This is a genomic window from Eudoraea chungangensis (assembly GCF_029360665.1).
Classification (GTDB): domain Bacteria; phylum Bacteroidota; class Bacteroidia; order Flavobacteriales; family Flavobacteriaceae; genus Eudoraea; species Eudoraea chungangensis.
Genome location: NZ_JARDUB010000003.1, coordinates 461,372 through 576,714 on the forward strand (window position 1 = coordinate 461,372; position 115,343 = coordinate 576,714).

The following is a 115,343-nucleotide window of genomic DNA, read 5'->3' on the forward strand; positions in this document are numbered from 1 at the left end:
GGTTGCAAATCCTTTAATAGGGCCACTTCCAAAAACGAGCAAGATTATTGCGGTTAGTCCGGTAGTAACGTTCGCATCTAAAATAGAAGAAAGTGCATTTGCAAAACCATCAGAAATGGCCTGTCCTTTTCCTTTCCCTTTGGCCAACTCTTCCTTGATTCTTTCAAAGATAAGTACGTTCGCATCTACAGACATCCCTATGGTTAAAACAATACCAGCAATCCCAGGAAGTGTTAAAACAGCTCCGAGGCTAGATAAGACACCGAAGATTAAAACGATATTAAAGACAAGTGCAATATCTGCAAAAATTCCAGCTTTGCCATAATAGAAAACCATCCAAATCAAAACAAAAACCATGGCAATTAAAAAGGAGGTAAAGCCGCTATCTATGGCTTCCTGTCCTAAAGACGGACCAACAACAAAGGAATCTATTATTTCAGCAGAGGCGGGCAATTTACCAGCCCGCAGAACATTAGCTATATCCTTAGTCTCATTTACGGTGAAAGTACCAGTAATCTCAGAGCTACCTCCAGATATACCACCTACTTGGGAAACCCCTGGAGCAGTATAAACCTTGTTATCCAAAACAATGGCAATACCAGTATTATTAAGATTAGCTTCGCTGGTTAATTTCTCCCAGAGCTTGGCCCCTTTCACATTCATGTCCATCCCAACTGCAGGGCGATTAAATTGGTCAAATTGGTCCCGGGCATCGCTAACCACATCTCCACTGATCCTTGGTGCATTATCTCTATTAGATTTTAAGGCATATAGTGAAGCTACTTCAGAATCTTTCGTTGGTCTTTCCCATAAAAATTTCGTGAATTGAACATCTGCGGGTAACAGTCTTCTTATCTCAGGCATTCTCAGATATGCTCCAACTGCAGCGGTATCTTTTATGGCAGCAACTCCTACGGCATATCCCGGAGCGCTTAACTGTAATTTTTCAAAAAGAGGGTTATTTTCTGTAGCCAAGTCCAAAGAGTCTTGGGTAACATCAGAAAGCAAAGAATCTATTTCTGATTCTTCCTTATTAGTATTTAAATCTTCTGTGCTTTCTACAAGGGTTTTTAGGCGATCGTTGGCCTGTATAAAAAAGTTTATTAGACTCTGATTCCCTGGCTCGTATGTTTCCCAAAATTCTAGTTGAGCGGTACTCGAAAGTAAGTCTTGGGCTCTAGCTATATCCCTTGCTCCAGGTAGTTCAACTAAAATTCTTCCAGAATTTCCCTCTCTCTGAATATTTGGCTGGGTTACTCCAAAGCCATCTATTCTTTCCCTTAGTACCTCAAATGCAGATATAACAGATTCATCAATTTTTCTTCTGATGATTGGTTTTACCTCATCATCTGACATTTGAAAATTAATCTCATCACTTAAACTCTTATTTGCAAAGATATCTGGGGAGGCAAGTTTTACGTCTCCTTTTATATTATCAAACGCTTCAAAAAACAACTCAATATAAGTATCGTCACTATTTTTAGAAGCCTCATCTGCATCGGCTAAAGCCTTATTAAACACAGGATTTTTTGTGTTATCCGCCAAACCTTTTAGAATGTCCTTAACAGATATTTGTAGGGTTACGTTTATCCCGCCTTTAAGATCCAGTCCTTTGTTTAATTCTTTCTTTTTGGCATCGTCGTAACTGGTATACCCTAAAATTGGATTCGCTCCTATGGAATCTAAGTATGAAGCTTCAACCACTTCCCTTTTTGCAACATAATCCTCTTCCGAAGGAGAGATAGCGGCGGTGGCAAACGCTTCTGCATCCTTTTCTACTTTCGCAGTAATGAATGTATAGGAAAGTTGATAGATACTTACCAATCCGAACAAGAAGGCAAATAGCTTTATTAGTCCTTTATTCTGCATGCTTTAATTGATTTTAAAATGGAATTTGTAAACAGCGTGCAAATATATCATTTCCCTTAAGAACTGACAATTTATTTAGCTTATTTGTATAGGATTGAGTGCCTTGAATAGCTCGGTTTGGATTTTTATTAGCACCCTATCTTTAATAGGAAACAACTTATCTCACCAATCAGAATATGGGATTTTCTAAAGAGGGTCTAGAAAGTTCAGTAAGAACAGTAAGATATCCAAAGCGAAAGAAATTCGATGTAATCAGAATGGTTTAAAAAATAAAAGCACCCAATATAGGGTGCTTTTATTCCTTTCACTTTAAAGCCAATGCCTATAAAAGTGCATTGGTCTTGCTTACCCCAGAAGCACTTTCTTTCATCTTGTTTTGCTCTGCCTCTGAAAGTTCTATTTCCACAATTTCTTCTATCCCATTTCTTCCTAAAATAACAGGGACGCCTATACAAATATCATCTAATCCATATTCTCCAGACAACATAGCAGAACAGGGAAACATTTTCTTTTGATCACATGCGATAGCCTGCACCAAAGAAGAGACTGCAGCTCCAGGAGCGTACCAGGCGCTTGTTCCTAAAAGTTTGGTCAAAGTGGCGCCGCCAACTTTAGTATCTTCTACCACTTGCTGCAAACGATCTTCACTAAGGAAATCAGAAATCTTTAAACTGTTGCGCGTGGCATGACTGGCCAATGGCACCATCCCGGTATCGCTATGACCTCCAATGACCATTCCATCAATATCCGAAATAGGAGCGTCCATAGCTTCAGCCAAACGATACTTAAAACGAGCACTATCCAAAGCCCCACCCATTCCAATAATCCTGTTTTTAGGAAGATCTGTGGACTTATGAACTAAATAGGTCATAGTATCCATAGGATTACTCACTACAATGATAATTACATTTGGTGAATGTTCTAGTAAACTAGATGCAACAGTTTTAACTATTCCTGCATTTATGCCGATTAATTCCTCCCTTGTCATCCCGGGTTTTCTTGGAATTCCGGAAGTTATCACTGCAATATCACTTCCGGCTGTTTTCTCATATGCTCCTGTGGTTCCATTTATTTTGGTATCAAAACCATTGAGGGAAGCCGTTTGCATAAGATCCATCGCTTTTCCCTCAGCATATCCTTCTTTTATATCTAATAGTACTACTTCTGAGGCAAAATCTTTCAGTGCAATATATTCCGCACAACTTGCACCTACTGCTCCGGCACCAACTACTGTAACTTTCATAATTTATTGTATTTATGTGATTTTAAGACCCCCAAAATTAGTGAATTTTAACATATTCAAGAACCGAATTGCTAGATAATTTTCACTTAATTTTTAGGCTTAATGAATGTAAAAAAAAGTCCGTTTAACAACTAAATAAAACCTAAGGCTGCATTACATCGAAAAAAAACAATACCCATGCCATAAAAAACGTTAGCAACTAAAGAAGACCCCAAATCTTAAATTAAACGCCTAGTGAAAAAAGTTCTCTCTCTCTTAGCTATTGTAGCTATAGTTATGGCAAGTAACTGTTCTAGAATACCTGAGAACAACGATCCAGTTATTGGTATATGGTATACTGTTGACGTAAAAAGCAATAGTGAAACCAGCAAGGAAACGATTAAACAGGAGTGGATTTTTAATGATGCCTACTTAGGCAGATATAATCGCTATAATGGCTCTAAAATTACCTTTAAAACTGATTTTGGGTGGGCTCAGGATGACGGTATCTACACTATAAGCTATCCCGGTACAAATATGACAAGCCAGAGGGCTGTTTTAGAAGATACTACGGATGGGATGCGGTTAACGGATGAAGAAGGAACTATCCTGGCAATTAAAGAATAATTCCCCGCTTTTTTTCATATAGTTAAAAAGGCAGCTTTGTAAAATAAAGCTGCCTTTTTTTATTCTGCTGTTTATAATCCTGTTCAGATAAGGACCTTATGGGCTAGACATCAATATTTGCATATACTGCATTCTTCTCGATAAACTCCCTTCTCGGTGGAACTTCATCTCCCATAAGCATAGAAAAAATTCGATCAGATTCCGTTGCATTGTCTATAGTAACTTGCCTTAGCGTTCTAAAATCCGGATTCATAGTTGTATCCCACAACTGCTCTGCATTCATCTCCCCAAGACCTTTATACCTTTGAATACCGGCACTTCCCCCAAAACTATCCATAATATTATCGCGTTCTTGATCGTCCCAGGCATAGCGTTTTTTTGCGCCTTTCTTGACAAGATATAATGGTGGGGTAGCAATATAAACATGCCCGCCCTCTATTAGCTCTCGCATGTATCGGAAGAAAAAAGTAAGTATTAAAGTTTCAATATGGCTACCATCCACATCCGCATCACACATGATTACCACTTTATGGTACCTTAGTTTTTCTAGATTAAGTGCCTTACTATCTTCTTCTGTTCCAATAGTTACTCCTAATGCGGTATAGATATTTTTAATTTCCTCGTTTTCAAAAACTTTGTGCTGCATCGCCTTTTCCACATTCAAAATTTTTCCCCGTAAGGGTAAAATTGCCTGAAAATTCCTGTCACGTCCTTGCTTCGCAGTACCTCCCGCAGAATCTCCCTCAACCAAAAACACTTCGCATAAGGCCGGATCTTGTTCAGAACAATCGGATAGTTTTCCTGGTAAACCACCAATACTCATTACCGTTTTCCGTTGTACCATTTCTCTTGCCTTGGTAGCGGCATGCCTGGCTTGTGCTGCAAGAATAACTTTTTGTACAATTACCTTGGCATCATCTGGATGTTCTTCCAAGTAATTGGTTAGCATTTCGGAGACTGCCTGACTTACCGCTGAAGAAACTTCTCTATTTCCCAGTTTTGTTTTGGTCTGCCCTTCAAACTGCGGCTCTCCAACTTTTACAGAAATAATGGCAGTTAGACCTTCTCTAAAGTCATCACCAGCAACTTCAAACTTCACCTTATCTAACATTCCAGAACTATCCGCATATTTTTTCAGAGTAGTCGTAAGTCCCCTTCTGAAACCAGACAAATGAGTTCCTCCTTCATGTGTATTAATATTATTAACATAGGAGTGTAAGTTTTCGGTATAGCTACTATTGTAAATCATAGCAACTTCTACAGGAATACCGTTCTTTTCCCCTTCCATGGCAATCACTTCCTGTATTAAGGGCTCTCTATTACTGTCCAAAAAGCGAACAAATTCCTTTAACCCCTGATCCGAATAAAATACTTCCGACACAAAATTACCTTCCTCATCTTTATTCCTCTTATCCGTAATACTTATGGTAACGCCTTTGTTTAGATAAGAAAGCTCTCGCATTCTGTTCGACAAGGTTTCATAGCTAAATTCAATAGTCTGTGTAAAAATACTATCATCCGGATGAAAGGTGACAATGGTACCAGTTTCTGATGATTCTCCGACACTTTTAACCGGATAAAGCGACTTACCTCTTTCGTATTCCTGTTCCCATATTTTACCATCACGATGCACAGAAGCCTTGAGGTGATTGGAAAGTGCATTTACCACAGAAACACCTACTCCGTGTAAACCACCAGAGACTTTGTACGAATCTTTATCGAATTTACCGCCTGCCCCAATCTTCGTCATTACTACTTCTAAGGCAGAGATACCTTCTTTCTTATGCAAATCCACCGGGATACCTCTACCATTATCCTTTATAGTTATGGAATTATCTTCATTAATGAAAACATCAATAGCATTACAATGACCTCCCATTGCCTCATCTATGGAATTATCCACAACCTCGTAAACCAAATGATGTAATCCTCTGACACCGATGTCGCCTATATACATAGATGGTCTCATTCTTACATGCTCTATGCCCTCTAACGCCTGAATACTATCCGCTGAATATTCATTCTTTTTAGCTTCTTCGCTCATACAAATAATTAAGTGTTTTGTTTATTAAATCGCAATCTTACAAATATACGCAATACCCTATAGAATATAGTGTTTGCATTAGTAGGAACTATCGAAGTTATCAACAATTTAACAACAATTTATAAGACATTCACCACAGCCAAAAGAATTCCAAAATCTCATGATATATGTTAGCATATTTTTTGGCATAACTCCTTACTTTTGTGACTAATTAAAATGATTTTATATGGCCGATTCTAGAGGGGTATCCTTAAAACTAATGTCTCAGATTCAGAAAGTTGTAGACATTCAAAGTAAAATCATATATTTCTTACTTAGTATAATACTATCATTTGGTCTTACCTATTGGTTATATGAGCCGGAGATGAACCAGGCACAGATTTATGTTCTTTTTCTTCTGTTTTTAGCTATTGGTCTTTGGATGTCCGAAGCGATTCCGCCATTTGCCGTTGGACTTTTAGTTTTTGGATTTCTGATCTTTTCCATGAATAGTTATTATTCCCAAATAGATCCAGGAAATGCGCAATCGTACTATGTTGGATATATCAACTCCTGGTCGAGCAGTGTTATATGGCTAATGCTTGGAGGGTTTTTTATTGCCGAAGCTATGAGTAAGACCAAGTTAGACCGACAGGTTTTCCGCTTTTCTATCTCTAGATTTGGGTCTACCCCAAAGCAGGTACTGTTGGGAATTATGCTAACCACTGCAATTTTCTCTATGATCATGTCTAATACTGCTACTTCTGCCATGATGATAGCTTCCGTACTACCTTTTATTGATACTTTAGATAAAAATTCCCCTTTTTCTAAAGCCATTTTAATTGGCATTGCCGGCTCGGCATCCATTGGCGGAATGGGGACTCTTATTGGCTCACCACCTAATGCAATTGCTGTTGAAGCCCTAAATAATAATGGCATTGACATTGGTTTTCTGGAATGGATGATGGTAGGGTTTCCCCTGGCCATTATTCTAACTTTGTTATTTTGGTTATTGTTAACGAAAACATATATTGCCAAAAAAAAATCCTTTGTAATTGAGCTGGATGATGAAACCGTAGATAAAGACAGTCCTAATTATCGGTTTGAGAGGGTTAAAAAACGTGTAGTCTTGGCTGTATTAGCCCTTACACTACTTCTTTGGCTTACGGAAAAATTGCATGGAATTCCGGCGTCGGTAGTATCCCTATTGCCTATAATTTTACTAACCATCTCTGGAATCATAAATGGCGATGATGTTAGAAAACTCCCCTGGGATACGCTTATGTTGGTTATGGGTGGCTTGGCTCTAGGGTTGGCGATCAAGGAAACTGGCCTAGCCAGCTATTACGTAGATAAGTTACAGGAGATTGAATTAAATTTCTATGCCCTTGCATTGTTCTTTGCTTTCCTTACCGTTATCATGTCTAATATAATGAGTAATACCGCCACAGCAACTATCCTAATTCCAATAAGTATTATCCTTACTTTTAATAATCCAGTGGTTATTCCACTGGTAATTGGACTCTGCGCTTCGGTAGCTCTGTTTTTACCAATTTCAACCCCGCCAAATGCCATTGCATATAGCACGGGGAAACTGGAACAAAAAGACTTTCGTCTCGGCGGTTTAGTATTTGGAATCGTAGGTCCAATTCTAATCACCGCTACGGTAGTTCTGATTTTTATGGTCCTATATACTGTCTACTAAGACTAGGGAGAATATTCCTCTTTAGCTTGTTCAAAAGAGGTATAAACTAGAGAAGCACCAAATATGGTGCTTCTAAAGAACTAATAAAAAAAGAACCCTTACTATCCAAAAAGGAAGTGAGGTAAACAGAATGCTAGGTAATTCAAATTAGTCTGTTTATTTTTCATAGGCATCTTCGTGAACTTGCGCTACTGCCCGCCCAGATGGGTCGTTCATATTCTTAAATGCTGCATCCCATTCTAATGCTATCTTAGTACTACAGGCTACAGATGGCTCCTGAGGTACAGATAAGGCGGCGGCATCACTTGGGAAATGACTTTCAAAAATTGTTCGATAATAAAACTCTTCCTTGGTTGTCGGTGTTTGAATTGGGTAACGAAATTTTGCGTTTTCCAGCTGCTCATCACTTACCTCTGTATCTACTACCTCCTTTAAAGTATCTATCCAACTATAACCCACTCCATCAGAGAACTGTTCTTTTTGCCTCCAGGCTACACTTTCTGGAAGCATAGACTCGAACGCCTTTCTAACCACCCATTTCTCCATTCGCTCACCATTAATCATCTTATCTTTAGGATTAATACTCATGGCTACGTCGATAAACTCCTTGTCTAAAAAAGGCACTCTTCCTTCGATACCCCAGGCCGCTAAAGACTTATTAGCACGCAAACAGTCGTACATATGAAGTTTACTCAACTTTCTAACAGTTTCTTCATGAAATTCTTTAGGGCTTGGAGCCTTATGGAAATACAAATATCCACCAAAAAGCTCATCTGCTCCTTCCCCGGAGAGAACCATTTTTATCCCCATTGATTTTATCACTCTTGCCATCAAATACATCGGCGTAGAAGCTCGGATAGTAGTGATATCATAGGTTTCCAAATTGTAAATTACATCCTTTATAGCGTCTAATCCCTCCTGAATTGTAAACTTAATCTCGTGGTGTACAGTACCGATATGGTCTGCCACTTTTTGCGCAGCAGCAAGGTCTGGCGATCCTTCCAAACCAACAGAAAAAGAGTGTAATTGTGGCCACCATGCATCTACTGTATCTCCAGATTCTACGCGCTTCTGCGCGTACTTTTTTGCTATTGCCGAAGTTACAGAAGAATCTAAACCTCCAGACAATAAGACACCATAGGGAACATCTGACATCAATTGTCGGTGCACTGCGGCTTCTAAAGCTTCTTTTATTTGGTTTATGCTAGTCTCATTCTCCTTAACCTCCTCATAATCCATCCAATCTCGGTTATACCACCGTCTTAGTTCTCCATCATCACTATGCAAATAATGACCTGGAGGGAATAATTCTATTTTAGTACACGTCCCTTCTAAAGCCTTTAATTCCGATGCAACATAAAAAGTGCCATTTTTATCCCAACCCATATATAGAGGAATAATCCCCATATGATCTCTTGCTATAAAATAAGATCCGGTTTCGGTGTCGTATATGGCAAAGCTGAATATCCCATTCATTTCATCAATAAAATCAACTCCTTTTTCTTTATACAAGGCAAGAATTACTTCGCAATCCGAGGCTGTTGCAAAATTATAGCGACCCTCAAATTGTTTTCTTAATTCTCTGTGATTATAAATCTCTCCATTGGCAGCTAGCACTAATTTTTTATCCTCACTAAACAAAGGCTGTCTTCCCGAAGCTGGATCCACAATTGCCAAACGCTCATGAGCCAGCACTGCCTTTTCGTCTGCAAAAATTCCACTCCAATCAGGCCCGCGATGTCTAACCTTTTTAGACATTTCCAAAAGCTTAGGCCTTAGACTATCGGTACTTTCCTTTACATCAAAGGCACAAACAATTCCACACATTTTTTTACAATTATAATTATCAAAAGCAAAGATGATGATATTTATACATTATTAAAATAAATTATGTAATTATAGTTATTAATTATAACTTAAATATAATGATTTAATACAAAAATGTAATTTTAAAGACCTTAATATCGCAAAAAACCCATCATTCTGTAAGTCTGTTAAATTTTAACGACTTTTTATAAAACCTAGATAGGTTTTCACCTTAGATTTGACAAACTCAAAAAAACATTATCAATTATGAAAAAATTAGTTACCCTTATCGTTATGGCTTTTGCTTTGGTTTTTACCAATGATATAAATGCGCAAGAATTTAGCGGACTAGATAAAAGTCCTGCAGACATCGCATCTTATCCCACAAGTTATAAGGTATCCGACAAGTTAATTAAAGTAGTATACAGCCGACCTCAATTAAAAGGAAGGTCTCTAGAACAACTTGCCCCGGCAGGTAAGGTATGGAGAACCGGAGCCAATGAAGCTGCTGAGATCACCTTGTATAAAGACATGATGTTCGGAGATACTGCAGTAAAGGCCGGAACTTATTCTTTGTTCACTATTCCTGGTGAAAAAGAATGGACCGTAATTTTAAATAGTAAACTAAACCAATGGGGATCTTACTCTTATGATGAGTCTGCCGATGTTGCTAGAGCTATGGGTGGCGTTAGCAAAGGTTCAGATTCTGTAGAGGCTTTTTCCATTGCTTATAAAGAAGTAGATGGAGGCGTGCATCTGATAATGGGATGGGGATCTGTAATGGTCGCTGTTCCCTTTAGCCTAAGCATGTAATAGTTAGTTAGTATTTCAAAAAAGCCGAAGATAAACCTTCGGCTTTTTTTATGCTTTGTAGTAGAGTAACTAGTCAGTTCATTTAATTTAAATATGAAATTGTTTAGACTTTTTCTCTAAGATTTCAATTACTCATAAAAGATCAGTCGGGTTTGCTAATCACAAAGGCCACTCTTCTATTTTTTCGCCTTCCCTCCTCGGTATCGTTTGTGGTGATGGGATTCATCCCTCCATGGCCTTGCCAGCTTACTCTTTCTTTTTTTAAACCCAATGAAATAAAATAGGAAGCTACCGCAGCACATCGTTTGTCTGAGAGTGCCTGATTATAAGTCCTTGATCCTATGTTGTCTGTGTGGCCTTCAATACTAATATGTAGTTTTTCATTGGCCTTTAGATAAGAATAGATATCGTTTAAATCTTCCTTCGCCTTATCTAATAAATTATAGGTGTCAAAATCGAATAAAATAGTATTAAATATATGGGTTTTATCGAGCTCATAGGTAGCACTAATAGTTAAACTGTCTTTAGAAATTATCGCAGAATTATTCTCCAATTCTAGCTCTCTCAAGGAAACAGCGTCTATATAATAGTAGGCACCTTTTTTTCGTCCCTCTTTCAACTTTACTTTTGCAGTAGCTGCATTGTTATCAAAATTCCCAATTATCAAAAATCGTTCGGTTCCTTTTGCTTTAAATTGTGTTCGTACCGGAATCCATTTCTTTGTATCTTTAAAATAATCGCCAGGGTTTATTTCCAACATATAGAATTCATTCTCACGCATGCTATAAAGATGCATTTTAGAAAGTGTTTTTTTTATATCTAAATTAATCTCTTCCAGAGTAAGCAGCACCCCAAAGCTTCTTATTGCAAAATCTGATCTGTCGGCAAGACTAATATAAAAAAGGAGTTCATAAGGGATCCCTGTTTTAAGCGGTTCCTTTAAAGGAACCTGAATATATTCCCTATAATCTTGTGGGGCATACAGATATAACCCAGCATAACCATTACCGGCGTAGGCATCCTGTTTTCCATTGAAATTTTCTGGGGCGCCCATGGTTTTACTACAGCTATTAAAGTAATCTGTAGAACCTCTGGTTGGGGTATTCCAGCTACTTACATCAGCTTCAAAGTTTCCTAAACGTTCAGGGCACTTAACAAACTCTTCAAAACCACCATTGTACACTAGGTTTTGTGCACAAACCGATACAGGAAGAAGTAAAAAGAAGCATAGGCTTAAATATGTCGCGACTTTAAGAAAAACCATAAGACTGACTTAGCTCTATTAAAATTACCAAAAAAACAATGGTGTTCTGGAATTTGGATATATGCTTCGCCAAATCGTAGGAAAAATGCGATGAGAAGATACCTGATTTGGTTAAAACCTAGCCCATTTGATCTTTATAACACGCTAAAAGTCAAATTTATAGGAAGCCCCGGCCAAAATTTGAAATCCCTGAACTCTAAAATTAGCCCATCTTTGATAGTCGTTATTGGCAATATTATTTGCCTTGGCAAAAATAGTAAGCTGCTTACTTGCTCTATAACCCGCATATGCATTTGCATCAAAAAAACTATCCAAAGTTAGAATTGTAGACGGAAAATCTTGAGGTAGGGTATTAGGAACGGCTTCGGAGCTTAAATCGTTTCTTTCGCCTACGAAAAAAAGATTAGCGCCTATATACCACTGTTCGTCAATTTGATAATCAAAAAACAGCGATCCTTGTACCTCAGGAAGGTTCCACGCCGGATTATCTGTCTCAGTATTGTAATCAAAAAATTCTCCATTAACCCCTATGGTAAAACTTCGATTAATATCTGCACTAAGTTCCGCAAACAAACCAAGGGTTTTTACGTCGTCGTAAAAAACTTCAAAAGAGTTTCCCCAATAATACCCTTTGCTGTCAGTTCTTCCGCTATTCAGAGGATTGAGTTTATAAAGAGGCTTTCTGTTCTCTGCCTTATAAGACGCTCTGACATTATAACTTAGATTTGTTAGGACTTGTCCTCTTATCCCAGCAAATCCATCGTACTGTTGGTCTGTTGGTTGAATTGTTAGTGTGGGGGATACATATGGGTTTAAAGCAACAAAATCATAATAAGAATTTTGGACTAATCTCCCTTCCACCCCGGCATATGCCACCAAAGCATTATCTGAAATAGTATAGGACCCACTTACTTGGGGATATATATAGAAGTTACTATCTGAATTTTCCACGTCTAGTCCGTAGACCAAAGAGGCACCCAGACTTAACGCATAAGAATCGCCGCTTAATTCAATATTTGGACTAACACCAAATTGTAATTGCCCATATGAAATTCCGGGACTATTAACTAAACTATTTAAACTTGCATTTTCAAAGCTTCCACCCACATAGTCGAATACCACCGCTACCTTTAAAAGTTCTGTAGATAATGGAAACTCAAAGTTAGGACGTACATAAAACCTATTTTCACCAGAAGAAGCAGCGTCCCAAAACCGTCTATACCTGAGATCTCCACCCGTAAAAAAAGAATCGTCCATAGTTACACGGGCACCCGCTTCGGCAGCAAAATAATTTTGTCCTTCCTCGATACCATTTATGATTGCCTCGTCTAGGCTACCTTCTTCAACCCCATACCAGTTGTACTTTTGGTGTTGAAAGCCCAAGTCTGCAGTCCATCCCATATCCCTGCTTCTTTCTGTATAAGCCCCACTAAGGAGCGTATTATAAAAGTCTGTATTTAAAGGAACATTCTCCAAGTCCCCGCGAGAACTGTGATGTTTCAAGCCAAAATCGAGCCTCTTTTTTCCTCGGTCTAAATCGCGACTAGTATAGAAATCGGCCAAAGCATTTCCAAAATTTCCAAAACTGACCATGGCATAAGAGTTGTACAATTTCTCCGGAGCGGCTCTTTGTATAACAGTGGCCTTCCCCTTAGAAGGTGTAAAGGTAGAAGCAACGGGTATAGAGAAAATACTGTATGAAATCTTCTTTTTCTGTAATTCTATAGAATCGTTTAAAACAGGGACAGATTTCACTTTAAAAGCATCCGACACCGTAGGTGTATAGGCTTTTACAACAGTAACAGTCTCCGTTCCAAGATTCTCTTCTTCCTGGCAATACAAGCTGCTGAAAATCCCAAGTCCAAGTGTAATTAATACGGTGAGTTGTTTTTGAATCGTTTGCATAAATGCTTAGTTTCCTTCAGGTTGAATTGATGAATTTCGTTCTGCTTCTTTATTTTTAATAATTGCAAGCTCTTCCTTTGCTTCCGTAACTATTGCCGGGAAATCGCTAAAATTACTTATAACACTTTCTAAAATATAGGTAGCCTGGTAGGCATCATCTAGGTCATTAAAGTTTTTCGCCATAATAACCAGTCCCTTTCCTCCCCATTCTTTATAAGAGGAGTAGTCTCTGGCAAGCCTTTGAACAGATGTATTAGAAGCCTCGATACTTCCTTCTTTCCTCTCAAAATATGCCTTGTAAAATAAGGCCTCTGCAGCCAGACTGCCGCTTGCTATACTAAGAACTTCTTTATATGCTTCATGCGCCGCGCTTTCATTATTTGTGGCTATGGCAGATCTGGCTATCATTATCTGGGCATCACTTTTTATTCGATCGTCAATAGAAGCATTTTGCAATACCTTGTTTGCATAAGTGATGGTTAGATCGTATTCCTTCTGTTCGTAATACCCTTTCATCAAATTAGATTGTGCAAAAGTCTTGTTTTGAGAAATGTTAGCTGTGTTTTCCAACTCTACAAGAAATGGCAAGGCTTCTGCATAGTTTTTTTCTGTGACATATATCTCACATACCCTTGTAAGTGCCTGCTCCGAATACTCACTGGCCCCACCCTGTGCAACAACTTTATACCTAGGAAGGGCTTTTAGTCTTTCCTCTTTAGTAAAATATAGTTGTGCCAAATTAAAATTGGCATCTATTCTATGCATACCTGAAGGGAAGTTTTGGATATATCCTTCATAGGCCTTAATTGCAGCTTCCGTTTTCCCTTCTTGTTGCTGCTTTTGAGCCGATTCAAAACTAGCATTATCTAGTTCACTATCAGTAACCTCCACAAAGTCCAAACCTTCAACCCAGGCTGCATACTCATTTACATTACCCATATCTACATAGATAAGTTTGGCCGTCGCCACTGCCTGCACAGCTTCTTGTGTTTGAGGAAAATCTCTGACCACGGTTTTAAACTTGCCTAAAGCCTCTTCGTTTCTATTAGCATTATAATGCACTAATCCCTGCCTAAGCAATGCTTGTGGGACCAAGCTGCTCATTGGAAACTGCTGAATTAACTGATCATAGGATTCCAAACCCGAAGTTTCTTGATTATCTTTTATATAGGAGTTTCCCATTTCAAAAAGAACATCATCCCTTAAACCCGAACGCGGGTAAGCTGCATTAAAATTGTTTAGCTCTTCTAACTTTGTTGAGTTTCTATCTATAAAGCCGTAACTAAGGGCTTTTTGAAAGGCAGCATAGTCTTTCTCACTGCTACCAGAAGATATTACTTTGTCATATGATTCAATAGCCGGCCAATACTTACTGGAAACAAAGTAGCAATCCCCTAGGCGAACATTTGCATCATTCTTTTTCTCAGAATCCTTAGAAATTAGAAGAAAACTTTTAAAGAAAGAGATAGCGTTTTCGTATTCTTTTAACTTAAAACTGGTATAGGCCAAATTATAATCTATATCTTCAAATTCGGCAGTTGAATCAGCGGATGAATAACTTTTAAAGGTTTTATAATTTTCTAAAGCGGCCGCGTAATCGTTTAGAAGGTAAAGTGACTCTGCCTTCCAAAAACGTGCTCTTCCTTTAAAATAAGCATTTGGCGCATTCTTTAGAGACTTATCGAACAAGGCATTGGCTTCTGCATACTTAGCTTCCATAAAGACTTCAACACCTCTGTAAAATGCAACTTTTTGATAGGTCTCTTTACTGGCATATCCGCTATTATTCTCTAATAAGTCCAGAGCTCCTTCAAAATCTTTCGAAGTTAAATAAGAATCTACCAATAATTCCTGAACCTCATCTTTGTAAGTACTATTAGGATAAGTTTTCAGATAGGAATTTAAAACTACAGGCACCAGCTCATATGGGTTTCCAATTTCATAACTGAGGCGAGAGTAATTTAAAAAAGCATCCTCCTGTATTTCTGGAACAAACTCCATTGTGGAAGCATTTCTAAAAGCGTTTAAGGCCTCTTGCTTTTTGTCTAGTTTTAGGTAGCATTCTGCCAAATGATAGTAGGCGTTTTGTGAAACTTCATTATTACCATCGATGATTTTATTGAATTGTCCGATCGCATTGGCATAATCTTCCATCTTATAATAACAATAGCCCAATAAATAATAATCCGTATTACTCCATCTTCCCCTCTTTCCTTTGTATTCTTCAAGATAGGGAATGGCATTGGCGTATTGCTCCAAGTTAAAGTAACTCTCCCCTATTATTTTATTTAGCTCAGAAACTTCTTTACGATCAGATTTTGGGAGCTGTGCCTTCGCCAAGACTATAGCATCCTCAAATCTCCCTAACTTGAAATTCATGTCTGCCTGGTAGTAAGACAATTTATCATTAAGGACTTCCTGATCCTGAATCTGATCAAAGCGCTCGTTCGCACCTTCGTAATCGTCTTGCTGGTACGCGATATAACCCAAATAGTACTTTGCCTGCGAACCATAAGTCTCCGAATTGCTAACTCTACTTAAATACCGTTCGGCTTCTTTAGACTTTTTGGCGCTAAAAAGCGAGTAGCCCATTTGAAAATTAAAGCGTTCCTTTTCTTTATAAGACATGGACGACTGGTCTACCTTTCCATACCATTTAATGGCGTAGGGATATTTTCCATTTTCAAAATAATAATCCGCTACATCTATAAAGGCCGAATTTCTTTTGCTGGATGTTGGATAATCCCGCACAAAATTTTCCATGAGCTTATCTGCTCCTAATTGGTTTAATCTGACCGCAGCATTAGCGGCATAGTAAGCACTATTCGCTTCTGTTTCCAGGTCTTCTGTGGTATTCTGAACCCTTTCAAATATAGCTTGAGCTGCCTGATATTGCTTTTCATTGTATAGCGTTAGGGCATCATCATAGTCCTTTTGAGGATATGTGTATATTTTGGACTCTTGTGAAAAACACAAACTCGAAAGTCCTACAACCAATAGTAATAGCGCGGTTTTTTTCTTGTGCATAATGTTCTCTAGCTTTGAAGAAGTACCGTAAATTATCTTAATAACGTAAAAATTAGATTCCAAGTATCTCAAGGAGTAAAAGAAGAAGTTTTTGTTACAGCTTGGTTCATTTTAAGCAGGAACTTATTACTTTTATATCAACATTTCGTATATGGCAGAACAAGTTTTACATCTAAAAGAGGTTACCATTTTTCAAAAAGAGAACATGGTACTCCAAAATATTTCGCTAGAAGTAAAAAAAGGAGAATTTGTATACCTTATTGGTAAAACAGGTAGTGGAAAGAGTAGTTTTATGAAAACGCTTTACGCCGATCTTCCATTAAAAAAGGGAATCGGAGAAATTGTGGGTTTTAATCTAAAAACCTTAAAAGAGAAAGACATCCCTTTTCTCAGAAGAAAACTTGGAATAGTTTTTCAAGATTTTAAACTTCTGTCGGATCGAAATATTCACAAAAATCTGGAATTTATTCTGAAAGCGACTGGCTGGAAAGAGCAGGAAAAAATGAAGGTTCAGATTGAAAAAGTATTAGAGAAAGTAGGAATGAAAACCAAGGGGTTTAAATTTCCCCATGAACTATCTGGTGGAGAGCAACAAAGGGTTGCGATAGCCAGGGCCTTATTAAACGATCCGGAAATAATCTTGGCGGATGAGCCAACGGGTAACCTCGATCCACAAACCAGTGTTGAAATAATGAAGGTATTGCAAGAAATTAATAAGGCCGGAAGGACCATTCTCATGGCAACGCATGACTATGCACTCTTATTAAAATACCCTTCTAAAACACTTAAATGCGACGATTCTAAAGTCTTTGAAGTAATCCAAAAAGCAATTTAGTTCTGGATCTACACATTGTAGTAAATTAAAAATAATTAACTATCTTTCTAAGCATTGAGACAGACCTATTTAAGTCTGTTAATTGCAAGACTTATCTTTTTTTAGATATTTCTTGTAAAAACCACCAAACAACCAACCCAAAATGAGAACCAAGTATTGTTTATTACTATCCGCTTTCTTAATGTTTGTCCTCTCCTGTAAGGAAGATTCTAAACCATTAGAAGTTACCGAAAAAATAGAAGTTCGCGAATGGAATCCCGAGGATACCAGAAGTATTACGGGCCTTACCGCAGAGCGAGGCCTAAAAGAAAAAACACCTAACGCCACCCCTGGTTTTATTATGATAGGCCCGCCGGAAAGCACTAAAACCCATCTGATAAATTTAGACGGCCAGGTAGTTCATAGTTGGGAAGGCGAACTTGCCGTGGTAAATATGTATTTAAAACCTAATGGAAACTTAGTTAGGTTAGAAGTAGACCCCGACTTCCCAACATTTGCCGCTGGCGGACAAGCCGGAAGGATTAGAGAATATGACTGGGAAGGAAATAAACTATGGGATTTTGAATGGGCTGATGAAAACCAGCTTATACATCACGATATTGAATTACTTCCAAATGGTAATGTTTTGGCCATTTCTTACGAAGCCAAAACCGAGGAAGAAGTTATCCAGGCAGGTAGAGATCCAAAGCATGTAAACCAGGCCGGGCTCTGGCCAGATAAGATTATAGAAATTAAACCTTCTGGGGCAACGGAGGGAGAGATCGTATGGGAATGGCACATGTGGGATCACTTGATACAGGAAATTGATAGCACAAAAGATAATTATGGCATTGTTTCAGAACATCCGAGAAAGATAAACTTTAATGTTTTTGGGGAAGCAGGGCCTGAAATGACCGAAGAACAAATAGAGCAAGGCAAAAAAATGGGATTCATGACTGCTAATGCCACTGTAGACAACGTGCATTCAGATTTTACGCATACGAATGCCATTGCCTACAATGAAACTCTAGACCAAATAGCTATAAGTGTCCCCGCCTACAGTGAAATTATGATAATTGATCATAGTACCACTACAAAAGAAGCCAAAGGAAGTACTGGTGGTAAATGGGGTCATGGAGGGGATCTTCTTTATCGTTGGGGTAATCCTGCCAATTATGGCCGAGGCACAAAGGAAGATCAAAAGCTGTTTTTTGAACACGACGTAAAATGGATTCCAAAAGGCTATCCCGGGGAGGGCCATTTGATGGTATTTAATAACGATATTGAGCATCCGGATAATAAGGTTCCTTCTATGTGGGCAATTTTAATGACCAGCAAATCTCCGGAAGTGGAGGCACCCGTAGGCGTGTTAGGAAACCACAGTGCTGTTTTTGAACTGGAACCTCCCACAAATAGTGATGGTGCCTACATCTTGAAAGAAAACAAATCTTTCGGACCAGATTCACCGGTATGGACGTATACCGCAGCTGATAAATATTCGTTTTACTCTGCCTTTGTCTCCGGTGCCCATCGAATGCAAAATGGAAATACCTTAATTACCTCCGGGGCTAAAGGAAGAATAATGGAGGTCACGGCAAACGGGGAAATAGTCTGGGAATACTGGAACCCTTATAACGATCAATACAAGATGCCCGACGGGACAGTGGCTTCTCCAATAGGCCCGTTTAAGTATATGCAGTTTAGGGCAACACATTTTACAGAAGACTACCCAGCCTTTGCGGATAAAAGCTTAAACGCATTAGAAATACAACCAAAACCCTTTATCTTTAAAATGCCACCCCCACCTATAACCCAGGATAGTCTACAATAAATAAAAGCGCAATTAATTACTAATTTAAAACTACCATAAAATGTCTATTAAAATTATAGGAGCCGGATTGCCAAGGACCGGCACAAATACATTGAAACAAAGCTTGGAACAGCTAGGTTACAACCATGTTTACCATATGAAAGAATTATTGGTAAATCCTGAGAAACTTCATTATTGGAAGACCCTGGATGATACTGGGAATACAGACTGGGATGCCCTTTACAAAGGTTATGATGGTACCGTGGATTTTCCCGGTTACCCATGGTATAAAGAGCATATGAAAAGATATCCCGAAGCCAAAGTAATCCTTACGGTACGCGATTTTGACGCCTGGTATAAGAGTGTAGACAGTACCGTTTTCAGGGCCGGGCCTCAGACACCAGCTGAAAAGATAAAGATGATTGGAAAACTGCTTGGCAGTGCCAGGGCGCGAAAAGTGGTTAAATGTATTAAATGGTTTAAAAAAGTCTTTTTTGCTGAAAGACTACAAGGAAATTTTGGCGATAAAGCACACGCAAAAAAATTCTGGGAAGAACATCTAGCCGATGTAAAAGCAAGTGTCCCTGAAGACAAATTACTGGTTTATGATGTGCGAGATGGCTGGGCACCGCTTTGTAAATTTCTAGGTTTGGAAGAACCTGCCGAACCTCTTCCTCATTTAAATAAAAAAGAGAATTTTAAAGCTATGCTTCCCAAATTAATGAAAGGGGAAATGGTCTAATTTGGAAAATCTCGTTGTAACTAATAATTACAGATACCCCTGAGCAAAAAGCATAAGGGGTATTTCTTTTAAACTATATGATATGAATACAGAAAGCTGGCAGGTAAAAGCTACCTTACTACTGGTAAGCAGTCTCACCATAATGTCTATGATTACAATATCCGCGTCCTTACCGGATATGACAAAGACTTTCTCATATTTAGCCAAGGCCGAAGGTTTGGTTAAACTTACACTTTCCTTTCCTGCTTTATTTATAGCCCTTACCGCCATAGTCGCAGGTAAGTTTATTGACAAATTTGGACGTTTACGGCTATTAAATGCCGCCCTTATTTTGTATATTCTTGGAGGCACCTCCGGGTATTACCTAGATAATATTTACCTGATTCTTGCCGGCAGGGCTCTTTTAGGGATAAGTGTTGGTATCTCTATGACGATAGTTACTACCCTCATAGCCGATTACTACCAAGGTAAAGCCAGGCAAAAGTTTGCCGGCTTGCAGATTGCTGTAATGTCGCTTGGAGGAATTATTTTTATTACCCTCGGAGGGGTTTTGGCAGATATATCTTGGAGAATCCCTTTTTTACTCTATCTATTCCCTTTGGTTATTCTTCCGATGACTGGTCTTTATTTAAAAGAACCCAAATCAGACCTGCAACAAAAAACAGCTACGGATACCATAAAATCCCCTAGAATTATTTGGTTGGTGTTTTTTAATGTAATGCTTATGTGGATACTTTTCTTCCTAATTCCAGTACAAATTCCTTTCTATTTAAAATCTATAGGAATAGAAAAAAATAGCCTTATCGGTATAGCTATTGCCTCGAGTACATTTTTTTCTGCAATATCTTCTATTTCCTTTTCTAAAATCAAGGATCGTCTTAGTTTTCAGCAAGTATTTAGCTTAGGCTATTTTCTTATGGCTCTGTCCTTTATTGTAATAGCATTTGGAAATAGCTATTTAATGGTAATGCTTGGAATGCTTTTAGCGGGTCTGGGCATGGGAGTTATGATCCCAAATGCCAATATTTGGGTAATGCAATTGGCCCCGGAAAAGATTAGAGGACAAGAAATCGGAAGACTAACTACCTTTTGGTTTATGGGACAGTTCCTATCTCCCCTTCTTTTGTTACCTTTTTTGGGAATTCTTTCAGAATCGGAGTTATTCTCTTATCTATCGTATATTCTATTATTCTTGAGTTTGTTTTTCTTCGTGTTTCATTACGTATACCAAAGAAAAAATTCCTAGACCTAACCAAGCTTTGTTTTAGCAAATAAGTAAAGGCCTACTTTTTTTGTAAATTTAATACCACAAAAAATAAATTTTGGCCCAATGTATGCTAACAAAGAAAAAAAGGGGAGTGTGTTTCTCTATTTGCTTCTGTTTATAATTTCGATTGTACTCTTGGTGGTAACGGGGCCTTTGGGGTTTGTATTTGGTGTTTTCTATTCTTTATTTAAAAAAGGTATTCCAGGACTCGGTAATTATCTTCTAGAAATCGCCGTTTCTATAGACCAATTGGGAAATGTACAAATGCAATATCTATTAAATGTACTTTGGTTAAAAAAAGGAGCTTATCCTTTTGGCAATAGGGACGAGACTATATCTAGTGCTCTGGGGCGTAATAAAAAGCTAGGTACCTTAAGCAAAATTGGCCTTATCATAGATCGTTTTCTAGATTTTCTGGATCCCAATCATTCCCTCAATTCAATAGACCAGTATATAGAACCTAGCAAAGACATTTTAGAAGTCGTGGTCTGGATTTATATACAGGACTATCGCATTTTATGTACACGAAGTAGAGACAAGCAGGTTTATTTTATCCCTGGCGGTAAGAAAGAAAGAGACGAAAACAAAATAGTAGCTCTGCGCAGAGAGATTAAAGAAGAGTTAAATGTTAGATTAATTGAAAACTCCATTAAAAAAGTGGGTGTTTTTGAAGGCCCGGCCGAGGGATATCCCAGTGGAAAACTAGTAAGACTGCACTGTTTTAAGGCAACTTTTGAGGGAGAACTACTTCCTTCTTCGGAAATTGAAGAATTAGTGTGGTTGTCTTATCAAGACATCCAAATGCTTGCTCCTGTTGATCGTCAAATTTTTGATTTTCTTAAAAAGAAAAAATACCTCCGATAAAATCTAACTAAACTCCAAAAAGATTTTCATTACTTTTGCCCCCGAAAACAGAGAACCAACACTTATTAGACAAATGGTAGTACTTGGAATAGATATTGGAGGATCTGGCATGAAGGGTGCCTTGGTAAATTCAATTACGGGTGAAATGTTAACTGAACGGCACCGTATTCCCACCCCAAAATCGCGGAAGCCAAAAGAGATGGCGGCGGTGGTAAAAGAAATTGTGGCGCATTTTAATCACAAAGGTCCTGTGGGATGTGGTTTTCCCACGGTCATAAGACACGGTGTTTGCAAATCACAAGGGAATCTTCACAAAAAATGGCTAAATCTAAATGTAAAAGAACTTTTTAGTGAAGCTACTGGCTTACCGGTAACTGTTATCAATGATGCCGATGCGGCTGGTTATGCAACCATGAATTATGGTATTGGCAAAGGAAAAGAAGGTCTAGTTATTATGATTACCATTGGAACTGGCCTCGGAAGCGGAGCATTTTTTAACGGGGAGTTAATTCCAAATTTTGAATTAGGACAGATTCCTTACAAAAAATACGAGAAGATTGAAGATTGGGCCGCTGCTTCAGCAAAAGAAAGAGAAGAACTTAGTTTTAAACAATGGGGTAAGCGTTTTAATAAATTCTTAGCCTACGTAGAACTATTAGTTTCTCCAGACCATATAATCCTTGGTGGAGGTACTTCAAAACAATTCGATGAGTATAAAAAATATATCACTATCGATACCCCGGTAATACCTGCTGAATTAAGAAATCAGGCTGGAATTGTAGGTGCAGCCGCTGCGGCACTGCATGAAGCGCCGAGAGACTAATATCTTAAAAATTCTTAGTTAGGCTATTTTATTTCGCTTGCGATCTACTTCTTTTAGAAATATTTTGCGAAGTCTCAGATGTTTTGGTGTAACCTCTACATATTCATCTTTCTGAATATATTCCAAAGCCTCTTCCAAAGAAAATTTGATGGCAGGTACAATTTTGGCCTTATCGTCTGCTCCGGCAGAACGTACATTACTTAACTTTTTGGTTTTCGTAATATTAATTACCATATCATCTCCTCTGGTGTTTTCACCTATAACCTGACCTTCGTAGATATCTTCACCCGGATCAATAAAGAATCTACCTCTGTCTTGCAATTTATCAATAGAATAAGGAATAGCCTTTCCATTTTCCATAGAAACCAGAGAACCGTTTTGTCTTTGTGGTATATCACCTTTCATTGGCTGGTACTCTAAAAAGCGATGTGCCATTATTGCTTCCCCAGCCGTAGCCGTCAAAAGCTGATTACGAAGACCAATAATACCTCTAGAAGGAATGATAAACTCGCATACCATTCTATCGCCTTTTGCCTCCATACTGGTCATTTCACCCTTTCTAATAGAAACCATTTCTACTGCCTTTCCAGATACTTCTTCCGGCAAGTCAATCGTCAGCTGTTCTACTGGTTCGCACTGCACACCATCAACAGTTTTAATAATAACCTGCGGCTGTCCAATTTGAAGTTCATAACCTTCTCTACGCATTGTTTCAATAAGTACCGATAAATGCAATACCCCTCTACCAAAAACCATAAACTTATCGGCACTGTCGGTTTCCTCAACACGCAGGGCAAGATTCTTTTCTAACTCTTTTGAAAGTCTTTCTTTTATATGACGAGAAGTAACAAATTTACCATCCTTTCCAAAAAACGGACTATCATTTATGGTAAATAACATACTCATGGTTGGTTCATCTATAGCAATAGACTTTAGACCTTCCGGATTTTCTATATCTGCAATGGTATCCCCAATTTCAAATCCTTCCAAACCAACAATTGCACAAATGTCACCTGTTTTAACTTCGCTTACCTTCTTACGTCCTAAGCCTTCAAAAGTAAATAATTCCTTAACTTTCGACTTTACAATTTTTCCATCTCTTTTTACCAAAGAAATTTGCTGTCCTTCTTTTAAGGAACCCCTTTGAAGTCGACCAATAGCAATTCTTCCGGTAAAAGAAGAATAATCTAAAGAGGTAATTAGCATCTGTGTGGTACCTTCTTTAGCTTCAAAACTCGGAATGTGCTCAACAACCATTTCCAATAGAGGCTCAATAGAATCTGTTTCATTTTGCCAGTCTTCACTCATCCAGTTATTTTTGGCCGAGCCATAAACCGTTGGGAAGTCTAGCTGCCATTCCTCTGCTCCTAGTTCGAACATCAGATCAAAGACTTTTTCATGTACTTCCTCTGGTGTACAATTCTCTTTGTCGACTTTGTTAATTACCACACACGGCTTTAATCCCAAATCTATCGCCTTTTGTAAAACAAAGCGCGTTTGTGGCATAGGACCTTCAAAGGCATCAACCAAAAGCAATACCCCGTCTGCCATATTTAATACACGTTCCACTTCTCCTCCGAAGTCGGCGTGACCGGGAGTATCTATAATATTGATCTTAGTATCTTTATAGGTAACTGAAACGTTCTTAGACACAATGGTGATACCCCGTTCTCTTTCTAAATCGTTATTATCTAAAATGAGTTCTCCTGTTTTTTCGTTCTCACGAAATAACTGACAGTAGTGCAATATTTTATCCACCAAGGTTGTTTTACCGTGGTCTACGTGGGCTATGATGGCAATATTTTTTGTTTCAGACATCTTTTTGTTTTGAGCCTGCAAAGATACTCCTATTTTTGGCATGTAGTTATAAAGTTGTGTTATTTTTATTTTATTGATTTAGAGGACTTAACACCTTTGCCGTCTCCATAAAAAAACAAGTATATTTACTCCCTAACCTCTCGTTATGAAATTAGATCGTATTCCAAACATAAAAAATCTAGAATCTCAGAATTTTTTCTTGCTCGCGGGGCCATGTGCTATAGAAGGTGAAGCGATGGCTTTGAGGATTGCTGAAGAGATTGTGAACATTACTACAAGGCTACGCATTCCTTATGTTTTTAAAGGAAGTTTTAAGAAAGCGAACCGCAGCAGAGTAGATTCTTTTACTGGAATTGGGGATGAAAAAGCTCTAAAAATATTACAAAAGGTAAGCCAGACCTTTGAAGTCCCTACTGTAACAGATGTTCATACCAATGAAGATGCGGCCAAAGCTGCAGAATATGTAGATATACTTCAAATACCAGCCTTTTTGGTAAGACAGACAGATTTAGTAGTAGCTGCAGCTGAGACTGGAAAAACAGTAAACTTAAAGAAAGGACAATTTATGAGTCCGGAGAGCATGAAGCATGCTGTAAACAAAGTACTGGACACACAAAATGAACAAGCTATGATCACCGACCGGGGAACCATGTTCGGCTATCAGGATATGGTTGTAGATTTTAGAGGTATTCCCACTATGAAAAATTACGCACCTGTGGTGCTAGACGTTACCCATTCTTTACAGCAACCTAACCAAAGCTCAGGAGTAACTGGAGGAAGGCCAGCATTGATAAGCACCATAGCTCAGGCGGGCATCGCTGCCGGGGTAGACGGTATATTTATTGAAACCCATTTTGATCCGGCAAATGCTAAGAGTGATGGGGCGAACATGCTACCGCTAGAGCAGTTAGAGCGCCTATTAACCAATTTGGTGGCGCTTAAACAAACAGTAAATAAACTGAATTAACAGAGGTTTGTTTATTGAATCCGTGGTTAGTTTAGTCTAGAATTAATAACAGAATCATGAAAATCAATGTTTTAATACTAGCCTTTTTAGGCCTTTGCTTTGTACAATGCAAACAAGATGCCTCAAAAGACAAGCTAAGGAGGGAAAGACCTAATATTGTTTTTATTATGTCGGATGATCATGCGTATCAGGCAATAAGTGCCTATAGCAATAAGCTAATCGAGACACCAAATATTGATCGGATAGCACAAGAAGGCATGCTATTTACCAACGCAAGTGTCACCAATTCTATTTGCGCTCCCTCCAGAGCAGTTATATTAACTGGTAAACACAGCCATATTAATGGAAAAATAGACAACTTATCGCCCTTCGATACAACCAATATTACTTTTCCACAACTATTGCAAAAAGATGGCTACCAAACAGCCATGTTTGGGAAACTACATTTTGGCAATGCACCAAAAGGATTTGATGAGTACAAGATTCTGCCTGGACAAGGAGATTATTACAATCCTAAGTTTCTAACCCAAAAAGGAGATACTACAATAACTGGTTATGTAACCGATATAATTACGGATCTTACCCTAGACTGGCTACAGCATAGAAGAGTAAAAGAAAAGCCCTTTCTATTAATGTATCTCCACAAAGCCCCACATAGATCGTGGTTGCCCGCACCCAGACACTATAAAGAATTTACACAAAAGACATTTCCTCTTCCCAATACTTTATTCGATTCTTACAGCAATAGGGGTACCGCCTCTAAAATGGCAGAAATGAATATTTTAAACCATATGATTCTTAACTACGACAATAAAATCTCTGCCAAAATAATTGATTCTTTAGGAATTAAGGATCGTCGCTTGTTTGATCCTTTGGATAAAATGACCAAAGACCAAAGAACGGAATGGAATAATACCTATGATCCGATAAACACCGACTTTGCCGCTAATTACCCTAGTATGAATGATTCTACTCTAATGGTTTGGAAATACCAAAGGTATATGCAAGATTACTTGGGTACTATTGCTGCTGTGGACGAAAATGTTGGAAGGGTTTTGAACTATTTAGAGGAAGAAAATTTAGACCAAAACACTATAGTGATTTACACCTCCGATCAAGGCTTCTATTTGGGGGAGCACGGCTGGTTCGACAAACGGTTTATGTATGAAGAATCCTTTAGAACGCCATTATTGATAAAATGGCCTAACGCAATCAAAGCCGGAATTACTGAAGATGAAATGGTACAAAACTTAGACTTCGCCCAGACTTTTTTAGAGCTTGCTGAAATAGAGGCTCCGCGAGACATGCAGGGTAAAAGTTTAGTCCCGCTATTTAAGGATAAAAAAGAAAGCTGGGATAGGGATGCCGTTTATTATCATTACTACGAATTTCCGGCAGAACATCATGTTAAGAGACATTATGGGTTAGCAACAAAAGACTTTAAACTGATGCATTATTACTACGATATTGATGAATGGGAATTGTACGATAGAAGAACAGATACTCAGGAAATGGTAAATGTTTATGGAGACCCGAAATATAAAGACATAGTAAGTGAGCTAAAATTAAAACTTACAGCACTACAAACAGAATATGGAGACTCAGAAGCCTTGAGAAATCAGTATATTCAAATTTATAAGGATAAAGGCTGGATTAATCCATAATTTTAATGTAAATCTTCACTACTTATAAAACTTTTGATCTTTTAACCCATACGCTTCTTTTAAGACAGACGCTAAAATTTCCGGATTTATATCCTCAAGAGATCGGTACCTAAGCGAACGCATAACCTTTCTTCCCGCTTTAGTCATATAAGGTTTATTCTTTTCTATATGTGCGGCCATCCAAAAACCAAGATCAACATAGTTCTTAGACTGATTAAGGTAACAAAATGGCCTCCCTTCTAAGTAATAAAAAGGGATCTTGTACTTATATTTTAATTCAAGTTCGGGAATAGTATTTTCTATAAAAGTCTGTAAAAACAGTAATACTCCCCTGTAGGGTTCTTCTTGATTTAGTATGTAATTCTCTGCAGGATTCATATCTTTAAAGGAAAAAGACATGACGAAGATATTTATTTCTTTTTTGTGCGTAATACATTCGTTTGTACTTGCAAATGATTTTTCTGATGTAGACTCTAGAGTAAAGAGATACCCTGATTTTAATACCATAAACGATTTAGGTTATAGAATTCAGAACGATTTTAAGGAAGATAGAGATCGTGTACGAGCCGCATTTATATGGCTAACCTATAATATGACGTACGAAGAAATACCAGATGACAGCTGGGATCGTAAGGTTTATATTAGTTTTGAAAACAAATATGAAAAACACCAGAAATTACGCATACTTGCACTTGAAAAAATTGAAAAACCCTTTCGTTTAAAAAAAGGTGTTTGCAAAGAATTCTCTCTAATTCTCAATGAATTATGTATGCAATTTGGATTACCAACGAAGGTTATAGTTGGCGTTTCTAAAACTGAAATAAAAACCAACGTAACTAAAAATATTTACAAAAACCACACCTGGAATGCGGTAAAAATTGATGGAAAATGGGAACTGATGGATCCCACCGGGGGTTCTGGTTTTATAGACCTACATAGCAAAAAGTTTATTCGAAAATACAAAGAGCATTTCTTTTTTACTGCACCTGAAGACTTTGCCAAAAACAATCATCCGAATAACCCGGAATGGCAACTATTAAAAAACCCTATTAGTACAAAAGAATTTTACAGCGCGCCATATTACTATCCTGAGTTTTTTGGAAAAGGCATTACACTGTCTTCAGATACCAAAGGTATTTTAAAAAAATCTGATGAGATATTGAATTATATTTATTTTGACAGCCTTCCTCCCCAACACGGTATGTACTATCTGGTACATGGAACCGGAGAGTATAGACGTTTAGGGTTTAGAAAAATAAAGGATAATTCCTATGTATCCAGAATACGATTAAGAAACAAATTACATAAAGATCATAGTCTATTAACCATTTTTATGGAAAATAAACCTATATTAAATTTTAAAATAGTTGATCCTAGCATTCCCCAACCAATAGAAAAAAACACCAAATAATGAAAAATATTAGATTCCTGATTCTTTTACTAAGTCTCCCGTGCTTGGTTATTGGACAAAGCCATAGCCACACTGGGGCTCAGGCCCTTAGCTACCCTGACATTGAAGGATATGTTACTCTAAAAACAGATTTACACCAGCACACGGTATTTTCAGATGGAAATGTTTGGCCAAACATAAGAGTACAAGAAGCTCTACGAGAAAATTTAGACGCCATATCCCTGACTGAACATCTGGAATACCAGCCTCATAAAGAGGATATTCCCCATCCGGATAGGAACCGGTCCTATCAAATAGCCTTGGAGGAGGCAAAAGCACATGATCTCTTAATTGTACATGGGTCTGAAATAACCAGATCGGAACCGGTAGGACACAGTAATGCCGTTTTTATAACGAATGCCAACCCACTTTTGGCAGAAGATGCTGCAAGTCCTTTTGTCGAAGCAAAAAAGCAGAATGCCTTTGTCTTCTGGAACCATCCAGCTTGGTACGCTCAAAGACCAAAAGGGAATCCAATTCTGAGTGATTTTCAAAAAGAACGGATAAAAAATGGAGAACTCCATGGCATAGAAGTAATCAATACCTTCGATTATTCGGAAGAATCTTTACAAATAGCGCTAGACAACAACCTAACTATCATGGGAACCAGCGATATACATGGCCTCATTGATTGGGATTATACAGAAAAAGGAATGCACAGACCAATTACCTTGGTATTTAGCAAGAATCGCAGTTTGGAAGGCTTGCGCGAAGCTCTATTTAAGGGGCAGACGGTAGCGGTTTACAATGATTTATTGGTAGGAAAAGAAGAATACCTAAGACCTCTAATTAAAGCTTCTGTGGTCATTAAGGAAGTTTCATATCTACCTAAAACCTCCATCTTAAAAGTTACCTTAGAGAATATTAGCAGTAGCGATTTACTCTTTGAAAATAACATGCCCTATAGTTTTTATAGTAAGCCGCCACTCTTCACCATAGAAGCCGGAAAAACCCTTGATTTGCAAATAAAAACCTTGGACATTAAAGACAAGATAAATCTAGAATTAAAAGCCATGGGTGCCTATACTGCTCCAAAAGTACATCCTGTAATAAGTTGGGAAATAAAAGTAGATTAGGCCTTATTCCTTGCCATCCACATAGTCTTGTAAATAGGCAAACCTTGGAGTAAGTTTTCCCCCATTAGTCATTTGCGCTCTTTCTAAAATCCCATCTTTATCCCCATTAAAAAAAGCTGGAATTACATAATCTACAAAGGCCTGTCCAAAGCCTTCACTAGCATCTCTAGGAATTTCTGCAGGTAAATTATCTACGGCCATGACGGCAATAGCGGTCTCGCGCTGATATTCCACCTCAGTTTCAGTCGTAGGGTCGTAACCATAGATGGGATCTTCAATAGTGGAAGCCCTTAAGGTTGATGCCACAGGGCCATCAATATCACAACTTATATCGGCCACTACTTTAATATTAAAGTCCTTCGCTTTGGCATCTTCTCTGGTAAATATAAAAGGTGCCCCTTCTCCATAAAAGTGTCCGGCCATATAGAGGTCTGTTACCTTGGCAAAACGCCTAAAGTCTGATATGTATGCCTCAGGGTGTGTAAAAAAGTCGTTATCCCCTAGAATGCTTCCGTCCTTTCTTTTGTTGTAATCCAAAACATCTATCTGACAGAATACTGCCTCTTCAAATTCTTCCTTTAAAAAGCTATCCACGTCTACTTCTCGCATTTGCATCCCAACGAGTATTTCTCTTGCACCATTTCCAACCCGACCCTTACCGGTAATTAACACCTTTATATTTGGCAGAGTAAGGCTTTTGAGCGTATTAATAAGGGCCTTTGTATCCTTTTGGTCTTTCGCTTTAGGAATATCAAATATATATTCCTTTATCCCCAAAGCTCTTATACCATTATAGGCGCCTACAATCCCAGCATACCTGCCAAATGCCACTAGCCTATTACCACTACTATTTGTAATTACCTCATGGTCATAAAGTGATATGTTTTTCTCTAAAACAGCACGCAGCAAGTCTCTGTTATATGGCTGCTTCTTTATGGTATGCGAAAAAAAGAAATATTTCTTATCGGAAATTAATGCATCTATTGGGACTTCTTTTACTCCTAAAAGTACGTCTGCAGAACCAATTTCAGTTGTCAATGGGATCCCAGCATTTTGATACTCCTGATCGGCAAATATCCGAATGTCCGATTCTTCTACTACTATAGAGGCCCCTTTATGCTCTGAAAGGACTTTTTGACAGGCGTTGGGAGACAAGACAACCCGCCTATCCGGGGGATTTTTTCGTTCTTTTATAATTCCGAAAATCATATTGGAAAATTGGTATTAATATTGTTCTAATGTACATGGATTTTAGGAAGACAACAAATTCCCAAGCGTAGTTTTAATAGAAGAAGAGAGAAATTTCATAACTTCGCAAACCGTTTTAAAAACGGATGTTCTTTAATTTATGGGGCCGACTGGTTTTGACAGCGAGACCAATGGTGATGTAAGCATGTCGAGCGCTGGGATACAGCTCGCAAAACTCATATTTCAAACTTTTAATTGGCGATAATAATTACGCTCTTGCCGCTTAATCTGAATTACAGTAAGATTTAGCCTCGTCCCCGCTAGGCGGGGAAGCGAGATGTCCCTGGATAGCCCTTGTTGACGGCGATCTTTTTCGGGGCACCATAAAAGTCAACATAGATGGGCTATAGCTTCGATAGTCCGTCAAAACTTAAGAAGCTAAGTGCGTAATGGGCAGTTCTTGGTCAGTTGCGCATCGAAAACCGAATAAGGACTAAACATGTAGAAAGCATGGCAATTGCTTGTTTGGACGGGAGTTCGATTCTCCCCGGCTCCACTACACTCAAAAATACACAGCAGCTTATATGGTGAAAACATACCAAGCTCGTTTGTCTATTTTTGATAGCTTTAAGATGCCCAGCGTATTAACGATGGGTATTTTTATTTGCAAATTTGGCCTGGGGTGAACAGTCACTGCTAAAGGAACTACTCTTCCGGGCTCCTCCAATCTAAACCTGTGTTAGCTACCATAAAAACTTGCTCCATATTTGTGTCCTGAAGAAAAAATATTTTCAAGCTTAGCCCCAGTATGTTATTTTTGTACCCCCCGGAATAGATTTTCTAGTTAAAATTTAAAATAAGGGCCTTATGTATAATAAGGCTAACTGGTTCAGCTAATGCAAGACTATACTAAATACGTTACTATCTAAACAAAATACAATGAAAAAACACTACCCTTTATTTTTATTACTCCTTATTTTTCCTTTGGTATGCATCGCTCAAAATGACACTTTACATCTCAACAATGGAGATCTTATTGTAGGCGATTTAAAAAGCATGGACAAAGGTGTTCTAACGATTGAACCATCGTATTCCGATGATGATTTTAAAATTACCTGGGAGGATATCAAGGCAATGACGGCAGCCCAGCGTTACCTCATTACCCTTTCCGACGGGACAAGAATTAATGGTACGTTCCGAAGTGATGGGGAAGGAAAAATATTTATTGATAATGAAGATGGTGAAGACTTAACAGTTGCCCAAGATGATGTAGTCAATATAAATAGTGTGGATAATAGTTTTTTAAGCCGTCTCTCTGCCAACATCGACTTTGGTCTTTCGCTGACAAAAGCCAATAATCAACGGCAACTCAATGGAAACTTGCGTATGGGTTATTTGGCCGATAGATGGTCAGCAGATTTGTATTACAATACCCTATTAACCACCCAAGATGATGTGTCAGATATTCAAAGAAATGATGCAGGTTTAGGGTTTCGGTATTTCCTGCCATCTGATTGGAATTTAGGGGCAGATTTAGATTTTCTTTCGAATACAGAACAGAGTTTAGATTTAAGATCTACGGCCAAGCTTGGTGTTGGAAATTTTATAAGACGTACCAACACATTTTACTGGAATGTTGGCGGCGGTATTGCATTTACCAGCGAGACCTATTCGCCCGTTTTAGACCCAGACGGTACTACCACCACAGCACCTAACAGACAATCTATGGAAGGATATATAGCAACTGAGCTCAACTTGTATGATATTGGAGATTTAAACCTACTTACCAGCTTAGTATTTTATCCAACTATTATTAATGATGCCTCCGTGGAATCTGGTCGTATTCGTACAGACTTTAGATTTGATGCCATCTACGATGATCTTTTTATCAAAGACTTCTATGTGAGAGCAGGCTTTACCCTAAACTATGATAACCGACCGGTTGAAGTAGGAAAGGAAGTGGATTATATCTTTACCACAGGCTTTGGATGGGAATGGTAGTTAGCGATATAATTTTAAAGGTAAGAGTTTAAGAATTTCTCCGTTTGAGAATTATTAGAGTTAATTAAGAACTAAGCCTCACAAAATAATACATATATCTTTACCTATGATTAATTTCTAGGGACAGCTTTAAAACAATACCTAAACCCATGGCATTTTTGCGCAAATCACCTATTGATCAAAGGTATAGTAAAAAGGCCTCCATATTGTAGAAGGTTTTTTGCTTTGTAATGAGGAAGGTTGAGCAAATAGGTTAACGCATGAACAGAAATCTAGAGGGCCATATTCACATCTTGCCTAAGCGAGCGTGAAAAGATTTAACTAAATGGTAAATTCCCGGTACTCCAGAACATAGCTATCCAAAGTTTTTTTACGAATTATAAGAATATGAAAGATAAATACCTCTTTAAATCTAACAGATTGGGTTTTCGAAATTGGAGAGAAAACGACTTGGAAGCATTTGCTAAAATAAATGCTAATCCTGAGGTCATGGAACATTTTCCCAAGCTATTAACCACTGACGAAACCGTCCAATTTATAGAACGTCTTTACAATCATTACATAAAAAACGGCTATACCTATTACGCTACAGAGCTAATTGAAACCCGTGAATTAATCGGATTTATTGGTTTGGCCAGACAGGACTATAAGGCAGAATTTAATCCTGCCACAGATATCGGATGGCGTTTAAAAAAGAGTGCTTGGGGCAAAGGATTTGCTACCGAAGGGGCCAAAAGGTGCTTAGATTTTGCCTTTAAAGAGCTGCATCTCAATAGAATTGTATCTACGTGTACCATTAACAATAGTAAGTCAGAAAAAGTAATGAAAAAACTGGATATGCTTAAGAGAGGAGAATTTAATCACCCAAATTTATCAGAATATCCCGACTATGAAAAGTGTCTTTGGTATGAAATTAGAAATGACCTAAAGGGCTAATAAAACTAAAACAGGATATAGTCATGACCCTTGGCAAATAACTCTGTATTGTCAAAAGCACACTATGAACTTCCCTCTTAAAACATGAACACCTCATAACGGGCTTAAATTTTGGAACCCTGTGCAGGACTGCGGCAAAAAGAAAACAGGAACCGAAGTAATTCAGCAGATACGTATTTTGGGCTAGAATATGGTAACTACAAATTATCCTCAGCTGCCAGAATTATCCTAATAGACTAAAGCTCCTTAGTAATAAAACACCTTATCATTTTATAACCAAGTCCCCCAAAGAAAAGTAAAACTCTCTCCAAGGGCTCAACTTGTTTTTTCTAAATATTCTTAAAAATCTTGCTGTTTGACTGCTTAAAAAAGTTCTGAAAAAAACCTACTACATATCATTTTTTAATATCTTGTAGTCATAAAAAATGAAAAAGAATACCTGTCAATCTTCGATAAATTTGTTTTTTGGTAAACCTTAGATTGATTATATCAGAAACATCCTCCCCCGATGTTATGCGTGTCCGTGCGATTAGCATGAAAAACAGAAAATATTAAATAAGTTTTACGAATCAAAGGGAGTTAGGTGACAAAGAAAAAACATCTTTTGTCCAAACAACACGCTTAGTTCACCAAAGCACATTAAACCATTAACACTATAATTATGATTAAAAAGTACTTAGTAATACTAATTTTTTGCAGTCTGCCTTTTCTCGGTATAAGTCAGCCTGAAAGAAATATTGACTCTACAGCTGTTTTTATATTAGATAAGATGGCTGACATAATAGGAGAATTAGAGTCGGTCAGTTTCTATTTAGAAACTACAACGGACCGCCAAGATGATTCCAAAAAAATTAGAAGTAATTACAGTGTTAGTCATGTTACCATGAATGGACCTAACAATCTAGTATTTCAAAAAACTGGAAACACGGGAAGAATTGGATTCTGGTATGACGGCCTATATGCCAGCTATTACTCTTTTGACGAAAACAACTACGTAACCCTAGAAGCTCCGGATAATACGGTTGAGATGATAGATGAAATGAATTTGCGCTTTGGTTTTCAATTCCCAGCCGCTGATTTTTTCTACCCGTCATTTACAGACGACATATTGGATAGCTTTGATACCCTAGAATTCTTGGGTAAAACTGTAATTGATGGGGAAGAGTGCTATTATATAAGAGCATTGAATGATAAAATGAATTTTCAACTTTGGGTTTCCAGTAGTAATTGGAATTTGCCGAAACGTTTTGTTATTCTTCAAAAAGGAGAGCAAACCCTGCGTATTGAATCGGTCTTTAATAAATGGGAGTTAAACCCCACCATTCCATCTTCGGTATTTGAATTTTTACCTCCTAAAAGTGCTAAATTAATCGACATTCTTGAAAAATCGTAACTCACCATTTTAAAAAAACAATATGAATTCCTATAACCTAAAAACAAAAATTAGTGCAGGACTTATTGTCATGCTTCTTGCATTACTATTACCTGTAGAATCCTTAACTGCGCAACGCATGGGGCATGGAGCCTCTCGAGGTGGAGGTAGAAGCATGTCTAGGCCAAGTGGAGCAAGTCATAGCAGATCTGCCAGACCTTCTACCAGTAGAACCACAAATAGGGCCACTAACAATAGAGCTTCGTCTTCAAGATCTATAAATGGGGGCCATAATAAGTCTACCAATAGGAGTACCAGACCTTCCAGCAGCAATAAATCTGCGACCAATAGAAGTACCAATAGGTCTACCAACAACCAAGCTTCTTCAAGAGACAGAAGTGGTACTGCCAATAAGAATACCCGTGAAGTTAGCAGACCCTCTACAGGTAATACCAATAAGAGGACTTCAGATGTAAGGAGTAACAATGGCAATCGTTCCCGCGATAATATTGGTAACAATTCTGGAAACAGAACTAAAAATGTAGATCGCAGTAAAAGAAATATCAATATTGATAACAGCACCAACATCAATGTTCGGAATAATCGTAATACTTATGTAAGAGGAAGTTCCAGAGCCTATGTAAGGCCTCCTTATAGATACGGAGGCTTTGGCTATTATTGCCACCGACCTTATTTCTATCACCCTTATAGACCATTTTATTATGGCCCTTATTATCATCCATGGGGATTCTTCGTAGCAACTTTGGCTACTACGGCTATCATAGTAAGCATAACTAGCGACAGTAATGATAGTAGTTCCGAGGAGGAAGAATATCATTATGACAATGGCACCTATTATTTGAAAACTCCAGAAGGTTTTGTGGCGGTCCAGGCTCCTGTTGGCGCACAGGTCCCAGATATTCCCAAAGAAGCAGAAAAGGTAGAGGTCAACGAAACAAATAATTACTACTATGCGGGTGCCTTTTATGAGGAAAACGCTGATGGATATATTGTAGTACCAGCAACCGCAGGCACGATTGTTCCTAATCTGCCGGAAGGAGGAGAAGAAGTTAAAGTGGGAGAACAAACCTTTGTGAAATTTGGAGAAACCTACTACCAGCCTATTCAGGTTGACGGTAAAGACATGTACGAAATAGCAGAGGTAAAAGAAGAAAGTTAATCTAAAATCGGCTTAATATTTTAAATTACAAAGGTGAAATTTAGGACCTATATACTGGGGATTACCAGTATAATTTGGACAGGGTATCTTACTGGCTATGCCCAAGGTGATGGTCCAAGAAGCAATCTTCTGGCCCCAGTTGGTGTCTGGGGCTTAAACCCAAAATATCTTAATTTAGACCAGAACTTGGCACCGGCAGGAAACATTTTAGTGGAAGGTGCCCGATTTAAAATTGACGTTTTTCCGATAACTCTTTTTCACACTTTTGGCATTGGAAACCGCTATGCCAGAGTCTTGGCAATGGTTAATCCGGGAAGCGGCTCTGCGAAAATAGATCCAGAAAATAATTTGCCTGGATTTCCTTCAGAAGTAGTTCCTGAAATCAACTTTAGCGGATTTTCTGATGGTTTTGTGGCCTTCGAAATTGGACTCTTAAACGCTAACGCTTTAACTCTAGAAGAATTTAGTCAGAACAAACCTGAGGTATCTCTTTTGGGGCAACTTAGACTATGGTATTCTGGCAGCTATGATAGTGAAAAGTTGGCCAATTTAGGAACAAATAGGTTTGCTATAGAAGTTAGATCTTCCTTGTTAATTCCTTTACACAAAGAACTAAGCGATAAGGCAACTTGGATTGAACTAGTCCCTAAAATTCAAATGTTTACCGATAATAACGATCCTGCTAGAAGCTCCCGCGCCAACAAAACAGAACAAAAGCCACTTTTTTGGTTAGAATCGCACCTTAGTCATAATTTTTCAAAAAAGTTATGGGGAAGCGTAGATTTGGGTTACCAAGTAGGAGGGGAAACAATTGTAGATGGCAATAAAGATGGCAATCAAATAAACTATCTGGGCGGTGGCCTAAGTTTAGGCTACCAATTTCTGCCCTATTTATCGGCATACACCTCTTATGGCCAAAACCTATTTAGTAATAGCAATGCCGAAACTACTATGCTTAGATTAAATCTGGTATTTACTTATATGAACCTTAATAAATAAAACGATGAAATATTTCTTCAATTTTTTAGTCTGTCTTGGTACTATATGTTTTTTGGGATGTAAAGAAGGAAGCAAAGCTGCTGCAGAAGCGGATACTTCTTTAGCCGATCAAAGAAAAGAGGTAATTCCTTTTTTCGAGAATAAAGAAGCCTTCTTTGGAGAAACACATTTGCATACAAAGTATTCGCTTGACGCCTTTATTGGCGGAAATAGATTAAGTGCCGGACAGGCCTTAAAGTTTGCACAAGGCGAAGAAATACTCCTTGAGTCTACCGGAAAAACGATGCAACTAAAAAGGCCACTAGATTTTGCAGCAGTCACAGATCATGCGGAATATATTGGGGAAATGTACTCGGTATTAAACCCTAATGCACAAGCTTATAATAACGAGCAGGCTAAATCCTTGCGTGAAGTAGATGGTCTTGAAGAAGGCCTCAAACTGTTTGTAGAATTGGTAGTAAAAAATAATCGCAGTTCAAAACCACAGCATTTGGAATTCTTTGAAGGATCAATGTCTACTATGAGTGCATGGGAAATTATGAATGAGCAAACAGAAGCTAATTATATTCCTGGAAAATTTACAACCCTACACGCCTTCGAGTGGTCTGGCGCTCCCAACGGGGGCAATTTGCATAGAAATATCATTTTTAGAGATACGATAGTACCAGATTTACCGGTTAGCTACATTGAAGCTAATAGAGAGACCGATCTATGGAACTGGTTAGAAGAAATTGGGCACAATGGATCAACCGCATTGGCCATTCCTCATAATTCCAATGCTAGTAAAGGAATGATGTTCGACGAAAACATGCCTAATGGGGAGCCTATTACGCAAGGATATGCCGAAATGCGTCAAAAATACGAACGGACTATAGAAATAATGCAAATAAAAGGGGCATCAGAAGTTCATCCCAACTTTTGGCCAAATGATGAGTTTGCCAATTTTGAAAATGCACAATCTCTAGAAAACTACAGCGGGCGTTCCTTTGAAGAGAAAAATTTTGTTCGTTATGCATTGAAAAGAGGTCTGCAATACGAAGATGAATTGGGTGTTAATCCTTATAAACTAGGATTCAATGGCGGCACAGACAATCACAATGGCTTAATGAGTAATGTGGAAGAAGACAATTACGCTACTGGAAGTCATGGATATGTAGATGCAACAGCCGAAAATCGTGTTAAAAATACCGTAGATGGATGGGCCAAGGCCTATGATATAAACCCAGGATCTATAACCGGTGTTTGGGCACAGAGAAATACCAGAGAAGATATTTGGGATGGTTTGTATAAGAGAGAAACCTTTGCCACTAGCGGCCCAAGGATAAAAGTACGGTTGTTTGCAGGGTACAACTACAAAGAAAGCTACGAGACCTATGATGATTTTATTGAGGACGGATATGCCAAAGGTGTTCCCATGGGGGGCGATTTAAAACTAGACAAGGGGCAAGAGCCATCATTTTTAGTTTGGGCATTAAAAGACCCTATGAATGCAAATTTAGATAGAGTACAGATTGTTAAGGGATGGTATGAAAACGGCAAATTAAAAGAGAAAATTTTTAATGTTGCCGCATCAGACAACAGAAAAAAAGCTGATGGCACGGTAACACCAACGGATGCGCAAGTAGATTTACAGACAGGTGCTTTTGACACCTCCAAGGGCAATTCTGAATTTATGACAAAATGGAGAGATCCTGATTTTAATCCTTCCAATAGAGCATTTTATTATGTAAGAGTACTGCAATTGCCAACGGCTCGCTGGAATCTATACGATGAAATAAGGGAAGGTGTAAAATTTCCAGGAACGGTAGCCAAAACCGTTGTAGAAAGAGCCTGGAGTAGTCCAATATGGTATAAACCAAAATAATGAGCATAAAACAAAACTAAGAGGCAACTAATCTCTTCACTAATTGGCACAAATTTTAGATATTTCTTATCTTCCAAAACTTACTTATCAGAAATAGAAATATAGAAGCTGTAATGTTTTATTAATATTCAGAAGCATAGATGAAATTAAAAAAAATACTTCTTTGGGTAGTGGCTGGGATTGCCGGGCTAGTCATATTATTCCTACTATTTTCTCCAGTTATTGCCAAAAACTATATCATTAAAAATAGTAAAGAACTGTTTGGACGACAGCTGGAAATGCAAAAATTGCGTGTCAATTATTTTACCGGAACCGTTAAAGTTTATGGTTTTCAAATGTTAGAAGCAAATGATAAAGATGTCTTTGTATCCTTTGATACCCTAATTGTGGATTCAGAACCATATCGTTATATAAAGGATGAAATTGTATTGGAACGTTTTTTACTCCAGGGCTTGGATGTCCAAATCACTCAAAAAGATTCTGTATTCAACTTTGATGATCTTATAGCCTTCCATACCGAAGCAGATAGTATTCCCAAAGACACTCTGAATGAAAAACCTTTAAAATACAGTCTTTCCAATCTAGAACTGAAACAGTCCTATTTCACCTATGATGATCAGAATGTGGGAAAAGTGACAAACATTGATGATTTTTCATTTTTTATACCCTTTATTGGCTGGGATCAAAACGACAAGAGTAATGCCGATTTTAAATTTAAATTTAAGAGAGGGGGGTATTTCGCCTCTACTTTAAATATCAATCCGGCAAGTGGAGAATTTGACTGTGAAATAAGCATTAATGACCTTTACTTAGATCCGTTTTACGAGTATGTTGCAGAGTACGCTCATATCAATTCATTTGAAGGCAGAATGAATAGTGAATTATTGATCACGGGAAATATTAACGAACCTAAAAAGGCTCTACTTTCGGGAACTACCGATATTTTTGATTTTGCCATGACGGATAAAACAGATCAAAAATTTCTAGGTACCAAAAGTATTCATAGCAGACTAGAAGAAATTAATTATGACCAAGAGTCTTATAAAATAGATTCCCTTCGAATATCGGAAGGATATGTAAAATTTCAGTTAGACTCTATTTCCAATAATCTCTTTAGGATTTTTAAGTTGGATGCAGTGCGGGAAATGGAGGAAACAAAGTATGAAAAGGAAGAAAATCCTGATATAGACATAGATTCAACCGCCGTAACAAACCTTTATTATCAAATTAATAACCTCAATGTAAATAATACCGTTTTAGACTACACCGATAATTTAACCGGCCAAGCCTTCGATTATCACCTAAGCGAAATAGAAATTGATTCCGACAGTATTGCTAGTAATTCTGATTGGATTGATATTTATTCACAGATGTTGCTTAATGAAAGAGGCACCTTAGATGCCAAGGTAGGTTATGACCCATCTAATTTGCTTACTATGTCTATAGACATTACAGTAGAACGCTTTATGTTGTCTGATCTGAATATTTATGCCAGCTACTATACGGGTCATAATATTTTACAAGGAGATATGTTTTATTACAGCAATTCTAAAATCACCAACGGAGATATTGTCAGCGAAAACCGGCTTTTAGTAAAAAATGTATCTGTAGACAGTGAGGCTAAAGGTTTGTATAATCTTCCTCTAAAATTTGCCATATTTCTATTAAAAGATAAAAACGGGGATATTAATCTAGACGTACCTGTACGAGGAGACCTCAATGACCCAGAAGTGGATGTTGGTAAAATTGTATGGACAACTTTTAAAAATATGATTGCCAATGCCGTGGCCAAACCTGTAAATTTTCTCGCTGGACTAGTAGGTGGCGATCCAAAAGAGTTAGAATCTATAGAATATACGTATTTGGATACTATCCCAACAGAAAAACAAATCAGACAATTTGATTTATTGCTGGATTTGGAAGAGAAAAAAGAAGGTTTAGAAATAGATATGGTATACTATGTAGATCCAGTACTCCAAAAAGAAGCCCTTGCTGAAGCTACAGTTGGTGAGCTCTATTGGAAGAAAGAGAAAAAAGACTACCTAAAAGACCAAGATGGTTTTTATGCCTATGTAAGAAAACAAATAGACAAAGACTCTTTGGATATAAAGCAGGCTATCTTAGAATTAGCAAATCCCACAGAAATGGATTCATTATCTAGTCAATACAATAAGGCAAGAATAAGGAATGCCCAAGATTATCTCTCAGCAATAAATGATTCTACACAGATTATTATACGCAGTGCAGATCCAAAGGAACCCTTAAATAATGGCTCCATTCCTGTATTTCAGCTAGAATATTCTATGCTCGACGATAATAGTGCCATAGCAAACGACAGTATTAACAAACCATGATCATGAAAAAAATAATCATACTCTTTTGTTTATCATGCTTTCTGGCGTGTAAGCAAAAGACAGAAGAAACGGTGGTGAAAGATCCTGAAAACAAAGTCAAAGGAAGTCGAACCAAGGACTATAACCCTTTAAAAAACCCTTATTTCGGTCAAACCCATCAGCACACTGGTTGGTCTTTTGATGCTGCCATTTTAGACGTTAAATTAGGACCTGAAACCGCCTATAAACATGCTAGGGGAGACAAGGTTACTCATCCTTCTGGCTATGAGGTGCAACTAAAAATACCCTTAGATTTTCTCTCTGTAACAGATCATTCGGAATACTTAGGAGTGTTATTACAAATGTACGACCCAAATAATCCGGTCTCCAAAAATCCCTTAGCCGCTCCAATTATTGCTTCAGGAAAGGACGTAGACAAATCCATGAAAGCTTTTTATGGGCTGGTGGCCAATACCATTCAACCAGATGGAACTACTAAGCCTGATCCCGATTTAAGTTCCCCAGAAATTAAAAAAAGTGCTTGGAAAGAAATGGCCAAGATAACCGATGCCTACTACAAACCAGGAACATTTACCACGCTTATAGGCTATGAGTGGTCGTCGCAACCCAACATGGGAAATCTTCATCGAAATGTTATCTTTCGTGATACCAAAAACATTCCGGAATATCCTTTTTCCTATTTCGACTCTGAGAAACCGGAAGATTTATGGACATGGATGGATGTACAAAGAAAAAATGGTGCCGAGCTCTTAGCCATATCCCATAATGGGAATCTAAGCAATGGCACCATGTTCGCTACTACCGATTCTGATGGAAACCCACTCAACAAGGCATATGCGGCAAGTAGAATGCGTAATGAACCATTGACCGAAATAATTCAGACCAAAGGGCAATCGGAAACCCATCCACTTATGGCACCAAATGATGAATTTGCAGGTTTTGAGATTTGGACTAAGCCCGTTGCAGGCCCCGGAGTAGTTAAAGTATTGGAAACCAATTATGTCAGAAACGCCTATAAAAATGGTCTAAAACTAGAAAGGAAAATAGGTGTAAATCCGTTTAAATATGGCGTTGTTGGTGGAGGTGATATTCATACAGCAATTGTATCCCATGAAGAATATGCTCATAGTGGTGAGCATAATCTAAAATCCGGAACTCCACACAACAGGCTGCTGGAATTACGTCCTGGAGAACCCTCTAAAATTGAACAAGGGACAGCCGGACTGTCTTGTGTATGGGCAGAAGAAAACACGAGGGAGGCCATTTTTGATGCCATGGCACGAAAGGAGTCTTGGGCTACTAGTGGTTCTCGAATTACGGTCAGGGTATTTGGAGGGTATGATTTTAATACTCTACCAGGAGAAGAAAATTGGGTAGAAATTGGATACAAAAAAGGAGTGCCCATGGGAGGGGATATCCCAAAGAATAATAACCGTAAACCAGTGGAGTTGATGATTTGGGCCCTAAAAGGTCCCAATAGCGGAAATTTAGATAGAATACAGGTGGTAAAAGGTTGGATTGATGAAGAAGGGAACAGCCATGAAAAAATCTATAACGTTGTTTGGAGCGGCGATAGAAGTTTAAATGAGGACGGCAGTTTACCGCAAGTAGGAAATACCGTTAATATTCCAGAGGCTACTTATTCAAATACCATAGGAAGTGCTGAGCTTAAAACACTTTGGATAGATCCGGATTTTAACTCGAAACAATCTGCGTTCTATTACATAAGAGTCCTTGAAATCCCTACACCACGATGGTCTACCTATGATGCCAAAGTGTTGGGAATAGAACCCCCAAAAGACTTTCCTGCGACCATTCAGGAAAGGGCCTGGACCAGCCCTATTTGGTATCAAACAGAAAATTAGGAAATATTACAGGGTGAGATTTATACCTAATTCTTCTCAATTCAAATCAATAATCCATACATGAAATCTATATTAAAACAGCCCTTAGTTCACTTCTTACTAATAGGTTTGGTATTATTTATCCTATTTGCCCTAGTAAATAATGGGAAGGATGCAGAAAATACAATTGTCATAGACCAAAGCGATCTGGAAAGAACTATTGCTACCTGGGAAATGCAGTGGAACCGGCCACCAACAGCCGAAGAATTAACTAATCTATTAAAATCGAATATCAGACAGGAAGTCTTTTACCAAGAGGCCCTAGCCATGAACCTAGATCACAACGATGAAATTATTAAAAGACGTCTTTCACAAAAGATGGAATTTTTATCCAATGATCTGGCCAATATGAATCCTCCAACAGAAGAAGAACTAAGGAAATATTATTCGGAAAATCAATCGAAGTATTTAACCCCATATCGATATAGTTTGTTTCAGATAGTTTTTACAGCCGATAAAAGTGGAAGAGACTATTGGACAATTGCAGAAAACATTTTAAAAGAATATTCTGAAGTTAGCATTCAAGACATGGAAACCAAAGGAGATGCCTTACCTTTTCCATTTGCCTTCGACAAAATAAACGAAGACCAATTGAGAATTCAGTTAGGAAGTGATTTTGCACAATCCCTGCGAGAATTACCAAATAACAAGTGGGTTGGACCTATCGCCTCGGGTTATGGTGCGCATTTGGTTTATATCTCAGAAAGAACAGAGCCGCAGGAGCAGGCTTTTGAAAGCATTAAAAATGACCTTTTTAGAGATTTTGAATACGAAAGAGAACAGCAGGTATATCGGGCAATTTATGAGGAGTTAAAAAAACGATACAAGATAGAAGTGGACATTGTTCCTACTGAAATTATTTCAGACACTTTTCTTATTGAATTACAGAAACAGCTTAATACCAATTAAGTATGCGGAGACTTGCTGTTTTTTTATTCTTCCTTTTATCGCTACTTCCTGTATCCCGTCTGCAAGCACACGAGATACGCCCCGGATATTTACAAATCCAACAGGTTAGCGAAAAAGAATACCATGTTTTTTGGAAAATTCCCAGAATGGGAGATGCCGTCCCTAAAATTTATGTCGACTTCCCAAAGTCCTTTAAAGTAGAAGAATTAAAACAGCCCAATCCAATTCCCGGCTTTGTGGTATACGCCTATAAGATTAGCTCTGGCAGTCCTCTTTTCGGAACTGAGATAGGCATTCTAGGCCTAAACAAAACCTTAATAGATGTTTTGGTTAATATAGAATTTTTAAATGGGGAACGTATTCCATTTATGTTGCAACCTGATAAGACACATCAATTAATTCCAGCAAAAGAAACTTTATGGGGAACTGTAAAAACCTATTTTATCTTAGGAGTGGAGCATATTTTATTAGGGATAGACCATTTGCTTTTTGTACTTGCTTTAGTTCTCATTACCTCAGGTTTTTGGAAACTTTTTAAGACCATCACCGCTTTTACAATTGCACATAGTATTACCTTGTCACTTGCATCTTTAGGGTTTGTAGGCCTCCCAGGGCCTCCGGTTGAAGCGGTAATTGCCCTGAGCATTGTCTTTTTAGCACTAGAATTAATAAAGTATAACAAAGGAGAGCTAAGCCTTACCGCCAAATATCCCTGGATAGTAGCCTTTACTTTTGGACTACTGCATGGTTTTGGCTTTGCGGGGGCTTTAACCGATATTGGACTTCCACAGACCACTATTCCAGCGGCCTTACTTTTTTTTAACCTTGGGGTAGAAATAGGTCAGATACTTTTTGTCTTTTTTATTCTCTTCTGTCTTTGGGTCTTGAAGAAAACCGAATTAAAATTCCCAAAATGGGCACCAAATATTCCTATATATATCATAGGGGGCGTCGCCTCTTTTTGGTTAATCGAAAGGGTTTTATCGTTTTGGGCCTAAGTATTCCAGCAAAATTTGTCTAATTAGACTAGCCTTTTTTATTTTCAGAGCCATAGCCATAACCATGCCCGTAATTGTAGTGCTTGGCATTGCCATAGCCCACATCGTTTAAGACATAAGCCATGTGGTTTACCCTTCCCTTTGTTGCCAAGTCTTTAGAGTATTCCAACAATTTTTTATCTGTAAAACCAGCCCTTAATACAAAGAGTGTTAAATCTGCATGCTTAGAAATAAGCAAGGTGTCTGTAACCAATAGGCTCGGGGCGGTGTCTACAATAATATAATCGAACTCTTTTTTAACGGCCTTTAAAAAATTAAGAAAACCATCTCCCGCTAATAATTCGGCCGCATTTGGTGGAATTTGACGGCTATAACACACCTTGATATTAACATCATTTACGAAGCCCTCATTTATTACATCTTGCCAGTTCATAGACTGGTCCGAAAGAAATTCGGGGAGACCTTTCGACTTTTTAAGAATATCCAACTGTTTATGAAGCTGCGGATTACGAAGATCGCCACCAACCAATAGAACTCGTTTCTTCAGGCTAGAAAATGCCATTGCAAGATTAATGGAAATAAGCGTTTTCCCTTCTCCTTTAATAGCAGAATTAACATAGATAACCTGTCCTTTATTCTTTTCTTTTGGAGGTAAATGATAATTTACATTAGTACTGAGCATCCTAAAAGACTCTGCCAGAATAGAACGGTCGTGGAGACCTTTGATACTCTTGTTCTTTTTAAGAAAAGGGATTTCGCCAAGAAGAGGAATTTCCGGACTCACTTTTTCGATATCCCTTCTCCCGTGTATTTTAGTATCTAAGGAAAACTTTATATAGAGGGCGAAAAAGGGAATAACAAATCCCAGTATCAAGCTAAGAGGGTAAACTATTAATTTCTTTGGGGAGATAGGTTTAGAATCTGTAAGACTATAATCTACTACTTTAATAGAAGGCGTTGTCGTAGCCAGATTAATGGCAGCCTCTTCTCGTTTTTGAAGCAACAATAGATAGAGTTGTTCTTTAATAGTTTGTTGCCGCTCTATAGAGCGAAGCATTTTCTCTTGCTCCGGGAGTTCAGAAAACACTGCCCCTGCCCTACTATATTCCAGGCTCAGCTGACTCAGAGAAGTTCTCAGTTGGGCCTGATAGATGTTAACCGATTTTATGATATTTACCTTCCCACGTTCTAACTGCCCTGAAATAGCCCGTAATCTGGGATGGTTAATTCCAACATTTGGCAATAGCTTGTCACGTTCTAAAGCCAATTCGTTATAACCGGCAACCAAGGCATTCAGGCTTTGGTTTTCTAAACCAATGTCCGCCGGAAGGAGACTGTATTCTGCCTGGTTTATTACGGTTGTTTTTAGAAGTTTGGAAAGAGAAATTTGATTTTCCAAAAGCGCCACCTCATCTTCCACTTCCGATTTTCGCTGTAAGGTAACTCCGGCATCTGCTTCAATATAGGAAAGTCTATTGGTCTGTTTAAAATCTTGTTTCCCAACTTCAATAGAATCTAGTTCCGAGGCAAGGTCTACAAAACGTTTATCTATAACTTCCATGGTACGTCTGGAAACCAACTGCCGGTCTAATATGCCATCCTCATTAAATTTCGTAATAAGGGTATTTAAGATAGCCTCCGAACGTTCTACACTCTCCCCTTTTATGGAAAGGGTGAGGATTTCGCTTCTTTTTTTAGCTTCTCTTATTCCCAATGCCAGTTGCAGTTGTAAAACTGCTCTTTTAAACGGATTAATTACTACTTCATAGGTAAGGCCTTCATATTTCTCTATTGCAATTTCTTCCGGTATGACCAAAGAAATCGGTAAACCTTGTATTGAATCACCTACTGAATTTAAATTTATTACTCTGGTAAAATCATTTTCATCTGTAATTATCAAGTTTGGGTTTTCCACTGTAATTCTTAAGACTTTCTTGATTTTTAGACTATCCTCTTCAACAGTTTTTATTGCCGTAAAAGGAGCATTCCAAACCTGGGCGGTTTTTATATTACCGACTTCAAAATATCCAATATCTAAATGTAGATCTTCAACTACTTGACTAAGTAGCCGATAGGATTTTAAAACTTCAATCTCATTATCCAGATTAATTTTGGAAGTACCATTTAAGAGAGCCATAGCATCCGAAGCTACATTTAATTCTTTACTTTCATCTACTATCTTAATCTTAGCAACAGACAGATATGTAGTTGGTGCATATCTCATATAGGCCAAGCCTAACAACAATGAAATAATAATTGAAATCAAAAAAAACGGCCAAAATCTTAAATATTTGGCCAGCATTTCCGTTAAAGTCGAGGGCTCATCAATTTCTTGTAAACTTGATAAAACAGATGAATTTTCCATATAACTAAATAGGTCCTAAAAAATATTTCTACTTTTTATTAATTCTTGTATTTACATAATACTTTTTAAAGCCGTTAATTGACCAAAGAATCAGTAGATAAAAGGATTGTAAAATACTCAATTTTTCCACATCCCTATATACTTTCCAAACATAAGGAATTAGTTTTAATTTACTTCTTGAAACAGAATTCTTTCGCATTCTATATATGGCTAAAGGCTCTTCAATACCGTATGCATAGTCTACTTTTTTCAAAACAGCCAACCAAAGCCCCCAATCTTGTCTTTTATCTAGATTTGGCATATACAATTTACCTATACGCCGGATATCTATAAAGGCGGTTAAACAAGAAATTGGACAAGTTTTTAAAACACTTTGATAGTTGACCTTATTAGGTACAATAAAATCACTAATCAAAGGGTTCAATGCTTCGTCAAATCTCCTATACGATGCAAAAACAAACTCATAGTTATTATTTAAACAGGTTTGTAAGGAAGTTTCTAAAAACAAAGGCAACCATAGATCGTCACTATCTAAAAAGGTAATAAACTCACCTTTGCTTTCAAAAATTCCTATGTTTCGGGATATTCCAGGACCTGAATTGACCGAATTATTTAAAAGCCTAATCCTACTATCTTTTTTTTGAAATTCTCTTATAATATTTAACGAATTGTCATTCGAACAATCATCAATCAAGATCATCTCCCAGTTGGAATAACTTTGCTCTTGAACAGATACGATAGTTTCAGAAATATATTTCTCCGAGTTAAAAACCGGAGTCACAATAGAAATAAGAGGTTTTTTCATCAATGAATGAATAATTTAATATTTAACTCAAAAGGTCTAATGATCTCTATATGGTATAGGAATAAGTTGTTAATATTAAGACATAAGACCGTCCTTAAATGTTTCCCATACTTGCTCTCGGCTATATTCTCTACTTTTCAACAATGCACCTTTCCTTAAAGAAACTAATTTATTAGGGTTACGTATAAGATCTATGACATTTGCTACGAAATCTTGTTCATTATCAAAGTCTGTAATAACGCCTGAGGTATTATCTATAAATTCTGATGCATACATCCACTTAGTCGCAATAACAGGGAGACCCGAAATATAAGCATCAAGTATGGAACCAGGAAAGCCTTCGGTATAATACAGAGTAGGAAAAAGCATAAGATCATACTCAGTTAAGACTTGATAGATTTCATTAGGCTGTAACACGCCTTTGTAAATTAAGTTCTCTGAAGAATTCTTACATTCTTCTTCAAATTCCTTAAGATACTCATTGTAAATAGGTCCATAGATATCTATTTTGACCTGTTCTAATTTTAGTTCAATTAGTTTTTGACTAAGCCTAAAAATGGTACTTATTCCTTTTAGTGGGTGTACACGTGCCATAAAAACTAATCTTGTAATTTTAGTTTGTGATCTCTTTTTAGGCAAAAAGCGAATATTTCGAAAGTTATTTAAGCGTTTGACGTTGTCAAAACCAAAATCATTTTTCAAAATCGTACTTAAATAGTCGGTCTCGGGATAAATTCGATGAATACGCGATAACATAAAGGCATATAGTGGTTTGCGTTTTAAATAGTCCCCAAGCCAACCGCCTATAACAACAAGCTGTATCTTTTGAGAAAACAATTTTGAGAACATATATAAGAAAGGAAAAATAACATTAAGACTTCGCGTTGCCGGAAGATAAACCCATATGTCCACTTTCGTTGACTTAATGAAAGTTTTAAAAGACCCAATTTCTCTTAGGCTATGAATTTCAGAATCCAAATAATCTACTTTTGAAAAAAAAATATCCTCTTTACTCTTAAGAAGTTCATAAACATTTCTAGTTTTTATGGTCTGTCCGCATACCTTATTGCTATGATAATTAAAATTCCCAAATACAATTACTTTAAGTCTATCCATTTTATCCTTCTCATTTAAATCAATTAAATAACGGCCTCAATTTATTTCATCTACCTGTATAATTATCGCCTATTATTATTTACTTCCACTTTTGAAATGCCGCATCAATAACAAAATAATCTTCAATTTGATGTAAATGGTGCACTGACATAAGACCTTTCTGGAAATCAGGCTCGAAAACAATAGCTCTTTCTTCAATAAAAGAATCAATAGTTAGTTCGTGAATCTTATTAATATTAAGAGCCTTGCCATATACACCGTCGATATTTCTTTGTGACGGTCTGAATATATCATTTTTGTAACGAAAAATGCCCCCGCCATTTCTTGCTACTCTTGAATCGATATAAACAGGATTCTCAGTGTGTGGCAATAATACATTTAATTTTGGACCATCAGTCTTATAAATATATAGCTCACTATTAATTGGTAAATAATCAGTTTTCTTTTTGTTAATAAATAACCAATTTTGATTCATTTTATCATTATAAAAAAAAGCATCGGCCACCATTTCACCTTCAAAAGCAGTCGAAATGAGTTCCCATTTATTAGGGAATTGCACACATCTATAGACTTCTAATCTCATGTTTTCTAGAGTTTCTGGCATCAAATATATCTCGCCATCCTCTTCAAATATATAAGGATACGATAGGTGATAATCCAAATTCAGAACATCTACTACATTTGTAATGTCGCCATCTTCTAATACCCCACATGATATCTTTCCTTTTTTTGTATGATACTCGTAAGTTTCATAAAAAACATAGGTTATCCCTTTATACATGAAAAGAAATGGATCAGCCCAAAATTCATTCTTAGGTGGTATTATAGGCTTCAACTCTTTGAGGTCTGAATTCAGGAAATTACCTTTCCCAAAAAATAAAATCCAGTGTTGGTATCTAATTCCAAAAAGAATCCCAGTTATAATCTTCCAAGCCTTATCATACAGAGTAATGTAGAAGAAAAATAAATACTTGACTAGATAACTATAATGAAGACAACTGTCTGAAGGAGTATGTATGCTAGGTAGGCTTTTTTTAATATTGATTCTTCCACTTAGTTTCCTTAAGTTCTTAGTCCATAAGGTGACTGATCCTTCTAAAAGAATATCGTTTGTTCGGGCTAATGACCAATGCGGATTAAAAAATGCTGTTTCTACTATTTCATAGGCGTTATTTTTAACTCCAAATTGGACTAAACCTACTTCAATAACAGATTTTTTATTACATATTTCCCACAATCCTGCCATATCATTATGTCCCTTATAATTACAATTAGTTAAAATAGACCATAATCCATACTTAGTTATTCCGACTAGGTTAAAATTATATATACAGACTTCTAGATGAAGGATAATATCTAAGTAGTAACTTTGAATTCTAATTTCTTCACCATCCTTTAAGATTACTACTTCGTCCAATATTGACGGATGTATCAGTAAAGAAGGCACCTCATTAGCATAACTCAGGACTAACGATTTATCAGCTGACTGAGGTTTTTTAAAAAGGATTTTCCTCTCGATAAAAATTTGTAATTGGAAAAGAAATTTGATTAAAGAGTTAAACCAATTATTCTCCTTCTTAGTATTTTTTATTCTTCTTTCTTTTGAATTTTTTTCTTCAATGACAAGAGATAATGTGAGATTTGGATCAGCAATAATCGATTGAACTATTCTAACTTGCCAATTTTCTAAACCCTTAAGGCTATTAACCCATATCCCGATCTTCATAATACCATGTTAGTTTAAAACCCAATTAAGCCAACGATCAAAACTATGTAATAATAGCTCATATCATTTAAGATTCTTTCTAAGGATTTAGTTTATCCTTTCATATTCCAATTTATCAAATACTTTTGGCCAGAAAAAAAAGAAGGCCAATAATGTTCCTAAATCGAACACTATATATCTGAAGTACAGAGAAACCATGTTGGCATCTATTTTATTCTTCTTATAAAAGGTTTTAACTAAGATTATGAAAAAATATAAACAAAGATAGTACGGATTCTTTAGATAGATTGCTAAAAAAACAAACCCTAAAAGAGAAAACAATGTCACCTCACGAATTAAGAGTCGATACATATATTTGTTGTGGATATGACTCCTGTATAATAAGGCCTTATAATATAAAAAATCACCCTTTAATACATCTGCCCAAAATCTATCCTTACTATTGTAGGATTCTGTATGGTGGAATGCCAGAACCTCCTTTACACGATACAATCTATTATCTTGGAAAGCCATTCTTAACCCTAAATCCCAGTCTTCTGAGATTCTAAAATGGCACTTCATACCACCTATATGATTCCATAACTTTCTGGTAATTAAAAATAATCCACCAGTCGTAGTTTCGTAAATATTCTCTTGTAGGTTATAATGCAATCTTCTATTTATAAATTTTCCGTTTTTGGAATAATATTGATTTTCAAAATCCCCTGAAGTAAAATTATTGAGTAATCCGTACTTATTATTATATAAAATACCCACGGTTTCAGCTATTATTTCCATATCACCATCAATAAAAAAAAGCACATCCTTTAAAGACTCCTTGGCTCCAATATTTCTCGCAATTGCAGCATTTGTTTTATTTATAATTGAATATATTTTGACTTCCTTGTATTTCTTAACTCTTTCTATACTATCGTCATTCGACTGAGAGTCTACATATATAATTTCGTAATTAGAAATTCTATTTTTCTCTATACAAGAATATATACTATCCAAACATTTGGAGATCTTCCAACCTTCATTTTTACCAATTACTATAAACGAAATTCCAGTATTCATGACTTAAAACGTTATAAAGGTATAAGGCGAGCAACCATTCTCTCCAACATAAATTCCATAACAATACAGCATTATAAAAAATACCAAAACAGAATTAGCAAGTAGTAATTGATTGGAAACAAACAAATAACGGATTATAAAAGCCAATGCAAAGGTGCTAAAAAGTAAAAAGTAATAATTAATCCTCGTCATGAACAAGATATGTGAGAATGAATTATATAATATAATACCAATTAGCGCAAGAGTGAAATATGGCAAACTTGAAGGCTCAACCTTTATTAACTTCGAATAAAACGACAATATAAAAAAGCCAATTCCCACTCTTATTAGATAGCCCAATGTTAGGCTCCCAGCTTCATTAGCATTTTCAGTTAGTCCCATTGCAAAATTTCCGTAGTCCACTTGTGTACCGGATAATATTTCTGAAAGCAAATATAAGTCGACTAAATTATCAAATGGAACGAAATGAAGTAACAGACTTATTCCAAAAGCCAAATACCAAAAAAGACTTGAAAATCGTATTTGATTTATTACAAAATATAGAGGAATAAATAAAAAAAGACTTTTATGCATTAAGCCACCCAAGAGAATAACAACTAAGTATAAAACTATTTTGCGTTCTTGGGCAAACATAACAGCTACTGATAAAGCACTCATTGCAATAGCTTGCCTTACACCATTAAATGAATAAAAATAAAATCCATAGGTAATATAAAAGAAAATCCCTAAATAGAGAATTGGCTTATACTTATTAAAACTATAAAAAAACAATATATAAGTCAGAAAAGCGGAAATCATAAAAAAAGACCAAACTTCAAGATTTAGATTATTTAAAAATTCTACAAGTACCGTGTATCCAATTTCCATGTCTAATTCAGCAGTATTATCCATGAACTGTACTTCTTCATACAGATAAGAATAATTTTGATAATCCTTCCCCGTATCATAGCGAAGGCCCGAAACCAACACTAAAACAAGTAGACTACAGCCAACAATAAAGTAATTACCCCTATCGTATTTTAGCTTATTTAAATGAAAACCATTTCTAGCTAGTAATACACTAGAAAAAAGAGTTGCTAAATACACAAAAAAAGTAAAGAATTCTGTCATGCTCGATGAGTTGATATGTGACTTATTCTATCGATCATTTTATTAGTATCACTTGAAATATTTATCCAATACACGAAAAGGGGCTACATTTATAAGGTCCTGTTGGATTTTTGAAAGATCATTCTTAATTAAGGTAACATCTTCATATAATTCAAACTGTTTTATGGTCCTATCTATTTGAAAATCCCTTATAGACAATTCAAAAGGCTCATACTTGTCTATTCCCACAGACGAAAAATAGTCGTAAAATTTAATACTATCTCCTGTTAATGGTTTTTCTAAAATCCTATACCAAAGACTAGGAATTTTATAGGCCTGTGAAACAATAATTCCGTGTAATGAAGTTGAAATTGTAAATTCACATGATAGAATTTGATTAAGAACTTTCTCTATTGGATCTAACAAATTAACAATTAAAACAGAACTTGAATTAATCCCATTCTTAATCCTATCATAGTGAATATAATGGGGTATTATCCCTAGTTTAAACTTAGCCCTGGTTTTAACCTTATAGAGAAGTGGTAATAATAGTGCTGGATCTCCAATTACTTCTGGTGAATTTCTGCCAAGTTCTTTCAATCTATTTTGCGTATAAACTCCCCTAACTGCTAAGAATTCTGCTTCTGTTATCAAATCATCTCTTCTAATGATTCCGCTTCCCCAAACTTTTGCACTAGAATTTCTATTTAGTGCAATTACACTTCCTATTCCGATAATAATATCCTTCATAAAAAACTGTTCAATCAAAATTGGAATCTCTCTCAGGGATATATTCCTATTATAAAATCCACTCAGACATTTATAAATAAAATCAATTCCCGAAGAAGGAATCAATATTCGATTAATTTCGCAATCTGTCAATCTGGACACAATAAAATGATTTAATTCGTCACCGAAATTGCCATTCCCAGTTGAAGTCTTAAACCAATATAAATTTATCCTTTGCATAATATTTCTGATAGTAATCTTAAACAATTAGTAATTTATTCCAGTTACTTTTTTTGAGATATATTTACTCAATACCCATTATGAAACAAACTAATCTAATCTCATCATTAACTTCAAAACTATTACTATAAAGCTTCTTTAGTTGTTTTTTTATACAAAAATACAATTGCTAAGAACAAAGATATTACTAGAAAAGTCGTTATAAAAATTCTATAAACATAACCAATGAATGTAATTTGATTGACAGTAATTAAGGTTAAAATTATACCCCAAACTATCCACACCCATCGATTATAAAATATATGTGATGGAGATATTTTTTTTTGAATAAAAAAGGGTAAAAACAGGATGTAATTTGTAACAAATCCAATTAAAAATGAAAGAGCCAATCCAATAGCTCCATGGTCTTTAAGAAAGTAAAATGCAATTAGGATAGTCATATAACACTGACCCATACTTAATACGCTTAACCACATCTTATTTTTCATTATTAGATCCCTACTTATACCTCCTTTACTTGAAGTTATTAAAGTATACAAAATACAAATTGACAAAATAGCAGTTACTAATCCGTCATCATATTTACTTCCTAAAATTAACAGGATTATCTCTGGGTAAATAATTAGTGGTAGAGACAATATTATTGAAATAATCCAAGGACCATAATAATTAAAAAACTCGGCATTAACACTTAATTTTTCAGTTCTAGATAAAAATAATGGTAATAGCACCTCATTAATAGACCCATTAAACATTTGAATCGCAAGTATAAAAATGAGTACCGCATTAAACAACCCTAGCTCCTCATATCCATTAGTTTGATTCACTAGAATTGTATTTAAAATCCATATTGATGGTGCTATAATAATAGAACTTAACGAGGCTGGCAAAGCGAACTTGTATATTTTTTTTACACTGGATTTCCAATTCTCTAAATTTATGAATACATCTATTTTTTTAGCCTCTGATCGCAATAAAGCTTGTAATACAAAGGTCACCAAAACAAGCGCAATTAAATTGCCCGTTAACGCACCTGTGACACCATATAAATAACCCCCGACACATAATCCAAAAAACATTAAAACACCTCGAATAAGATTTGATATTGAGGTTTGTTTATAAGACTGCATACCCAACAATGCTCCCATTTGTGTGCTATTGATAGCAATAAAGACTAAACTAAAACTCCCAATAATTAACGGTATCTGAATTGAGCTATTATTTAATAATCGGATAGTAATATCCTTAGAAAATACAATAACCAAAGTCGCAATAAGTATACTTAAGATAAGTACCAAAGAAATAGCAGCACCAATTAACGATGAGGTATTTTCTTTATCAAAATCTTTCAATTCTGATATATACTTTGTAGTGGTCAATCCGATTCCCATTGAGGCAAAAACTAAAAAACTATCAATTGTAGACTTCACCATACTGTATTCCCCATACTCAAGAATACTCAATATTCTAGCTAAAATAATAGATGCAAAAAAAAGTAAGCCTTTAGACAATATTGAACCTATTGAAATCCAAAATGTACCTTGTATTACCTTTTTAAAAAAATCGGAAGTGCTAAAATCAAATAGTGTCAACTATACATAAATTTAAATTTTAAAAAGACTATTTATCCTTTAAGATTTCTTGTCAGATTGTTTATAAAAAATTAATTGTTTTATTTGTCTATTTGTACAATTCTGTTTCAGTGTTCCCTGAATAAATAGTATTAATATTATAAAAACTTTTCTTAGCATCTATTTTCCATCATAAACTAATTCACATTCTGTCTATACCATTCTTCTAGAACTATTATGCTCCATAAAGCTAATGACCTATCTCTCCTGCCTGAATGATGCTCTTTTAGGAGTTCTGAGACAAACTTAAAATTCATTCCCCTTCGCTCTAGACTTTCTTTAGACAAATAAGAGGAAACAAATCCTTGCAGATCATTTTTTAACCACATACCCATGGGTGGATTTAACCCTAATTTGGGTTTATTGATAATTTCGTCTGGAACTTTCCCCTCCAATAACTTTTTCATCAAATATTTCGTCTTTCCAGATCGAATACGATAGTTTGAAGAAATTGAAGTCATGAATTCTACAAGTCGATGATCAATTAAAGGAGTTCTTACTTCAAAACTATTTGCCATACTCATTGAATCTCCATAATATAATAGATTATTAACCAAATAAGTTTTCAAATCTGTAATTGACGTTTTAATAATTAGATTTTTTGTAGGTATTGAATTAAATACTTCGGTAACCGCCTTATTAAAATCTAATTGAGTCTTCAATAATAATCTTATCTCCTTAAATGAAAAATAAGCAACCCAATCGTCGTACATTTCATCTTCAGGCTTAGACAAAGAACTAATAAAGGTCTTTACTCTTCTGAACCTGTGATTCCCTGAAGTATCTTCGGAAATCAATTTTAACGCAGGATTCAAAACCTTCCAAAAAAACCGAGGTACAAACTTTATTCTATCAAACAAAAGAGTCGCCTCATATCTAGGATAACCTCCAAAAATTTCATCACCACCATCTCCCGCCAAAGCCACAGAGACATACTTTTTTGTTTCCTTGGTAAGTTCATGAATTAGTATTGCAGTTGGATTCCCAAAAGGCTCATCGAAATGATGTACCATTTTGGGCAGCAAACTAGCTACTTTAGGATGTATTATTATTTCAAGATGATTTGTATTAAAGTAATTGGCTATCATCTTTGCATCTCCAGTTTCATCGTACTTCTGTGCCCCTTCAAAACCAAGCGTAAATGTATTAATTGGCTTATTGGAGTTTTTTGTCATATAATACAATATGGTTGACGAATCAATGCCTCCAGAAAGAAATGATCCTAAATCTACATCAGCAATCATTCTATAATTAATTGCCTCATTTAATAGAAAGTCTAATCTATCAAGAACTTCACGCTCTTTTAAATGCAAATTTAATCCAATAGAATCATCACAATTCCAGTATCTAGTGATTGTTAAGGTCCCTTTTGAAAAATTAAAGAAGTGAGCCGGTTCTAGTTTGCTTATTTCATTATAAATAGAGTCAGGTGAGGAAACATATAAATATCTCAGATACTGCCCTACAGCATGAAAATTAAGAGATAAACCACTTATTAACTCCTTAATTACTTTGATTTCAGATGCAAAGGCGAAATTTTTACCTCGTGTATAATAGACAAAAGGTTTAATTCCTAATCGATCACGAGCTCCAAAAAGTATATCATTTTTGATATCATAAACAGTAAAAGCAAACATGCCTATAAAATCTTCCAGACATTTTTCTTTTTTCTCAATGTAATTGTAAAGAACAACTTCAGTGTCTGAAGTTGTTCTAAATGAATACTTGGTTTGTAATCGTTTCCTTATTTCTTTATGATTATATACTTCCCCATTATAAACAATTACAAAATTTCCGCAAGTCGATACGAATGGTTGATGAGCTTCCTCTGATAAATCAATAATTGAAAGTCGATTATGACCTAAAGTAAATTTACCAAAACGTTGTGCAAATGCATTATCAGGCCCTCGATAGCTAGCCACATCTAAATAGCTAGTGGCAAGGCCCACATTAAAATTAAAACCTATTATTCCACACATAGTTACAATAATGATTCAACATACCATTCCAATTAAAAATGTATGTCGGATATAAGAACTCAATGATTTTAATGAAAAAATCTAATAGTCAATTATTATAAATGTGATAAGAGTTTATAAAAAATCAAATCTTAATAATCGGTCTCCACTGACTTTCGTCCTTTTAAAATTTTTACTTCTCTTAAATTTCTTTCTTTAGACTTTACTAGCTCTTTGATCCGCTTATCACCTATTAGCCAGGTTTTGACTTTATCTGCATTTAATACCGTTGGGGTATACTTCTTTTTTCTGTTTAATTTAGATAAGGACTTAGTTGCACCTTCTCTTACTAAACTATCCTGAGGTTTTAGACTTATAACTTTACCCTGATTAATTTTAGTTGAAACGACATCTGGTGATTTGGTCCATTTATTTACAGAATTCACCCTATAAAGCGCCGTATACAAGAATGAACCAAGAAGTACAGTAATAACTAATTGGAGGTTTATTTCTAAATCTTTTACAAGAATAGCCAGTTCTATCACTAAGACATTGGCAATCGCTAAAAAAATCGTCGCCTGCTTATGATTTAAGCCGCCATCTATCAAGATGTGATGAATATGATTCCTGTCTGGGCTAAATGGACTTCTGCCTTCTCTGGCTCTTATAATAAATACTCTCAGAGTATCCAATAGCGGAAATGACAAAACTGCCAATAAGACTATTGGTGCATTAGAAATGCCAAATACATCCGTAAGCTGGTTTAGCTGTAAAAAATAAACGCCCTGATAAGCCAGTAAAAATCCTAATACCATAGAACCTGAGTCTCCCATAAAAAGCTTACGGGATTTGGACAAATTAAATAGTAAAAATCCAACTACTGCCCCAAAAGCACTAAAAGAAACTATAGCCGAAAAGAATTGGTCATTAAGCACAGAAAACACCCCAAATGTTGCACAGGAAATAAGCGCTATAGTGCCGGCCAAACCATCTATACCGTCGATTAAATTAAAGGCATTGATAACCAGTATAAAAACAAAAAGTGTAAATAAAACAGAAATAACATAAGGCAAAGTCCCAACACCTAAGAGTCCTTCAAGACTTTCAATACGGATATCCGTAATAAAGATTACCATTGCCGATACGGTAAGCTGTCCTAAAAACTTTTTCTTAGGTGCAAGGGCAATAAGATCGTCCTTAATTCCCAAAAACAAAAGAATCATAGTCGCAAGACCCAAGGTGACTAACTTTATAAGCTCTGCCCGTTGTAAATCTGCTAAAATTGCAATTAACACCGCAGATATAAAAAAAGCAACATATAACCCTACACCCCCAAGAGTTGGTGTTTTAAAACTATGACTGCTCCTTTCCTCTGGTTCATCCATTAAATTCTTAGTCCGTACCGTATAAATAATTACCGGGTATATCCTAACCGCCAGTACAAAGGCTAAAATAGCCGACAGGGAAGAGAGTAGGTATAGGTTGGTCGTTAATTCGCTTAACAAGATTATTTAAAATTTAAGGCTCTATTTAATTCGGACAAAAAACTTATCCTCAACTATTCTGGTCTTTTTACAATCGAATTTTCACTTATTACCTAAACAAAAACCAATCTAATTCCTTTTCCAGGGGATCTAAAAGGAAAATTAATCCATTTATTATCAAGGGTTTATATTTATTCGACAACTCGGAGGGCAATTCCGTTTAGTTGTATCACAAAACCCGGACAAACTGTATTAAACACGAATTCAAAAGACTTCTAGACAATAGTAAATACTATATCAACATTCCGAAGTTCTCGTTTTATCGCCGTGTAAAATTATTCATTAATCAACCAAATTGTCTAAAGAGAAGGAAGCTTTTATAAACAACTTATTAAGAGGTTTTGGATAAATACCGTAGCTCCATTTAAAAATAAAAAAATGCTACGGTTCTTTTCAATTTTCGGCTTTTAAAAAAAATTAAGATCCTATAAATCAACACTCTACACAATAAATTCATCCATCTATACAATTCTGGCTTAAGCTAACTATCTATGGTATTTATTTGGTGTAGAAAACTATAATTAGCATAAAACACTAATATGAAAACTACTCTTCTAAGCTTTGCCTCGCTCTTTATTTGCGTCATCCTTAATGCTCAGAATAGCCTCAGTGGAACTCTGGCAGATTGGGACAATCCAAAGGCAGAAATTATTACAGGAATGCATAAGCCTCTTGCTATTGGAGACATAGACGACAAAGGAAATTTTTTGATTGAATTAGATGCGGCTTTAGCCCAAAGCATTAGAAAAGATATTAAAGGATTCAATGAAGCATCGGATGAATGGAAGACTAGTCTAAACTCCATTGACCAAAGTTTTAAGTGCCATACGGAAACCGTTGAAACCTTGAATGGCGAACAGCTAATTTTAAGTCTAACCACCTTTGGTATGTTTAATATAGCTGATATTCCTGCTCAAAAAATGTATGGTAGCTTTATGATGGTAAATTCTAAATCCTTTGCTGAAGGAGTCAAAGCCTTTGGAAAATACCAAAACAAGGAGGGCTACTATATTGATATGTACTATTTTGAAGAGGCTGCAACAGTGAAAGGCTCTTGTGGGATGGATTCCTATACCATATCCGGCGAAATGTATGAGGCTAAAAACGTTTACGAGCTTAACTTTAAACCTGGATGGAACATTGTTCAATATCAGGTTACGGAGATATTTAGGGATAAAGATGGCCTGACTTATGAAAAAACCATCGTGTGGAAGACCCTAGATAAATTACCCAAGGATCTGCAGTTTGTATATTTTCCTAAATAAGATGCTTGGGTAAATCGCTTACCTGGGTACAGCCCAATTGTTCCATTACTTGGGACAATTGTGTCTGAAGCAAAGAAATAGTATGATCTCCTCCTTTTTTGCCTAAAGCAGATACACCATACATAAAAGACCTGCCCATAAAGGTGAATTGAGCTCCACTGGCCAAAGACCGCGCTACGTCCGGTCCCGAACGTATACCGCTGTCCATCATTACCTTAATATCCGAACCGTACTCTTTGGCAATGCGAGTTAAGGGTTTTATGGTAGACTCTCCGGCGTCTAGCTGTCTGCCGCCATGATTAGAGACAATAATACCATCTAAACCAAGCTTAATTGCCTTTGCTGCATCTACTTCTGTAGCCACTCCTTTTAGTACAATCTTCCCTTTCCAGCTATCTCGTATAGGTGCAATTTTTTCTTCGTTCATTCGCTTGGAAAACATAGCGTCCATAAAAAGTCCTAAATGTTTTAGATTTAAGTTTTTGGGCATATACGGCTTCAAAGTTTCAAAATTAGGTTGGCCGTTAAGCAATGTCTCCCATGCCCATTGTGGCCTTCCAAATATCTGGACAAAATTAGATAGAGTCATTTTTGGAGGCATCGACAAGCCGTTCTGGATTTCCTTGGCTCTAAATCCAAAGGTTGGCACGTCACAAAGCAAAACCAACACCTCACATCCTGCTGCTTCTGCCCTCTTTAACATATCATTCCGAACCTCATTTTCTGTGGGATGGTATAACTGAAACCATGCTCTTCCTTCTGTTATTTCCGACGCTTTTTCTATGCTCATTGTAGTCACTGTACTGAGAATAAAAGGAATGTTGTAATCCAAAGACGCTTTGGCCAATATTTCTGAAGCCTTAGGCCACATAAGCCCTTGAAGTCCTACTGGAGCAATACCAAAAGGAGAATCATAAGTCCGCCCAAAAAGTTCAGTTTGTAAGGAGAGACCCGGATATTTGGTTAAATAATCCGGTTTTAATTCTACCTGTCTTATTTCATCGGTATTCTTTTTTATATTGACTTCTTCATTGCATCCACCATCCAGATAATCAAAAGCAAATCCGGGAATTCTCTTCTTGGCTTTCGCCCTTAAGGCTTCTATTGAGGGATATCTCGAATCAAATTTAATACGTTTGGCGTTTCTCATAATACCGACTGATTTTTCATCTTAATTATACATCCAATTTAGCTTTTTTCTCCAAAATTTATACTGGTACGATAACCATATAAGGCTACCACTAAAAAACAAATTAATGGAAGTATAAAGGAAAAATTGACTTCCGCAACGCCTAAAATCGTTGTATCCGCGTAATTAGGACCACCAATATCTAATATAAGGCCTTGTAAAATAGGCATAAAAGCGCCTCCAACAATTGCCATAACCAAAAAAGCAGAAGCTGGTTTGGCATCTTCCCCCAAACCCTGCAAGGCAATTCCATAGATTGTAGGAAACATTAAAGACATACAAAAGGAGATTAAAACTAAACTATAAAGCCCCGTTATTCCTTCTATAAAAATAGCCCCGATGGCGAAGACAACTGCTCCAAAAGATAAAATCATTAGTAATTTTCCCGAATTCATGAAATTTAAAAGATAGGTACACAAAAACCGACCTAACAAAAATATCCCCAAAGCTATATAGGCGTAATTTACGGCCTGTTGATTACTAATTCCAATATTTTCTGCATATTGATAAATATAGGTCCAGCACATAATTTGTGCTCCCACATAAAACAATTGTGCCAAAACTCCTCCATAAAAGCGTTCCTTTTTAAATATTCGCTGAATGGATTCTTTCATACTTGGGCCGTCTGCCTCCTTTTTTTCTGGCATTTTTACAATACTGATTAGCATAAACATAAGGAGAACAAAAAATCCTAAAGCCACATATGGGTCCCTGATAACGAGTAAATCCGAAGTTTTTATAGCCGCCTTGGCCGTTGCGGAAAGGCTATCATAAATTGGCTGTCCGTCTGCGTCTAAATTATCAGACTGAAGAGCTCCTAAAATAAATGTTTGTGCTACAAATAATCCTGAAAGGGCACCGATGGGATTAAAGGCCTGAGCAAGATTTAATCTCTGGGTAGCAGTTTCTTCTGTTCCCATAGATAAGATAAAGGGGTTTGCAGTGGTCTCTAAAAACGCCAACCCAAAAGTTAAGATATAAAGTGCCAGTAAAAAGAATATATAACTCTCCATGGAGGCGGCCGGATAAAAAAGTAGGGCGCCGAGGGCGTAAAGTGCAAGTCCCACCAGAATCCCTATTTTATAAGTAAACTTCTTAACCACATAAGCCGCCGGCAAGGCCATAGTGAAATACCCCCCATAAAATGCAGCCTGCACCCAGGAAGCCTGTGTATTATTCAATTCTAATATTTTTTTAAATGCCGATACCATAGGATTTGTAATATCATTGGCAAACCCCCATAGCGCAAAAAGTGAGGTTATTAGGATAAAGGGTAATAGCATTTGTCTTGATACTATAGGGCTCTTGTTCACTGAGTTCATTGGAATTATTGGTTAATTTATAGTGCTCTGTCTAGATGGGTATACCCCCCGTCAACATACAGTAATTGCCCCGTGGTATGACTAGATTTAGGAGATAATAAAAACGCAACGGTATTGCCTATTTCCTCGGCTGATGTCATCCTATTTTCTAAAGGGATTTTTTCACATATCTCTTTTAATTTCTTCTCAGGCTGCTCGAAGCTTTTTATCCATTTTTTATAAAGCGGGGTATAACATTCTGCTACGATTAAGGCGTTTACTCTTATACTATAAGGCAACAATTCAACTGCCCACTCTCTGGTTAGGGCATTTCTACCTCCATTTGCCGCAGCATATCCCGATGTCCTTCCCTGCCCAGTACTTGCAGTTTTAGAACTGATGTTCACAATGCTTCCCTTAGTTTTCTTGAGCTCTGGCAATGCGTAATGCGCCATCATATAATAATGGGTTAAATTCCGATTAATAGAGCGGACAAAATCCGCATAATTTCCATTTTCCAGACTAATTCCGTCATTGATGCCGGCATTATTAACTAAACCATCAATCCTTCCGACTTCCTCTACTACCTTTTCTATTGCCGCTTTGCATTCCTCCGGCTTGGTTAGTTCTGCAATAGCATAGTATACCTTGGCACCCTCATACTGCAAGACTTCTTGAGCCTTTAAGACATCCTTTTTTGTTCTCCCTATGATTACAGGAATGGCTCCTTCTTTACAGAGCACTTCGCAAATTCCGTAACCAATTCCCTTGGAACCTCCTGTTACTACAATTACTTTATTTTCTAATTCCAAGTTCATTATTCATATTTTGTTGCTTAAGCTTCGATATTTTCTTTTTCACCGTGGTAAAATGATACGCTAATAAACCTGAACATTCTAGTAATTATAGCTCATAAAACCGCTTCGCATTTAATCCCATTATATTATCCTGCTCTGATTTTGTAAGGGTTGAAACGAACTTTTGTACTATATTAATTACCTGCGGGTATTTAGCCGCTAGAAGACACACAGGCCAATCTGAGCCATACATTAATCTCTCCGAACCAAAAGCTTCTAAAACTACCTCCATAAAGGGTGTAAATTCTTCTTCGGACCACTGAAAGTCTTTTGTCTCAGTAACCATTCCAGATATCTTACAGCTTACATTGTCACAAAGACTTAATTCTTTTATTTGAGAAGACCAATTCCTACTTACACCTTCTGACAATTTTGGTTTTGCGATATGGTCTAAAACAAACTTTTGATTAGGGAAGGCTCTTGCCAGTAAAACGGCCGCTGGTAGCTGAAAATCATAGATTAAGATATCATAGGTAAGGTTAAAGTTAGCAAGGCATTGAATTCCATTTTGAAACTCTTTCTCTAACATAAATTCCGGATCTGGTTCATCTTGAACAACATGCCTAATTCCTTTAAGGTTCTTATCTGCGGCAAAATAAGCCAGTCTGTCTTCTCTATTGGCTCTCTTAAGATCTATCCATCCCACCACTCCTTTAATAAATTCATTTTCAGAGGCGCATTTTAGAAGAAAATCGGTCTCCTTTTCCGATTGGTCTGCTTGCACAGCCACACATGCATCTACTCCATTTGCTTTTAATAGCGGATAAAGAATCTGAGGCAAATAATCTGCCCGCAGAATTTTCATATCTTCTGTTATCCAAGGATAGGTCTCAGGCTTGTATTTCCATAAATGGTGGTGACTATCTATAATCATACTCCGCTCTTTTATACCGCGTTATCTTCTTTAAATATAGATTCAAAAATTGGATGTAGATCGAGGCGATCTCCCATAGCTTCTTGTAATTCCATCAATTCGAGGAACATCTTCCTTAACAATGGCGTATTTCTAGGGTCTGAAGACAAATCTTCTAATTCTAAAGGGTCTGCCCTTAAATCAAATAGCAAAAGTTTTTCAATTTTTGGATAAACAATCAGTTTATAATTATCTTTTCGAATCATCCTTTGGGAAGCTTCTTCGTAACAGCCATACACGGCCGGGTAATTCCCTTTTGACGTTTTGGAGGTAGCAAGGTCTAGTAAACTGTTAAAATCTACATAGGTGGGTTTGTTCACCCCTGCAAGTTCTAAGGAGGTTGCCATGATATCTTGCAGATAAATATCGGTACTTATCTTCTTATCTTTAGGCACATTAGGACCCAACATCACAAAGGGTACCCGAATGCTGTGATCAAACATATTTTGTTTTCCTAAAAGCCCGTGTTCGCCAATGGCCAGACCGTGATCAGATGTAAAAAAGATAAAAGTATTTTCTCTGAGGTTATGTGTTTCTAAGGAATTTAAAATCTTACCAATTTGTTCATCCAGATGGGTGACTAGGGCATAGTATTCTTGTCTATTTACTTTTACTGAATACTCCGTTCGAGGAAAAGGCGCTAGCATTTCATCGCGTAGCTCTCTGCCAGATCCCATTGCCTCTGCAAAAGGGTATTCTGGCATAAAAGATTTAGGGATAGCAATACTGTCCAAATCATATGCATCTACATAAGACTTTGGGGCCTGTCTAGGGTCGTGAGGGGCATTAAAAGCCACATACATAAAAAAGGGTTTAGTACTGCCGGAAGCATGACTTATAAAACTAAGGGCATCGTCTCGTACTAATTCGCTCCAGTGCTGCCCTCCTTCCCAATATCCTCCGAATTCCTTTTTCCATGGCTGCCAAAGAGTATCTTTCTTATTTAACGGTCTATTATAGCCTTCAGGAGTATCTTTTGGCATCCCGCTAAGAACACTTTTTACATGATTAAAAATACTATCTGGGGGGATAGAAATATGCCATTTCCCTGTCATATAGGTCTCGTAGCCTTGTTGTTCCATTAACTTTGGCCAGGTCTTATTTGATTCTTGATTTTTCGATAAGCTTTCTGAAAACTCCTGGGCACGCCAAATATTACGGCCGCTAATCATCATTGCTCTGGAAGCTAAACAAATTGCACCATTCCATCCGCCCATATTATATGCATGTGTAAAAGTAGTTCCCTCCTTTACCAGTTTATCCATTATTGGGGTGTTGATCTCTGGATTGCCTAAGGCTTGTAAGGCCCTAAAACTCTGATCATCCGTATAAATAAGTAAAATATTTGGCTTCCCCTCCAGAGCGAGGTCGATATCTACTTCTTGCTTTTTTTCTTTGCAGCCAACAAAAAGTAAAAAAGAAAATAAAGTAAAGAGAATTACTTTTGAACTTCTATTCATATTATATTTTTTGTTATCCATTTAGCCTTATAAAGCCCCCATCTATGGGGAAATCTGTTCCGGTAATAAACGATGCCTCATTAGAGCATAGGTAAACTACTAAATTTGCAATTTCTTCTGGTCTTCCCATGCGACCAATAGGCTGTGTTTTAGAAAGAGCTTCAAACATTTCCTCTTCTCTTCCTGGATAGGTTTTCTTGAGATAGCCATCTACAAAAGGAGTATGTACTCTTGCTGGAGATATACTATTACAGCGTATCCCAAAATCTAAATAATCTTTAGCTACGGAATAAGTCATGGTTAATACAGCTCCTTTGGTCATGGAATAGGCGAATCTTTGTGAAATTCCTACGGTAGCCGCTACAGATGCCATATTAATAATTACCCCGCCATTTTCTTTCATTGCTCCAATACTGGCGTTTATACAATTATAAACCCCCTTGATATTTACATTATAGACGCGATCCAAATCTTCTTCAGATGTGGTCTCCACATCTCCAATATGTGCAATCCCCGCATTGTTTATAAGAATATCGAGTGCTTTTGTTTTCGTTATTTCACCAATGAGTTTTTGTACTTCCTTTTGGTTAGATACATCACAAGAATATGCTATGGCACTTCCATTTCTCTGGTGAATCTCCCTAGCAGTTTCCTTGGCCGGGCTTTCATTTAATTCTAAAATATGCACCAGAGCTCCCTGATCGGCCAACGCAATGGCAATAGCCTTCCCAATACCACTGCCTCCGCCGGTGATTATGGCGTTTTTTCCTTCTAAATTAAATTTCAAAATATTTGTCCTTTTGGTTATTCTTTATGCGTTACTTCGTAAGTACCTTCTAACATATTTATACAATTTATGAGCGCTCTTACATTGTGATAATTCACTTTCCAGTTATGTGCTTTGGAAGCCTTCCTAATTTCCTCATTCCCTTCTACTCCTTCTATAAACCAACCCCCATAAATGTCATCTACTAACTCTTTCTGGATATAGGACCATTGCTCTATAAATAGTTTTTTGTAATTCTCTTCCTCAGGATATAAAGTTGCCATTAATAGAAGTGCATTAAGTCCTTCTGCTTGGGTCCACCATATTTTTGCCGGATTTAAGATAGTGCACTCATCTGTCCCATCCAAATAATATCCCCCATCGAAAAATCCTCCGCGATTATAATCCCAGCCTTTGGCGATTCCATGGTCTATCATTTTTTTTGCTTTTGCTCTCGTGACAGTATCGTTCTTACTATGTAGCACATGTGATGCTTCTAATAATAAAAACCCCGTTTCAACATCATGTCCAAAAGAAACATGATCTATCCAAAAATTATCTTTCCGATATTTTTCGCTGGAATCTTTTAAGACTACCGGGGTCCAGTCTCTATCTAAATGAAGATACAAGTAGCCTTTTTGAGAAGTTATCGTATCTCTTATTAGCAATTTCAATTCGCGTAGTTTTATTTCAAGACGTTTATCAGGCCAAACCTCATAAAGCGCAGTAAAGGCTTCCATTAAATGAATAGATGAATTTTGATCTTTCCAATCTTTACGAATCCAATTTTCAATAGCTTCATCATTTGTTTCTACATTTAGCAAATTGGAGCCATCTAGCTGCAGCACATCAAAATACCCTTTATGCAGCGTATCATAAGCATTTTGATCTAACCATAGAAAGGTCTTTTTTGCCAGGCTAAGTGCGCTTGTGTCTCTCGATACTTTGTAATAGGTTGCGAGACCATAAATAGCAAAAGCATTGGCGTAAGCACTTTTAGTTTTACTTACGGGGACATAGTTCTTACCGTTAGATTTTAACAGCGTATAAAACCCTCCTTGATCTACATCTTGCATCTCCTGGCTTAAATATTGAAAAGCATGTACAGCTAATTCGAGGTAGGTCGAATCTTTAAAGTGCGAAAAAAGGGTAGAAGTAGTCCATAGATGCCTGGCCTGAGTAACCAGCATTTTAGACTGTTCCCCTTTTAAGTCCCATTTATAGTTAAAGTCGGCATAAAATCCCCCTCGTACGGAATCTACGGTTCTGGGGTACCAGGTATTTGCCAAAACCTCTAATGAACTTTGTAATTCTCTTAAGACCATATCTTCTTTCTGAACATTATGATCTTTTGAATTACAGGAAAGAATAAGTGCTGAGATACAACATAAGATTCCAAAAACCCCGATATTCTTTAAAACTATATTCTGCATATGATCCATTTAGGCTATTCATCTAAATGTAATCAATATTTAGTTTATTCTTATGTCTTCCCAATGTTATTCATCCACCAAATGCAGAAGTCTTTGGAGATGTGCAATAATTCTTAGTAACTTTCCCTTTCAATAAATTAAATGCATATCTATTGTACGCTATTGTAGACATCGAGACCACTGGAAATGGAATTAAGGGTAATAAAATTACCGAAATTTCAATTTTTATTTTTGATGGCAAGGAAATAGTAGATGAGTACACCACTCTGGTTAATCCCAATTGTGAGATTCCTTATTTTATTACCGGACTTACGGGTATTGATAATGACATGGTAAGGGATGCACCTTCTTTTGAAGAAGTTGCCCCTAAGATTTTAGCACTCTTAAAAGAAAATATTTTTGTTGCTCATAGCGTAAATTTCGACTATAATGTGATTAAAGAGGAATTAAGGAGAATAGGTCAAACACTTGCTTTAAAAAAACTGTGCACTGTTAGACTATCGAGAAAACTTCTACCAGGCTATAGCTCGTACAGTCTTGGAAAGCTTTGCTCCTCTTTAGGCATCCCCTTAACGGACAGGCACAGGGCTAGAGGAGATGCTGCCGCGACTGTTTTGCTGTTTAAACAGCTCTTAGATAATCCAAAGGCAGAACCCGTTTTTACTTCTTTTTTAAATGCAAGATCTCAGGAAATAACCCTTCCACCGGGCCTGTCAAAGTCTAGCTACGAATCCCTGCCAAACGCAGCTGGCATCTACTATTTTAAAAATACCAAGGGAGAAATTATTTATGTAGGTAAAGCTAAAAACATAAAGAAGAGAGTGCTAAGTCATTTCTATGACAAGTCGAAAAAGGAATTAAAATTGTGTGAAGACACCAGCGATATTGATTTTAAATTGTCAGGAAATGAACTATTGGCACTTTTGATGGAATCTACGGCCATAAAACGGCACTATCCGCTATACAACAGGGCACAAAAAAGGAATGTAATACCTTATGGTGTCTTTAGTTATGAAGACCGCCAAGGCATCTTACACTTAGCGTACAACAAACAAAAACTAGCACCCAACCCTATAGTTACTTTCTACAATACCACAGATTGCAGACTATTTATTGAACAACTGTGTAAGTCTTTTAATTTATGTCCAAAATATTGTCATTTACAAGATACAACTGGTCCATGTTCTCATTTCAGAATTAAGGAATGTAAGGGTATATGTAGGGGTGAAGAAGAAGCAGAAAACTACAACAGTCGTGTTATCAATGCCATAAAACATAGCCTAGATGCCAATGTAACCTATCTGATTAAAGACAAAGGTCGAACAAGAGAAGAGGACGCTGTAATTTTGGTAAAGGATGGTACCTATGCTGGTTTTGGCTTCGTTCCAAAAAACCTTGAATTGCCTACTATAGAAGATGTTCTCGCCTTTTTACAGCCTCAAAAAAACACCATAGAAACAACGCGTCTTGTTAGAACACACACTCTAAAATATCCAAAATCAGTTGTTCTCCTCAACAACAGATAGAAAAATAGAAGGGCCTAATAAGTCAAAGCTAAGGACTAAGCTATTTGTTTAAACGGTTGTACATAAGTATAACGAACCATAACCATATAACAAATACGATTGCAACTATCACGGAATATGTCAGAATTAGTTCGTTCACTTCCTATACTTCAAATAGTTCATAAACCCTAATATTGTTGGTGCCCAAAAAGCGATAAAAATAGCCTCCAATTTATTACCGGATAAAAACATTATCTCGGATACTACAATTATGGAAAGCACCACTAACAGCATAACTGCGTTCATTATGCCTATGCCAAGAATAAACTTTTTAATCATTTTATTGCAAATTCTGAGGAAAGATACTAAATAAAATATTTAAGAACACAACGAAACCCTGACTACCTCCATTGTGCATTAAAAGATACTAATTAGCAATCTAATTTATGTACGGCTATTTATTCCCACTATTTAAAAGGCTAAGGAGGATTGCGACCAAGGCAACCACGACGATCGCAAATACGGCAATCATAATAATGCCATTGTTCCAGTTAACCAAAGGAATTATTGAAGAAATCATAAGCAAGCAAATTGGTGAATACTATGTTTTTTTAACCTTACATGTGTTTAGTCCCACCAGGCCATAAACTGGGCAAAAACTTATCAAACTAGTTAGGATAAAAACGGAGGCCATTGCCAAGAGAACATAGGCAAATGTACCTTGCACCACATCAAAATAAACCAAGAGGGCTGCAATAATAGCGAGAGCTACTCTAACTATCTTATCGGTCTTTCCCATATTTCGTTTCATACTATAATAGTTTTAGTTATTCCTAGTCTTTAGGTTGGGTGTTTTTATAACACCAGCTTGGTCTGTCTGTTAAAACTTCTCCAAAAATAGCACCAACACCCTAAATATTAAATGATAAAAGTCATATTATAATGTAGATGGACAAACATAGTTGGTTACCTCAGCACCCTCTTTTTTTAGAGCACCAAAGCCTCCAGCCAAATCTATCAAATTGTGAATTCCTCTGCTTTTAAGTATAGACGCGGCGATTACCGATCTGTATCCGCCGGCACAATGCACATAAAAATCTTCATTTTCCGGAAAGCTGTCAATAAAAATATTTAGTTGATCTAAGGGTGTATTTGTGGCATCTACCAAATGTTCTGCCTTAAATTCACTCTCCTTACGAACATCAAATACCGGAGTTGCGTTTTTCTCCATTTGTTGTTTCGCCAAACCAGCCTCTATTGAGCGTACAGAATCAATCTCTTTACCTGCATTTTGCCATGCCTGGAACCCCCCTTCCAATACACCCAGAGTATTGTCGAACCCAACTCTTGACAACCTTGTAACCGCTTCTTCTTCCATGCCTGCTGGGCAGACCAGAAGTAAAGGTTGTTTTACATCAGCAATAAGGGCACCTACCCAAGGAGCAAAATCGCCATTTAGACCTATAAAAATAGACCGGGGTATGTGTCCTTTAATAAAATCACTCTGTGGCCTAACATCTAGCACCAAAGCTCCGGTATCATTCGCTATCCTTTCAAAATCGTCTGGTGATACGTTGTTGGTTCCTCTTTTAAGAATTGTATCGATATGTTCATAACCTTCCTTATTCATTTTTACATTTAAGGGAAAATACTTAGGTGGAGGCAGTAGGCCATCGGTTACTTCCTCGATGAACTCTTGCTTTGTCATGTTGGCCCTAAGCGCATAATTCATACTTTTCTGATTACCCAATGTGTCTACAGTTTCCTTCATCATATTCTTCCCACAAGCAGATCCAGCCCCATGAGCAGGATATACAATGACATCGTCTGCCAATGGCATAATCTTTGTCCTTAAACTATCAAATAAAAGTCCGGCTAAGTCCTCTTTGGTCATATCCGAGGCCTTTTGTGCCAGATCCGGCCGTCCAACATCCCCTAGGAACAACGTATCTCCTGAAAAAATGGCATAGTCCTTACCCTCTTCATCTTTGAGGAGGTAGGTAGTGCTTTCCATTGTGTGGCCAGGTGTGTGCATGACCTTAATTGTTATTTTTCCTAAGACGAACTCCTGTTCATCTTTAGCGATTATTGCCTTGAAACTAGGATTTGCATTTGGGCCAAAGACTATGGGTGCACCAGTTTCTTTAGACAAAGTGACGTGCCCGCTAACAAAATCGGCATGAAAATGTGTTTCAAATATGTACTTTATTTTTGCACCATTTTTTTTTGCCCGATCTATGTAAGGAGATATCTCTCTTAATGGATCTATGATAGCGACCTCTCCGTCACTTTCAATATAATATGCACCTTGTGCAAGACATCCCGTATAAATCTGTTCTACTTCCATATTTTCATGCTTATATTTAGCAAAATTAATACTAAAAGTTTTACTCTTTAGTAACTTTAGTTACCGGTATTATTCCGTTGCAAAGCTACTTTCCCGTATACTTCTACCCTTTCTTCTAGATTATCAAAAAAGGCAACCGCTTCTTGAATTTTCACAAAAAGATATTCTTTAGGCAATACTTTTGCAATATCACTACGAAATATTATATCGCGCGTTGGACCAATTGCTCCGACAATATGAAACTCTATTCCGCTTTTTTGAATTTGTGAAATAGTTTTCACCAACATCCTGGTCGCCGTAGAATCAATATAATTAATTGCTTCTGCATTTAAAATTATTCCTTTTAGCGCGGGTCCTTTTTGGTCTATATGTTTCTGAAGTTCTTTCCTAAAATAATTGGCATTCGCAAAATACAACTGTGAATCGAATCGTACAATAAGAAGATCGTCGCGCAAACTAGCTTCATCCGAAAAGCGATTTATATTTTTATAATATTCTGTCTTCCTAATATTTCCTAGTTCTGGAAAATGAGGTTTTGAAGTTCTATAAACCATAAGTAAAAGACTTGCCAAAACTCCAATTAAGATTCCCTGAGGAATCCCCACAAAAATGGTTATTAAAAAAGTAAAGAGTAATACTATAAACTCATCTTTTCTATATTTCCACAGGCGTTTGGCATACTGTAAATCAATTAACTTAAAAACCGATACGACAATAATACTTGCCAGAATAGTCTTTGGCAAATAATAGAATAAAGAAGTAAGAAAAAGTAGCGTTAAACCAACTAAAAGAACACTTATCCCAGAAGATAAATTGGTTTGCACCCCAGAATCTTCTTTAACAGCCGAGCGGGAAAAACTTGCTGAAACAGGATAGGACTGGAAAAAAGAGCCAAAAATATTCGCAGTCCCCAGAGCTATTAATTCTTTATTTGCATCCAATGTGTCTTCCTCGCTTTTTTCTTCAAAATTCTTGGATATAGAAATAGCTTCTAAATACCCAATTAATGAAAGCGTTAAAGCAATTGGCCATAGTTCCATAAAATGACTAACAGAAAAGGAAGGCCAAATAAAACTAGGCAGCCCTTTGGGTACTTCCCCAACAATTTCCATCCCATAAGTATTCAGTTGAAAGAAATAGGTCACCAATATTCCAATTATAACAACAAAAAGAATCCCTGGAAGTTTTCTAGTCCATTTCTTAAACGCTATTAAAAGTATAATGCCTGAGAAACCCACTAAAAATGTAATCCAGTTAATAGAATCTAATGCCAAAAATAAATTCTGAATTAAAAGATGAAACTTATTGCTCCCTGCTGCGGACATCCCCAGTAAATGTTTAATTTGACTACATATTATTATAATTGCTGCGGCAGAAGTAAACCCACTAATGACCGGCTTGGACAAGAAATTTACCAAATATCCCATTCGCATAAGCCCCAGTAAAAACTGTATGCTTCCAACCATAAATGCCAGCACCATTGCCATGGCAATATAGTTTTCAAGGCCAGTAATTGCTAAAGTCCCCAAACCTGCTGCAACTAATAAAGAATCCATGGCCACGGGACCCACGGAAAGAGGTTTTGAGGTTCCCAGAAACATATAAACCAAAACTGGAATCAAGGAGGCATACAGACCATAGACAGGGGGTAAACCTGCTATCATTGCGTAAGCCATTCCCTGGGGAATCAGCACTATGCCTACGGTAAAACCCGAAAGAAGGTCTTTTCCAAAAGTTCTTTTATTATAGCCTTTAAGGCTCTTAAACAAAGGAAAAATAGACTGCATATATCAAAAATACTATTATTAAAAATAGTAGCAGAACGTATAGGGGTTAATAAATACGTAAAACTAAAGTGCTAAAACCTTTATACTACTTCTTCCCAACTCTAACTTACCTGCTTTTTCTAGGCTCTTAAGTATCCTAGATACAACAACTCTTGAGGTGTGTAAATCATTTGCTACCGCTAGATGTGTGGTCGTAATGACGTCATTTTGAGTGACCATGGCCCTATCTTTTAAATACTTCATCAGTCTTTCGTCCATTTTCATAAAAGCCAGCGTATCTACTGTCTCCATTAACTCAGAAAGTCTGGTATGATAGCTATCCAGAATAAAGGCTCTCCAACTACTGTATTGCACCATCCATTCGTCCATTTTATTAACAGGGAGTAAAAGTAATTCTGAGTCGGTCTCCGCTATTGCTCTTATATCACTTCTACCTGTACCCATACAGCAAGAAAAAGACATGGCGCAAGTATCCCCTTTTTCAATAAAATACAACAACAATTCTTCTCCCTCTTCGTCCTCTCTTAGAACTTTAATGGCACCAGAAAACAGTAAAGGCATTTCGCTTATATGCTGCCCTATCTCCATTAGTTTATCTCCTTTACGGATAACTTTGTACTTACCTGCCGATGCAATTTCTTCTAGCAAAGCCGGATCAAACAGATATCCATAATGTAGATCTAATAATTCCTTGACACTCATTTCTTTCATCATGAAACCATAAATAACTTACTTGCACTCACTTTTTTCCTTAAACTCCATCACTACCTTAAAGGTAACCGGGCCGTCATCCAAATAGGCAAAACCTTCATGTAAAAGAGATTGAGGCAGGGCATAGGGATAAAAAGTGATTGGTTCTATACACAACATATTAGGCACTTCTGTCCACAGCATAAAATGTTTAAAACCCGCAGTCGATATTTTTAATTCGTAATCATCTATTAATTCTATGTCTTGGCAGTCGGCTATTTCCATTGCACGATTCCCAACCGCCAGTATTTCTGTTAAAGAAATGATTTTGTCCTTACTTTTTATCTGCGGTTTAATGGTATTAATTTTAAAGGCTGGATGATAGCCTATCATATAAGGCATTTCTTTATCCCCTCTGATAGTGAAACTTATCTCTACGGCAGCTTCACTAACTGAAATGGACTTTTCAAATTCAAAGCTATAAGGCCAAACCAATAAGGGTGAATCAGATTTATCTGGGAATTTGGAATTTTTTACTACCGTACCAGCCTTATACGTTTTGCCGAAGATTGCATTGGTTTCAGTTCTGGATTTTAAAACATATTGTAGTTCTCTTAATAGTCCATGCTGATCCTGTATGGCATTACCTTTTGGTACCTGTATCCTATTTTGGGTTTCAGAAGTTGGGCCGATTACGGGAAACATTTCGGTATCCGAATTTCTCCATCCTGGGCTTCCCTTTTGGTGAATAAGTTCTTTTTTGTTTACTTGGAAACTTACTAATTCTCCCGCCTCAATACTAAGCTGGGTATGTCCAAAAACCAGTGTTTCCATTCTTATTCATTAATTAGTCTATAAAGAAATAAGGCCGTTCTCTTTGTCAGGGCTTCTACCGTCTTGAGATTAACGGTTTCCTCAGGTGTATGGGCTCCAGTGCCCATGGTTCCCAAGCCATCTAAACAGGCAACATATGCAGCTACAAAGGAAGTATCCGCAGCACCTCTTTTACCGGGATCATATGCCTTCACCTCACCCTGGCCCAAATCTAAACTCACCTTGTTCAGTTCTGCTAATAATTCCTGGTTACTTTCTGAAGGAGGCATGGCCGGGTAACTGTCAGTAAAACTTATTTCCGCCGAAGTATGTGGCAGGTTTTCATTTACAATAGCTCTCATTTTATCTCTGGCGGCCTCCTTCTGTTCTTCCGAGATGAATCGCAGACCACCTTTTACCACAGCCGTTTGCGCCACTACATTACTTTTACCAAATACCTCCCCTTTACTTGTTGCAGCATCGAATTCTACAAAGGTTCCTCCCATCATTACCCCTGGATTAAAGGTTAGAAACTCCTCCCCCCTAACATCTTCATAAAAGCCATTCAGAATCCTTGACATTTCAAAAATAGCCCCTGCCCCTACTCTTTCGTTGAAAACTCCGGACGAATGTGCTCTTTTTCCTTTAACTTTTACTTCCCATCCCGAAGCACCTCTTCTCGCTACCGTAGCATAGTTAAATCCGGTAGAAGTTTCAAAACCCAAGGCAATATCGGATCGTTTCGCAGCATCGACTAGATCTTTCCTACTAATACTTAAGGGTTTCCCCGTACTTTCTTCATCTCCGGTAAAGGCTACAATAATCTGTGCGTCTTTCAATAAACCCTGTTGATACAGAGCTTTTAATGCATAGAGTACAATTACGTCCCCGCCTTTCATATCATTCCCTCCAGGAGCATGTGCCGTACTATCATTTATTCTTTTAAACTCTTGAAAAGGACTATCCTCCTCAAAAACCGTATCCAGATGCCCAATCAGCAGTAACTTTTTTCCTTTCTTACCAGTTGTCTCGGCAAAAAGATGTCCAGCCCTATTCATTTCATTGGGCATTTCAATCCATTTGGAATCAAATTCTATTTGTTCAAAGGCAGTTTTAAAGATTGTACCCACCTTTTTTACGCCTTCTTTATTAAGGGTGCCGCTGTTTATATTTACCACTTTCTCTAAAAAAGCAATGGCCTCCGTGTTATTTTTCTCTACGGTTTTTATTAGTTTTTTCTCTACGTTTGTCAGTTTCTGCGACATAAGAGAAAGACCAAAACAGAGGCTAATACAAAGGGTTAAGCTATTTTTCATTTTATTCCTGTTAATCTATAAAACCTTGTTCTTTCATCCATTCATCATTGTAAATTTTCCCAACATACCTACTTCCATGGTCGTGGAATAAGACTACTACTACATCCTCTTTACTAAAATGCTCCTTTAATTGTAAAACTCCTTTTATTGCAGCTCCTGCCGAATTTCCTAAAAACATACCTTCTTCTTTAGCAAGGCGTTGGGTATAGACCGCAGCATCTTTATCAGTAACCTTTGTAAAACCATCTATAAGTTCAAAGTTTACATTTTTAGGCAGGATGTCTTCGCCGATACCTTCAGTTATATAGGGGTATATCTCGCTTTCATCAAATATACCTGTTTCGTGGTATTTCTTAAAAACAGAGCCATAGGTATCTACGCCCCACACTTTTACTTTTGGGTTTTTCGATTTAAGGAAGCCTCCCACACCAGAAATAGTACCTCCGGTACCAACTCCTACAACAAAATGGGTAACCTTTCCCTCCGTTTGTTCCCATATTTCCGGACCAGTACTTAAAAAATGAGCCTTGGTATTAGACAGGTTATCGTACTGATTTACGTACCAGGAATTGGGTATTTCGGTAGACAGCCGACGGGCTGTAGAGTAATAACTTCTAGGGTCGTCTGGGGTAACATCCGTAGGACAAACATAAACTTCACTTCCAACAGCCTTAAGAATATCTATCTTTTCCTTGGATTGTTTATCACTGATGACGCAAATCATCTTATAGCCTTTTACAACGGCCGCCAGGGCCAATCCCATCCCCGTGTTCCCAGAAGTCCCCTCAATAATAGTACCTCCCGGTTGTAAGAGACCAGCTGCTTCTGCATCCTCAACCATCTGCACTGCCATTCTATCCTTGACAGAGTTGCCAGGATTGAAGGTCTCATATTTGGAAAGGACAAGACAGGGTAATTCTTCAGTAAGTTTATTTAGTTTAACCATTGGAGTTTGCCCAATAGTTTCTAGTATATTCTTTGCGTATTTCATAGACCTAACAAAGATACTATTTTCATTCCTCAGAAGTGGGAAAATAGATCAGCATATAGCTATTTACTATTCAAATTTTATAGCCTTAACCGGAGAAATTTTAGTAATAATATAAGAAGGTACCAAAAGCATAAGCAAACACAGGACTAAAACCCCAAGATTGAGGCCGAGGACCGCGGACATACTAATATGCACTGGTATATAGTCTATATAATACTCTTTTGGGTTTGGAAAGCGAAATACCTTGAAACGGTCCTGAACCCAAATAAAGCCAATACCAATAATATTGCCCCATAATAAACCAATCCCAATTAAATAGGTCGCATTGTACAAAAATATTTTTCGAATTCTCCAATTAGACAAACCTAATGCCTTTAAAACTCCTATCATCCGCGTTCTTTCCAATATCAGAACTAAAAGGGCAGTAATCATATTTATTCCTCCCACAAAAATCATAATACCAATAATTAAGGCAATATTAAAATCAAAGAGCCCAATCCATTCGAAAATCTTATAATACTTGTTTTTTATGTTTTGTGTATCTAAATTACTAAGAGTTGAGCCATATATTTCGGCCGTTTTAACATCGATTGCGTCAAAGTCATCTAAGAATATCTCAAAATTTCCTACCTGCGTTTCTTCCCATTTATTCATCCTTTGCAAATGTCTTATATCCGTAAAGACGTACTTAGCATCAAACTCCTCAAACCCGCTGTCGTACAAGCCGACTATGGTAAATCTGCGTTGATTTGGGGTCTTGGACGGGTCTTCTTCTTTAAGAAAGAAAGTGTAAAAATCGTCTCCGACTTCCTTTCTTAATCTATTGGCCATAAAGGTCGACATTAATACCTCGGTATTTAATTCCTCGGAATAATCCGGAAGTCGCCCCTCTTGAATAAATTCTTCAAAAACGTTCCAATTATAATCCTGGCCTACCCCTTTTGCAATAAAGCCTTCAAAGGTATCTTCGGTCCTTATAATACCTGCCTTACTAGCCACTGCCTGAATGTGATTTACACCCTCAACGGCGGTGAAATCTGGATAAAAATCTTGTTCAAGAGATACTGGTACAAGGGAAACTTCAGAAACATTATTATCGTAGTTGTAGATCTGAATATGCCCATTAAAAGCTGCTACTTTTTCGCGAATTTTTTCTTTTAAACCCACCCCGGTAGCTATGGCAATTAGCATCATTAAAATTCCCAAAGCGATTGCCGCAATAGCTATTTTTATTATTGGTGCGGAAATACTAATTTTATGTTCCTTACCCTTAATTAAGCGTTTTGCTATAAAAAATTCAAAATTCAATAGATGCATTATTTATACAACTTCAAAAATACATTTTTCTGTTATCTTTTATTAGTAATAAGCTGTGGAAACCATCCATCTAAGGAAAAGCTTGGCGAACTCTCCAGTAATTCTAAAGAGGTTGTCCGAGAAAATCCTGGAATTATCGTTGGCGCAAATAAGGTATTCTCCTATTTACCAAGTCTAAAAGGAAAAAAAATAGCAATTGTTGCCAACCAAACCTCCGTGATTTTTAAATCTGAATATGGCTCAGAATCGAAAGATGAATACACGCATCTGGTAGATAGTCTGCTTAGCTTAAACGTGCAAATTGAAAAAGTCTTTGCTCCCGAACATGGTTTTAGAGGTATGGCAGACGCCGGAGAACATGTAATGGATGGGATAGACACAAAAACAGGTCTTTCAATAATTTCATTGTACGGAAAAAACAGAAAACCATCCAAAGAACAGTTAAAGGGAATCGATGTTGTACTATTTGACATACAAGATGTTGGCGTGCGATTTTACACCTATATAGCAACCTTACAGCTGGTGATGGAAGCCTGTGCAGATTTAAGTATCCCAATAATTGTTTTAGACAGACCTAACCCGAATGCAAACTATGTAGACGGGCCTACGATGGAAAAAGAACACCTAGGGTTTTTAGGTCTAACTACTATCCCACTGGTATATGGAATGACCATTGGTGAGTATGCGGAAATGATAAATGAAGAAGCCTGGTTAAATGATAAATTAAAAGCACAACTAAGTGTAATACCCTTAGAAAATTATACCCATAACTCAAATTACGTTCTACCTATAAGACCCTCCCCTAACCTGCCCAATCAGCAGTCTGTAAAGTTATATCCAAGTTTAGGTCTTTTCGAAGGAACCAATGTAAATGCTGGGCGAGGTTCCGAAAACCAATTTCAGCGCTTCGGCGCCTCTTTTTTAGATGCCACGTATTTTGATTTTGACTATATCCCTATTCCCAATTTTGGCTCTAAAAACCCTAAACAACTAAATAAAACTTGTTACGGAAGGGATCTATCCACAATAAAACCTCCAAACGAAGTGACCTTAAAATGGATTATAGAGGCATATGATCACAGTACAGATAAGGCTTTATTTTTTAACGAAAGTGGGTTTACAAAACACGCAGGCACTCGAAAATTACAGCAACAAATCACGGCTGGTTGGAACGAAGAGCGCATAAAGAATGCATGGGCAACAGATATAGCAAAGTTTAAGAGTATTCGGGAGAAATACCTTCGCTATCCTTGAGCACCTATTTAGAAGATTCCATACTGGTGGGTTTTCGATATTTATGAAAAGGCTGTTTTAATAGGCCACCTATACTCGCATTGGTAACCTTATCGGGAAAAGTATCTACACCATATACTATCCTTTCCCGGTCGAATTTCATATAGGTGCCTAAAAGACGATCCCAAATGGAGAATATATTTCCATAATTAGAGTCTGTATAAGGCAGTTTATAATGGTGGTGAACCTTATGCATATCTGGAGATACCACTAACCAACTAATGGCTTCGTCTACCTTTTTTGGGAGTTTAATATTGGCATGACTAAATTGTGTGGCTACAATAGATAATGATTGGTACAGCATTACAATACCTATAGGTGTACCTACAACAAAAACCCCTAATAGCGTAAAGGTAAAACGGACTAAACTTTCTAGTGGATGGTGTCTATTCGCCGTGGTGGTATCCACTTCATGATCCGTATGGTGCACCAAGTGAATCATCCATAAAGGTTTTACTTTGTGTTCTACAAAATGTGCTAAATACGCTCCAAAAAAATCTAATAACATTACTCCCAAAACTACATAGGCCCAAAGAGGAAGGTTAGGAATCCAGTTTATTATGCCAAAGTTATTTAGCTGAACCCAATCGCTTGTTTTTAGCAATAAAAAAGCAAGAGAAAAATTAACTAATATAGTAGTGAACGTAAAGAATAAATTAGGTAGTGCGTGCCGCCATTTTTTATATTTAAAATTAAAAAGAGGCAAAATTCCTTCGAGTAACCAAAAGAAAGTGATACCCAAAACTAATATCAGACTTCGATGACTGGAAGGGATATTTTCAAAATAGCTAATAATTGCATCCATTGCCTAAAGTTATTAATTTTTAAGAATACCACAGCTAGTAAAAGAAGATGGTAAACTTAAAATTTGATATTTTTTTTCATTTCTTCCACGATATTAAAGGCTGCAGGGCAAATAGCAACGTTTTTAAGAGTAAGAGCGGAAATTTGTTGAAATTTTTTTCTGTCTGTATGAGGAAACTCTCTACAGGCCTTAGGCCTTACCTCATAAATAGAGCAGTAGTTGTCTTCCCCCAAAAATACACAGGGTACATTTTGTAAAACATAGTCTTGATCTTCATCTATTTTCAAATACTGTTTAATAAAAAGCTGTGGTTTTAATCTTAAATGTTTTGCAATTCTCACTACATCATTGTCTGTAAAAAGCGGGCCGGTAGTTCTACAACAATTTGCACATTCTAAACAATCCGTTTTTGAGAACTCCTTTTCGTGCAATTCGGACATTAGATAATCAAGATTCTTTGGTGGCTTTTTTCTGAGTTTGCCAAAGAATTTTCTATTTTCGGAATGTTTTTCTTTTGCCTTTTGTGGCAAGTTCTTAAGTTCTTCTTTCATTGCATAAGAAATCGACGTCCCATTACTGAAACTATTTTCAGCAGTTATTAAAAAAGGTAAAGAGCTTATAAATCTACAAATAAAATGAACGATGATTTGCTTGGTGAGGCAGTACTGGACTTTTTGAATAAAAACGGTCCAGAAAACATTAAAACCTATTCGTCTTTGAACGAAAAAGACGAGCTACCCATAGCCTATCTCTTTCGGAAGTATAGGGAAATGCCTCTTATAGAAAAAAAAGCGCTACAGCTTTGTTACGGAAAAGTTTTAGACATTGGTTGTGGAGCAGGCAGCCATAGTATATATCTACAGAAAAAGGGTCTAGATGTCACTGCCCTAGATAGTTCTTTAGGAGCTACAAAGGTCTGTTGGGCTAGGGGAATTAAAAAGGTTGTCCACAGCCCTATACTAGACTACTCTGGTTCTAAATTTGATACCCTACTACTGCTAATGAATGGCATTGGCCTTGCTGAAACCCTTGGTAATCTATCAGAATTTCTTATGCACCTAAAAGGTTTAATTCATAATAAAGGTCAAATTCTCCTCGATTCCAGTGATATTATTTATATGTTTGACAAAGATGAAGACGGAGGGTACTGGGTTCCAAATAACGGAGCATATTATGGCGAAGTAGAATTTACTATGACTTATAAAGGCATAACTACTGCTGCATTTCCTTGGCTTTACATAGATTTTAATAGACTAAAAGAAGTGGCCTCCTTAATAGGTTTAGATTGTGAAATGATAGTTGTAGGAGATCATTACGACTACCTAGCAAGATTACGCTTATTTGATACTATTTAAGTAATTTGCACGTTTAACTTTAAGTCTTAACAAAAAAGATCTTATGAAAAATTATAGAACAATATTCTTCCTGCTTTTTATAGGATTTACGTTAAGTTGTGCGGATGACGATGCCAACCCGGGTGAAGTGATCAAGTCTGCTAATTTATTAACCACAGGAGCTTCTGCAAACGATATTCTCTCCAATGCTAGTTTCACCAGGCTTCATGTTGAAATGGCCTATGTGGTAGGTTTTAGACCAACAGATGAGGCTATAAGCAATTTAGAAACATTTTTAAGGGAACGAACCTTTAAGGATGAAATAGAAATTATCCTGAGACCTTTAGGATCGCCAGAGGAGGAAGACCTTACTATTACCGAAATTGTTGAATTGGAAAGTGACAATAGAACACTTTACAACCTAGACGATATGCTGGCCATTTACATTTATTTTGCCGATGCCCCGTCCGAAGGAGACGATCCTGATGAAGGTTTATTCACTTTAGGTGCAAGTTATAGAAATACTTCTATGATAATTCATGAGTCTACTTTAAGAGAATTCGCTACGCGGAGTGTTTTGGTTAGCCTGGCAGATATAGAATCGGCCACTTTGATGCACGAATTTGGTCACCTTTTTGGTCTTGTGAACCTAGGTACAAATCCTGTAAATAATCATATAGACCCAGATTCTCCAAGCCATTGTAATGAAGCAGTTTGTTTAATGCGAGCTGAATTAGAATTTGGCATGGGAATGATGAGTATAATGGAAAAAAACATGCTAGCAAAAGGAGCTATTGTTCCTGACTTAGATGCAGAATGCATCTTAGACTTACAAAATAATGGTGGCAGGTAAGCATTTTATAGGTGAAACTAAAAACCTATAAACGAGACCCGCTTATGGGATATTCAAATATTTATGGGTTTGCAAAGAAATTTTCCATTTAGGATTAGCCATTACATAGTCTACAATCATAGGGGTTACTTTGTCCCTTACACTCCATTCTGGCTGGAGAAATAGCATACATTCTTTTCCGACTTTAGCAGCCTGTTCTTCTGCAAAAACCAAGTCGTGCTTGTTATATACGATCATCTTTAACTCATGCGCTACCGAATATACTTCTTTCATGGGAAGCTTATTTTTTTTGGGGGAAAGACATATCCAATCCCATGTGCCTGTTAAGGGATAGGCCCCGGAAGTCTCTATATGAATATTTAATCCTTTCTCTTTTAAGGCAGTCGTAATAGGATTCATATTCCACGTCAGTGGTTCCCCTCCGGTTATTACAATTGTATCGGAATACTTGCTTGCATTATTAACAATAGCCTCAATAGCCGTTGGAGGATGGGTAGCTGCATTCCAACTTTCCTTTACATCACACCAATGGCAGCCAACATCACAGCCACCTACTCTAATAAAATAAGCTGCAGTTCCTTTGTGAAAACCTTCCCCTTGAATGGTATAGAATTCTTCCATTAGAGGTAGCATAGTACCCTTTTCTACCAAATCCATTATTTCCATTTCTGACATCCGACAAAGATACGTTATACTATTTAGGATATCCCAGAGTTTTTTGGAAGATAAACTGAGCTAGGTAGTAGCAGAAACGAGTTTTATCTCATATAGTAGCTAGACTCTATTTGGAAGCAATAACATCTATTTCAACGCTGGCGTTTCTAGCCAAGCCTTTTGCAGCAAATGTAGTTCTGGCTGGTTTCTTTGTAAAGTGTTTGGAATAAACCTTGTTAAAGGCTGAAAAATCCTCCATAGAAGCTAAAATTACTGTACATTTCACCACATTGTCAAGAGTTAAGCCGTGTTGTTCAAGAACTTCTTTGATATTCTTAATGGCCTGTTCTGTCTCTGTCACTATACCCGCTTCAACCATAGTTCGTGTAGTATGATCCATCCCTATTTGACCGGCTAAAAAGAAAAGATTGCCAACCTCAACTACGTCGCTATAAGGAGCTGATTGTTTTTTTATCTCGTGTGAAGGGTGAAATACAATGGGGGACTTCTCCTGTCCAGTTAAAGTAGTAATAGAAACGGACAGGAGACAGAGGTATATACACAGCTGCTTTTTCATAAATATTAGTTTTTAATGTTGAATAAAATTACCCTATTTTTATCAAAAATAGAAGGAATGAAGACCAAAGACGATTTCTATACCCATATTATTGATGGTTATTCTACCAAGGGCGATGCTATAACCCTAGGAGCGGCCATGCTCAATGAAGAGGCGGTAGAGAATGCCTTGGTTAAAATACCTTTAAAAACACTCAATAGACATGGCTTAATTGCAGGTGCTACTGGGACTGGCAAGACAAAAACGCTGCAAATCCTGGCGGAGAATCTTTCTGACAAAGGCATTCCTGTTCTTTTGATGGATTTAAAAGGAGACCTCAGCGGATTAGCGCAAGCAAGTCCGGGACATCCAAAAATTGATGAGCGGCACAGCAAAATTGGTATTCCATTTACTGCAAAGAGTTTCCCGGTTGAAATTCTATCTCTCTCAGAGCAAGCAGGTGTAAAAATGAGGGCAACCGTGTCCGAATTCGGGCCGGTGTTATTGTCTCGAATATTAGATTTATCAAAAACCCAGGAAGGCATAGTCGCGGTAATTTTTAAGTATTGTGATGACCATAGTTTGCCCTTGCTAGATCTAAAAGACTTTAAAAAGGTCTTGCAATATGCCACCGGAAATGGTAAGGCAGAATTCGCCAAGGAATACGGACGGATTTCTACAAGTTCTACCGGTACTATTTTGCGGAAAGTTATTGAACTTGAACAACAAGGAGCGGATCTGTTTTTTGGAGAAAAATCCTTCGAAGTAGATGATCTAACCCGTATAGATGATCAAGGAAGAGGTATCATAAATATTGTTCGGCTAACAGATATCCAGGACAGGCCTAAATTGTTTAGTACTTTTATGCTGAGTCTTCTTGCCGAAATTTATGCCACATTTCCGGAACAAGGAGATAGTGACCAGCCAGAATTGGTATTCTTCATAGATGAAGCGCATTTAATTTTTAAGGAGGCGTCAGATGCCTTATTAGACCAGATCGAAAGTATTGTAAAACTGATCCGATCAAAGGGAATTGGACTTTATTTTGTAACCCAAAATCCAACGGATATTCCGGATGCAGTTTTGGCCCAGTTAGGACTTAAAGTGCAACATGCCCTTCGAGCGTTTACTGCGAAAGACAGGAAAGCAATTAAATTAGCTGCAGAAAATTATCCTCTTTCCGATTTTTATGACACAAAAGCTGTCCTTACTTCTTTAGGAATTGGAGAAGCCTTAATTACTGCATTGGATGAAAAAGGAAGACCTACGCCATTGGCAGCTACCTTACTTAGAGCTCCAATGAGCAGAATGGACATTTTAACTTCGGAAGAATTAAACGAAGTCTTGGAAAATTCTACCCTGAGTAAAAAATACAATAAAACTATTGACAGAGAAAGTGCATACGAACTATTGAATAGAAAAATTGCAATAGCCGAAAAAGAAGCAGAAGAAATACAGAAAAGAGAAGTTACTAAAAAGCGCAGAACAACTTCAGGCAGCGGGCGAAAAAGTACACGAATGAATCCAGTGGTTAAAGTTTTGACCAGTGCTACATTTATTAGGGGGGTGATGGGGGTCTTAAATAAAATGATGCGATAAATACTTATGAAAAAAATTCAAATACTCTTTATTTTGGCTTTAAGCCTTACCCTTTTGTTTTGCAAAAAAGAAAAGGACACCACATTTTTGATTAACAAGGAACGTGTGGGCAAGTTGCTAAGAACCAGTAAAGCAACAGAAATCGATTCTATCTTTCAGGGAGATTCTATAGTACGAGAAGAAACCCAGATTGCCATTGGATCTTTCCCTCCCCGTTTTAATATTTATGAAAAAGGCGGCAAGCATTTACTTACCTTAACGCCAAATAAGGATAGCCTCGCAACTATAGGTCTTGTACGCGTATATGACAATAGATATCTTACAGAAGAAGGAATAGGACTCTTGAGTACTTTTAGTGATATAAAAAAATCTTATGAAATAAAGAAGATTGTAACATCCTTAAATAACGTAGTAATATTTATAGAAAATAAAGATTTTTATTTTACCATAGACAAAGAAGAACTCCCAGCCAGTCTTCGATACGATACATCCTTGAACATTGAAGCAGTTCAGATTCCTGACGTGGCAAAAATAAAGTACTTAATGGTAGGTTGGGACTAACTTTATACTTGCGATGAATAAGGTTATTTTCCAAATACTGGCCAAATCCTATGGCCTGTACATAAATTTTATAGCACTCTTTTCTCCTAAGATAGCTGCTGAAAAAGCTTTTACTTTGTATTGCAGTCCACGAAAGGGCAGAGTAATAGATATACAGGCGTACTTTTTAAATAAGGCAAAGGACCAAGTCATAAATATAGGAGGCTTAGACATACAAGTGTATCGGTGGAATGGCAGTGGAGAAACTGTATTACTTATGCACGGATGGGAAAGCAATAGCTTTAGATGGCGGTATCTAATCCAATACCTTCAAAAAGAAAACTACAATATTATAGCTTTAGATGCACCTGCCCATGGAAACTCTTCTAATAAGTCATGGAATGTACCACTATATGCAGAATGCGCCTTTAGGGTTTGTGAACTATATAAGCCAGAATATCTTATTGGGCATTCTTTAGGTGGAATGGCAGCATTATTTATGCAGTATACGTATCCAAAAAATAGTATTGCCAAAATTATCACCATTGGCGCTCCCTCAGAATTTACTCAGTTGATGAACCACTTTAAAAGTTTACTTGGACTGAGTTCAAGAGTTATGAATGCTCTAAATGAATATTTTATATTTCATTTTGGCATGGCCATAAGTGATTTCTCAACAGCCATATTTGCTCGAGAAATAAAGGTTAGAGGTCTTCTTTTTCATGATACGCAAGACCCAATTACCCCTTATATCTCCTCTGAAAAAGTCCATGCAAATTGGAAAGATAGCACTTTGGTTAGTACAAAAGGTTTTGGGCATTCCATGCAACAGGCCGAGGTTAATTTAAAAATTATTGATTTTTTGAAGTCGACCAAATAGATTAATTTTAACAAAAAAAATTTATGCCTTCTATTGCACCTTTTCATATTGCCATTCCTGTTCATAACCTATCCGAATGTAGGGAGTTTTATCGAAACGTATTAAACTGTGAGGAGGGTCGTAGTAGTGAACATTGGGTAGACTTTAATCTGTTCGGCCATCAATTGGTTATACATTACAAACCGAAATCAGAAGAAAATATACACACGAATCCGGTTGATGGAAAAAACGTTCCTGTACCCCACTACGGGGTGGTCTTACCATGGGATGTTTTTGAAAGTTTTTCGAGGGAACTGCTAGAGAAGGGTGTAAATTTTGTTATTGAACCGTACGTCAGATTCAAAGGAGAGGTTGGTGAACAAGCTACCATGTTCTTCCTTGATCCTGCCGGCAATGCATTAGAGTTTAAAGCTTTTAAAGACTTAAATCAACTTTTTGCTTCCTAGGATTATTTTCTTTTCTTGTAGGCGTAATAGCCCCAAGTACCTATTCCATATAAAACCCCAAATACTAGTCCAAGCACAGCCTTACTTAAAAGGGTATCCAAGGAAAAATCTCTTTCAAGAATACAGGAAAACAAAACAAATAGTACAATTGCAGCTATACTCCGTGATATAATATTTTTTATTTCCATCAATTAGTACTACTGAGACCAAGAAGTAGGTTTTCGATCCCAGCGATGTTTTCTAAGTTTATTATATAAGTCTTTGGCTAATTCTTTTCCATCGCTCGTTGCGGTATTAGACAATACGTTTCTGGCCTTTCGCATTCCAGGTATAGTGGTACTTACATCATCGTTCATTAGAATAAAGCGAAGTGCCATTTCCGCCATGGTCATATTTTCGGGAATCAGGGGTCGCAATAAGTCTGCCTTTGCCGCACTAGCTTCTAGGTTTTCGGGTACAAAATAACTCGATCTCCAATCACCTTCAGGAAAAACGGTTTCCTTGGTAATATTTCCAGTAAGTGTGCCCTCATCAAAAGGTACACGGGCAATTACTGCGATATTCAGGTCTCTACACAAGGGAAAAAGTGAATCCTCCGGAGCCTGATCAAAAATATTATAAATCACCTGAACGGCATCAATTAGCCCCGTCTTTATAGCCTTGATTCCGTTTTCTGGTTCCCATCGGTTTAAACTTAGGCCAATTGCAGCTATCTTGCCACTTTTCTTAAGGTCTTCCACGGCTCTTTGCCATTCTTCCTTATCTGTCCAGCCATCATCCCAGGTATGCAACTGTATAAGGTCTATTTGCTCCTGTCTAAGGTTTTTTAGTGTTTTATCCGTAAAATCCTTTATGTGTTCTGCAGGATAAGAATCTTCTAAGGTATACCCCGGCATGGCCGGCCATTTAAAGTTCTTTGGTGGTATTTTACTGGCTGTAAACAATTTCGTGGAGGGGTGTCTCTTCACCAAATTACCCAGTAATTTTTCGCTATGTCCTTCGCCATATCCCCATGCTGTGTCAAAAAAGTTAATACCATTTTCCACAGCAAGATCTAAAGAAGCTTCGGACTGTACATCGTCAGATTCTGTCCATCCGCCCATACCCCACATTCCATAACCTATTTCACTTACTTCCCATTGGGTTCTTCCAAATATTCTTTTTCTCATTTTCAATTCTAAATTTATCTATTCCAAAATAACATTACTTATACCTCCAACTGTTTAGGTCTGCTCCTTCGGGAGCACTTTCCGCAATTCGCTTCATAATTTTTGGCACGTACATACTATTATAGCGTAATCTGGAAATATGGTTTGGCTGATCCGGATCTCCATTCCAACAATGTTCTGCTCGGTCTCCATAAGTAACTTCCCCGTCGTAATAAGGGTCGGTTGTACTTTCTAGAAAATCTTCCATCATATAAACCGCATTATTTAGATAGTAATTATCCATATCACCGCAGTAAATATGAATTTTCCCTTTTAATTTTTCGCCCAGTTTGTCCCAATCTCTTTCTAGAATATGTCTCAAATCGTAATTCTCCTTCCAGTATTCGGCAACCTCAAGATCTATTTCTCCGCTTCTCTTGTCCCATATTCTCTTAGGATATCCTTCTTCATTTTGAGGAGAATAGGTTGCTTCCCAAATATCCCATTGCTGTCCGGACCTGGATTTATCACCTAGTACCAATTCTAATTGATTTTCTTCGCGTATGGTGCTTTGAATTTGCCCCAAATAATCTCTATGCGCAGGCACCTCCAGGGTCTTATGATCACTTTCATAATAATAGGCATTGTTATCTTCGTAAATATTAGTTAAACAGTAAGCCCTAAAATCTATAGGATCGGGACAAGCAGCAAAACAACCGTTGTATTCATCAGGATACTTAAGCTGTACCGCAAGAGCCTCCCAGCCTCCTGTTGAACCTCCATAAAGAAACCGAGCCCACCCTTCTCCTAAACCTCTAAACTCTTCCTCTATATATGGGATTAATTCATGTGTGATAGCATCACCGTAGGGGCCCTGACTTGCAGAATTAACGGCATAGGAATCGTCATAATAGGGTGTGGGATGCTGAATTTCAATAATCAAAAACCGTGGATAATCTGGATCATTCCATCTGCTGTAAAAATCATAAGCCTCTTGCTGTTGTATTATATTGTAACCCTTCACCTTAAACCTAGCGGCATAGTCTGGTTCTAAATTCGGATCAGGTGGAATTGTTCTAAATCCGCCAAAATCGTTAGGGAAATGTCCGTGAAAAATCATCAGAGGATATTTAGCTTCCGGGTGCTCCTCAAATCCTTTAGGCAAAAGTACATGTGCCCCTAGATACATGTCTCTTCCCCAAAAATTAGATAATTTTTCGGATCGAATTTTTATATGCTTAATCCATTCTGTGTCTTCCGGCTCTTCTATTGCAGGAATTATCTGATCCATAACCAATTCAAAGGATTCCGAAGAATTCGAGGGAATTGTAATCCTAACAGGTTTACTGTATAGATTTCCCGGCGATCTATTCCATTGTTGTCCCTCTCCATTATCCATGGGCAGTTTTACGGTATGGCCGGTACTTAAATTAAACGTCTCATAAACATGCAACAGTCCCTGTACCCAATAGTCTCCTGGAGGTACTTCCGACATACTGGCATAAGGAAATCCAAGAGCATCCGCCTCCATCACAACGGCTTCCTTTGGCTGCATTCCCTCTATATTCTGACCAAAAATTAGCTGCGTATTGAGACCAGAACTAATTTGAAATCGCGGCTCTTTTTCATTATTACTAGAAAGCATTAGTAATAATCTACCATCTTTAGCGGTTGTACTCACATTTTCAGTAAAAGAAATACTAAAGTTTACCGTATTTTGCTTCGTGGAATCTTCCTTACAACCTAGTAGGATAGTAAGGCATAATAGTAGGAGGAAATATCTATTTTTCATGGAAGGTAATTTAGCCATAAAAGGTAGCTAATTCCCCATTAGCCTCAAAAACTCTTGACAAGAATTCTCATCAATACCTATAGACTAGTTGCCAGAAGTCAATTTTCTCTTTCTGGCAAGAAGAGTATTTTGCAAAAGCATGGCAATAGTCATGGGTCCTACCCCTCCTGGGACCGGAGTGATATAAGAGGCTTTTTTAGACACCTCATCATAAGCAACATCCCCAGTTATATAATAGCCTCTTTCCCGGGAGGTATCAGGCACTCTGGTAATTCCCACATCAATTATTACAGCACCATCTTTCACCATGTCTTCTTTCAGGAATCCTGGTACTCCTAATGCCGAAACAATAATATCTGCCTGAAGGGTTATTGCCTTTATATCTTTTGTTCTACTATGGGTTAAGGTTACCGTAGCATTTGCGCCAGCCCCCTTTCTACTTAGTAGAATGCTCATTGGTCTCCCTACAATGTTACTGCGGCCTATAACCACAGCGTGTTTTCCTTCGGTCTTTACCTTATACCGCTTTAAAAGTTCCATGATTCCGAAAGGTGTGGCCGGAATAAAAGATTCCATATCCAAAGCCATTTTACCAAAGTTGGTAGGGTGAAATCCATCAACATCTTTTTCCGGATCTACGGCCATCAATACTTTTTGCTCATCAATATGCTTGGGTAAGGGGAGTTGAACAATATAGCCGTCTATTTCAGGATCTTGGTTCAGTGCATTTACTAATGTTAATAATTCTTCCTCCGTCGTCTCCTCTGGCAAATGTTTAAGTGTTGACTCAAAACCAATTCTATTACACGATCTCACTTTACTTCCTACATAAGTTAGACTAGCCCCGTCGTTACCTACCAGAACAGCGGCTAAATGCGGCACTTTTTCCCCTCTTGCCTTTATCTCGGCAACTTCTTCTGCTATCTCTTCTTTTATTTTATTGGAAGTTTCTTTCCCGTTCAGTATGGTCATAAATCTTGATGTTTATTGCCTTTATTTCATGTTTTGCATCATCTGCATCATTTTCTTACCGCCCCCTCCTTGCATCATCTTCATCATTTTACTCATTTGATCAAATTGCTTAAGTAACTGGTTAACTTCTACAATAGTTCTTCCACTTCCCTTAGCAATACGCTTTTTTCTACTAGCATTGAGTACTGCAGGATTAGAACGTTCCCCTGGCGTCATGGAATGAATTATAGCTTCTACATGCTTAAAGGCATCATCATCTATATCTAAACCTTTCAGCGCCTTCCCTGCACCTGGAATCATTCCCATCAGGTCCTTCATGCTCCCCATCTTTTTTATCTGCTGGATCTGTTTTAAGAAATCGTCAAAGCCAAACTTATTTTTGGCAATTTTTTTCTGAATTTTTCGTGCCTCTTCTTCATCAAATTGCTCTTGAGCTCTTTCTACTAAAGAAATAACATCGCCCATACCCAAAATCCTGTCTGCCATCCTGGACGGGTGAAAAACATCTATGGCATCCATCTTTTCGCCGGTACCGATAAACTTTATTGGCTTGTCAACAACAGACTTTATGGATATGGCTGCTCCTCCTCTAGTATCTCCGTCGAGCTTTGTCAAGATTACGCCATCAAAATTAAGAATGTCGTTAAAGGCTTTCGCTGTATTAACTGCATCCTGTCCGGTCATGGAATCTACCACAAAAAGGATTTCCTCTGGTGAAATTGCCTTGCGAATATTAGCAATTTCTGTCATCATTTCCTCATCCACTGCAAGTCTACCTGCCGTATCTATGATAACTACATCCAAACCTTTTTCCTTGGCAAACGAAATTCCTGCCTCTGCTATCGCTACTGGATTATTATTCTCTCTATCCGAATATACGTCAATCCCAATCTGTTCTCCAACCACATGAAGCTGATCAATTGCTGCCGGTCTGTAAACATCACAGGCCACTAATAACGGTTTCTTCGCTTTTTTGGTTTTTAGGTAATTGGCAAGTTTCCCCGAAAAAGTAGTTTTACCAGACCCTTGTAAACCAGACATCAAAACAACGCTAGGATTTCCGGAGAGTCTAATTCCTTCGGCATCTCCTCCCATTAGCTCTGTAAGCTCGTCCTTAACAATTTTGACCATTAATTGGCCAGGCTGCAGGGAGGTCAAAACATTCTGACCCAGAGCTTTTTCTTTAACCCGGTTGGTAAACTCTTTGGCTATTTTAAAATTAACATCTGCATCTAGTAGGGCCCTTCTAACTTCTTTGGTCGTTTCTGCAACATTTATCTCGGTTATCTGACCGTGACCCTTTAATACATGTAGTGCCTTATCTAACTTCTCACTTAAATTATCAAACATTTGAACTATTTCTTACGTGTATAGAATTGCAAATTTAACAATAAGAATGGGAAGTGGGAAGGTCTTGACCAGAAATAATAAACAGTAAAAAGGGTAACTTCCACTGGAAGCTACCCTTTTCAAAAAAATGTGGGGCAAATGCTTAAATAATTCTTACTAATTCAAGCTGGTCATAACCTCCCCCATCATTCTCGTGCTTCAAATCTACACGCATCTCATCTATTTCCAAGATACTGTAGTCATTGGCTAAGGGATAGAAGTTGCTTCCCTGCTCGAAGGCAAGTATTAATTCTAATTTATTATTGGCATTTCTGAAAACAAACCATCTTCCGGAACTTATCACCATGGAATTCATGTCTCTCACCTCAAGAAGTCCATTTGTATTCATGACTAATGAATAGTCACTATATCCAGAAGTGGTTTCGTCTTCATTTTCAGCAAAGTAGGAAATCGCCCATTCTGTATCTCCAAATATATCTTTGATATAACTCACATCTTCATCGTTATTGTAATCCTGCTCACAATTTCGAATTAAAACAAGCTCATAAAAGGTACCTTCTACGTTAAATTTTAATAATCTATCTTTTAAATCAGACAGCAACCATTCAAAGCTCACTCCAGGTTCGTCGCCCATAGTTATTGCCAAGACTGCTCTACCTGCATTATTCAGTTCTACTGCCCAGGTCCCTTCTATTACATTATTTTCATTACTCAACAAAACAACCCCGCCTTCATTGAATTCAAAAGAATAACCTAATAGTCTATTTAGGTGATCACCATTATTTTTTATTCGCTTAATGATCCATTCACATTCACCTAATATTTCTCTCAAAGTATCCGGATTAGCTTCAAACAATTCACAAGCACTAACCATGATGATTTTGTTTCCTCCTTCGGCAAAAAGCTTAATTTTTCCCTGCTCCAATTCGTAAACCAACCATTCCAGATTGAAATCAACCAAAACATCAAACTCTAGGCTAATTAATACCCCATGATCGGTCATACGTGTAGCCCACTGGCCCATTAAATTGTTCCCTGTTCTATCTTTAACAGTTACAGATCCATTTTCATTGAAATTCATTATGTAATCAAAGAACTGGTCTGTTTGATTAATTTCATCTCTAATAATCTCTTTAATTAACCAAGGACACTTTACCAGTAATTCGTCTAAACGTTCTTTAGTAAAATCATCATCGTTATAATCGTTATCATCGTCTTCATCACAAGCTGCCTTTGTAGTTTCAATAGCATTCGCTAATTCGGCATTAGAGGTAACTTCCAGTTTAGAACCATCATATAATTCTAAGGTTATAGGGAAGTCTATACTAATTAGATCGCTTTCCTGAAGGTTAGCAAAAAATAACCTCAAGTCTTTGTCAGAAGTTACCGTTACAGAACCAGTTTCAACCTCGTTAAGATCAAAGGTGTACAAGGTAATAGGATAGACAAAATCTATACATTCAATATCATCATCCTCTCCTCCTTCAATACATTCCTTAGCCAATGCAATTAGCTCTTCAGAATTATTTATTTCAACTTCTGTAAAATCGGCCAGGGTAATAACTATTGGAAATATTATTTCTAAGATGTCATTGTCATCTTCCAATTCTTCAAATACCTCTTCTATAATTTGCAAACCCTCTTTAGAGTCTACGGTTATTTCAATGCCATTGGCACGAACAGAATAGGGAAACTCAATTGCAAGACAGCTAGCGCCATCTACAATATTGTCATAAGACCCGTCTCTAGAAACTGTCTTTTCCATAAGAAGGGCTGTGGTAGAATTTGCAACAATGGTCTGATTTTCATCGGCCTGAGGCAATTCTTCAAATTCGTCCTGACATCCTGTAAGGGTAAAAAACAAGATGAAAGCAAAAGCATGTAGGAAATTTTTAAAATAATTTTTCATAACGATTTGGATTATTTGTTGTTCCCCTCTAAAACAATTAGGTTTTGAGAAACCCTACCTCATTTTTAATTTTTTTTGAAATATCTTTGGCAAAAACCATCCCCTTTAATAAATCGTATTATGGACAATGTATGTGAGGATGAAGTATTTAGCAACCTCTTTTCTACTCATTCTAAAACGGTATATAACTATATATATTATAAGTTCGGCAATGAAGAGAAAGCATATGATGCCGTGCAAGAGGCTTTTATTAAACTTTGGGAGAATTGCGCCAAAGTTATTCCTGAAAAGGCCAAATCCTATGTTTATACGGTAGCCAATAACCTTTATCTAAATGTAATCAAGGCAGAAAAAGTACGTTTAAAATATGCCAAACCTACCTATGAGATTTCTCACGAATCACCAGAATTTCTTTTAGAAGAGAAAGAATACCAAGCTAAATTAGATGCAGCCTTAAACCGTCTACCTGAAAGTCAAAGAGCTACCTTTTTACTTAATCGAATTGATGGAAAAAAATATGCTGAAATAGCCGAAATGGAAGGTGTGAGTGTAAAAGCTATAGAAAAGAGAATGCATTTGGCCTTAAAAAGCCTAAGGGAAGAAATACATGGCATTTAAAATTTGAACCAAGGATTACCTAATTTTTATAATCCTCTAGGTAGGGTTTTTTATATGCTACTTGTTATAAAGATATAAAGATAGAAATCATGCAAGAGAATTACCTGGCAAAATGGCTTGCTAATGAACTAACAGAGGAAGAACTGGAGCTATTTAAAAAGTCTCCAGAATATGAGTCCTATGTGAAGTTAAAGAAGGCTTCTGCTTCTTTGAAGGCTCCAGATTTTGACAGTAGTAGAGTTTTACGGGCTGTAGAAGCCAGAAAGGATAAAAAGGAGACAAAAGTAATCTCCATTGCTAAACATCCTAAACTATATCGGTATGCTGCGGCCATAGTTATATTGGTTGCCACCTCTTATTTCTATATTTCTACTTTAGACGACAAAGTAAGCACTCAATACGCAGAAAGAGAACAAGTTGTTCTCCCGGATCAATCGGAAATAATCCTTAATGCGGACTCTGAAATAAGCTACAGCAAAAAAGACTGGTCTAGGAAAAGAAAGATTGCATTAGAGGGAGAAGCTTTCTTTAAGGTAGCAAAAGGGAAAAAGTTTACCGTACATACATCACAGGGACAGGTTGCGGTTCTTGGCACCCAGTTTAATGTAGAAAACAGAAAGGACTTCTTTGAAGTAAGTTGTTATGAAGGACTGGTGCAAGTGTCCTATAAAGGTGAAAAAATTGAACTTCCAGCCGGATCTTCGCTTGTAGTAATAAACGGATCTATTACACATACTGAAGTGCCAAAAAATGCCAGCCCATCCTGGTTGTTAAACGAGAGTACTTTTAAAAGTATTCCACTTCTTTATGTGTTGGATGAATTGGAAAGACAATATGATCTTGAAATTAGCACGCAAAATATTGATCTAAATCAGGCATTTACAGGATCTTTTAGCAACACAAGTTTAAATTTAGCGTTACAGAGTATTAGTACTCCCTATCAAATAGCCTATTCTTTGGAAGGGAACAAAGTGCTATTTTATGCTGAAAGCGCCACGAAATAACATACTACTCTTTTGTCTTTTCCTTTTAACACTTGTCTTCTCCGGGAATTCTCAGGATGGCAGTACAAAGGAGCAAATTAAACTTAATCTTTATCTTTTAGAGATTGAATCGGAATACGATATTAAGTTTTCTTTCGCGGACAAGGATTTGGCCAATCTGGAAATCACCGTTCCCAAGCAAGAAACTCTCGAGGAAATTCTGAATGAGATCAGGGCCCAAACCCAACTAGAAATAAATCAACTCAACAATCGCTACTATACAATCTCAAAAACTAAGGAAATTAATATCTGTGGTTATATTTTAAATAACTACAATGAACTAACTGCCTCAGCGGCAACAATTGAGGTATTAAACAGCGATGTGAGCGCTTTGACAGATGCGAATGGCTATTTTTCCCTAAAAACCATCCCAAGGGAAAGTACTATAAGAATTAGACATCTGGGTTTTAAGACGAAATACATCTCGGCAGAAAAGCTTTTATCAGAGAGACCCTGTTCAACTATTTTGTTAAGCTTAAACTACCAACAACTGGAAGAAGTTGTGGTATATAAGTTCCTGACCTCCGGGCTAGCTAAGGAAAAAGATGGTAGTATAAGTCTTCTCACGGATGAGTTTGGAATAATACCTGGTTTAATTGAACCCGATGTACTGCAATCCATTCAGGCATTACCCGGAATTAAGAGCATTGATGAAAGAGTATCAGATATTAACATTAGAGGAGGAACCAACGATCAAAACCTAATTCTATGGGACGAAATTAAAATGTATCAATCTGGTCATTTTTTTGGTCTTATTTCGGCCTTTAATCCTTATTTAACCGGAGAAGTAAGTATCGTTAAAAGTGGTACAAGTGCAGCCTATGGAGATGGGGTTAGCGGAATAATTAATATGAAGTCTAAAGACAGCATAGGAGGCAGACTAATGGGTGGTGCAGGTGTTAATCTAATTAACATGGATGCTTATGGTCAGATACCACTAAGTGAAAAATTAGCATTGCAGTTTTCAGCCAGACGATCTGTCACCGATTTTCTAAATACGCCAACCTATAATCAATTCTCGAAGAGAGTCTTTCAAGACACCAAAATACAGGAATTTGGTAATACGCCTAATCCAGAAGATGTTACTAGCGATGAAAACTTTTATTTCTATGATTTTACAGCCAAGATTTTATATGACATCTCCGAGGAACACAAAGCCAGATTTAGCTTTTTGGCCATCCATAATAATTTGGATTATTTAGAAAGCCAGGCACAATCAGGTAGAACCGATAAAAGTGGTTTAAACCAAACGAACCTTTCTTTTGGAGGTAACCTTTCTAGTGAGTGGTCTAACCGATTCTCCTCTAATTTAAATGCCTATTACAGCAGATATAATTTAGATTCGGAAAATGTAATTAACAACGGAGAACAAGTACTAGATCAAAAAAATGAAGTGATTGAAACTTCTATTAAATTATATACAAACTACAAGATATCATCTAATTTGGGTTGGCTAAATGGCTATCAGTTTACCGAAACAGGCATTACCAATTTTACAGATGTGACCCAGCCCCCCTTTGAAAGCAATATAAAGGGAGTGGTTAGGGCTAATGCTCTTTATAGCGAAATAACCTATGAATCGAGTAATAGCAAGTTCTATGCACGTGCAGGCGGGCGCTTAAACTATTTAGTTAATTTACGATACTTTAATAAGTTTATCCTAGAACCCCGATTTGTAGTAAATTATAATCCAATATCGGACATACGAATAGAAGCTAGTGGAGAGTTTAAAAATCAGATTACAAACCAAATAATTGATTTGGAGCAAAATTTTCTGGGTATTGAAAAAAGAAGATGGATGCTATCAAATGAAAAACAAGATACAGTTCCAGGAAATCCTAACCTTCCCATTGTTACTAGTAAACAAGCAGCGCTTGGTATTAATTACGATAAGAACCAGTGGTTTATTGGTTTGGAAGGCTATTTCAAAAAAGTGGAAGGTGTTAGTACACTAACACAAGGCTTTCAAAATCAAAACCAGTTTAATGGAGAAATTGGAAGTTATGAAGTAAAGGGGTTTGAGTTTTTGATAAATCACAAAAATCGTTTCTTCAGTACCTGGTTAAGCTATACCTATGCACACAATGATTATTTCTTCCCAGATTTAAATCCCAGTTCCTTTCCTAACAATTTAGATATTAGGCATATTGTAACATTTGCCACAACCTACACCCTAGACAATCTAAAGATTGGTTTAGGCGTGAACTATAGAACAGGAAAACCATTTACAGAGCCCTTAGATGGAGATAGTGGTCTAGACCTGGGCACTATCCCAATTTCGATTAACTACCAAGAACCTAACAGCAGCAGATTGCCCGACTATCTTCGCGTAGATGCTTCTGCCTTATACGACTTTAAAATTTCTACACGGGTGAAGGGACAGGGCGGAATTTCTGTTTTAAACGTATTGAATAAACAGAACATACTCAATACTTTTTATCGTGTAAACGCACAAGATGAAATAGAAAAAGTAGAAAACATATCACTAGGATTTACCCCAAATATAAGTTTCAGAATATTTTTCTAAGAAATTTATATCTAGCTTTTATCGAAAACTTCTATCCTATTTACAGAATATTGTAAGAAGTAAGATTATTTATATTTAAGACAAGGCCTGTAAGTCTAACCTGCTAAATTTACATCCTAGCGGGCACATCAATTCCCAACAATAAAAACGAGGAGCGTATAACCTCTCCCACTTTGTGGGCTAATTGCACTCTTAAAGTTCTAATCTCCTTGTTAAGCTCGCCTAAAATTGGAACCTGCTGATAGAAAGAATTAAACTCTTTTACCAATTCGTACGTATAGTTTGCTATTAAGGCCGGACTTAAATTGGTGCCTGCTAATTCTATAACCGAAGGATAGGTTTCTAGAAGTTTTAAGAGTTCTTTTTCCTTCTCATGAATTTCTAGCCCTTTTGAATTCTCCTGCAATAAATCACTTTCATCCATATTAGATTTACGCAAAATGGACTGTATCCTCGCATAGGTGTATTGAATAAACGGACCTGTATTTCCTTGAAAATCAACAGACTCCTTCGGATTAAATAAGATACGTTTCTTAGGATCAACTTTAAGGATATAATACTTTAAGGCTCCGAGACCAATTGTTCGATAAAGCGTTTCTTTTTCCTCCTGTGAATAAGAGTCTAACTTCCCAAGTTCTTCGGAAATTTCTTCAGCTGTTGTTTTCATCTGCTGCATCAGGTCGTCTGCATCTACCACCGTGCCCTCTCTACTTTTCATCTTTCCCTCTGGAAGGTCTACCATCCCGTAACTAAGATGGTATAAGTGTTGCGCCCAGCTGTAACCGAGTTTCTTCAGTATTAGGAACAGAACCTTAAAATGGTAGTCCTGCTCATTTCCTACGGTATAAACCATGCCATCAATATCCGGAAAATCCTTTACTCGTTGGATCGCCGTACCAATATCTTGTGTCATATACACAGCTGTTCCATCGGCTCTTAATACTATTTTTTCATCCAGGCCTTCCTCTGTGAGATCTATCCAAACGCTCCCATCTTCCTTTTTAAAGAAAATGCCTTTAGATAGCCCCTCGGCGACCACATCTTTCCCAAGTAAATAGGTATCGCTTTCGTAATAAAGTTTATCAAAATTTACTCCCAACTCTTTATAAGTTGCATCAAAACCTTTATACACCCATGAATTCATTTTCTCCCATAAAGCAACAACTTCTTCATCTCCTGCCTCCCACTTTCTTAGCATATTCTGGGCTTCTATAAGGATAGGAGCCTTTTTTTCCGCCACCTCCTGTGTTATTCCGTCCTCTACTAATACAGCTACTTCTTCCCTGTACTTTTGATCAAATAAAACGTAGTATTTTCCGGCCAACTTATCTCCTTTTGTACTACTGCTATCAGGGGTTTCCCCCTCTCCATATTTAGACCAAGCCAACATACTCTTACAAATATGAATCCCCCGATCATTAATTATTTGGGTTTTGTAAACTTTTCGACCATTTGCCTTTAGAATTTCTGAGACTGAATAGCCAAGCAAATTATTACGAATATGCCCAAGGTGAAGCGGTTTATTGGTGTTAGGTGAAGAGTATTCTACCATAACAGCCCTGTCTTCTTTAACTTCTTTAAAACCGTAATTATTTCTATTCTTTATTGAATCAAAAAACTCGAGGTAATAACTGTCTGATATGGTAAGGTTTAAAAAACCTTTAATAACATTATAGGCTTCAACTTCCTTGACTCTAGGCACCAAATAGTCCCCAATATCATTTCCTATTTGAACAGGATTACCCTTGATCTGGCGAAGCATTGGAAAAATTACAACCGTAACATCTCCTTCAAAATCCTTGCGAGTAGGCTGAAACTCTACAGAATCTAAGCGCGCATCAAACAAAATTGAAACTGCTTTAATAACTTCTGCCCGAATTACCTCTTGAATATTCATAAAATTTACCCAATTAAGGCTGCAAAACTAATGAATTTTTAGACTTTTATACTGCGATAGGCCCTCTGTTTGCCAAATATTAATACTCCATGCTACTAAATGTTAGTTATAACAACCCATCCATAAAGAAAAAGGTCGAAGAAGCCGTCGGGCCAGTATATTCTTTGAAGGAGCGCTGGGCAATGAAAGGAATTGGCTCACCTAAATTATTTATTACCGATGCCAGCATCCAAATTAGTAATTTGTTAATCCTAGATCAAAACCTAAATACCTGTCAAATTGAAATCAGACCAAAAGGAATAATTATGAGTTTTCGATCTTTATTGGAGACTTATGCCCTAGTAATACCCTATTACAAATTACGAATTTATAAGGGAGATTTTGCTGTTTATTCTGTCTTTATAGACGAATATTTTATTAAAGTGCGGTCTGATACCAAGGCCATTCAAAAGTTTTTTAAAAAAATATTAGACCATAGGGCGGACAACTCCCCAACCAGCATTGAAGACTTATAAGCCATGAAAATACTTCTTACCGGAGCAAACGGATATATTGGAATGCGTCTTTTGCCTTTACTTATCGCAAAGGGGCATGAGGTAGTTTGTGTGGTGAGGAGCGAACAACGATTGTCTATTGATGAGGAAATTCGAAAAAAAATAGACGTCCTAGAAATTGATTTTTTGAAACCCATACCCGATGGGCATATTCCAATAGATATTGACGTGGCTTATTTTTTAATCCACTCCATGAGCTCTTCTACTCAGGATTTTGATCAGATGGAGGCCATGACGGCGAAATCATTTAATGATGCCTTAAGACCTACTCGGGTTAAACAAGTAATCTATTTAAGTGGTATTGTAAACGAAAAGAATTTATCTAAGCATTTAAGATCCCGTAAAAATGTAGAAGATCTTTTATCCGAAGGCCCTTTTAATTTAACGGTATTAAGGGCAGGCATTATAGTTGGTTCCGGAAGTTCCTCGTTTGAAATTATAAGAGACTTATGTGAGAAACTTCCCTTTATGATTACGCCAAAATGGGTTTTAACTAAGACACAGCCTATTGCTATCAGGGATGTAATGAAATTTCTGATCCGCGTTTTAGGCAATGAAAAAACCTACAATGAGTCTTTCGATATAGCAGGATCTGATATACTCACTTATAAGCAGATGTTACAACAATACGCGAGTGTAAGAGGTTTTAAGAACTGGATATGGACCGTTCCTGTTATGACTCCAAAGCTGTCTTCTTACTGGCTTTATTTTGTCACTTCCACCTCCTATAAATTAGCTCTTAATCTGGTGGATAGTATGAAAATAGAGATCATTGCCAAAGACAACAGATTAGAGAAAATGCTGGAAATAAAACCGTATTCCTATAAAGAAGCCATTAAAATGGCGTTTAAAAAAATCGAACAAAACCAAGTCATTAGTAGTTGGAAAGACAGCTTGGTAAGCGGGAGATTTAAAAAGAACCTAGGCAAATATATTCAGGTCCCTAAATTCGGAGTATTGACAGATCGTAAGACTCTGACAATTACTGATCCAGAGAAAGTATTAGATAATATTTGGAAGATTGGTGGGGCTCACGGATGGTATTACGCCAATTGGCTTTGGAAAATAAGAGGAATAATGGATAAGTTTTTCGGAGGTGTTGGCTTAAGACGAGGAAGAACACATCCGAATAAAATATTTCCCGGGGATGCACTAGATTTTTGGAGAGTTATATTAGCGGATAGAGAAAATAAGAGACTACTACTGTTTGCGGAAATGCGCCTCCCTGGGGAAGCTTGGTTAGAATTCAAAATTGAAAAAGATACTTTGATTCAAACCGCCACCTTTAGACCAAAAGGTCTTAAAGGCAGATTATATTGGTATTCCGTACTGCCTTTTCATTATTTTATTTTTGGAGGAATGATCAGAAATTTAGCACTAAATAATTCTGAATAAATAACGTAACATTATTAGGTAGTTAGTCGTCTTAAAAAAGAAATTCAATCTTTATGAAAAGTAAATTATTCTTTATTAGTCTCTCGGTGTTTTTCGTAGGCTTAGTTCAGTTACGAGCTCAAACAATTACTTCCCGGGTAGTAGATAAGACAACCAATAAAGGAATACCATACGCAACGGTTCAATATCAGTCTAATCGCGGAGTAATTACCAATGAAGAAGGAAGGTTTAGCATACAAAATCCTTCGAGTACCAACATGCCAGATTCGCTATACATTTCCAGTATTGGATATGAAAAAATAGCCATCCCTTTAACCGCTGTATTAGATAGTATTCTCTATGTGGAGCCAAAAGCCATAGAGCTAAATGAAGTTTTCCTTTTTGATAAGGAATTAAGTGTCCATGAAATAATAGAGAAGGTTAAAGAAAACATTCCTAAAAACTACGTAGATACCCCAATTAAACAGCGCCTGTTTTTTAGGCAATCCAGTTTGAATACTTTAACGAAATTAAATATCGTCTTTGAGGAGTCTACCATTGAAGAATTAAATAAAAAATTCTTGGATAGTGTTGTATCTATTTTACCAAGAAATGCAGCTTTTTATACAGAAAGTCTGGCTACCTACTATCAGAAGCCAGAGGATAAAAAACTAGAATTAATAAAAGCTGCAGAATTATATGATAAAAATAATGAAGGATCCATGGAGGCCCTATCGGCGAAACTTGAAAGAATCTTTAAAGACAATGTAAAACCAGATTCTTTCCTGAAAATTAAATCTGGCTGGTTTGGGCAAAAAGTACAGGTAGACTCCATATTAAATGAATCCATTAAGGATTCCATTGCCAAGATAGAGCAGGAAGAAAAAGGTGAATTTCCTTTTCTCAGAAATCGAAAAAGAGAATTGGGAAGTCTCTATGCAAGGTTTTTCTATAAAAAAGACTGCAAACTTAACTTTATAAATAAATCTAATAGGTTCAAATTTAGTCTTAAAGGCTATAGTGCCATGGACGAGGATGGGGTTTACATTATTGAGTTTGTACCAAAAAGATCCGAAGATTTCCAAGGCACTTTATATGTTAACATAGAAGATTTTGCAATTATGAGAATCGACTATGAGAATGTAAAATCTTTAAAGAAAATTAAATTGCTGGGCTTCTCCTATGAAGAGGTATCCTACAAAGGAACTAGTATTTATGCCAAGGATAGTGATGGGACCTATAATTTACGTTTTCTCGATAAAACACTGGGAAGAAATATGGGTGTTAGGCGTCCATTAAGTGTCATTGAAAAGAACAAATATGTTAAAGGCAAAAGAAAGCAAAATGAGCTTTCTATGGAAATTGATTTAATTAATTTCAATACCGAGAAATACGAAATTATTGTATTTGACACTGAAAATATTAGTGCAGAAACCTTTGAATCGATAGAGGAAAATCCGTCGGTTAAAGCCACCTATTTATCGGAATACGATCCAGAATTTTGGGAAGGTTTTGACATTGTAGAGCCTAATAGTGCTATCCGGGAATTTAGTATTACTAAATAGGTTCTCAGAGGAAGTATTTCTAGAACACATAAATCCTTATCTTTAGTTTTCAATTTATTCTTATTAGAAAACTCTTTCAAAATAACAAGCTTCTCATTGTTTCTTTAGGGCTGCTTATCGCTCTGGCGATTATAGGAAGTAGTTTTACACTTCAGAGTTATAATTTCATAGAAAAAGTTTCGCTATGGGTAAGAAATAGCTTTGGGTACTTCTATCTCTATCTTGGTTTAGGATCCGTATTGTTTGCCGTAGGCTTGGCCTTTTCACCATGGGGTAAAATTAAACTGGGTAAGAAAGAGGAAAGACCAGCACATAGTTTTTGGAGTTGGTTTTCGATGCTTTATAGTGCCGGGATGGGTGCGGGAATACTTTTAAGAGCGGTTCAGGAACCAGTATTTATGAGAGAAAATCCCCCTATTCCGGCGCATGGCAGTAATGAGATTTTAGCTCTTGAATATACCTTTTACCAGTGGGGATTTACCCCCTGGGCTTTCTACGGCTTATTTGCAGTAGTAATTGGCTATTCACTTTTCGTACAAAAACAAGAAGTAAGGATTAGTACTTCACTCAGAGGAGTATTAAAGAGGCAGATGATACTCCAGGGCATAGATATTATTGCCATCCTAACTACCGTTTTTGGCCTAATAGCCGCCATAGCCTTGGGAGCAACACAAATAACTGGTGGATTGAGCTATTTAGGGGGGACTGACCTGGGATTAGAATGGACTCTTAGCCTAACTTTTATCATAACCCTTTTGGCATTCATTTCCGCTTGGAGAGGGCTAAATAAGGGGATAAGAATCCTTTCCATAGTCAACATCTGGTTAACGTTATTGTTATTAGTGCTGGTGTTTTTATTTAGCGATATGCTGTCTGTGGTGTATTTCTTCTTTATTGCATTTGGCCACTATTTAATAGACCTAATTCCGATGAGCCTAGCAATTGGCAACTACAATCCAGGAATAGTATTTTTAACGGATTGGACATTTTATTATTGGGCATTTTGGCTTTCTTGGGCACCATTTACCGGTATATTTATCGCAAGAATATCGAGAGGAAGAACCCTGGCACAAACCCTTTTAGGGGTAATGATAATTCCTTCTATAGGCACCTTTTTTTGGTTTACTACTTTCGGCACTTCTGCCTTTAAGCTTATGGATTCCGCCACTACTAACTTAGACTTTAGTAATGTATTTACCTCGATATTCATTTTTTTAGAACAGTACCCTCTTGGCCTTATACTATGTATAATGACCCTTATTCTGTTAGTGGGCTTTCTGGTTACTTCCGTGGATTCGGCTGTTTTTGTGCTGAGTATGTTTACGGATAAGGGTAAAAAGAACCCTCAAAAGTCGCACAAAATCCTGTGGGCCGTGGTGATTCTAATAACTACTTCTGCCTTATTAGTGTTGGGAGATGTCAAAGCGGATATTAGCGTTCTTACTGCCATACAGAAATTACTAATTATCACTTCGCTCCCTTTCTCATTCCTACTAGTGCTTCTACTATTTGGATTTGTAATTAATATGAAGAAGAAATAAACTAACGCTTGGGCAAGAATACTTCGGCCATCATACACCGCGCACTGCCTCCTCCACAAGTTTCAATGGTGTCCAAAGAACTATGTAATATTGGATTGTACTTTTCCAGCTTTTTAATTTGTTCTTTTGTTAAGGATTTATAAGCAGCACTACTCATAACCAAATAGCGATTTTCGTCTTTATCAGCCACTTGGAGCATGTTTCCTGCAAAATGATGCATCTGTTCTTCCGTGATACTAATTATTTCCTTACCATCATTTTTTAAATGGTTAAGTACATTCTTTTTTTCCTTTTTATCGTCGATAGAATCAAGACAAATAACGGCGTACTTCTCTCCCATACACATCATCACATTGGTATGATAGATAGGTAATCTTTCATTTTTTACAGTTTGAAAGGCCCCGAAAATTACCGGTGTACATTCAAAATCTTCGCAAAATTCAATAATCAATTCCTCATGGGCTCGATCGGATAAAGCACAATATACTTTTTCATTTAAACGATCCATAAGAATACTACCTGTTCCTTCCAGAAATAAATTGTCTTTCTCAGCAGAAGAGTAATCTATCACTTGCTCAATATGAAATCCTCTTTCCTCTAAAGTGTCCAAAAGATCTTCCCTACGTTCTTTCCGTCTATTTTCCGCAAACATCGGATATAGTACTACGGTGCCATTGGCATGAAAGGAAATCCAATTGTTGGGGAATATAGAATCTGGCGTATCATTTTCCAGAGTATCCTCGATTACAATTACCTCAATACCATTCGTTCGGAGCACTTCTACAAAAGCATCAAACTCCTTTTGAGCAGCCAGGTTTACTGCCTTGTTTTTCATGGAAACATCTTCCATAAAATAATTGTTAACTGCGGTTTGCTCATTCATCCTGAATGCCACAGGCCTAATCATTAAAATGGTATTTGTAATCTGTTTCATTGGCTAAAAAAATAATGGCGCAAAATAGTCAATTCCTACATAATTTTATCATAATTCTTAGAATAAGAAAGATAAGATTTGCAGACAATAATTACTACATATGCCCTGCTGTTTTAACCCCTTACATCTTTACTTTTTAGAGCTAATTAAAGAAGTATGATAAACGTATTGGGAAATGGAACTGGATAAGAAAAGGATAGTACTACTTATTTTTCCCTTACCAGTGGCATGGTACTGCAACGTAATAAGCCCCCTTGTTTCGATACCTCAGCATAGGGTATTTCTTCAACGGTAAATCCCTGTTCCCTGAGCCAGTTATTAAGTCTGGTAAACTTTTTTTCAGATACTACAACCTCCGGACTGATGGAAAACACATTACTAAACATTTGGTACATCTCATCTGCAGTAATTTCAAACATATTTTCCTTTCCAAAATGATCTATAAGCCATTGGTACTCTTCCTCTATTAGAAAACCATTTTTATGAATAATGGCCTTATCCTTTCCAATAGGCTGAAAACAACAGTCTAAGTGCAAGGCATTTTCTTTTGGATGTGTAATAGATTTTCTAAGTTCAAAAGACTTTACCTTTTTATGCGGAAACATTCTTTTGATATATTCCACTCCTTCCCAATTCGTTCTTGCCGTAATATAATCCGGATAGTCATGACCTGTATAGGTGCCTATAAAGATATAGTCTTTCCATGGCATAACATCACCACCTTCTATGTGGACCTCCTCTGGTGGGTAAAGTATTTTACTTGGATCAATATACTCAAGCACATGTAATATTGCCTCAAATTCCTCTTCTCTATGTGGCAATATATTGGCCTTTATAAGTTTATCCTCTATAACAAAAGCGATGTCCCGGGAAAAGATTTGATTACAATCGGGAATTATTTCTGGGCGGTGTATGTCTACACCATACTTTTCAAAAACCTTGGCAAATGCCTCCATTTCGGCTACCATATCCTCTTCTTTAGGATAAGTACCTGCCAATATATGTTCTAAGGACTTAGGGTCATAAGCATCCTCCGGTTTAGGAATGGGTCCATTGCTTTTTGCTGTACCCAATACTACCACCTTTAGCCTTGATATTTCATCAAAGACATGTAAATTTAACATAGAAAATTATTAATTAGCGGTTTATTAGGTCAACAAAACGACGCTCATTTTCTCCGATATAGACTTGTCTAGGTCTTCCAATTGGTTCACCCCGTAAACGCATTTCTCTCCATTGTGCAATCCATCCCGGGAGGCGCCCCAAGGCAAACATTACTGTAAACATATCTGTCGGGATACCTAAAGCACGATAGATTATTCCTGAATAGAAATCAACATTTGGATATAGTTTTCGATCTACAAAATAGGAGTCTTCTAAAGCCTCTTTCTCCAAAGCTTTGGCGATATCCAAAATTGGGTCTTCAATACCCAAATCTCCTAATACCTCATCCGCAGCTTTTTTAATAATACGAGCTCTAGGATCAAAATTCTTGTATACTCGGTGTCCAAAGCCCATTAGTCTAAAAGGATCATTTTTATCTTTGGCTTTAGCCATAAATTTAGCTGTATCCCCGCCGTCGGCTTCTATGGCCTCTAACATTTCCAAAACTGCCTGATTGGCTCCACCATGCAGAGGTCCCCAAAGAGCAGAAATTCCGGCAGAAAGAGAGGCAAATAATCCAGCATGTGACGATCCAACAATACGCACAGTAGAAGTGGAACAATTTTGCTCGTGGTCGGCATGAAGAATTAATAATTTATCTAATGCTTCAATTACAATTTCGTTTTTTTCATACTCTTCATCGGGCAGTCGGAACATCATTTTATGAATATTCTCCACATAGCCCAAGGAACTGCTACCATATTCAAGAGGGAGTCCTTTTTTCTTTCTTAAAGTCCAAGCAACTAATACAGGAAACTTCGCCAAAATCCGAACAATGGCATGGTACATGTCTTTCTCAGAAGAAACGTTTACAGAAGATGGGTTAAAAGCAATTAAAGCACTTGTTAAAGAAGATAGCACTCCCATTGGATGAGCAGATTTAGGAAAGCCATCTAAAATTTTCTTCATTTCAACATCTACTCGAGACTCTGCCTTTATATCCAAATGGAACTTTGACAATTGTTCTTCATCCGGAAGCTCCCCAAAAATTAATAGATATGCCACTTCTAAAAAGTCGGCCTTTTCAGCAAGCTCTTCTATTGTATAACCACGATATCTCAAGATACCTTTTTCTCCATCTAAAAATGTAATTGCACTTTCACAGGATCCGGTATTCTTATATCCCGGGTCTAGAGTAATAATATTGCTAGATGCTCTTAAGGTTTTAATATCAATAGCGAGCTCATTTTCAGTACCTTCTACTATTGGAAAATCATAGGTTTCCCCGTTTATATTTAATGTTGCTTTTTCAGACATAGATTAATATTACTTTTTTAAATACAGAACTGTAAATTTACGAAAAAGCAAGCACCTTAACAATTAGAATAACTAAATAGAAGGTTGTATCGAAAAGAAATATTTATTACGAGAATACTGGCTTAAAATACACTTCTAGTTATAAGTTGTATAACTTGAGGTAATACTGATCTACGGATTTTTTCCATGTAAATCGCATTTTTTGAGCAGCCAATTGTATTTCATTCCATTGGGCCTTATTATTCAAGAAAACGTCAAGTACCTTGTCTAGTCCTTCTAACATGGCAGTAATTTTTGCATCATAGGTTTCCCCATCAAAGGAAAAACCTGTTTCCAAATGCTTCACCGTATCTTTTAATCCTCCAGTATTATGTACGTAACAGGGGTTTCCATTTCGCATAGCCAACATTTGACTAATTCCACAAGGCTCAAAGAGACTAGGCATAAAATAAAGGTCTGACTCTAGGTAAATAGAATCAATCAGATCTTCTGACTGCCCATTTGTAAATACAAAATTCTTGTGTTTATAGCTTAACTCTCTAAAAAGCTCCTCGTATTCTGGAGCGCCGGTCCCTAAAAGCATAAATACTCCATTTACCTTAGAAAGTTTGGAAAGTATTTGTTCAAAAGCTTCCGGAGAGCGTTTAAAAAAGTAGAATTTTTGTTCCGTTAAGCGAGCCACACTTGAGCAAAGAAAACTAGGGCGTTCCTGTAATATATCAATTACCTTTTCCCCAGTATGTGCAAGAAAATCTGCCTTGTACTTTTTAGATTCTTGCTGCAGCCACTGAAAAATGGCCCTTATGGTGTTCTTATAAATATGTCCTTTCTCGGCCGTTCTAATGTTTTGGTAATTACATCCGTTTAGAATTCCATATAACCTCTTTTCCTTATCCGCCTTTTGCAAGTCAATCTCTAATCCTTCACCGCCTATAAATTCGGGAGGTCTACTCGGCTTAAGGACGTCTTTTTTGTAAGATGGGGAAACTGTGTGCACCGCATCTGCCAGTCTAATGCCAACTGCCATTAAATTAATACAGTCTTCATAGCGAGGATCTTTCAACTTCTTGTAGTCGATTTCGATATTTGGAAACCAATTCTGTATAGAGGAATAATTATCCTGAAAAGGCCTTATGCCCTGTATAGCCAAATTATGGATGGTGTAAACAAAATGTAATTTTTGCAAATTAGCATAAACCGGGCTATAAGCTCGCAGGAAAAGAAGTAGACTGCTGTGCCAATCGTGTAAGTGAACCACGTTTAGCTTACCGAAGGCACCTTTTTTTATAGCTTCGGCCACAGCAGTACAAAAAATAATAAACTTTAAGGCGTCATTATAAAAAGGTTCCTTCGGATCATTATGATATATATGAGCGATATCTCCACCAACAATTTCGGGATGGTGTATAACATAATGATGAACGTTGGCAACTTCCTTCTTTGGAATTACCACGTATAACTCTGCTGTATATACAATACCTCTTAAATCGAAGTTTAGTTTAGTCCTGAGTGTACCGCCATTGCGATGTAGCCTACTATAAGAAGGAGTAATCACATGAACCATATCCCCTTTGTTAGCAATTTGTCTTGGGACATCTCTCACCACATCCCCCATTCCTCCTGCTTTGCAATTTGGAATTGCGTCATTTTCAGCAGAAACAAAAAGAAAATTATTCATGACAATTGGACTTTTTATACCGTAGTTATATTGTAAAGGCTTTTTTCCATACTATCTAAAAAAAGCCTTTCCACAAAGAAAGGCTTTTTTAATAAGATACTTTTTATTCTAGCCTATTTTAAAGGCCTTTTCCTTAGGGTAATATGCCACATCCCCAAGTTCTTCCTCTATTCTTAATAACTGGTTATATTTCGCCATTCTATCACTTCTTGAAGCGGACCCAGTTTTTATTTGGCCAGTATTTAGCGCAACAGCTAAATCGGCAATAGTATTATCTTCTGTTTCACCAGATCTATGAGACATTACCGATGTAAAACCAGCGTTTTTGGCCATATTAACAGCCGCTATAGTCTCGGTTAAGGTTCCTATCTGGTTTACTTTGATTAGAATAGAATTGGCAATTCCGTTTTCAATACCTTTACCAAGACGTTCTACATTTGTAACAAACAAATCGTCACCAACGAGTTGCACACGATCCCCAACCAATTCTGTAAGAACTTTCCATCCATCCCAGTCATTTTCATCCATTCCATCTTCTACAGAAATTATAGGGTACTTCTCACATAGTTCCGCTAAATAAGCTGCTTGCTCCGCAGAAGTCCTGATAGCCCCTGACTCTCCTTCAAACTTTGTGTAATCGTATTTTCCATCAACGTAAAACTCCGCAGCTGCGCAGTCTAATGCAATCATTACTTCATCCCCAAAGGAATAACCTGCATTTTTTACAGCCTTCCCTATAGTCTCGAGTGCATCTTCCGTTCCATCGAGTGTTGGTGCAAAGCCACCTTCATCGCCCACTGCTGTAGATAATCCTCTATCGTGCAGTACTTTTTTGAGGTGGTGAAAAATTTCAGTCCCCATCTGCATTGCATGTGAGAAATTTTTAGCCTTAATTGGCATTACCATAAACTCTTGAAATGCAATCGGAGCATCTGAATGCGATCCACCATTTATTATATTCATCATAGGAACAGGCAAAGTATTAGCACTTACCCCGCCCACATATCTGTATAATGACATTCCCATCTCGTTAGCAGCAGCTTTTGCAACAGCCAGAGACACTCCAAGGATGGCATTTGCTCCCAACTTGGATTTATTTGATGTTCCGTCTAAATCAATCATTGTTTGATCAATAAGGTTTTGATCAAACACCATCATCCCTCTAATCTTATCAGCAATTACAGTATTTACATTTGATACCGCGGTACTGACTCCTTTGCCCATAAATGCACTTCCTCCATCACGCAATTCCACTGCTTCATGCTCTCCTGTAGAGGCTCCGGATGGGACTGCTGCCCTACCCAAAACACCACTTTCGGTTATAACATCTACTTCTACCGTAGGATTTCCTCTCGAATCTAAAATTTGTCTTGCATGCACATCAATTATGGTACTCATAAAAAATTATTTAATGGTTGAAATTAGTTTACAAAGATACAAAAGGACAGCTAAGCTCAGAGCAAATAACTGTCCTTATTGGGGTTAATATAACATTTCCTTAAACTAGTGTATCATTTTTCACCGCAGAAGCAATATTCTCAAAAAACTGATCAAATAAATAATCTGCATCGTGAGGACCCGGACTCGCCTCGGGATGATATTGTACGGAAAAAACATTTTTTGATTTCATTCTAAGTCCAGCTACCGTATGATCGTTAAGGTGTTCGTGGGTAATTATAATTTCAGGATTCTTTTCTGTTTCTTCTCTATTCACAGCAAATCCATGATTCTGAGAGGTTATTTCCCCTTTTCCTGTTTCTAGATTTAATACAGGATGATTAATCCCTCTATGACCATTATGCATCTTATATGTTGATATTCCATTGGCAAGAGCTATAACCTGGTGGCCCAAGCAAATCCCGAAAAGAGGATTGTCGTTAGCAATTATCTCTTTTGCCGCAGCTACTGCATCCTTCAAAGGTTTGGGGTCTCCAGGGCCATTTGAAATAAAATACCCATCAGGGGACCACTCTGCCATTGCCTTATAGGGAGTATTGTAAGGAAATACTTTTATATAGGCATCCCTTTTAGCCAAATTCCTTAAAATGTTCTTTTTGATTCCTATGTCTAAAGCGGCAATTCTATATTTAGCATTTTCATCTCCATAGAAATAAGGTTCAGAGGCAGATACTTTAGAAGCCAATTCTAGGCCTTCCATATTTGGCACATTTTTTAAATCTTCCTTCAACTTAGCTACATTGTCTACATCCGTAGATATAACGGCATTCATTGCGCCAGCTTCTCTTATATGACAAACCAATGCCCGAGTATCTACATCAGATATTGCGAATAACTTATTATCTTCCAAAAAACCTTCTAAGCTTTTGTCTGCGTTAATCCGGGAATATTCATAACTAAAGTTTTTACAAATAAGTCCAGATATTTTTACAGAATCAGATTCTACCTCTTCTTCGTTGGTGCCATAATTACCAATATGTGCATTAGTAGTTACCATCAATTGTCCAAAGTAAGAAGGGTCAGTAAATATTTCCTGATATCCGGTCATGCCCGTGTTAAAACAAACTTCCCCGAAGGCAGTGCCCTCTTTATTTCCAACAGCCTTCCCATAAAAGATGGTGCCATCTGCTAACAATACAATTGCTTTCTTTTTTGTTTGATACTTCATTCCGTGTATTCCTTTAGTTTCACAAATAAACATAAAAAAAGGATAGACTTTTAGGTCTATCCTTGATAAAATATTAAAGATGTTATAAACAATCTATGCTTCAGAATCATCCTTCTTTTTTTCAGAATCATCCTTCTTATCTTCAGCGGCTTCCTCGGAAGAGGATTCTACTTCCTTTACCTCTTCTTCCGCAACTTCTACAACTTCATCTGCAGCTGCATCCACCACTTCCTCGGTGTCTGTAGTAACTTCTTCTGTTACCTCTTCCACTACTTCTACTGTGTCCTTAACTTCTTCAACAGCAACTACGGCGTCTTCAGATTTCTTTCCTCTTCGACTTCTTCTGGTAGTTTTCTTTTTAGCTGGCTTCCCTGCGTTGTATACTTCATTAAAGTCTACTAACTCAATCATAGCCATATCCGCATTATCACCAAGTCTATTTCCAAGTTTTATAATTCTGGTATAACCACCTGCTCTTTCGCCAACCTTATCAGATACACTACTAAACAATTCTGTTACTGCGTATTTATCTCTAAGATTTTTAAATACTACACGTCTGTTATGACTGCCTTTTTCAGTTGTTTGATTGTTCTCGGCCTTTGACTTTGTTATAAGCGGCTCAATAAATTGCTTTAAAGCCTTTGCTTTAGCCACCGTAGTATTGATCCTTTTATGTTCAATCAAGGAACAAGCCATATTTGCCAACATAGCTTTCCTATGCGCTGTTTGTCTTCCTAAATGATTGACTTTCTTACCGTGTCTCATTTTCTTTTTATATATGCTTTCTATTAGCAGAATACTTCTGCAAATAGATCAATTAATCTTTATCTAATTTGTATTTCGACAAATCCATTCCAAAATTAAGGCCTTTATTTATCACCAACTCCTCTAATTCTGTCAATGATTTTTTACCAAAATTTCTAAACTTCATAAGGTCGTTCTTATTAAAAGATACCAAATCACC

The 115,343-nt window shown here is 37.1% G+C and carries 93 protein-coding genes, 1 other RNA gene and 1 pseudogene (2 of these 95 running past the window's edge); 40 read left to right on the plus strand and 55 right to left on the minus strand.

The window, feature by feature from the left end:
• A protein-coding gene (gene secDF, locus PXG98_RS08890) for a protein translocase subunit SecDF (RefSeq protein WP_276390391.1) crosses the window boundary here: on the minus strand, nucleotides 1–1,869 show its 5' portion. It extends 1,086 nt beyond the left edge of the window; 1,869 of the gene's 2,955 nt are visible here — the first part of the coding sequence; the start codon lies at nucleotides 1,867–1,869; its stop codon lies off the left edge, out of view.
• Nucleotides 1,870–2,191: 322 nt separating this feature from the next.
• Nucleotides 2,192–3,112, minus strand: coding sequence for a malate dehydrogenase (locus PXG98_RS08895; RefSeq protein WP_276390392.1), 921 nt, complete (start codon nucleotides 3,110–3,112; stop codon nucleotides 2,192–2,194).
• Between the two features lie 234 nt (nucleotides 3,113–3,346).
• Between PXG98_RS08895 and PXG98_RS08900 the strand changes: the two genes are divergently transcribed.
• The gene (locus tag PXG98_RS08900; RefSeq protein WP_276390394.1) at nucleotides 3,347–3,718 is read left to right on the plus strand and encodes a hypothetical protein; all 372 of its coding nucleotides are present in this window, start codon (nucleotides 3,347–3,349) and stop codon (nucleotides 3,716–3,718) included.
• Nucleotides 3,719–3,821: 103 nt separating this feature from the next.
• On the opposite strand, the gene gyrB is transcribed toward PXG98_RS08900, so the two are convergent.
• On the minus strand, nucleotides 3,822–5,762 hold the full coding sequence (gene gyrB, locus PXG98_RS08905) for a DNA topoisomerase (ATP-hydrolyzing) subunit B (RefSeq protein ID WP_276390395.1): 1,941 nt from the start codon (nucleotides 5,760–5,762) through the stop codon (nucleotides 3,822–3,824).
• Between the two features lie 226 nt (nucleotides 5,763–5,988).
• Here gyrB and PXG98_RS08910 point away from each other — a divergent pair, with 226 nt between their 5' ends.
• The gene (locus PXG98_RS08910; protein WP_276390397.1) at nucleotides 5,989–7,446 is read left to right on the plus strand and encodes an SLC13 family permease; all 1,458 of its coding nucleotides are present in this window, start codon (nucleotides 5,989–5,991) and stop codon (nucleotides 7,444–7,446) included.
• 156 nt (nucleotides 7,447–7,602) lie between these two features.
• Here PXG98_RS08910 and asnB (PXG98_RS08915) read toward each other — a convergent pair whose 3' ends face one another.
• Nucleotides 7,603–9,273: an asparagine synthase B gene (asnB, locus tag PXG98_RS08915; protein ID WP_276390399.1), complete on the minus strand. Its 1,671-nt coding sequence runs from the start codon at nucleotides 9,271–9,273 to the stop codon at nucleotides 7,603–7,605.
• 246 nt (nucleotides 9,274–9,519) lie between these two features.
• On the opposite strand from asnB (PXG98_RS08915), the gene PXG98_RS08920 reads away from it, so the two are divergent.
• Complete coding sequence (locus PXG98_RS08920) at nucleotides 9,520–10,065, plus strand: DUF2911 domain-containing protein (protein ID WP_276390400.1); 546 nt, start codon at nucleotides 9,520–9,522, stop codon at nucleotides 10,063–10,065.
• A 142-nt stretch (nucleotides 10,066–10,207) separates the two neighbouring features.
• Here PXG98_RS08920 and PXG98_RS08925 read toward each other — a convergent pair whose 3' ends face one another.
• The 3 genes from PXG98_RS08925 to PXG98_RS08935 form a co-directional block, all read right to left on the minus strand.
• Entirely contained in the window at nucleotides 10,208–11,329 is a 1,122-nt protein-coding gene (locus PXG98_RS08925) for an OmpA family protein (RefSeq protein WP_276390401.1), read from the minus strand.
• Between the two features lie 144 nt (nucleotides 11,330–11,473).
• Entirely contained in the window at nucleotides 11,474–13,234 is a 1,761-nt protein-coding gene (locus PXG98_RS08930; protein ID WP_276390403.1) for a TonB-dependent receptor, read from the minus strand.
• 6 nt (nucleotides 13,235–13,240) lie between these two features.
• Nucleotides 13,241–16,261: a tetratricopeptide repeat protein gene (locus PXG98_RS08935; RefSeq protein ID WP_276390405.1), complete on the minus strand. Its 3,021-nt coding sequence runs from the start codon at nucleotides 16,259–16,261 to the stop codon at nucleotides 13,241–13,243.
• A gap of 151 nt (nucleotides 16,262–16,412) precedes the next feature.
• Here PXG98_RS08935 and PXG98_RS08940 point away from each other — a divergent pair, with 151 nt between their 5' ends.
• The 6 genes from PXG98_RS08940 (at nucleotide 16,413) to ppgK (ending at nucleotide 22,581) form a co-directional block, all read left to right on the plus strand.
• Nucleotides 16,413–17,096, plus strand: coding sequence for a cell division ATP-binding protein FtsE (locus PXG98_RS08940; RefSeq protein WP_276390406.1), 684 nt, complete (start codon nucleotides 16,413–16,415; stop codon nucleotides 17,094–17,096).
• Nucleotides 17,097–17,238: 142 nt separating this feature from the next.
• A complete protein-coding gene (locus tag PXG98_RS08945) occupies nucleotides 17,239–18,906 on the plus strand; it encodes an aryl-sulfate sulfotransferase (protein ID WP_276390408.1) in 1,668 nt (555 codons plus the stop codon).
• A 40-nt stretch (nucleotides 18,907–18,946) separates the two neighbouring features.
• Entirely contained in the window at nucleotides 18,947–19,627 is a 681-nt protein-coding gene (locus PXG98_RS08950) for a sulfotransferase family protein (protein ID WP_276390410.1), read from the plus strand.
• 82 nt (nucleotides 19,628–19,709) lie between these two features.
• A complete protein-coding gene (locus tag PXG98_RS08955) occupies nucleotides 19,710–20,873 on the plus strand; it encodes an MFS transporter (RefSeq protein WP_276390412.1) in 1,164 nt (387 codons plus the stop codon).
• Between the two features lie 84 nt (nucleotides 20,874–20,957).
• Nucleotides 20,958–21,758 (plus strand): NUDIX hydrolase, encoded by an 801-nt coding sequence (locus tag PXG98_RS08960; protein WP_276390413.1) that lies wholly within the window; start codon nucleotides 20,958–20,960, stop codon nucleotides 21,756–21,758.
• 73 nt (nucleotides 21,759–21,831) lie between these two features.
• Entirely contained in the window at nucleotides 21,832–22,581 is a 750-nt protein-coding gene (ppgK, locus tag PXG98_RS08965; RefSeq protein ID WP_276390415.1) for a polyphosphate--glucose phosphotransferase, read from the plus strand.
• 18 nt (nucleotides 22,582–22,599) lie between these two features.
• On the opposite strand, the gene typA is transcribed toward ppgK, so the two are convergent.
• Nucleotides 22,600–24,399, minus strand: coding sequence for a translational GTPase TypA (gene typA / locus PXG98_RS08970; protein ID WP_276390416.1), 1,800 nt, complete (start codon nucleotides 24,397–24,399; stop codon nucleotides 22,600–22,602).
• Nucleotides 24,400–24,544: 145 nt separating this feature from the next.
• Here typA and kdsA point away from each other — a divergent pair, with 145 nt between their 5' ends.
• Nucleotides 24,545–25,366 (plus strand): 3-deoxy-8-phosphooctulonate synthase, encoded by an 822-nt coding sequence (gene kdsA, locus PXG98_RS08975; RefSeq protein ID WP_276390417.1) that lies wholly within the window; start codon nucleotides 24,545–24,547, stop codon nucleotides 25,364–25,366.
• Between the two features lie 56 nt (nucleotides 25,367–25,422).
• Entirely contained in the window at nucleotides 25,423–27,030 is a 1,608-nt protein-coding gene (locus PXG98_RS08980) for a sulfatase family protein (protein ID WP_276390418.1), read from the plus strand.
• Nucleotides 27,031–27,048: 18 nt separating this feature from the next.
• Here the strand turns inward: PXG98_RS08980 and PXG98_RS08985 are convergent, their stop codons facing one another.
• Nucleotides 27,049–27,429: a DUF1801 domain-containing protein gene (locus PXG98_RS08985; RefSeq protein WP_338150230.1), complete on the minus strand. Its 381-nt coding sequence runs from the start codon at nucleotides 27,427–27,429 to the stop codon at nucleotides 27,049–27,051.
• On the opposite strand from PXG98_RS08985, the gene PXG98_RS08990 reads away from it, so the two are divergent.
• Both PXG98_RS08990 and PXG98_RS08995 read left to right on the plus strand, forming a co-directional pair.
• A complete protein-coding gene (locus tag PXG98_RS08990; RefSeq protein ID WP_276390420.1) occupies nucleotides 27,428–28,441 on the plus strand; it encodes a transglutaminase domain-containing protein in 1,014 nt (337 codons plus the stop codon). The two genes, PXG98_RS08985 and PXG98_RS08990, sit on opposite strands and share 2 nt — an antisense overlap.
• Nucleotides 28,441–29,556 carry an Sb-PDE family phosphodiesterase gene (locus tag PXG98_RS08995; RefSeq protein ID WP_276390422.1) on the plus strand — a complete coding sequence of 372 codons (1,116 nt, stop codon included), beginning with the start codon at nucleotides 28,441–28,443 and terminating at the stop codon, nucleotides 29,554–29,556. The genes PXG98_RS08990 and PXG98_RS08995 overlap by 1 nt, the downstream gene beginning before the upstream one ends.
• Before the next feature lie 3 nt (nucleotides 29,557–29,559).
• On the opposite strand, the gene PXG98_RS09000 is transcribed toward PXG98_RS08995, so the two are convergent.
• Complete coding sequence (locus tag PXG98_RS09000) at nucleotides 29,560–30,765, minus strand: NAD(P)-dependent oxidoreductase (RefSeq protein WP_276390424.1); 1,206 nt, start codon at nucleotides 30,763–30,765, stop codon at nucleotides 29,560–29,562.
• Nucleotides 30,766–30,906: 141 nt separating this feature from the next.
• Here PXG98_RS09000 and ssrA point away from each other — a divergent pair.
• The 11 genes from ssrA (at nucleotide 30,907) to PXG98_RS09055 (ending at nucleotide 45,261) form a co-directional block, all read left to right on the plus strand.
• Nucleotides 30,907–31,303: a transfer-messenger RNA gene (gene ssrA, locus PXG98_RS09005) on the plus strand.
• A gap of 380 nt (nucleotides 31,304–31,683) precedes the next feature.
• Nucleotides 31,684–32,745, plus strand: a complete 1,062-nt coding sequence (locus tag PXG98_RS09010) for a DUF481 domain-containing protein (protein WP_276390425.1) — start codon at nucleotides 31,684–31,686, stop codon at nucleotides 32,743–32,745.
• Nucleotides 32,746–33,132: 387 nt separating this feature from the next.
• A complete protein-coding gene (locus PXG98_RS09015; RefSeq protein ID WP_276390427.1) occupies nucleotides 33,133–33,681 on the plus strand; it encodes a GNAT family N-acetyltransferase in 549 nt (182 codons plus the stop codon).
• Nucleotides 33,682–34,342: 661 nt separating this feature from the next.
• Nucleotides 34,343–35,074, plus strand: coding sequence for a DUF2092 domain-containing protein (locus PXG98_RS09020; RefSeq protein ID WP_276390429.1), 732 nt, complete (start codon nucleotides 34,343–34,345; stop codon nucleotides 35,072–35,074).
• Nucleotides 35,075–35,096: 22 nt separating this feature from the next.
• Nucleotides 35,097–36,233, plus strand: coding sequence for a DUF6515 family protein (locus tag PXG98_RS09025; protein ID WP_276390430.1), 1,137 nt, complete (start codon nucleotides 35,097–35,099; stop codon nucleotides 36,231–36,233).
• 33 nt (nucleotides 36,234–36,266) lie between these two features.
• Nucleotides 36,267–37,232 (plus strand): transporter, encoded by a 966-nt coding sequence (locus PXG98_RS09030; protein WP_276390431.1) that lies wholly within the window; start codon nucleotides 36,267–36,269, stop codon nucleotides 37,230–37,232.
• Nucleotides 37,233–37,236: 4 nt separating this feature from the next.
• Nucleotides 37,237–39,096: a DUF3604 domain-containing protein gene (locus PXG98_RS09035; RefSeq protein ID WP_276390432.1), complete on the plus strand. Its 1,860-nt coding sequence runs from the start codon at nucleotides 37,237–37,239 to the stop codon at nucleotides 39,094–39,096.
• A 140-nt stretch (nucleotides 39,097–39,236) separates the two neighbouring features.
• Complete coding sequence (locus PXG98_RS09040) at nucleotides 39,237–41,450, plus strand: DUF748 domain-containing protein (RefSeq protein WP_276390433.1); 2,214 nt, start codon at nucleotides 39,237–39,239, stop codon at nucleotides 41,448–41,450.
• A 2-nt stretch (nucleotides 41,451–41,452) separates the two neighbouring features.
• Nucleotides 41,453–43,315: a DUF3604 domain-containing protein gene (locus PXG98_RS09045; protein WP_276390434.1), complete on the plus strand. Its 1,863-nt coding sequence runs from the start codon at nucleotides 41,453–41,455 to the stop codon at nucleotides 43,313–43,315.
• 60 nt (nucleotides 43,316–43,375) lie between these two features.
• Entirely contained in the window at nucleotides 43,376–44,263 is an 888-nt protein-coding gene (locus PXG98_RS09050; protein WP_276390436.1) for a peptidyl-prolyl cis-trans isomerase, read from the plus strand.
• 2 nt (nucleotides 44,264–44,265) lie between these two features.
• The gene (locus PXG98_RS09055; protein WP_276390437.1) at nucleotides 44,266–45,261 is read left to right on the plus strand and encodes a HupE/UreJ family protein; all 996 of its coding nucleotides are present in this window, start codon (nucleotides 44,266–44,268) and stop codon (nucleotides 45,259–45,261) included.
• 28 nt (nucleotides 45,262–45,289) lie between these two features.
• On the opposite strand, the gene PXG98_RS09060 is transcribed toward PXG98_RS09055, so the two are convergent.
• The 10 genes from PXG98_RS09060 to PXG98_RS09105 form a co-directional block, all read right to left on the minus strand.
• The gene (locus PXG98_RS09060; protein WP_276390439.1) at nucleotides 45,290–47,626 is read right to left on the minus strand and encodes a GumC family protein; all 2,337 of its coding nucleotides are present in this window, start codon (nucleotides 47,624–47,626) and stop codon (nucleotides 45,290–45,292) included.
• 28 nt (nucleotides 47,627–47,654) lie between these two features.
• Complete coding sequence (locus tag PXG98_RS09065; RefSeq protein WP_276390440.1) at nucleotides 47,655–48,431, minus strand: glycosyltransferase family 2 protein; 777 nt, start codon at nucleotides 48,429–48,431, stop codon at nucleotides 47,655–47,657.
• Nucleotides 48,432–48,506: 75 nt separating this feature from the next.
• Nucleotides 48,507–49,547: a glycosyltransferase family 4 protein gene (locus PXG98_RS09070; protein ID WP_276390441.1), complete on the minus strand. Its 1,041-nt coding sequence runs from the start codon at nucleotides 49,545–49,547 to the stop codon at nucleotides 48,507–48,509.
• 79 nt (nucleotides 49,548–49,626) lie between these two features.
• Complete coding sequence (locus PXG98_RS09075; protein ID WP_276390442.1) at nucleotides 49,627–51,273, minus strand: glucosamine inositolphosphorylceramide transferase family protein; 1,647 nt, start codon at nucleotides 51,271–51,273, stop codon at nucleotides 49,627–49,629.
• 87 nt (nucleotides 51,274–51,360) lie between these two features.
• Entirely contained in the window at nucleotides 51,361–52,329 is a 969-nt protein-coding gene (locus PXG98_RS09080; RefSeq protein ID WP_276390444.1) for a glycosyltransferase family 2 protein, read from the minus strand.
• A 3-nt stretch (nucleotides 52,330–52,332) separates the two neighbouring features.
• On the minus strand, nucleotides 52,333–53,439 hold the full coding sequence (locus PXG98_RS09085; RefSeq protein WP_276390446.1) for an EpsG family protein: 1,107 nt from the start codon (nucleotides 53,437–53,439) through the stop codon (nucleotides 52,333–52,335).
• Between the two features lie 48 nt (nucleotides 53,440–53,487).
• Nucleotides 53,488–54,387: a polysaccharide pyruvyl transferase family protein gene (locus PXG98_RS09090; protein WP_276390447.1), complete on the minus strand. Its 900-nt coding sequence runs from the start codon at nucleotides 54,385–54,387 to the stop codon at nucleotides 53,488–53,490.
• 125 nt (nucleotides 54,388–54,512) lie between these two features.
• Entirely contained in the window at nucleotides 54,513–55,979 is a 1,467-nt protein-coding gene (locus PXG98_RS09095) for an oligosaccharide flippase family protein (RefSeq protein WP_276390449.1), read from the minus strand.
• A gap of 176 nt (nucleotides 55,980–56,155) precedes the next feature.
• On the minus strand, nucleotides 56,156–57,997 hold the full coding sequence (gene asnB, locus PXG98_RS09100) for an asparagine synthase (glutamine-hydrolyzing) (RefSeq protein ID WP_276390451.1): 1,842 nt from the start codon (nucleotides 57,995–57,997) through the stop codon (nucleotides 56,156–56,158).
• A gap of 131 nt (nucleotides 57,998–58,128) precedes the next feature.
• Nucleotides 58,129–59,481 carry an MraY family glycosyltransferase gene (locus tag PXG98_RS09105; RefSeq protein ID WP_276390452.1) on the minus strand — a complete coding sequence of 451 codons (1,353 nt, stop codon included), beginning with the start codon at nucleotides 59,479–59,481 and terminating at the stop codon, nucleotides 58,129–58,131.
• 578 nt (nucleotides 59,482–60,059) lie between these two features.
• Between PXG98_RS09105 and PXG98_RS09110 the strand changes: the two genes are divergently transcribed.
• Complete coding sequence (locus PXG98_RS09110) at nucleotides 60,060–60,785, plus strand: hypothetical protein (RefSeq protein ID WP_276390453.1); 726 nt, start codon at nucleotides 60,060–60,062, stop codon at nucleotides 60,783–60,785.
• Here PXG98_RS09110 and PXG98_RS09115 read toward each other — a convergent pair.
• The 7 genes from PXG98_RS09115 to PXG98_RS09145 all read right to left on the minus strand — a co-directional run bounded on the left by PXG98_RS09115 (nucleotide 60,778) and on the right by PXG98_RS09145 (nucleotide 68,704).
• Nucleotides 60,778–61,935, minus strand: a complete 1,158-nt coding sequence (locus PXG98_RS09115) for an alpha-hydroxy acid oxidase (protein ID WP_276390455.1) — start codon at nucleotides 61,933–61,935, stop codon at nucleotides 60,778–60,780. The two genes, PXG98_RS09110 and PXG98_RS09115, sit on opposite strands and share 8 nt — an antisense overlap.
• A 38-nt stretch (nucleotides 61,936–61,973) precedes the next feature.
• A complete protein-coding gene (gene fucP / locus PXG98_RS09120; RefSeq protein ID WP_276390456.1) occupies nucleotides 61,974–63,296 on the minus strand; it encodes an L-fucose:H+ symporter permease in 1,323 nt (440 codons plus the stop codon).
• 17 nt (nucleotides 63,297–63,313) lie between these two features.
• Nucleotides 63,314–64,093, minus strand: coding sequence for an SDR family oxidoreductase (locus PXG98_RS09125; RefSeq protein WP_276390458.1), 780 nt, complete (start codon nucleotides 64,091–64,093; stop codon nucleotides 63,314–63,316).
• 85 nt (nucleotides 64,094–64,178) lie between these two features.
• Nucleotides 64,179–65,006 carry an amidohydrolase family protein gene (locus PXG98_RS09130; RefSeq protein ID WP_276390459.1) on the minus strand — a complete coding sequence of 276 codons (828 nt, stop codon included), beginning with the start codon at nucleotides 65,004–65,006 and terminating at the stop codon, nucleotides 64,179–64,181.
• Between the two features lie 11 nt (nucleotides 65,007–65,017).
• Complete coding sequence (locus tag PXG98_RS09135; protein WP_276390460.1) at nucleotides 65,018–66,505, minus strand: sulfatase family protein; 1,488 nt, start codon at nucleotides 66,503–66,505, stop codon at nucleotides 65,018–65,020.
• Nucleotides 66,506–66,518: 13 nt separating this feature from the next.
• The gene (locus PXG98_RS09140; RefSeq protein WP_277612702.1) at nucleotides 66,519–67,292 is read right to left on the minus strand and encodes an SDR family NAD(P)-dependent oxidoreductase; all 774 of its coding nucleotides are present in this window, start codon (nucleotides 67,290–67,292) and stop codon (nucleotides 66,519–66,521) included.
• A 17-nt stretch (nucleotides 67,293–67,309) separates the two neighbouring features.
• Nucleotides 67,310–68,704 carry an AGE family epimerase/isomerase gene (locus PXG98_RS09145; protein ID WP_276390462.1) on the minus strand — a complete coding sequence of 465 codons (1,395 nt, stop codon included), beginning with the start codon at nucleotides 68,702–68,704 and terminating at the stop codon, nucleotides 67,310–67,312.
• A gap of 152 nt (nucleotides 68,705–68,856) precedes the next feature.
• Here PXG98_RS09145 and PXG98_RS09150 point away from each other — a divergent pair, with 152 nt between their 5' ends.
• On the plus strand, nucleotides 68,857–70,230 hold the full coding sequence (locus PXG98_RS09150) for an exonuclease domain-containing protein (RefSeq protein ID WP_276390463.1): 1,374 nt from the start codon (nucleotides 68,857–68,859) through the stop codon (nucleotides 70,228–70,230).
• Between the two features lie 135 nt (nucleotides 70,231–70,365).
• Here PXG98_RS09150 and PXG98_RS09155 read toward each other — a convergent pair whose 3' ends face one another.
• The 9 genes from PXG98_RS09155 to PXG98_RS09195 all read right to left on the minus strand — a co-directional run bounded on the left by PXG98_RS09155 (nucleotide 70,366) and on the right by PXG98_RS09195 (nucleotide 79,461).
• The gene (locus PXG98_RS09155) at nucleotides 70,366–70,548 is read right to left on the minus strand and encodes a hypothetical protein (RefSeq protein WP_276390464.1); all 183 of its coding nucleotides are present in this window, start codon (nucleotides 70,546–70,548) and stop codon (nucleotides 70,366–70,368) included.
• A 262-nt stretch (nucleotides 70,549–70,810) separates the two neighbouring features.
• Nucleotides 70,811–71,020, minus strand: a complete 210-nt coding sequence (locus PXG98_RS09160) for a YgaP family membrane protein (RefSeq protein WP_276390465.1) — start codon at nucleotides 71,018–71,020, stop codon at nucleotides 70,811–70,813.
• Between the two features lie 126 nt (nucleotides 71,021–71,146).
• Entirely contained in the window at nucleotides 71,147–72,556 is a 1,410-nt protein-coding gene (locus PXG98_RS09165) for an MBL fold metallo-hydrolase (RefSeq protein WP_276390466.1), read from the minus strand.
• A 56-nt stretch (nucleotides 72,557–72,612) separates the two neighbouring features.
• Nucleotides 72,613–74,343 carry a SulP family inorganic anion transporter gene (locus PXG98_RS09170; protein ID WP_276390468.1) on the minus strand — a complete coding sequence of 577 codons (1,731 nt, stop codon included), beginning with the start codon at nucleotides 74,341–74,343 and terminating at the stop codon, nucleotides 72,613–72,615.
• A gap of 63 nt (nucleotides 74,344–74,406) precedes the next feature.
• Nucleotides 74,407–75,057 (minus strand): Crp/Fnr family transcriptional regulator, encoded by a 651-nt coding sequence (locus PXG98_RS09175; protein ID WP_338150232.1) that lies wholly within the window; start codon nucleotides 75,055–75,057, stop codon nucleotides 74,407–74,409.
• A 15-nt stretch (nucleotides 75,058–75,072) separates the two neighbouring features.
• Nucleotides 75,073–75,867, minus strand: coding sequence for an aldose epimerase family protein (locus PXG98_RS09180; protein ID WP_276390469.1), 795 nt, complete (start codon nucleotides 75,865–75,867; stop codon nucleotides 75,073–75,075).
• Nucleotides 75,868–75,869: 2 nt separating this feature from the next.
• Entirely contained in the window at nucleotides 75,870–77,162 is a 1,293-nt protein-coding gene (locus PXG98_RS09185; protein ID WP_276390471.1) for a M20/M25/M40 family metallo-hydrolase, read from the minus strand.
• Between the two features lie 10 nt (nucleotides 77,163–77,172).
• On the minus strand, nucleotides 77,173–78,153 hold the full coding sequence (locus tag PXG98_RS09190) for a PLP-dependent cysteine synthase family protein (RefSeq protein ID WP_276390472.1): 981 nt from the start codon (nucleotides 78,151–78,153) through the stop codon (nucleotides 77,173–77,175).
• Nucleotides 78,154–78,219: 66 nt separating this feature from the next.
• Nucleotides 78,220–79,461, minus strand: coding sequence for an ABC transporter permease (locus PXG98_RS09195; protein WP_276390474.1), 1,242 nt, complete (start codon nucleotides 79,459–79,461; stop codon nucleotides 78,220–78,222).
• Nucleotides 79,462–79,464: 3 nt separating this feature from the next.
• Between PXG98_RS09195 and PXG98_RS09200 the strand changes: the two genes are divergently transcribed.
• The gene (locus PXG98_RS09200; RefSeq protein WP_276390475.1) at nucleotides 79,465–80,724 is read left to right on the plus strand and encodes an exo-beta-N-acetylmuramidase NamZ family protein; all 1,260 of its coding nucleotides are present in this window, start codon (nucleotides 79,465–79,467) and stop codon (nucleotides 80,722–80,724) included.
• Nucleotides 80,725–80,728: 4 nt separating this feature from the next.
• Here PXG98_RS09200 and PXG98_RS09205 read toward each other — a convergent pair whose 3' ends face one another.
• Nucleotides 80,729–81,568: a sterol desaturase family protein gene (locus tag PXG98_RS09205; protein WP_276390477.1), complete on the minus strand. Its 840-nt coding sequence runs from the start codon at nucleotides 81,566–81,568 to the stop codon at nucleotides 80,729–80,731.
• Nucleotides 81,569–81,624: 56 nt separating this feature from the next.
• Complete coding sequence (locus PXG98_RS09210) at nucleotides 81,625–82,119, minus strand: YkgJ family cysteine cluster protein (RefSeq protein WP_276390479.1); 495 nt, start codon at nucleotides 82,117–82,119, stop codon at nucleotides 81,625–81,627.
• A gap of 84 nt (nucleotides 82,120–82,203) precedes the next feature.
• Here PXG98_RS09210 and PXG98_RS09215 point away from each other — a divergent pair, with 84 nt between their 5' ends.
• Together PXG98_RS09215 and PXG98_RS09220 are read left to right on the plus strand one after the other, a co-directional pair.
• The gene (locus PXG98_RS09215; protein ID WP_276390481.1) at nucleotides 82,204–82,923 is read left to right on the plus strand and encodes a class I SAM-dependent methyltransferase; all 720 of its coding nucleotides are present in this window, start codon (nucleotides 82,204–82,206) and stop codon (nucleotides 82,921–82,923) included.
• Between the two features lie 43 nt (nucleotides 82,924–82,966).
• Complete coding sequence (locus tag PXG98_RS09220) at nucleotides 82,967–83,755, plus strand: zinc metalloprotease (RefSeq protein WP_276390482.1); 789 nt, start codon at nucleotides 82,967–82,969, stop codon at nucleotides 83,753–83,755.
• Nucleotides 83,756–83,797: 42 nt separating this feature from the next.
• Here PXG98_RS09220 and PXG98_RS09225 read toward each other — a convergent pair whose 3' ends face one another.
• Entirely contained in the window at nucleotides 83,798–84,421 is a 624-nt protein-coding gene (locus PXG98_RS09225; protein ID WP_420909565.1) for a 7-carboxy-7-deazaguanine synthase QueE, read from the minus strand.
• Nucleotides 84,422–84,536: 115 nt separating this feature from the next.
• Nucleotides 84,537–84,986 carry a Rid family detoxifying hydrolase gene (locus PXG98_RS09230; protein WP_276390485.1) on the minus strand — a complete coding sequence of 150 codons (450 nt, stop codon included), beginning with the start codon at nucleotides 84,984–84,986 and terminating at the stop codon, nucleotides 84,537–84,539.
• 57 nt (nucleotides 84,987–85,043) lie between these two features.
• On the opposite strand from PXG98_RS09230, the gene PXG98_RS09235 reads away from it, so the two are divergent.
• Genes PXG98_RS09235 through PXG98_RS09250 form a run of 4 tightly spaced genes read left to right on the plus strand, consistent with a single transcriptional unit; the run spans nucleotide 85,044 to nucleotide 88,430 of the window.
• Nucleotides 85,044–86,564, plus strand: a complete 1,521-nt coding sequence (locus PXG98_RS09235) for a helicase HerA-like domain-containing protein (protein WP_276390487.1) — start codon at nucleotides 85,044–85,046, stop codon at nucleotides 86,562–86,564.
• Nucleotides 86,565–86,570: 6 nt separating this feature from the next.
• Nucleotides 86,571–87,125 (plus strand): hypothetical protein, encoded by a 555-nt coding sequence (locus tag PXG98_RS09240; protein WP_276390488.1) that lies wholly within the window; start codon nucleotides 86,571–86,573, stop codon nucleotides 87,123–87,125.
• 13 nt (nucleotides 87,126–87,138) lie between these two features.
• The gene (locus PXG98_RS09245) at nucleotides 87,139–87,984 is read left to right on the plus strand and encodes an alpha/beta fold hydrolase (RefSeq protein ID WP_276390490.1); all 846 of its coding nucleotides are present in this window, start codon (nucleotides 87,139–87,141) and stop codon (nucleotides 87,982–87,984) included.
• Nucleotides 87,985–88,007: 23 nt separating this feature from the next.
• Entirely contained in the window at nucleotides 88,008–88,430 is a 423-nt protein-coding gene (locus PXG98_RS09250) for a VOC family protein (protein ID WP_276390491.1), read from the plus strand.
• Between the two features lie 2 nt (nucleotides 88,431–88,432).
• Here the strand turns inward: PXG98_RS09250 and PXG98_RS09255 are convergent, their stop codons facing one another.
• From PXG98_RS09255 to PXG98_RS09280, 6 genes are all read right to left on the minus strand, one after another.
• A complete protein-coding gene (locus PXG98_RS09255; RefSeq protein ID WP_276390493.1) occupies nucleotides 88,433–88,618 on the minus strand; it encodes a hypothetical protein in 186 nt (61 codons plus the stop codon).
• A 9-nt stretch (nucleotides 88,619–88,627) separates the two neighbouring features.
• Nucleotides 88,628–89,599 carry an aldo/keto reductase gene (locus PXG98_RS09260; protein WP_276390494.1) on the minus strand — a complete coding sequence of 324 codons (972 nt, stop codon included), beginning with the start codon at nucleotides 89,597–89,599 and terminating at the stop codon, nucleotides 88,628–88,630.
• A gap of 34 nt (nucleotides 89,600–89,633) precedes the next feature.
• Nucleotides 89,634–91,370, minus strand: a complete 1,737-nt coding sequence (locus PXG98_RS09265) for an alpha/beta hydrolase-fold protein (protein ID WP_276390496.1) — start codon at nucleotides 91,368–91,370, stop codon at nucleotides 89,634–89,636.
• Nucleotides 91,371–91,454: 84 nt separating this feature from the next.
• Nucleotides 91,455–92,342 (minus strand): bifunctional methylenetetrahydrofolate dehydrogenase/methenyltetrahydrofolate cyclohydrolase FolD, encoded by an 888-nt coding sequence (gene folD, locus PXG98_RS09270; protein WP_276390498.1) that lies wholly within the window; start codon nucleotides 92,340–92,342, stop codon nucleotides 91,455–91,457.
• Between the two features lie 21 nt (nucleotides 92,343–92,363).
• Nucleotides 92,364–93,692, minus strand: a complete 1,329-nt coding sequence (gene ffh / locus PXG98_RS09275) for a signal recognition particle protein (RefSeq protein ID WP_276390499.1) — start codon at nucleotides 93,690–93,692, stop codon at nucleotides 92,364–92,366.
• A gap of 142 nt (nucleotides 93,693–93,834) precedes the next feature.
• Nucleotides 93,835–95,601, minus strand: a complete 1,767-nt coding sequence (locus tag PXG98_RS09280; RefSeq protein WP_276390500.1) for a hypothetical protein — start codon at nucleotides 95,599–95,601, stop codon at nucleotides 93,835–93,837.
• A 120-nt stretch (nucleotides 95,602–95,721) separates the two neighbouring features.
• Between PXG98_RS09280 and PXG98_RS09285 the strand changes: the two genes are divergently transcribed.
• The 3 genes from PXG98_RS09285 to PXG98_RS09295 all read left to right on the plus strand — a co-directional run bounded on the left by PXG98_RS09285 (nucleotide 95,722) and on the right by PXG98_RS09295 (nucleotide 99,789).
• Nucleotides 95,722–96,219: an RNA polymerase sigma factor gene (locus tag PXG98_RS09285; RefSeq protein ID WP_276390501.1), complete on the plus strand. Its 498-nt coding sequence runs from the start codon at nucleotides 95,722–95,724 to the stop codon at nucleotides 96,217–96,219.
• Nucleotides 96,220–96,308: 89 nt separating this feature from the next.
• Nucleotides 96,309–97,223 (plus strand): FecR family protein, encoded by a 915-nt coding sequence (locus PXG98_RS09290; protein WP_276390502.1) that lies wholly within the window; start codon nucleotides 96,309–96,311, stop codon nucleotides 97,221–97,223.
• Entirely contained in the window at nucleotides 97,201–99,789 is a 2,589-nt protein-coding gene (locus PXG98_RS09295; RefSeq protein ID WP_276390503.1) for a TonB-dependent receptor, read from the plus strand. Before PXG98_RS09290 ends, PXG98_RS09295 begins: the two co-directional genes overlap by 23 nt.
• Before the next feature lie 109 nt (nucleotides 99,790–99,898).
• On the opposite strand, the gene argS is transcribed toward PXG98_RS09295, so the two are convergent.
• On the minus strand, nucleotides 99,899–101,686 hold the full coding sequence (gene argS / locus PXG98_RS09300) for an arginine--tRNA ligase (RefSeq protein WP_276390504.1): 1,788 nt from the start codon (nucleotides 101,684–101,686) through the stop codon (nucleotides 99,899–99,901).
• An 89-nt stretch (nucleotides 101,687–101,775) separates the two neighbouring features.
• Between argS and PXG98_RS09305 the strand changes: the two genes are divergently transcribed.
• The 4 genes from PXG98_RS09305 (at nucleotide 101,776) to PXG98_RS09320 (ending at nucleotide 106,720) form a co-directional block, all read left to right on the plus strand.
• Nucleotides 101,776–102,201 carry a hypothetical protein gene (locus PXG98_RS09305; RefSeq protein WP_276390506.1) on the plus strand — a complete coding sequence of 142 codons (426 nt, stop codon included), beginning with the start codon at nucleotides 101,776–101,778 and terminating at the stop codon, nucleotides 102,199–102,201.
• A gap of 3 nt (nucleotides 102,202–102,204) precedes the next feature.
• Complete coding sequence (locus PXG98_RS09310; RefSeq protein ID WP_276390508.1) at nucleotides 102,205–103,635, plus strand: SDR family oxidoreductase; 1,431 nt, start codon at nucleotides 102,205–102,207, stop codon at nucleotides 103,633–103,635.
• A gap of 53 nt (nucleotides 103,636–103,688) precedes the next feature.
• On the plus strand, nucleotides 103,689–105,179 hold the full coding sequence (locus PXG98_RS09315; protein WP_276390510.1) for a carboxypeptidase-like regulatory domain-containing protein: 1,491 nt from the start codon (nucleotides 103,689–103,691) through the stop codon (nucleotides 105,177–105,179).
• Nucleotides 105,180–105,274: 95 nt separating this feature from the next.
• Complete coding sequence (locus PXG98_RS09320; RefSeq protein WP_276390789.1) at nucleotides 105,275–106,720, plus strand: BCCT family transporter; 1,446 nt, start codon at nucleotides 105,275–105,277, stop codon at nucleotides 106,718–106,720.
• A gap of 1 nt (nucleotide 106,721) precedes the next feature.
• Here PXG98_RS09320 and ctlX read toward each other — a convergent pair whose 3' ends face one another.
• From ctlX to PXG98_RS09360, 8 genes and pseudogenes are all read right to left on the minus strand, one after another.
• Entirely contained in the window at nucleotides 106,722–107,654 is a 933-nt protein-coding gene (gene ctlX, locus PXG98_RS09325; protein ID WP_276390511.1) for a citrulline utilization hydrolase CtlX, read from the minus strand.
• A 206-nt stretch (nucleotides 107,655–107,860) separates the two neighbouring features.
• The gene (locus PXG98_RS09330; protein ID WP_276390513.1) at nucleotides 107,861–108,778 is read right to left on the minus strand and encodes a dimethylarginine dimethylaminohydrolase family protein; all 918 of its coding nucleotides are present in this window, start codon (nucleotides 108,776–108,778) and stop codon (nucleotides 107,861–107,863) included.
• A 13-nt stretch (nucleotides 108,779–108,791) separates the two neighbouring features.
• Nucleotides 108,792–110,075, minus strand: coding sequence for a citrate synthase (locus tag PXG98_RS09335; RefSeq protein WP_276390514.1), 1,284 nt, complete (start codon nucleotides 110,073–110,075; stop codon nucleotides 108,792–108,794).
• Nucleotides 110,076–110,214: 139 nt separating this feature from the next.
• Nucleotides 110,215–111,753: a glycogen synthase gene (locus PXG98_RS09340; RefSeq protein ID WP_276390515.1), complete on the minus strand. Its 1,539-nt coding sequence runs from the start codon at nucleotides 111,751–111,753 to the stop codon at nucleotides 110,215–110,217.
• Nucleotides 111,754–111,861: 108 nt separating this feature from the next.
• On the minus strand, nucleotides 111,862–113,151 hold the full coding sequence (eno, locus tag PXG98_RS09345) for a phosphopyruvate hydratase (protein WP_276390516.1): 1,290 nt from the start codon (nucleotides 113,149–113,151) through the stop codon (nucleotides 111,862–111,864).
• Between the two features lie 100 nt (nucleotides 113,152–113,251).
• Nucleotides 113,252–114,379, minus strand: coding sequence for a glutamine-hydrolyzing carbamoyl-phosphate synthase small subunit (carA, locus tag PXG98_RS09350; RefSeq protein ID WP_276390518.1), 1,128 nt, complete (start codon nucleotides 114,377–114,379; stop codon nucleotides 113,252–113,254).
• A 285-nt stretch (nucleotides 114,380–114,664) separates the two neighbouring features.
• Nucleotides 114,665–115,144 (minus strand): annotated as a pseudogene (gene rplQ, locus PXG98_RS09355) (50S ribosomal protein L17); the annotation flags it as partial.
• 52 nt (nucleotides 115,145–115,196) lie between these two features.
• Nucleotides 115,197–115,343, minus strand: partial view of a DNA-directed RNA polymerase subunit alpha gene (locus tag PXG98_RS09360; protein ID WP_276390520.1) — the 3' portion only. Its footprint extends 846 nt past the window's final position; the window shows 147 of its 993 coding nt (coding positions 847–993); its start codon lies off the right edge, out of view; its stop codon occupies nucleotides 115,197–115,199.

What these genes read in the sequence shown, in the direction of transcription:
- PXG98_RS08895 (WP_276390392.1), bottom strand. Translation starts at nt 3,112, where the DNA reads ATGAAAGTTACAGTAGTTGGTGCCGGAGCAGTAGGTGCAAGTTGTGCG.
- gyrB (WP_276390395.1), bottom strand. Translation starts at nt 5,762, where the DNA reads ATGAGCGAAGAAGCTAAAAAGAATGAATATTCAGCGGATAGTATTCAG.
- PXG98_RS08910 (WP_276390397.1), top strand. Translation starts at nt 5,989, where the DNA reads ATGGCCGATTCTAGAGGGGTATCCTTAAAACTAATGTCTCAGATTCAG.
- asnB (WP_276390399.1), bottom strand. Translation starts at nt 9,273, where the DNA reads ATGTGTGGAATTGTTTGTGCCTTTGATGTAAAGGAAAGTACCGATAGT.
- PXG98_RS08920 (WP_276390400.1), top strand. Translation starts at nt 9,520, where the DNA reads ATGAAAAAATTAGTTACCCTTATCGTTATGGCTTTTGCTTTGGTTTTT.
- PXG98_RS08925 (WP_276390401.1), bottom strand. Translation starts at nt 11,329, where the DNA reads ATGGTTTTTCTTAAAGTCGCGACATATTTAAGCCTATGCTTCTTTTTA.
- PXG98_RS08930 (WP_276390403.1), bottom strand. Translation starts at nt 13,234, where the DNA reads ATGCAAACGATTCAAAAACAACTCACCGTATTAATTACACTTGGACTT.
- PXG98_RS08935 (WP_276390405.1), bottom strand. Translation starts at nt 16,261, where the DNA reads ATGCACAAGAAAAAAACCGCGCTATTACTATTGGTTGTAGGACTTTCG.
- PXG98_RS08940 (WP_276390406.1), top strand. Translation starts at nt 16,413, where the DNA reads ATGGCAGAACAAGTTTTACATCTAAAAGAGGTTACCATTTTTCAAAAA.
- PXG98_RS08945 (WP_276390408.1), top strand. Translation starts at nt 17,239, where the DNA reads ATGAGAACCAAGTATTGTTTATTACTATCCGCTTTCTTAATGTTTGTC.
- PXG98_RS08950 (WP_276390410.1), top strand. Translation starts at nt 18,947, where the DNA reads ATGTCTATTAAAATTATAGGAGCCGGATTGCCAAGGACCGGCACAAAT.
- PXG98_RS08955 (WP_276390412.1), top strand. Translation starts at nt 19,710, where the DNA reads ATGAATACAGAAAGCTGGCAGGTAAAAGCTACCTTACTACTGGTAAGC.
- PXG98_RS08960 (WP_276390413.1), top strand. Translation starts at nt 20,958, where the DNA reads ATGTATGCTAACAAAGAAAAAAAGGGGAGTGTGTTTCTCTATTTGCTT.
- ppgK (WP_276390415.1), top strand. Translation starts at nt 21,832, where the DNA reads ATGGTAGTACTTGGAATAGATATTGGAGGATCTGGCATGAAGGGTGCC.
- typA (WP_276390416.1), bottom strand. Translation starts at nt 24,399, where the DNA reads ATGTCTGAAACAAAAAATATTGCCATCATAGCCCACGTAGACCACGGT.
- kdsA (WP_276390417.1), top strand. Translation starts at nt 24,545, where the DNA reads ATGAAATTAGATCGTATTCCAAACATAAAAAATCTAGAATCTCAGAAT.
- PXG98_RS08980 (WP_276390418.1), top strand. Translation starts at nt 25,423, where the DNA reads ATGAAAATCAATGTTTTAATACTAGCCTTTTTAGGCCTTTGCTTTGTA.
- PXG98_RS08990 (WP_276390420.1), top strand. Translation starts at nt 27,428, where the DNA reads ATGACGAAGATATTTATTTCTTTTTTGTGCGTAATACATTCGTTTGTA.
- PXG98_RS08985 (WP_338150230.1), bottom strand. Translation starts at nt 27,429, where the DNA reads ATGTCTTTTTCCTTTAAAGATATGAATCCTGCAGAGAATTACATACTA.
- PXG98_RS08995 (WP_276390422.1), top strand. Translation starts at nt 28,441, where the DNA reads ATGAAAAATATTAGATTCCTGATTCTTTTACTAAGTCTCCCGTGCTTG.
- PXG98_RS09000 (WP_276390424.1), bottom strand. Translation starts at nt 30,765, where the DNA reads ATGATTTTCGGAATTATAAAAGAACGAAAAAATCCCCCGGATAGGCGG.
- PXG98_RS09010 (WP_276390425.1), top strand. Translation starts at nt 31,684, where the DNA reads ATGAAAAAACACTACCCTTTATTTTTATTACTCCTTATTTTTCCTTTG.
- PXG98_RS09015 (WP_276390427.1), top strand. Translation starts at nt 33,133, where the DNA reads ATGAAAGATAAATACCTCTTTAAATCTAACAGATTGGGTTTTCGAAAT.
- PXG98_RS09020 (WP_276390429.1), top strand. Translation starts at nt 34,343, where the DNA reads ATGATTAAAAAGTACTTAGTAATACTAATTTTTTGCAGTCTGCCTTTT.
- PXG98_RS09025 (WP_276390430.1), top strand. Translation starts at nt 35,097, where the DNA reads ATGAATTCCTATAACCTAAAAACAAAAATTAGTGCAGGACTTATTGTC.
- PXG98_RS09035 (WP_276390432.1), top strand. Translation starts at nt 37,237, where the DNA reads ATGAAATATTTCTTCAATTTTTTAGTCTGTCTTGGTACTATATGTTTT.
- PXG98_RS09040 (WP_276390433.1), top strand. Translation starts at nt 39,237, where the DNA reads ATGAAATTAAAAAAAATACTTCTTTGGGTAGTGGCTGGGATTGCCGGG.
- PXG98_RS09045 (WP_276390434.1), top strand. Translation starts at nt 41,453, where the DNA reads ATGAAAAAAATAATCATACTCTTTTGTTTATCATGCTTTCTGGCGTGT.
- PXG98_RS09050 (WP_276390436.1), top strand. Translation starts at nt 43,376, where the DNA reads ATGAAATCTATATTAAAACAGCCCTTAGTTCACTTCTTACTAATAGGT.
- PXG98_RS09055 (WP_276390437.1), top strand. Translation starts at nt 44,266, where the DNA reads ATGCGGAGACTTGCTGTTTTTTTATTCTTCCTTTTATCGCTACTTCCT.
- PXG98_RS09060 (WP_276390439.1), bottom strand. Translation starts at nt 47,626, where the DNA reads ATGGAAAATTCATCTGTTTTATCAAGTTTACAAGAAATTGATGAGCCC.
- PXG98_RS09065 (WP_276390440.1), bottom strand. Translation starts at nt 48,431, where the DNA reads ATGAAAAAACCTCTTATTTCTATTGTGACTCCGGTTTTTAACTCGGAG.
- PXG98_RS09070 (WP_276390441.1), bottom strand. Translation starts at nt 49,547, where the DNA reads ATGGATAGACTTAAAGTAATTGTATTTGGGAATTTTAATTATCATAGC.
- PXG98_RS09075 (WP_276390442.1), bottom strand. Translation starts at nt 51,273, where the DNA reads ATGAAGATCGGGATATGGGTTAATAGCCTTAAGGGTTTAGAAAATTGG.
- PXG98_RS09080 (WP_276390444.1), bottom strand. Translation starts at nt 52,329, where the DNA reads ATGAATACTGGAATTTCGTTTATAGTAATTGGTAAAAATGAAGGTTGG.
- PXG98_RS09085 (WP_276390446.1), bottom strand. Translation starts at nt 53,439, where the DNA reads ATGACAGAATTCTTTACTTTTTTTGTGTATTTAGCAACTCTTTTTTCT.
- PXG98_RS09090 (WP_276390447.1), bottom strand. Translation starts at nt 54,387, where the DNA reads ATGCAAAGGATAAATTTATATTGGTTTAAGACTTCAACTGGGAATGGC.
- asnB (WP_276390451.1), bottom strand. Translation starts at nt 57,997, where the DNA reads ATGTGTGGAATAATAGGTTTTAATTTTAATGTGGGCCTTGCCACTAGC.
- PXG98_RS09110 (WP_276390453.1), top strand. Translation starts at nt 60,060, where the DNA reads ATGAAAACTACTCTTCTAAGCTTTGCCTCGCTCTTTATTTGCGTCATC.
- PXG98_RS09115 (WP_276390455.1), bottom strand. Translation starts at nt 61,935, where the DNA reads ATGAGAAACGCCAAACGTATTAAATTTGATTCGAGATATCCCTCAATA.
- fucP (WP_276390456.1), bottom strand. Translation starts at nt 63,296, where the DNA reads ATGAACTCAGTGAACAAGAGCCCTATAGTATCAAGACAAATGCTATTA.
- PXG98_RS09125 (WP_276390458.1), bottom strand. Translation starts at nt 64,093, where the DNA reads ATGAACTTGGAATTAGAAAATAAAGTAATTGTAGTAACAGGAGGTTCC.
- PXG98_RS09130 (WP_276390459.1), bottom strand. Translation starts at nt 65,006, where the DNA reads ATGATTATAGATAGTCACCACCATTTATGGAAATACAAGCCTGAGACC.
- PXG98_RS09135 (WP_276390460.1), bottom strand. Translation starts at nt 66,505, where the DNA reads ATGAATAGAAGTTCAAAAGTAATTCTCTTTACTTTATTTTCTTTTTTA.
- PXG98_RS09145 (WP_276390462.1), bottom strand. Translation starts at nt 68,704, where the DNA reads ATGCAGAATATAGTTTTAAAGAATATCGGGGTTTTTGGAATCTTATGT.
- PXG98_RS09155 (WP_276390464.1), bottom strand. Translation starts at nt 70,548, where the DNA reads ATGATTAAAAAGTTTATTCTTGGCATAGGCATAATGAACGCAGTTATG.
- PXG98_RS09160 (WP_276390465.1), bottom strand. Translation starts at nt 71,020, where the DNA reads ATGAAACGAAATATGGGAAAGACCGATAAGATAGTTAGAGTAGCTCTC.
- PXG98_RS09165 (WP_276390466.1), bottom strand. Translation starts at nt 72,556, where the DNA reads ATGGAAGTAGAACAGATTTATACGGGATGTCTTGCACAAGGTGCATAT.
- PXG98_RS09170 (WP_276390468.1), bottom strand. Translation starts at nt 74,343, where the DNA reads ATGCAGTCTATTTTTCCTTTGTTTAAGAGCCTTAAAGGCTATAATAAA.
- PXG98_RS09175 (WP_338150232.1), bottom strand. Translation starts at nt 75,057, where the DNA reads ATGATGAAAGAAATGAGTGTCAAGGAATTATTAGATCTACATTATGGA.
- PXG98_RS09180 (WP_276390469.1), bottom strand. Translation starts at nt 75,867, where the DNA reads ATGGAAACACTGGTTTTTGGACATACCCAGCTTAGTATTGAGGCGGGA.
- PXG98_RS09185 (WP_276390471.1), bottom strand. Translation starts at nt 77,162, where the DNA reads ATGAAAAATAGCTTAACCCTTTGTATTAGCCTCTGTTTTGGTCTTTCT.
- PXG98_RS09190 (WP_276390472.1), bottom strand. Translation starts at nt 78,153, where the DNA reads ATGAAATACGCAAAGAATATACTAGAAACTATTGGGCAAACTCCAATG.
- PXG98_RS09200 (WP_276390475.1), top strand. Translation starts at nt 79,465, where the DNA reads ATGCATTATTTATACAACTTCAAAAATACATTTTTCTGTTATCTTTTA.
- PXG98_RS09205 (WP_276390477.1), bottom strand. Translation starts at nt 81,568, where the DNA reads ATGGATGCAATTATTAGCTATTTTGAAAATATCCCTTCCAGTCATCGA.
- PXG98_RS09210 (WP_276390479.1), bottom strand. Translation starts at nt 82,119, where the DNA reads ATGAAAGAAGAACTTAAGAACTTGCCACAAAAGGCAAAAGAAAAACAT.
- PXG98_RS09215 (WP_276390481.1), top strand. Translation starts at nt 82,204, where the DNA reads ATGAACGATGATTTGCTTGGTGAGGCAGTACTGGACTTTTTGAATAAA.
- PXG98_RS09220 (WP_276390482.1), top strand. Translation starts at nt 82,967, where the DNA reads ATGAAAAATTATAGAACAATATTCTTCCTGCTTTTTATAGGATTTACG.
- PXG98_RS09225 (WP_420909565.1), bottom strand. Translation starts at nt 84,421, where the DNA reads ATGGAAATAATGGATTTGGTAGAAAAGGGTACTATGCTACCTCTAATG.
- PXG98_RS09230 (WP_276390485.1), bottom strand. Translation starts at nt 84,986, where the DNA reads ATGAAAAAGCAGCTGTGTATATACCTCTGTCTCCTGTCCGTTTCTATT.
- PXG98_RS09235 (WP_276390487.1), top strand. Translation starts at nt 85,044, where the DNA reads ATGAAGACCAAAGACGATTTCTATACCCATATTATTGATGGTTATTCT.
- PXG98_RS09240 (WP_276390488.1), top strand. Translation starts at nt 86,571, where the DNA reads ATGAAAAAAATTCAAATACTCTTTATTTTGGCTTTAAGCCTTACCCTT.
- PXG98_RS09245 (WP_276390490.1), top strand. Translation starts at nt 87,139, where the DNA reads ATGAATAAGGTTATTTTCCAAATACTGGCCAAATCCTATGGCCTGTAC.
- PXG98_RS09250 (WP_276390491.1), top strand. Translation starts at nt 88,008, where the DNA reads ATGCCTTCTATTGCACCTTTTCATATTGCCATTCCTGTTCATAACCTA.
- PXG98_RS09255 (WP_276390493.1), bottom strand. Translation starts at nt 88,618, where the DNA reads ATGGAAATAAAAAATATTATATCACGGAGTATAGCTGCAATTGTACTA.
- PXG98_RS09260 (WP_276390494.1), bottom strand. Translation starts at nt 89,599, where the DNA reads ATGAGAAAAAGAATATTTGGAAGAACCCAATGGGAAGTAAGTGAAATA.
- PXG98_RS09265 (WP_276390496.1), bottom strand. Translation starts at nt 91,370, where the DNA reads ATGAAAAATAGATATTTCCTCCTACTATTATGCCTTACTATCCTACTA.
- folD (WP_276390498.1), bottom strand. Translation starts at nt 92,342, where the DNA reads ATGACCATACTGAACGGGAAAGAAACTTCCAATAAAATAAAAGAAGAG.
- ffh (WP_276390499.1), bottom strand. Translation starts at nt 93,692, where the DNA reads ATGTTTGATAATTTAAGTGAGAAGTTAGATAAGGCACTACATGTATTA.
- PXG98_RS09280 (WP_276390500.1), bottom strand. Translation starts at nt 95,601, where the DNA reads ATGAAAAATTATTTTAAAAATTTCCTACATGCTTTTGCTTTCATCTTG.
- PXG98_RS09285 (WP_276390501.1), top strand. Translation starts at nt 95,722, where the DNA reads ATGGACAATGTATGTGAGGATGAAGTATTTAGCAACCTCTTTTCTACT.
- PXG98_RS09290 (WP_276390502.1), top strand. Translation starts at nt 96,309, where the DNA reads ATGCAAGAGAATTACCTGGCAAAATGGCTTGCTAATGAACTAACAGAG.
- PXG98_RS09295 (WP_276390503.1), top strand. Translation starts at nt 97,201, where the DNA reads ATGCTGAAAGCGCCACGAAATAACATACTACTCTTTTGTCTTTTCCTT.
- argS (WP_276390504.1), bottom strand. Translation starts at nt 101,686, where the DNA reads ATGAATATTCAAGAGGTAATTCGGGCAGAAGTTATTAAAGCAGTTTCA.
- PXG98_RS09305 (WP_276390506.1), top strand. Translation starts at nt 101,776, where the DNA reads ATGCTACTAAATGTTAGTTATAACAACCCATCCATAAAGAAAAAGGTC.
- PXG98_RS09310 (WP_276390508.1), top strand. Translation starts at nt 102,205, where the DNA reads ATGAAAATACTTCTTACCGGAGCAAACGGATATATTGGAATGCGTCTT.
- PXG98_RS09315 (WP_276390510.1), top strand. Translation starts at nt 103,689, where the DNA reads ATGAAAAGTAAATTATTCTTTATTAGTCTCTCGGTGTTTTTCGTAGGC.
- ctlX (WP_276390511.1), bottom strand. Translation starts at nt 107,654, where the DNA reads ATGAAACAGATTACAAATACCATTTTAATGATTAGGCCTGTGGCATTC.
- PXG98_RS09330 (WP_276390513.1), bottom strand. Translation starts at nt 108,778, where the DNA reads ATGTTAAATTTACATGTCTTTGATGAAATATCAAGGCTAAAGGTGGTA.
- PXG98_RS09335 (WP_276390514.1), bottom strand. Translation starts at nt 110,075, where the DNA reads ATGTCTGAAAAAGCAACATTAAATATAAACGGGGAAACCTATGATTTT.
- PXG98_RS09340 (WP_276390515.1), bottom strand. Translation starts at nt 111,753, where the DNA reads ATGAATAATTTTCTTTTTGTTTCTGCTGAAAATGACGCAATTCCAAAT.
- eno (WP_276390516.1), bottom strand. Translation starts at nt 113,151, where the DNA reads ATGAGTACCATAATTGATGTGCATGCAAGACAAATTTTAGATTCGAGA.
- carA (WP_276390518.1), bottom strand. Translation starts at nt 114,379, where the DNA reads ATGAAGTATCAAACAAAAAAGAAAGCAATTGTATTGTTAGCAGATGGC.